At 59.2% G+C, this 115343-nt stretch carries 108 protein-coding genes and 3 pseudogenes (1 of these 111 running past the window's edge); 51 read left to right on the top strand and 60 right to left on the bottom strand.

Going from position 1 to position 115343, the window contains the following annotated elements; all coding sequences use genetic code 11:
• The 4 genes from F8N80_RS19335 to F8N80_RS19320 form a co-directional block, all read right to left on the bottom strand.
• Positions 1-35, bottom strand: partial view of a nucleoside/nucleotide kinase family protein gene (locus F8N80_RS19335; protein WP_150784487.1) — the beginning only. It extends 625 nt beyond the left edge of the window; the window shows 35 of its 660 coding nt (coding positions 1-35); the start codon lies at positions 33-35; its stop codon lies off the left edge, out of view.
• Positions 36-157: 122 nt separating this feature from the next.
• Positions 158-1084 (bottom strand): ABC transporter substrate-binding protein, encoded by a 927-nt coding sequence (locus F8N80_RS19330; RefSeq protein WP_150745703.1) that lies wholly within the window; start codon positions 1082-1084, stop codon positions 158-160.
• Positions 1085-1130: 46 nt separating this feature from the next.
• Positions 1131-2153 (bottom strand): ABC transporter permease subunit, encoded by a 1023-nt coding sequence (locus tag F8N80_RS19325; RefSeq protein ID WP_150745704.1) that lies wholly within the window; start codon positions 2151-2153, stop codon positions 1131-1133.
• Positions 2150-3709 carry a sugar ABC transporter ATP-binding protein gene (locus F8N80_RS19320; protein WP_150745705.1) on the bottom strand — a complete coding sequence of 520 codons (1560 nt, stop codon included), beginning with the start codon at positions 3707-3709 and terminating at the stop codon, positions 2150-2152. The genes F8N80_RS19325 and F8N80_RS19320 overlap by 4 nt, the downstream gene beginning before the upstream one ends.
• A 459-nt stretch (positions 3710-4168) precedes the next feature.
• Between F8N80_RS19320 and F8N80_RS19315 the strand changes: the two genes are divergently transcribed.
• From F8N80_RS19315 to F8N80_RS19305, 3 genes are all read left to right on the top strand, one after another.
• Positions 4169-5173 carry a LacI family DNA-binding transcriptional regulator gene (locus F8N80_RS19315; protein WP_150745706.1) on the top strand — a complete coding sequence of 335 codons (1005 nt, stop codon included), beginning with the start codon at positions 4169-4171 and terminating at the stop codon, positions 5171-5173.
• Between the two features lie 220 nt (positions 5174-5393).
• Positions 5394-7058, top strand: a complete 1665-nt coding sequence (gene pgi, locus F8N80_RS19310) for a glucose-6-phosphate isomerase (protein WP_150745707.1) — start codon at positions 5394-5396, stop codon at positions 7056-7058.
• Positions 7059-7335: 277 nt separating this feature from the next.
• Positions 7336-8562 carry a maltoporin gene (locus F8N80_RS19305; RefSeq protein WP_150784486.1) on the top strand — a complete coding sequence of 409 codons (1227 nt, stop codon included), beginning with the start codon at positions 7336-7338 and terminating at the stop codon, positions 8560-8562.
• A gap of 177 nt (positions 8563-8739) precedes the next feature.
• Here the strand turns inward: F8N80_RS19305 and F8N80_RS19300 are convergent, their stop codons facing one another.
• The 3 genes from F8N80_RS19300 to F8N80_RS19290 all read right to left on the bottom strand — a co-directional run bounded on the left by F8N80_RS19300 (position 8740) and on the right by F8N80_RS19290 (position 13806).
• Complete coding sequence (locus F8N80_RS19300; RefSeq protein WP_224790717.1) at positions 8740-10821, bottom strand: TonB-dependent siderophore receptor; 2082 nt, start codon at positions 10819-10821, stop codon at positions 8740-8742.
• A gap of 355 nt (positions 10822-11176) precedes the next feature.
• Entirely contained in the window at positions 11177-12745 is a 1569-nt protein-coding gene (locus F8N80_RS19295) for a sensor domain-containing diguanylate cyclase (RefSeq protein WP_150784484.1), read from the bottom strand.
• 212 nt (positions 12746-12957) lie between these two features.
• On the bottom strand, positions 12958-13806 hold the full coding sequence (locus tag F8N80_RS19290; protein WP_191632948.1) for a helix-turn-helix transcriptional regulator: 849 nt from the start codon (positions 13804-13806) through the stop codon (positions 12958-12960).
• A 105-nt stretch (positions 13807-13911) separates the two neighbouring features.
• Here F8N80_RS19290 and F8N80_RS19285 point away from each other — a divergent pair, with 105 nt between their 5' ends.
• Positions 13912-14868, top strand: a complete 957-nt coding sequence (locus F8N80_RS19285; RefSeq protein ID WP_150745723.1) for a threonine dehydratase — start codon at positions 13912-13914, stop codon at positions 14866-14868.
• A 123-nt stretch (positions 14869-14991) separates the two neighbouring features.
• Here F8N80_RS19285 and F8N80_RS19280 read toward each other — a convergent pair whose 3' ends face one another.
• The 8 genes from F8N80_RS19280 to F8N80_RS19245 all read right to left on the bottom strand — a co-directional run bounded on the left by F8N80_RS19280 (position 14992) and on the right by F8N80_RS19245 (position 24009).
• Entirely contained in the window at positions 14992-16263 is a 1272-nt protein-coding gene (locus tag F8N80_RS19280) for an OprD family porin (RefSeq protein WP_150784482.1), read from the bottom strand.
• Between the two features lie 72 nt (positions 16264-16335).
• Positions 16336-17544, bottom strand: a complete 1209-nt coding sequence (mhpT, locus tag F8N80_RS19275; protein WP_150745725.1) for a 3-(3-hydroxy-phenyl)propionate transporter MhpT — start codon at positions 17542-17544, stop codon at positions 16336-16338.
• 148 nt (positions 17545-17692) lie between these two features.
• Entirely contained in the window at positions 17693-18715 is a 1023-nt protein-coding gene (gene dmpG, locus F8N80_RS19270; protein ID WP_150745726.1) for a 4-hydroxy-2-oxovalerate aldolase, read from the bottom strand.
• A gap of 10 nt (positions 18716-18725) precedes the next feature.
• The gene (locus F8N80_RS19265; protein WP_150745727.1) at positions 18726-19661 is read right to left on the bottom strand and encodes an acetaldehyde dehydrogenase (acetylating); all 936 of its coding nucleotides are present in this window, start codon (positions 19659-19661) and stop codon (positions 18726-18728) included.
• A gap of 32 nt (positions 19662-19693) precedes the next feature.
• Positions 19694-20500 (bottom strand): 2-keto-4-pentenoate hydratase, encoded by an 807-nt coding sequence (gene mhpD, locus F8N80_RS19260; protein ID WP_150745728.1) that lies wholly within the window; start codon positions 20498-20500, stop codon positions 19694-19696.
• 14 nt (positions 20501-20514) lie between these two features.
• Positions 20515-21378 carry an alpha/beta fold hydrolase gene (locus F8N80_RS19255; RefSeq protein WP_150745729.1) on the bottom strand — a complete coding sequence of 288 codons (864 nt, stop codon included), beginning with the start codon at positions 21376-21378 and terminating at the stop codon, positions 20515-20517.
• A gap of 17 nt (positions 21379-21395) precedes the next feature.
• Complete coding sequence (gene mhpB / locus F8N80_RS19250) at positions 21396-22349, bottom strand: 3-carboxyethylcatechol 2,3-dioxygenase (protein ID WP_150745730.1); 954 nt, start codon at positions 22347-22349, stop codon at positions 21396-21398.
• Position 22350: 1 nt separating this feature from the next.
• Positions 22351-24009, bottom strand: coding sequence for a bifunctional 3-(3-hydroxy-phenyl)propionate/3-hydroxycinnamic acid hydroxylase (locus tag F8N80_RS19245; protein ID WP_150745731.1), 1659 nt, complete (start codon positions 24007-24009; stop codon positions 22351-22353).
• A 136-nt stretch (positions 24010-24145) separates the two neighbouring features.
• Here F8N80_RS19245 and F8N80_RS19240 point away from each other — a divergent pair, with 136 nt between their 5' ends.
• The 5 genes from F8N80_RS19240 (at position 24146) to F8N80_RS19220 (ending at position 29125) form a co-directional block, all read left to right on the top strand.
• Complete coding sequence (locus F8N80_RS19240) at positions 24146-24928, top strand: DNA-binding transcriptional regulator (RefSeq protein WP_150745732.1); 783 nt, start codon at positions 24146-24148, stop codon at positions 24926-24928.
• 123 nt (positions 24929-25051) lie between these two features.
• Positions 25052-26764 (top strand): FAD-dependent monooxygenase, encoded by a 1713-nt coding sequence (locus F8N80_RS19235; protein ID WP_150745733.1) that lies wholly within the window; start codon positions 25052-25054, stop codon positions 26762-26764.
• On the top strand, positions 26761-26943 hold the full coding sequence (locus tag F8N80_RS19230; RefSeq protein WP_150784481.1) for a DUF2783 domain-containing protein: 183 nt from the start codon (positions 26761-26763) through the stop codon (positions 26941-26943). The genes F8N80_RS19235 and F8N80_RS19230 overlap by 4 nt, the downstream gene beginning before the upstream one ends.
• A 41-nt stretch (positions 26944-26984) precedes the next feature.
• On the top strand, positions 26985-28310 hold the full coding sequence (locus F8N80_RS19225; protein ID WP_150784480.1) for an MFS transporter: 1326 nt from the start codon (positions 26985-26987) through the stop codon (positions 28308-28310).
• Positions 28307-29125, top strand: a complete 819-nt coding sequence (locus F8N80_RS19220) for a helix-turn-helix transcriptional regulator (protein WP_150784479.1) — start codon at positions 28307-28309, stop codon at positions 29123-29125. Before F8N80_RS19225 ends, F8N80_RS19220 begins: the two co-directional genes overlap by 4 nt.
• Positions 29126-29206: 81 nt before the next feature.
• Here the strand turns inward: F8N80_RS19220 and F8N80_RS19215 are convergent, their stop codons facing one another.
• The 3 genes from F8N80_RS19215 to F8N80_RS19205 form a co-directional block, all read right to left on the bottom strand.
• Positions 29207-31333, bottom strand: coding sequence for a TonB-dependent receptor family protein (locus F8N80_RS19215; RefSeq protein WP_150784478.1), 2127 nt, complete (start codon positions 31331-31333; stop codon positions 29207-29209).
• A gap of 229 nt (positions 31334-31562) precedes the next feature.
• Entirely contained in the window at positions 31563-31916 is a 354-nt protein-coding gene (locus F8N80_RS19210; RefSeq protein WP_150784477.1) for a DUF6124 family protein, read from the bottom strand.
• A 568-nt stretch (positions 31917-32484) separates the two neighbouring features.
• Positions 32485-32721 carry a hypothetical protein gene (locus F8N80_RS19205; protein WP_150745737.1) on the bottom strand — a complete coding sequence of 79 codons (237 nt, stop codon included), beginning with the start codon at positions 32719-32721 and terminating at the stop codon, positions 32485-32487.
• Positions 32722-32919: 198 nt separating this feature from the next.
• Between F8N80_RS19205 and F8N80_RS19200 the strand changes: the two genes are divergently transcribed.
• Both F8N80_RS19200 and F8N80_RS19195 read left to right on the top strand, forming a co-directional pair.
• Positions 32920-33258 (top strand): hypothetical protein, encoded by a 339-nt coding sequence (locus tag F8N80_RS19200; protein ID WP_150784476.1) that lies wholly within the window; start codon positions 32920-32922, stop codon positions 33256-33258.
• Between the two features lie 281 nt (positions 33259-33539).
• On the top strand, positions 33540-34235 hold the full coding sequence (locus F8N80_RS19195; protein WP_318185866.1) for a tRNA (adenine(22)-N(1))-methyltransferase: 696 nt from the start codon (positions 33540-33542) through the stop codon (positions 34233-34235).
• Between the two features lie 41 nt (positions 34236-34276).
• Here the strand turns inward: F8N80_RS19195 and F8N80_RS19190 are convergent, their stop codons facing one another.
• The gene (locus F8N80_RS19190; protein WP_150749072.1) at positions 34277-35050 is read right to left on the bottom strand and encodes a ParA family protein; all 774 of its coding nucleotides are present in this window, start codon (positions 35048-35050) and stop codon (positions 34277-34279) included.
• A gap of 523 nt (positions 35051-35573) precedes the next feature.
• Positions 35574-35876: a hypothetical protein gene (locus F8N80_RS19185; protein WP_150784474.1), complete on the bottom strand. Its 303-nt coding sequence runs from the start codon at positions 35874-35876 to the stop codon at positions 35574-35576.
• A 340-nt stretch (positions 35877-36216) separates the two neighbouring features.
• Here F8N80_RS19185 and F8N80_RS19180 point away from each other — a divergent pair, with 340 nt between their 5' ends.
• From F8N80_RS19180 to F8N80_RS19170, 3 genes are read left to right on the top strand one after another with little or no spacing between them, the layout of a single operon-like run.
• The gene (locus tag F8N80_RS19180) at positions 36217-37311 is read left to right on the top strand and encodes an alpha/beta hydrolase (RefSeq protein ID WP_150784473.1); all 1095 of its coding nucleotides are present in this window, start codon (positions 36217-36219) and stop codon (positions 37309-37311) included.
• A gap of 60 nt (positions 37312-37371) precedes the next feature.
• Entirely contained in the window at positions 37372-38427 is a 1056-nt protein-coding gene (locus F8N80_RS19175; RefSeq protein WP_150784472.1) for an alpha/beta hydrolase, read from the top strand.
• A 19-nt stretch (positions 38428-38446) separates the two neighbouring features.
• Positions 38447-39622: a (R)-mandelonitrile lyase gene (locus F8N80_RS19170; RefSeq protein WP_150784471.1), complete on the top strand. Its 1176-nt coding sequence runs from the start codon at positions 38447-38449 to the stop codon at positions 39620-39622.
• Here the strand turns inward: F8N80_RS19170 and F8N80_RS19165 are convergent.
• Entirely contained in the window at positions 39610-40503 is an 894-nt protein-coding gene (locus tag F8N80_RS19165; protein ID WP_150749077.1) for a LysR family transcriptional regulator, read from the bottom strand. The two genes, F8N80_RS19170 and F8N80_RS19165, sit on opposite strands and share 13 nt — an antisense overlap.
• Positions 40504-40623: 120 nt before the next feature.
• Between F8N80_RS19165 and F8N80_RS19160 the strand changes: the two genes are divergently transcribed.
• A complete protein-coding gene (locus F8N80_RS19160) occupies positions 40624-40989 on the top strand; it encodes a histone-like nucleoid-structuring protein, MvaT/MvaU family (protein ID WP_150784470.1) in 366 nt (121 codons plus the stop codon).
• Positions 40990-41185: 196 nt separating this feature from the next.
• On the opposite strand, the gene F8N80_RS19155 is transcribed toward F8N80_RS19160, so the two are convergent.
• Entirely contained in the window at positions 41186-41890 is a 705-nt protein-coding gene (locus F8N80_RS19155) for a class I SAM-dependent methyltransferase (RefSeq protein WP_150749079.1), read from the bottom strand.
• A 149-nt stretch (positions 41891-42039) separates the two neighbouring features.
• Here F8N80_RS19155 and F8N80_RS19150 point away from each other — a divergent pair, with 149 nt between their 5' ends.
• Complete coding sequence (locus F8N80_RS19150; RefSeq protein WP_150749080.1) at positions 42040-42519, top strand: VOC family protein; 480 nt, start codon at positions 42040-42042, stop codon at positions 42517-42519.
• 167 nt (positions 42520-42686) lie between these two features.
• The gene (locus F8N80_RS19145; RefSeq protein WP_150749081.1) at positions 42687-42902 is read left to right on the top strand and encodes a hypothetical protein; all 216 of its coding nucleotides are present in this window, start codon (positions 42687-42689) and stop codon (positions 42900-42902) included.
• Positions 42903-42912: 10 nt separating this feature from the next.
• Here the strand turns inward: F8N80_RS19145 and F8N80_RS19140 are convergent, their stop codons facing one another.
• The 4 genes from F8N80_RS19140 to F8N80_RS19125 form a co-directional block, all read right to left on the bottom strand.
• Positions 42913-43803, bottom strand: coding sequence for a DUF2950 domain-containing protein (locus tag F8N80_RS19140; RefSeq protein WP_150784469.1), 891 nt, complete (start codon positions 43801-43803; stop codon positions 42913-42915).
• A 13-nt stretch (positions 43804-43816) separates the two neighbouring features.
• Positions 43817-45322 carry a DUF3300 domain-containing protein gene (locus tag F8N80_RS19135; protein WP_150784468.1) on the bottom strand — a complete coding sequence of 502 codons (1506 nt, stop codon included), beginning with the start codon at positions 45320-45322 and terminating at the stop codon, positions 43817-43819.
• Positions 45323-45492: 170 nt separating this feature from the next.
• Entirely contained in the window at positions 45493-45927 is a 435-nt protein-coding gene (locus F8N80_RS19130; protein ID WP_150784467.1) for a GFA family protein, read from the bottom strand.
• A gap of 72 nt (positions 45928-45999) precedes the next feature.
• Positions 46000-46941: a carbon-nitrogen hydrolase family protein gene (locus tag F8N80_RS19125; RefSeq protein WP_150745275.1), complete on the bottom strand. Its 942-nt coding sequence runs from the start codon at positions 46939-46941 to the stop codon at positions 46000-46002.
• A gap of 105 nt (positions 46942-47046) precedes the next feature.
• Here F8N80_RS19125 and F8N80_RS19120 point away from each other — a divergent pair, with 105 nt between their 5' ends.
• Positions 47047-47730, top strand: a complete 684-nt coding sequence (locus F8N80_RS19120) for a winged helix-turn-helix transcriptional regulator (protein WP_150745274.1) — start codon at positions 47047-47049, stop codon at positions 47728-47730.
• A 341-nt stretch (positions 47731-48071) separates the two neighbouring features.
• The gene (locus F8N80_RS19115; protein ID WP_263596676.1) at positions 48072-49151 is read left to right on the top strand and encodes an AraC family transcriptional regulator; all 1080 of its coding nucleotides are present in this window, start codon (positions 48072-48074) and stop codon (positions 49149-49151) included.
• Positions 49152-49222: 71 nt separating this feature from the next.
• Here the strand turns inward: F8N80_RS19115 and F8N80_RS19110 are convergent, their stop codons facing one another.
• The 7 genes from F8N80_RS19110 to F8N80_RS19080 form a co-directional block, all read right to left on the bottom strand.
• Positions 49223-49669: an RES family NAD+ phosphorylase gene (locus F8N80_RS19110; RefSeq protein WP_150745272.1), complete on the bottom strand. Its 447-nt coding sequence runs from the start codon at positions 49667-49669 to the stop codon at positions 49223-49225.
• Entirely contained in the window at positions 49666-50115 is a 450-nt protein-coding gene (locus F8N80_RS19105) for an antitoxin Xre/MbcA/ParS toxin-binding domain-containing protein (RefSeq protein WP_150745271.1), read from the bottom strand. Before F8N80_RS19105 ends, F8N80_RS19110 begins: the two co-directional genes overlap by 4 nt.
• 164 nt (positions 50116-50279) lie before the next feature.
• Positions 50280-51293: a proline racemase family protein gene (locus F8N80_RS19100; RefSeq protein ID WP_150784466.1), complete on the bottom strand. Its 1014-nt coding sequence runs from the start codon at positions 51291-51293 to the stop codon at positions 50280-50282.
• Between the two features lie 38 nt (positions 51294-51331).
• Positions 51332-52120, bottom strand: a complete 789-nt coding sequence (locus F8N80_RS19095) for an ABC transporter permease (RefSeq protein ID WP_150784465.1) — start codon at positions 52118-52120, stop codon at positions 51332-51334.
• Complete coding sequence (locus F8N80_RS19090; protein ID WP_150745268.1) at positions 52117-52959, bottom strand: ABC transporter permease; 843 nt, start codon at positions 52957-52959, stop codon at positions 52117-52119. The genes F8N80_RS19095 and F8N80_RS19090 overlap by 4 nt, the downstream gene beginning before the upstream one ends.
• The gene (locus F8N80_RS19085) at positions 52956-54023 is read right to left on the bottom strand and encodes an ABC transporter ATP-binding protein (protein ID WP_150745267.1); all 1068 of its coding nucleotides are present in this window, start codon (positions 54021-54023) and stop codon (positions 52956-52958) included. Before F8N80_RS19085 ends, F8N80_RS19090 begins: the two co-directional genes overlap by 4 nt.
• Before the next feature lie 15 nt (positions 54024-54038).
• Positions 54039-55091 (bottom strand): ABC transporter substrate-binding protein, encoded by a 1053-nt coding sequence (locus tag F8N80_RS19080; RefSeq protein WP_150784464.1) that lies wholly within the window; start codon positions 55089-55091, stop codon positions 54039-54041.
• Between the two features lie 117 nt (positions 55092-55208).
• Here F8N80_RS19080 and F8N80_RS19075 point away from each other — a divergent pair, with 117 nt between their 5' ends.
• The 3 genes from F8N80_RS19075 (at position 55209) to F8N80_RS19065 (ending at position 59658) form a co-directional block, all read left to right on the top strand.
• Complete coding sequence (locus F8N80_RS19075; protein ID WP_150745265.1) at positions 55209-56246, top strand: GlxA family transcriptional regulator; 1038 nt, start codon at positions 55209-55211, stop codon at positions 56244-56246.
• Between the two features lie 156 nt (positions 56247-56402).
• Positions 56403-57803: a GABA permease gene (gabP, locus tag F8N80_RS19070; RefSeq protein WP_150745264.1), complete on the top strand. Its 1401-nt coding sequence runs from the start codon at positions 56403-56405 to the stop codon at positions 57801-57803.
• A 340-nt stretch (positions 57804-58143) separates the two neighbouring features.
• Positions 58144-59658 carry a hypothetical protein gene (locus F8N80_RS19065; protein WP_224790716.1) on the top strand — a complete coding sequence of 505 codons (1515 nt, stop codon included), beginning with the start codon at positions 58144-58146 and terminating at the stop codon, positions 59656-59658.
• A gap of 179 nt (positions 59659-59837) precedes the next feature.
• Here F8N80_RS19065 and F8N80_RS19060 read toward each other — a convergent pair whose 3' ends face one another.
• Both F8N80_RS19060 and F8N80_RS19055 read right to left on the bottom strand, forming a co-directional pair.
• Positions 59838-60530, bottom strand: coding sequence for an RES family NAD+ phosphorylase (locus F8N80_RS19060; protein WP_150745262.1), 693 nt, complete (start codon positions 60528-60530; stop codon positions 59838-59840).
• Complete coding sequence (locus F8N80_RS19055) at positions 60524-60793, bottom strand: hypothetical protein (RefSeq protein ID WP_412071176.1); 270 nt, start codon at positions 60791-60793, stop codon at positions 60524-60526. The genes F8N80_RS19060 and F8N80_RS19055 overlap by 7 nt, the downstream gene beginning before the upstream one ends.
• Between F8N80_RS19055 and F8N80_RS19050 the strand changes: the two genes are divergently transcribed.
• The gene (locus F8N80_RS19050; RefSeq protein WP_150745261.1) at positions 60705-61100 is read left to right on the top strand and encodes a type II toxin-antitoxin system VapC family toxin; all 396 of its coding nucleotides are present in this window, start codon (positions 60705-60707) and stop codon (positions 61098-61100) included. The genes F8N80_RS19055 and F8N80_RS19050 overlap by 89 nt on opposite strands.
• 73 nt (positions 61101-61173) lie before the next feature.
• Here the strand turns inward: F8N80_RS19050 and F8N80_RS19045 are convergent, their stop codons facing one another.
• The 5 genes from F8N80_RS19045 to F8N80_RS19025 form a co-directional block, all read right to left on the bottom strand.
• Positions 61174-61734, bottom strand: a complete 561-nt coding sequence (locus F8N80_RS19045; RefSeq protein ID WP_150784463.1) for a YSC84-related protein — start codon at positions 61732-61734, stop codon at positions 61174-61176.
• 337 nt (positions 61735-62071) lie between these two features.
• Complete coding sequence (locus tag F8N80_RS19040; RefSeq protein ID WP_150745259.1) at positions 62072-63400, bottom strand: MFS transporter; 1329 nt, start codon at positions 63398-63400, stop codon at positions 62072-62074.
• Positions 63401-63552: 152 nt separating this feature from the next.
• Entirely contained in the window at positions 63553-64893 is a 1341-nt protein-coding gene (locus tag F8N80_RS19035; RefSeq protein ID WP_150784462.1) for an amidase, read from the bottom strand.
• 7 nt (positions 64894-64900) lie between these two features.
• Complete coding sequence (locus tag F8N80_RS19030) at positions 64901-65578, bottom strand: DUF2848 domain-containing protein (protein WP_150745257.1); 678 nt, start codon at positions 65576-65578, stop codon at positions 64901-64903.
• A gap of 22 nt (positions 65579-65600) precedes the next feature.
• On the bottom strand, positions 65601-66290 hold the full coding sequence (locus tag F8N80_RS19025; protein ID WP_150745256.1) for a GntR family transcriptional regulator: 690 nt from the start codon (positions 66288-66290) through the stop codon (positions 65601-65603).
• Between the two features lie 427 nt (positions 66291-66717).
• Here F8N80_RS19025 and F8N80_RS19020 point away from each other — a divergent pair, with 427 nt between their 5' ends.
• Entirely contained in the window at positions 66718-67890 is a 1173-nt protein-coding gene (locus F8N80_RS19020; RefSeq protein ID WP_150784461.1) for an MFS transporter, read from the top strand.
• 65 nt (positions 67891-67955) lie between these two features.
• On the opposite strand, the gene F8N80_RS19015 is transcribed toward F8N80_RS19020, so the two are convergent.
• The 3 genes and pseudogenes from F8N80_RS19015 to F8N80_RS31665 all read right to left on the bottom strand — a co-directional run.
• Positions 67956-69503 (bottom strand): amino acid ABC transporter permease/ATP-binding protein, encoded by a 1548-nt coding sequence (locus F8N80_RS19015; protein WP_150745254.1) that lies wholly within the window; start codon positions 69501-69503, stop codon positions 67956-67958.
• A gap of 64 nt (positions 69504-69567) precedes the next feature.
• Entirely contained in the window at positions 69568-70362 is a 795-nt protein-coding gene (locus tag F8N80_RS19010; protein WP_150784460.1) for an ABC transporter substrate-binding protein, read from the bottom strand.
• Between the two features lie 46 nt (positions 70363-70408).
• Positions 70409-70585 (bottom strand): annotated as a pseudogene (locus F8N80_RS31665) (isopenicillin N synthase family oxygenase); the annotation flags it as partial.
• 155 nt (positions 70586-70740) lie between these two features.
• Here F8N80_RS31665 and F8N80_RS19000 point away from each other — a divergent pair.
• On the top strand, positions 70741-71337 hold the full coding sequence (locus F8N80_RS19000; RefSeq protein ID WP_150784459.1) for an eCIS core domain-containing protein: 597 nt from the start codon (positions 70741-70743) through the stop codon (positions 71335-71337).
• Between the two features lie 49 nt (positions 71338-71386).
• Here the strand turns inward: F8N80_RS19000 and F8N80_RS18995 are convergent, their stop codons facing one another.
• The 5 genes and pseudogenes from F8N80_RS18995 to F8N80_RS18975 form a co-directional block, all read right to left on the bottom strand.
• Positions 71387-71605, bottom strand: coding sequence for a DUF4287 domain-containing protein (locus tag F8N80_RS18995; protein WP_150745251.1), 219 nt, complete (start codon positions 71603-71605; stop codon positions 71387-71389).
• A 158-nt stretch (positions 71606-71763) separates the two neighbouring features.
• A pseudogene (locus F8N80_RS18990) lies at positions 71764-71847 on the bottom strand (hydroxypyruvate isomerase); the annotation flags it as partial.
• A 21-nt stretch (positions 71848-71868) separates the two neighbouring features.
• Complete coding sequence (locus F8N80_RS18985; RefSeq protein ID WP_150784516.1) at positions 71869-72672, bottom strand: putative hydro-lyase; 804 nt, start codon at positions 72670-72672, stop codon at positions 71869-71871.
• 91 nt (positions 72673-72763) lie between these two features.
• A complete protein-coding gene (locus tag F8N80_RS18980) occupies positions 72764-73711 on the bottom strand; it encodes a LysR family transcriptional regulator (protein WP_150784458.1) in 948 nt (315 codons plus the stop codon).
• An 80-nt stretch (positions 73712-73791) separates the two neighbouring features.
• Positions 73792-73980 (bottom strand): hypothetical protein, encoded by a 189-nt coding sequence (locus F8N80_RS18975; RefSeq protein ID WP_150745249.1) that lies wholly within the window; start codon positions 73978-73980, stop codon positions 73792-73794.
• On the opposite strand from F8N80_RS18975, the gene F8N80_RS18970 reads away from it, so the two are divergent.
• The 4 genes from F8N80_RS18970 (at position 73979) to F8N80_RS18950 (ending at position 77041) form a co-directional block, all read left to right on the top strand.
• Positions 73979-75241, top strand: coding sequence for an OprD family porin (locus tag F8N80_RS18970; protein WP_150784457.1), 1263 nt, complete (start codon positions 73979-73981; stop codon positions 75239-75241). The genes F8N80_RS18975 and F8N80_RS18970 overlap by 2 nt on opposite strands.
• A 150-nt stretch (positions 75242-75391) precedes the next feature.
• On the top strand, positions 75392-75607 hold the full coding sequence (locus F8N80_RS18965; protein ID WP_008145745.1) for a TOBE domain-containing protein: 216 nt from the start codon (positions 75392-75394) through the stop codon (positions 75605-75607).
• 370 nt (positions 75608-75977) lie between these two features.
• A complete protein-coding gene (locus F8N80_RS18955; protein ID WP_150784456.1) occupies positions 75978-76718 on the top strand; it encodes an AzlC family ABC transporter permease in 741 nt (246 codons plus the stop codon).
• Positions 76715-77041, top strand: coding sequence for an AzlD domain-containing protein (locus F8N80_RS18950; RefSeq protein ID WP_150784455.1), 327 nt, complete (start codon positions 76715-76717; stop codon positions 77039-77041). The genes F8N80_RS18955 and F8N80_RS18950 overlap by 4 nt, the downstream gene beginning before the upstream one ends.
• A 65-nt stretch (positions 77042-77106) precedes the next feature.
• Here the strand turns inward: F8N80_RS18950 and F8N80_RS18945 are convergent.
• The 3 genes and pseudogenes from F8N80_RS18945 to F8N80_RS18935 form a co-directional block, all read right to left on the bottom strand.
• Positions 77107-77307, bottom strand: a pseudogene (locus F8N80_RS18945) (hypothetical protein); the annotation flags it as partial.
• Between the two features lie 297 nt (positions 77308-77604).
• Positions 77605-78795 (bottom strand): Fic family protein, encoded by a 1191-nt coding sequence (locus tag F8N80_RS18940; protein WP_150745245.1) that lies wholly within the window; start codon positions 78793-78795, stop codon positions 77605-77607.
• Positions 78796-79039: 244 nt separating this feature from the next.
• Complete coding sequence (locus tag F8N80_RS18935; protein WP_150745244.1) at positions 79040-79312, bottom strand: hypothetical protein; 273 nt, start codon at positions 79310-79312, stop codon at positions 79040-79042.
• A 496-nt stretch (positions 79313-79808) separates the two neighbouring features.
• On the opposite strand from F8N80_RS18935, the gene dgt reads away from it, so the two are divergent.
• The 9 genes from dgt (at position 79809) to F8N80_RS18885 (ending at position 93144) form a co-directional block, all read left to right on the top strand.
• Positions 79809-81260 (top strand): dGTP triphosphohydrolase, encoded by a 1452-nt coding sequence (dgt, locus tag F8N80_RS18925; protein WP_224790715.1) that lies wholly within the window; start codon positions 79809-79811, stop codon positions 81258-81260.
• Positions 81253-81948: a hypothetical protein gene (locus F8N80_RS18920; RefSeq protein ID WP_150745242.1), complete on the top strand. Its 696-nt coding sequence runs from the start codon at positions 81253-81255 to the stop codon at positions 81946-81948. The genes dgt and F8N80_RS18920 overlap by 8 nt, the downstream gene beginning before the upstream one ends.
• A gap of 136 nt (positions 81949-82084) precedes the next feature.
• Positions 82085-83437, top strand: a complete 1353-nt coding sequence (locus F8N80_RS18915) for an MATE family efflux transporter (RefSeq protein ID WP_150784454.1) — start codon at positions 82085-82087, stop codon at positions 83435-83437.
• Positions 83438-83621: 184 nt separating this feature from the next.
• The gene (locus F8N80_RS18910; protein ID WP_150784453.1) at positions 83622-86336 is read left to right on the top strand and encodes a type VI secretion system Vgr family protein; all 2715 of its coding nucleotides are present in this window, start codon (positions 83622-83624) and stop codon (positions 86334-86336) included.
• On the top strand, positions 86333-88240 hold the full coding sequence (locus F8N80_RS18905; RefSeq protein WP_150784452.1) for a phospholipase D-like domain-containing protein: 1908 nt from the start codon (positions 86333-86335) through the stop codon (positions 88238-88240). The genes F8N80_RS18910 and F8N80_RS18905 overlap by 4 nt, the downstream gene beginning before the upstream one ends.
• Positions 88240-89526 carry an SEL1-like repeat protein gene (locus F8N80_RS18900; protein WP_150784451.1) on the top strand — a complete coding sequence of 429 codons (1287 nt, stop codon included), beginning with the start codon at positions 88240-88242 and terminating at the stop codon, positions 89524-89526. The genes F8N80_RS18905 and F8N80_RS18900 overlap by 1 nt, the downstream gene beginning before the upstream one ends.
• Entirely contained in the window at positions 89516-90430 is a 915-nt protein-coding gene (locus tag F8N80_RS18895; RefSeq protein WP_150784450.1) for a hypothetical protein, read from the top strand. The genes F8N80_RS18900 and F8N80_RS18895 overlap by 11 nt, the downstream gene beginning before the upstream one ends.
• Positions 90431-90609: 179 nt before the next feature.
• Entirely contained in the window at positions 90610-91305 is a 696-nt protein-coding gene (locus tag F8N80_RS18890) for a phosphoribosyltransferase (protein ID WP_150784449.1), read from the top strand.
• A 435-nt stretch (positions 91306-91740) separates the two neighbouring features.
• Positions 91741-93144, top strand: a complete 1404-nt coding sequence (locus F8N80_RS18885; protein ID WP_150784448.1) for an MFS transporter — start codon at positions 91741-91743, stop codon at positions 93142-93144.
• On the opposite strand, the gene F8N80_RS18880 is transcribed toward F8N80_RS18885, so the two are convergent.
• From F8N80_RS18880 to F8N80_RS18860, 5 genes are all read right to left on the bottom strand, one after another.
• Complete coding sequence (locus F8N80_RS18880) at positions 93131-93718, bottom strand: DUF1097 domain-containing protein (RefSeq protein WP_224790714.1); 588 nt, start codon at positions 93716-93718, stop codon at positions 93131-93133. The two genes, F8N80_RS18885 and F8N80_RS18880, sit on opposite strands and share 14 nt — an antisense overlap.
• Positions 93719-93778: 60 nt before the next feature.
• Entirely contained in the window at positions 93779-94351 is a 573-nt protein-coding gene (locus F8N80_RS18875) for an NADPH-dependent FMN reductase (protein ID WP_150784515.1), read from the bottom strand.
• Positions 94352-94387: 36 nt separating this feature from the next.
• Positions 94388-94828 (bottom strand): cupin domain-containing protein, encoded by a 441-nt coding sequence (locus tag F8N80_RS18870; RefSeq protein ID WP_224790713.1) that lies wholly within the window; start codon positions 94826-94828, stop codon positions 94388-94390.
• 179 nt (positions 94829-95007) lie between these two features.
• On the bottom strand, positions 95008-96123 hold the full coding sequence (locus F8N80_RS18865; protein WP_150745236.1) for an alcohol dehydrogenase catalytic domain-containing protein: 1116 nt from the start codon (positions 96121-96123) through the stop codon (positions 95008-95010).
• A gap of 58 nt (positions 96124-96181) precedes the next feature.
• A complete protein-coding gene (locus F8N80_RS18860; RefSeq protein ID WP_150745235.1) occupies positions 96182-96763 on the bottom strand; it encodes an amino acid synthesis family protein in 582 nt (193 codons plus the stop codon).
• 127 nt (positions 96764-96890) lie between these two features.
• Between F8N80_RS18860 and F8N80_RS18855 the strand changes: the two genes are divergently transcribed.
• The 3 genes from F8N80_RS18855 to F8N80_RS18845 all read left to right on the top strand — a co-directional run bounded on the left by F8N80_RS18855 (position 96891) and on the right by F8N80_RS18845 (position 100086).
• Positions 96891-97742 (top strand): fumarylacetoacetate hydrolase family protein, encoded by an 852-nt coding sequence (locus F8N80_RS18855; protein WP_150784446.1) that lies wholly within the window; start codon positions 96891-96893, stop codon positions 97740-97742.
• Positions 97743-97782: 40 nt separating this feature from the next.
• Complete coding sequence (locus F8N80_RS18850; protein WP_150784445.1) at positions 97783-98343, top strand: VOC family protein; 561 nt, start codon at positions 97783-97785, stop codon at positions 98341-98343.
• Between the two features lie 102 nt (positions 98344-98445).
• Complete coding sequence (locus tag F8N80_RS18845) at positions 98446-100086, top strand: bifunctional 3-(3-hydroxy-phenyl)propionate/3-hydroxycinnamic acid hydroxylase (RefSeq protein WP_150784444.1); 1641 nt, start codon at positions 98446-98448, stop codon at positions 100084-100086.
• Positions 100087-100166: 80 nt separating this feature from the next.
• Here the strand turns inward: F8N80_RS18845 and F8N80_RS18840 are convergent, their stop codons facing one another.
• The gene (locus tag F8N80_RS18840; protein WP_150784443.1) at positions 100167-100853 is read right to left on the bottom strand and encodes a GntR family transcriptional regulator; all 687 of its coding nucleotides are present in this window, start codon (positions 100851-100853) and stop codon (positions 100167-100169) included.
• Between the two features lie 265 nt (positions 100854-101118).
• Here F8N80_RS18840 and F8N80_RS18835 point away from each other — a divergent pair, with 265 nt between their 5' ends.
• From F8N80_RS18835 to F8N80_RS18820, 4 genes are all read left to right on the top strand, one after another.
• Positions 101119-102771 carry a DUF1302 domain-containing protein gene (locus F8N80_RS18835; protein WP_150784442.1) on the top strand — a complete coding sequence of 551 codons (1653 nt, stop codon included), beginning with the start codon at positions 101119-101121 and terminating at the stop codon, positions 102769-102771.
• Between the two features lie 24 nt (positions 102772-102795).
• Positions 102796-104148: a DUF1329 domain-containing protein gene (locus F8N80_RS18830; protein ID WP_150745229.1), complete on the top strand. Its 1353-nt coding sequence runs from the start codon at positions 102796-102798 to the stop codon at positions 104146-104148.
• Between the two features lie 88 nt (positions 104149-104236).
• Positions 104237-105361, top strand: a complete 1125-nt coding sequence (locus tag F8N80_RS18825) for a WD40/YVTN/BNR-like repeat-containing protein (protein WP_150784441.1) — start codon at positions 104237-104239, stop codon at positions 105359-105361.
• Positions 105358-107760, top strand: a complete 2403-nt coding sequence (locus F8N80_RS18820) for an efflux RND transporter permease subunit (RefSeq protein ID WP_150784440.1) — start codon at positions 105358-105360, stop codon at positions 107758-107760. Before F8N80_RS18825 ends, F8N80_RS18820 begins: the two co-directional genes overlap by 4 nt.
• A 221-nt stretch (positions 107761-107981) precedes the next feature.
• Here the strand turns inward: F8N80_RS18820 and F8N80_RS18815 are convergent, their stop codons facing one another.
• A complete protein-coding gene (locus F8N80_RS18815; protein WP_150784439.1) occupies positions 107982-108737 on the bottom strand; it encodes an SDR family oxidoreductase in 756 nt (251 codons plus the stop codon).
• A gap of 200 nt (positions 108738-108937) precedes the next feature.
• Between F8N80_RS18815 and F8N80_RS18810 the strand changes: the two genes are divergently transcribed.
• On the top strand, positions 108938-109507 hold the full coding sequence (locus F8N80_RS18810; RefSeq protein ID WP_150784438.1) for a YceI family protein: 570 nt from the start codon (positions 108938-108940) through the stop codon (positions 109505-109507).
• 42 nt (positions 109508-109549) lie between these two features.
• On the opposite strand, the gene F8N80_RS18805 is transcribed toward F8N80_RS18810, so the two are convergent.
• Entirely contained in the window at positions 109550-110155 is a 606-nt protein-coding gene (locus F8N80_RS18805) for a M15 family metallopeptidase (protein ID WP_150745224.1), read from the bottom strand.
• 518 nt (positions 110156-110673) lie between these two features.
• Here F8N80_RS18805 and F8N80_RS18800 point away from each other — a divergent pair.
• Positions 110674-111366, top strand: coding sequence for a GNAT family N-acetyltransferase (locus F8N80_RS18800; protein WP_150745220.1), 693 nt, complete (start codon positions 110674-110676; stop codon positions 111364-111366).
• A 370-nt stretch (positions 111367-111736) separates the two neighbouring features.
• Here the strand turns inward: F8N80_RS18800 and F8N80_RS18795 are convergent, their stop codons facing one another.
• A complete protein-coding gene (locus F8N80_RS18795) occupies positions 111737-112678 on the bottom strand; it encodes a class I SAM-dependent methyltransferase (protein ID WP_150784437.1) in 942 nt (313 codons plus the stop codon).
• A 167-nt stretch (positions 112679-112845) separates the two neighbouring features.
• Here F8N80_RS18795 and F8N80_RS18790 point away from each other — a divergent pair, with 167 nt between their 5' ends.
• From F8N80_RS18790 to F8N80_RS18775, 4 genes are all read left to right on the top strand, one after another.
• Positions 112846-113454 (top strand): cytochrome b/b6 domain-containing protein, encoded by a 609-nt coding sequence (locus tag F8N80_RS18790; protein WP_150784436.1) that lies wholly within the window; start codon positions 112846-112848, stop codon positions 113452-113454.
• Positions 113451-114236 carry a molybdopterin-dependent oxidoreductase gene (locus F8N80_RS18785; protein ID WP_150784435.1) on the top strand — a complete coding sequence of 262 codons (786 nt, stop codon included), beginning with the start codon at positions 113451-113453 and terminating at the stop codon, positions 114234-114236. The genes F8N80_RS18790 and F8N80_RS18785 overlap by 4 nt, the downstream gene beginning before the upstream one ends.
• A 72-nt stretch (positions 114237-114308) precedes the next feature.
• Positions 114309-114590, top strand: a complete 282-nt coding sequence (locus tag F8N80_RS18780; protein WP_150784434.1) for a pentapeptide MXKDX repeat protein — start codon at positions 114309-114311, stop codon at positions 114588-114590.
• Positions 114591-114748: 158 nt separating this feature from the next.
• Complete coding sequence (locus tag F8N80_RS18775) at positions 114749-115156, top strand: response regulator (RefSeq protein WP_150745215.1); 408 nt, start codon at positions 114749-114751, stop codon at positions 115154-115156.
• Positions 115157-115343 lie beyond the last annotated feature (187 nt).

Here is a 115343-nt window from a genome sequence, read left to right as displayed (position 1 = left end):
TCTATGCTGACTATTGTGTTTGCGTTGGTAAACATGCCAGATTTCTCGTCCACAAGCGTCGCTCAGGCTTTCGTTCGGCTACTGCGAGCACCTCGCAGCAGCCATTCCCTGCATTATAAATGTGGCTGGAGAGACCTATGCCACTTGACTCAACCGGTCAGTGGTCAGCCTGCCAGCCTTTGTATTCCATGACATTGGTTCGGGTTACAAGTGCGGGTTGAAGCAGTACCGTTGTGCTTTCCAGGGATTTGCCATTCAGCAGGTCGTAACCCATGGTTACGGCCTGTTGTGCCTGGCCCCAAGGGGACTGCGAGGCAGAGGCCTGGATCTGCGTATCGCTTTTGAGTGCTGTCTCTATATCGGGAGCTCCATCCACCGATCCGATAATGATGCCTTTACGCTTGAGTTGCTTTGCTGCCAGGTCTGCACCTATGGCTTGGGGATCGTTGATAGCGAACACCGCGTCGACTTTTGCAAAGCGGGTCAGGTCGCCCTGCATCACGGCGTAGCCACCTTCGCGCGAACCTTTGGCATCCTGATTATCGGACAGTACCTTGATATCGGGTGCCTGTGCGAAAACGCTCTTGCAACCATTGACTCGGTCCAGCACTGCCGAAGTTTGCGTTCCATTCTGGATAATAACGTTACCCTTGCCACCCAGTTGTTCAGAAATGTACTGACATACAATCCTGCCGGCTTCGACGTTATCTGTCTGTACCGTGGCGTTGGCGCCTTGCACCTGAACATCTACACCCACAACCACTATGCCTGCCTTTCTCGCTTTCGCAATCGCAGGCGCGATTGCTACAGGGTCGACGGCATTGACAAGAATCAAGTCTACGCCCGACGAAATGAAGTTATCGATCTGAGTGAACTGCTTGTTTAAATCGTAATCGGCCGAGACTGAGGTAAATTTTGCGGCTGGATTGATATGCAGTGACTGCGCTTTGGCGCCATTTACCATCGCTACGAAATAAGGATTTCCCAGCGAGCCAACAGTAATTCCGACGGATTTCAACTCTCGCGCTTGAGCGGTGTTAAATGCCAGTAGTGCACAAGCAGCGGTCAATATTATTTTTTTCATGAGGACAGTCTCTTATTGTTGGAGTGTCGAGGGAAGTTTGTATGATTCAGGTTCGTGCGCCTGTCTGCCGAAAGCGATCGAGTGCGACTGCCCCGATGATGACGACACCTTTGATGATGTATTGCCAGATATCCGAGACTCCCAGCAATATCAGGCCGTTGGAAAGTGTGGCGATGATCAGGGCGCCAATCAGCGTACCGACGATGGTACCGACGCCTCCGGTAAAGCGTGTGCCTCCCAGGATCACGGCGGCGATAGCGTCGAGCTCGTAGGACTGCCCCATTTGCAGTCCGTTGGCAGCCATCAGTCGAGCGGAAGTCATGATGGCCCCCACACCCGCCAACAAACCCGATGTGGCATAAACGAATAGCAGGACTTTCCAGACCTTGATGCCCGACAACCGTGCGGCCTCAGGATTGCCACCCACTGCGTAAATTTGTACGCCCAAAACCGTCCGTCGAAGAATAAACCACGAAACAGCAACCACTACCAACGCGATGACCACCAGCCATGGCACCCCGAACAACGTATCGTTGCCAATGTAGGCAAACGATAGGTCGGGATTGAACACCGTTTTGTCTTCGCCGATGAGGCGTGCGATTCCACGCATCGCAGTCAATCCGCCAAGCGTGACTATAAATGCAGGTAACTTCCCGAAAGCGACCAATACGCCATTGACGAGCCCTAGCAGCAGTCCGATTCCAAGCCCCGCAGGGATGGCCAGGGAAGCCAACCCGGGAACTTGTGATACCAATAGCGCCACGACTGCGGACACAGCCAGAATCGAACCCACCGAAAGGTCGATTCCCCCTGTCAAAATCACGAAAGTCAGACCTGATGCCAATACCACGTTGATAGAGGCTTGTTGACTGATGATTGAGAAATTTTGCGCCGAGAAAAAGCTATCGCTCATCAGGCTGAAGCCCACACAAAGCAGCAACAATACGGGCAGCATGCCCGCCACCCTCATCAGTTGGCGGATTTTATCCTGTGCGTTAGCTCCGGCGAGGTTTCGTACATCGGGTGTGGTGAAGTCACTTACTACTTTGCGTTGCAGTGGGGAAGTCATTGGACTAAGTCTCCGTTGGCTAGAGTCAAGCTGTCGCTGCCTGTGGCAAACGCGATAATGGTTTCAGGTGTGATATCAAGACCGCTGCGGCCACCGAGTTCGGTGACAAGTTTTCCTTCACACATGACCAATACACGGTCAGCAATTCCAACGATCTCTGGTAGTTCACTTGAAATCATCACTACACAAACGCCAGATGCGGCCAATGCATTGATTATTTTATATATTTCCGTTTTGGCTCCAATATCGACACCCGAGGTAGGCTCGTCGAGGAACAGCACTCTGGGCTTCATCTCAAGCAGACGAGCCAGCAAAACCTTTTGTTGGTTGCCACCAGACAGCGCTCCGACATTGATGCCTGAGGACGCTTTGATATTAAGTGCTTGAATGGCTTGTTCGGCGCGTCCAGCTCCGGCCGTTCGGTCCACAAACCCCGCGACTAAAGCATCACTTCCCAAAACACATACATTGATATTGTCGTGGACACTCATATCGAGAAAGAGGCCCAAGGCTTTGCGGTCTTCTGTCAGGTAGGCGATACCTGCATTACCTGCATCGCGAGGAGAGCGGATCGCGACAACTTCGCCGTCCATTTCAATGTGTCCACCCGAATACGCATCGACACCTGCGATTAACCGGGCAAGTTCTGTTCTCCCGGAGCCCACCAGTCCCGCAATCCCAAGAATTTCGCCGGCATACAGATCGAAACTGCAATCTTTAATTTTGAAACCGTCTGTAAGATTGCGAACACGCAGTATCGGTTTCTCATAAGAGCACGAAGCACGCTCATGGGCATAGAAACCGGAAACATCGCGGCCCACCATCATTCGCACCAGGGTTTCAGCCGATAGCGTGACACGATCCAGCGAACCAACGTAATGACCGTCCCGGAGCACCGAAACAAAATCGGACAATGCGTATATCTCAGCCATTCGATGGCTGATGTAGATGATCGCGACACCCTCGTCACGTAACTGGCGAATCAACGTAAATAGACTTTCAGTCTCTTTTGAAGATAGCGGCGTCGTAGGCTCGTCCATCACCAGGATTCGCGTGTCGGCATGAATTGCACGGGCGATTTCAACAAGTTGTTGGTCCGCAATCGACAATGTACCGACCAGCGCGTGCGGATCAAATGTGACGCCAAGCCGTTTTAGTACAACCTGCGCGCCTTCGGTCATTGCCTTGTGGTTTATAACCCCACATCGGCGAATTTCTCTACCCAGGTAGATGTTTTCGACCACGCTCATATTTGCGCACAAGCTGAGCTCTTGATAGATGACTGAGACGCCATGACGCTTTGCATCGTTCAGGCCATAGTTTCGAATATCACATCCATCGATTCGGATAGTGCCACCGTCGGCGATATAGGCCCCCGACAGTATTTTCATCAGAGTGGATTTTCCGGCGCCGTTTTCACCCATTAGCGCGTGGATTTGTCCGGGGAAAATACTGAGGTCGATGTCGTGCAGGACGCGGACCCCATTGAATGCCTTCGAGATGGAACGCATTTCCAATAGGGCAAGAGGTGGACTTTCAGATCCAGTGCTCAGCATAGCGGTTAACTCCTTATCTACCGATTTGAGAAGCAGTGAAACCTCTCATCGGTGTTCTTGTCCGAGCAACATAGTCCAAAGGAAAGCGCTTGCGCAAGCGCTTTCCTTTGCTCGTGAAGGAAGACGAACCTGATTACGAAAGCGCTTGCGCAAGCGCTTTCGTCTCGGCTATGCTTTTTTCAACAGCGTCCCTGCGTCCCGTTAACGGTTCGCGATGTGATCGCCAAAATAATAAAAAGGAGTGCCCGGCTATGCTGCATAGCGGATTCCACCATCGCGCCTCACCCACTCTGGGTGCGCGGCGTACCTCGCTGGGTCGCTCTCGAAATGGCGGGCCCGTCCCGGCATCAATTCCTGGAGCTTGCGACACATTTTCTCGCCGTGAGCTTTACAATGGCTTACCGCTGGGCATGAGCTCAGTGCTATCCATGAAATCACGTGAGAAAGGAGTGGTGCACAGTGGGCGCAAAGATGAGTGACGTCGCGCGAGCCGCAAACGTATCGATGTCTACGGTTTCCCATGTACTCAACGGTACTCGCAAAGTACATCCTGACACCGTCCGCAACGTGAATCAGGCTGTAGAGTCCGTCGGCTATATTCGAAACTCGCTCGCTCGGTCCCTGGCTCGTTCCTCTTCGGGTGCCATAGGGGTGGCGATTGCTACGCTGTCAAACTATTACTTCAGTGAAACAGTACGTGCCATCGAAGCGGCCTGCGCGAAAAGCGGTTTGATGATGATACTGGTCAATACGCAAAAAGATCCGGAACTGGAGCTTAAAGCGATCAAGGCACTGCATGAAAGACGTGTTGACGGCATCATACTAGCCTCGGAGTATGATCCAGAAAATAGAGCCTTTAATTACTTGAAGGCCAACAAAATACCCACGGTTCTCATCGATCGGCTGCTGTCGACGTCTTTCGATCAGGTGGGGGTAGAGAATAAGCAATCCTCTCAAGCGTTGATTGCACACTTGATTGAACTTGGACATCGGCGTATCGGGATGGTCTCCGGACGATTGACTCAGTCTTCTTCTCTTGAGCGAATTGACGGCTACCGTGCGGCCTTGGCTGACGCGGGAATTGCGTACGAAGATCAATTGGTTTGCTGTGGTGAATCGGCGATTGCGCCGGCCATGGACGCGACTCGCCGTTTACTGGCGCTGGAGCACCCGCCTACCGCAATAATGACGGCGAACAACTTGATGACCATTGGTGCACTGCAGGCCCTTCGTGAATCAGGGCTTGAGGTGCCAAAGGACATCGCGCTGGTCGGCTTTGACGACTTCGACTGGGCGGAAGCTTTCAGCCCCCGACTGACCGTTATCGCGCAACCTCTCGAGGAGCTCGGAACCCAGGCGGTGAAACTTTTATTGAAGCGAATCAAGCAACCAGATGGGCGGCGTCAGACGCTTCGATTGAAACCCTCTCTAATCCAGCGAGATTCTTGCGGCTTTCCCAAATGATTGTACTCAGGGACTTATCCTGATGATCTAGCGGTTGCAGACGTGAGTTATTTGGCTTATTTCCACGTCTCGCCGCCTGGATAATTTTTAAACTAAACGTAACTAAAAACTGTAGAGCGTATTGCTGCGGGGCACTTGTGCGCTTGCAGAATGACAAAACGTCCAAATTTGAATCGTTGGTTCAGACGGCGCAAGCCGTATTGGCACAGAGGGGCTGAGCATGAATAACTACAACAAAACGAATGATGTGACTGCATTGCCGGCATGGCGCAAGCTGCTCGACCACCGGGAGAGCATGCAAAATTTTAGTATGCGCGATGCCTTTCGAGATGACAGTCAACGCTTTCAAGACTTTTCCCTGGCGGGTTGCGGGCTGTTTCTGGACTACTCCAAAAACCTGATCACTCACGAGACGCGTTCATTGCTGGTAAACCTCGCTCGCGAGGCTGGCGTGGAACAGGCCGCGCATGCCATGTTCAGTGGAGAAAAAATCAACTGTTCCGAGGGGCGTCCTGTGCTGCATACCGCGCTGCGGCGACCAGTGGGGGAGCCGTTGATGGTCGATGGCCGCAACTTGATGCGCGATGTGCATGGTGCTCTGGCGCAGATGACTGACGTTGTGAGTCGTATCCATAGCCACCTTTGGCGTGGTTACAACGACAAGGTCATCACTGATGTCGTGAACATTGGTATTGGTGGCTCATTCCTGGGCCCGGAGCTTGTCTCTGAAGCCCTCGCGCCTTTCGCTCGGCATGGGGTGCGGTGTCATTACCTGGCTAACATCGACGGCAATGAATTCCGAGAGGTTACCGCCGATCTGAACGTAGAAACAACACTGTTCATCATCTCCAGTAAAACCTTCGGTACTCTTGAAACCTTGAAGAACGCGCAAGCTGCTCGAAGCTGGTACTTGGCTAAGGGCGGGACGGAAGAGAAGCTGTATCGCCACTTCATCGCGGTGACAAGTAACCGCCAGGCTGCGCTGGATTTCGGCATCCGTGAAGCAAACATTTTCCCTATGTGGGACTGGGTCGGGGGCCGTTACTCACTATGGTCGGCCATCGGCCTGCCGATTGCGCTGGCCATTGGCATCGCTAACTTCAAGGAACTGCTATCCGGCGCGTACGCGATGGATCAACATTTCCTGAGTACTCCGTTGGAACAGAACCTTCCCGTGCTTTTAGCGGTACTCGGCGTTTGGTATCACAACTTTTGGGGGGCGCAAAGCTATGCGTTCTTGCCCTATGACCATAACCTGCGCAACTTCGTCAAGCATCTGCAGCAGATGGACATGGAGTCCAACGGTAAAAGTGTTCGTCGTGACGGCACGTCCGTTTCCTACACCACTGGCCCAGTCATCTGGGGCGGTGTGGGATGTAACGGACAGCACGCTTACCACCAGTTGCTGCATCAGGGGACACCTCTGATTCCAGCTGACTTCATTGTGCCTGTGGTCAGCCACAATCCAGTGGCTGATCATCAGGAATGGCTGTACGCCAATTGCTTGTCTCAAAGCCAGGCGTTGATGCGAGGCAAAACCCGTAGTGAAGCTGAGGCAGAGCTAAAAGCCAAAGGCCTTTCATCCAGTGAGATTGAACGACTGGCGCCGCATAAGGTGATCCCCGGTAACCGGCCAAGCAATACAGTCGCTCTTGAAATCATCAATCCACATAGCCTCGGTGCACTGATCGCGCTTTATGAACACAAGGTCTTTGTCCAGGGCGTCATTTGGGGAGTCAATTCGTTTGATCAATGGGGCGTGGAGTTGGGCAAGGAGCTGGGCAACAGCGTCTACAACCTTCTGACTCGCTATGACGCGGAACCGGCAGATGATTCCTCGACACAGGGTCTTATAGACTTCTTCCGAGGACGTCATCGGGGTTAGAGCCGCTTGAGAATGGTGGGACTAATGTCTTCCAGTTTTACAGGAAACGATGCCCTGCAGTAGTGCCTCTGCGCATTCATTCACTCGTATTGTACTTCTGCACTGCCTGGATTTTTCTCATGTTTTGAGTCGAGGCAGGCGGTGCGTTTTCTATTCGATTTAATTTGGTATTCCGTCCGGCAGCTGGTGCGTGGCGTTAGCTGCGCACGTGGATGAAAAGTGCTGATTCGCGTTATCGACCTTGTCCAATAAATATAACAAACCAAAGGTGTCATGAATGAACGTTAAAACTCTCAGTGCAGTTCTGGGTGCGTCCTTTGCTGTCGGTTTTCTGCCTGTTGACGCGTATTCAGCAGACTTCAGTGGTTATTTCAGAACCGGGGTAGGGGATTCGACTCAGGGAGGGAAACAGTCGTGTTTTCAGTTGCCGGGCGCGCAATCCAAATATCGCCTTGGCAACGAATGTGAGCAGTATCTGGAGCTGGATTTGCGCCAGGATCTGCTTTCACTGGACGACGGCTCGATGCTTAGCGTGGAAGGCATGGCGCAGTTTTACAACGAGTATGGCCATGAGCCAAAATTTGACGGAGAGCACGGCTATACGCGGATGAGTCAGCTCTACGCAGAGTGGAGCAAGATGCCGGCGTTGAATGGCGGTTCTTTCTGGGCGGGCCGTCGTTACTACAACCGAAACGACATCAATATTTCCGACTACTTCTACTGGAACCAAAGCTCGACGGGCTTTGGGTTCGACCAGGTCGCATTGGGGGATCTGAAATACAGCTACGTGTTCTCACGCAAGGACAATGTCTTCCAAAAGGATTTCGTTACCCGTCATGATGTGACCGTCAGCGGATTCAACACCAATCCCGGTGGCGAGGTTCAACTGGGCGTCAGTTACTTGGATAAGCCGAGCCGCGAGGATGCTCATCAGGGCTGGTCGGTGGTTGCCCAGCACAAACAGGTCGCGTTTCTGGGCGGAATCAACAAGTTCGCTGTTCAATACGGCCGAGGGCCGGGCACCGCATTGGGCTACACCGGTGATTCCACGTTGGATCAGAGCAACAAGAGCTGGCGGGTCGTGGAGTTTTTCGATTGGCAAATGACTCATGCCTTCAGTGGTCAGGTTGAATTGGTCTATCAAAAAGACACGCGCCCTGATGGTGATGATCAGAACTGGTTATCCATTGGTGTTCGGCCAATTTATGCGATCACGGATCAGTTCAAGTTGATCACCGAAGTTGGGCGCGACCAGGTTGAAGCCGCAGACGGTACCCGAAAACTCACCAAGTACACCGTCGCGCCGACTTGGTCACCGAAGGGACCGGGATTCTGGGACAGGCCGGAAATTCGTCTGTATTACACCTACGCCACCTGGAACAAGGCTGCGCAACGCGCCGCCGGCTTGCAATCTCCGGGATCGGCTTTGTCTGATACCGGTGCGTTTGGTACAGACCTGCACGGCTCCAACGTAGGGGTTCAGGTCGAGTATTGGTGGAAATAAACTCCCGCAACGACAGTACGCTATTGGTCCGGGGAGAGGCACCAGGCAGTGCAGGCAATCAACGATTGCGAGTGTCGTTGTGCTGCAAAGGCACAAAGCACAACACCGGCGCCAGGCCGGTGTCGTGCTTTTTCCTCGTCGCGTTCACCTCGGCCAGCCGAGCGCAGCGCCACCCAATCAGAAGCGGTACTTCGCAGAAGCCGTGATGCTGCGTGGTGCACCGTACGTCAGGGCACCGTAGGCATCGAAGACGTCGAAGTACTTCTGGTCGGTGACGTTGTCGGCATTCACCTGGGCCGAGAGGTTTTCGGTGATTTCGTAGCGGGCCATCAGGTTGACCAGGGCGTAGGCGTCCTGCTGGATCTTTTCGGAGTTGCCTGCCGGGTTGGTGGCGTAGGTGTAGATCGAGTCCTGCCAGTTGACCCCACCGCCAATGGTCAGCTTGTTGAAGGCACCTGGCAGGCGGTAGGTGGTAAAGGTGCGCAGTAGCTTGGTCGGGTACAGCGTGTTGACGTCGTCGCCGTTGGCATCTTCGGCCGTGAACTGGGTGTAACCCACCGAAGCGTTCCAGTTTGTCGCGAGCTCGCCGGAAACTTCCAGCTCGAAACCCTTGCTGGTTGCGCCTTCACTGGCCTCGTACGCGAAGCCGCCGGCGGGGTTTGAAGGATCGATCAGCTCGCCGGTGTTCTGGCCCAGGTTATCCTGCTTGATCTGGAAAATGGCAGCTGAGGCGTTCAAGCGGCCGTCGAAGTACTCACCCTTCAGGCCGAGTTCAGTGCTTTCGCCAACGATCGGCTCCAACACTTGGCCACTGCTGTCGCGTACCGACTGCGGCAGGAAGATTTCCGTGTAGCTGGCATAGGCCGAGAGGTTGTCGGTGAGGTCGTAGACGACGCCAGCATAGGGGGTCAGCTCATGATCGACATCGACCTTGCTCACTTCCGAGAAGATGTCATCACTGGTCTTCTCGTACCAACTTTCACGGGCGCCAAGAATCACTTTCAAATCGTCGGTCACGTTCAGGCGGGTGGCGGCATAGAGCCCTTTCTGCCGGGTCTCGCTGTAGCCGTAGTCTGTCCGCGGGCCCCATACCGGCTCTGCGAAATTGCCGTTGTAGGCATCGAAATCGGCAACGCCGTCAAAGCCTGTTTGCGCGTCGAGTGAATCGGCGTCGAACTTCTGCTTGCTGTCCACATAACCGAAGGCCACTTCGTGCTCACGGCCCAACAGCTTGAACGGGCCATTGAAGCGGATCGCGTAGTCGTCCTGGGTGGTCTCGGTCTTGTAGGTCGCCGGGAACGAAAACAGGCCGGAGCTACCGTTCCTGCCTGGATTGCCCGATAGGTACAGCAGGGAAGAGTCGCCGGTGCGCTCGCCACGGTTGTAGCTGAGGTTGACTTGCCAGTCGTTGGCAAAGGTGTGATCGAGATTGACGAAGTAGGTCTCGTAGGTGGTGTCCCACTTGCTCCACTTGGCTGAGGTTGACTTCGAGCGACTCCAGTTGGTGCGGCCGCCATCTGCGTACCAGACGGGCAGGCCGCCCCACATCGGCGAGTCGGCGTTGCTTTCTTGCCGGCTCAAACCGAACCAGAGCGTGGTGTCGGGCGTCAGGTCGATGTCCATGGTGCCGTAGACGGTCTGGCGCTTGTTCGAGTTCATGTCGATCCAGGTGTCGCCCTCGTTGGACTCCGCGACCAATCGCCCGCGAATGGTGCCTTCCTGGTTCAGCGCACTGGACACATCAGCCTCGACGCCATAGGTGTCCCATGAGCCGGCGCTCAGTTCCAGCGAACCCTTCAGGTCGGTACTGCTGGCGCGCTTGCGCACCATGTTGATGGACGCGGAAGGGTCGCCGGCACCGGTCATCAAACCGTTGGCGCCACGCACCACTTCAACGCGGTCATACATGGCCAGGCTGCTGAAAATCTCCCCCGAGCTCCATGGCTGTTCGTAGATGGTGGGTACGCCATCGATCATCAGCGAGTTGAGCTCAAAGCCGCGGGCGTTGAACTGCGCCCGGCTTGTCTCATAGCGGTTGACCGACACACCGGTGGCATTGTTGACCACGTCCAGGATCGTATGCAGATCCTGGTCCTGGATGCGCTGCTGGGTGATGACGCTGACCGACTGCGGCGTCTCCCGCAGGGACATGCTCAACGGCGTGGCCGTGCGTGCAGCCTCGGTCGTGTACGAGTGGGTGTCTTCGGTGACGGCACTGCGTTCGCGAGTGGCCGTCTCCGTGACAGCGATAGGTGCCAAGGTCAGAGAACTCCCTGTCTCTGTTTGCTCAGTCTGTTCCGCCGCCTGCACGCAAGGCACAGCGAAGGCGATACCGGCTGCAAGCATATGGACTGCCAGAGCCAGGGGGCGCAGTGCCAACGGCGCGTGGGGCGGAACGGTGTTTTGTGAACACAGGGAGATTGGGGCGTACATGCGCACTCATATTTGGTTTTGTGTTATTGAGAATCAATATCATACGCAAATGTGATGAATTGTTAAACACTCTTGTTTGTCGGCGCAAACGGTCAAAGCGGCAAAGGTTTATGAAGCGAGCTCATCAGTCGGGGGCATTACACTGATCAACACGGCGGGCGTCGGAAAAAAGCATGGCTCGTTATTGCGCAGTCTCATCAGCTCCGCACCAACGATTTCGTCCGCTGTGCTTCGCTAAATACAGTTGCGCGTCAGCCGACTTGAGCAAGGTGGCCGGCGTCACGTTTTCGATGCTCGGCTGACGGGTGGTGATGCCTGCGCTGGCAGTGACCTGCCCCAAGGGGTGCTCGGAATGCTCGATGTTCAGTGATCGAATGGCCTGCAGAATATCCTGGGCAACCTTGATTGCGCCCGCGCTGTCCGTGTCGGGCAGCAGCACGGTAAATTCTTCGCCACCGTACCTGGCGGCCAGATCCCCTGGTCTCTTGACCACTTGCTGGATCGCGCCGCCCACCGCGCTCAGGCAGTCATCGCCGGCGGCGTGCCCGTACCTGTCGTTGTAGCGTTTGAAGTAATCGACATCGAGCATGATCAACGACAGCGATGAACCATGACGCTGCGCCCAGCGAATCTGATCCAGCAGCGCACTGTCCAGGCGCCGACGATTGCCCAGTCCCGTCAGGCTGTCAGTCAATGCCATGTCTCGCATGGCCTGGTGCGCGTGACGCAGTTCCCTTTCCATCACCATTCGTTGGCGCAGCTGACTCAAAACGATCAGTCCGAACACCGCGAGTACCGCGATCAGGAACACCAGCACCCATCCGGTTTTCACCAGGTCACGGCGCCAGGGTGCGGTGATGGATTCACGCGAGAGGCCGGCTTCCACGACCAGGGGATAGGTGGTCAATGCTCTGTAACCGTACAGGCGATCGGTGTCGTCTGTGACGGCTTTGGCTTCTGCGACGCCTTCGTAGGCGTTTGGCAAATAGCGCCGGAAAATCTCGCTGTCCGCCAGGCTTTTGCCTACGACGGAGGCGACGAAGGGACGCCGCACCAGAATGGTTCCGCTGCGCATGGCCAGGACCAGAGCGCCTTTATCATCAATCTTGAAATCGCCGTAGTAGTCCACGAAGTAACTGACCTTGATCGTCCCCAGCAGTACGCCGGCGAAGGAGCCATCTGGATTGTTCAATCGGCGAGAGATGGGAATGATCGGATCGTCGGTGGATCTGCTTCTGACGACCTCACCGATACGCACGTTTCGATCATCGTGAGTGCGGTGGTACTGAAAGTAATCGCGGTCGGCGTTGTTGGCGGTCTCTGGCGTCACTTCCTTGTCCGTCACGATCCACTGCCCGTCAGCGCCGTAAATAAACAGCCCATGCAGCTGCGGCATGATTCTGGTTTGCTGGACCAATAGCTTGTGGATGCGAGGGACGTTGATGTTCTGCAAGCCGTCGCCTTCCACCCGTTCACCCAGCGCGGCGGTCAGCACATCGACTTGCCGAATGGCATCTTCCGCGTGCTGGGCCGTTGCGCGCGCCAGATTGGTCACGGAGTCGCGGGCAGAGGCAAAGGCAGCACGATAGTCACGCCAGGTCCGCCAACCTTCAACGGCCAGGAATGCCAGGATCACGACAAGCATGAAGGTCACGATGAGCCGGAAGGTCGCTCCCGCGCGCACCGCTGTCTCAGAGGACGTTTCTGTGGTGCTGTCTGGCTTTGACTCTGGTGGTTTGCGTCCGAGCATCTACATGTCCTTCTACGACTGATGTGCACTCGCCCTGTGCGGTGTCCAATCTTATCCCTATTGGCGCGTTCGTTTGTGATGGCGAGGCGCGGATCGCTTGCTCGCCAGTTGGCTGATATGCATTGCGGTATCAGTAGGACATGGATGCCAGTGGTTAGTGCCTCAGGAGGATAGACGCGTATCTTCGGTCAATCTGGCGTGCAGCACATGCGTCAACGGGTCGATGGATTTCCGCCTTTCAGACTGATTTTGCTCGTTGTCGAATATTTCCGTAATTGCGCCGGGCTGACGCCAAGGCGTTGCTTGAACGCTGTCGTCATGTGCGCCTGGGAGTTGAAACCGCAGGTGAGGGCGATATCGGACAGACTGGCTGTCGAATCGCGCAGCCGGGCACGGGCCTTGGCGAGTCGGCGGTCGATCAGGTAACTGTGCGGGCTTTTGCCCGTTGCGTGCTTGAATGCCCGCATGAAAAATCCTTCGGACAATTCAAGCAGGCCTGCCATCGCCTGCACGCTCAGCGAACCTTCAAGACCGGCGTCAATGAATTCATCGAGCAGGCGCAGGCGGCTGGCGGTGAGGGAGCCTTGGGTCGGCGCCGGCAACGCTTCCTGCGCCATGGCCCGTTCAGCCAAGGCGAGCGCCCAGGCCTCCCAATCGTCATCGATCGAGGCGTGCAACAGCGCGTTGCGCATGCGCAGCGCAAGGGTAATGGCCTGCGGATCGATGCGATTGTTGAATGCATGATCCCCCATCAACGCCATACCGTCAGAGCGCATGACCCGCAGATATTCACCGCCTTCGGCTGACTCGGACAACACGTCACACCCGGCAGGGACAAACGCCAGGCCGTTCGGCGTGGCAACGAACGGCAGCACGCGGTCACTGCCGATGGCGTGCAGGCCTTGCTGGCTGTCGAAGGCAAAGCCGATCGCCGCATGGCTCGCTACGTATCGGGCGGCGTAGGCGGAGCCGGGCAATAATTCGATCGACCAGGGCCCAGCCTCGACACGGCGGACCGGTTCAGTCAGGAGCGATGGCGGCAGGCGGTTTCGAGGGTTCATGAACACCATAGTAGTGAACACCGGGCACAAAAGTCAGGTCGGTTTTCTGAAAGCCGGCGTATTGGCTCCGCGTCTAGACTGGGCAAAACCTCAGGGAGCGTACTCATGCACAGACTGACTCGCGACGACATCGAACAAGCGGCCCACCAGGTGTACCAGGTCATGCCTGCGACTGCCCAGTACCCTTGGCCTTTGCTGGCTGAACGGTTGGGGTGCACGGTGTGGGTCAAGCATGAAAACCATACGCCTACGGGGGCATTCAAGGTGCGTGGCGGCATTACCTTCATGCACTGGCTCAAACGCGTGCACCCCACCGCCAGGGGCATCGTGACCGCGACCCGGGGCAACCATGGTCAGAGCCTGGCGCTGGCGGCACGGGCGTTGGGTTTGCGGGCGTTGATCGTAGTGCCGGAGGGCAACTCGGTGGAAAAAAACAATGCCATGCGCGGCTTCGGCGGCGAGGTGGTCGAATGGGGTCGCGATTTCGATGAGGCCCGGGAAGAGGCCGCACGCCTGGCGCAAGCGCAGGGCCTGTACCTGGTGCCGCCGTTCCACACCGAATTGGTCAAAGGCGTGGCCACCTATGCGCTGGAGCTGTTCGAGGCGGCGCCGGACCTGGATACCGTCTACGTGCCGATCGGCTGTGGCTCCGGGATTTGTGGGGTGATCGCCGCGCGCGACGCGCTGGGCCTGGAAACCCGGGTGGTGGGCGTGGTTTCCACCGAAGCTGCGGCCGCAAAACTGTCTTTTGAAGCGCGCGCCATTTGCGAAACCGCGACGGCGAATACCTTTGCAGATGGCCTGGCCGTACGTAAGCCGGTGCCTGAAGCCTTCGCCATCTACGGTGCGGGTGCGGCGCGGATCGTAGCCGTCGATGAGGGCGAGATTGCCGAGGCCATGCGTGTGTATTACACCGATACCCACAACCTGGCTGAAGGGGCCGGTGCGGCAGCGTTGGCAGCGCTCATTCAGGAGCGTGAAGCCATGGCGGGAAGACGGGTGGGGGTCATTCTGTCCGGCGGGAATGTCGACAGAGCGGTGTATGCCAGCGTGATTGGGTGACCGATGGCGGCGTCAGCTCATTAAACAGCATCCTCTGGCGTGACCTGAGCATCCAGCCCCTGGCACCTACCGCAACCCACCTCTACTACCTCAAGGTGGGACGAGGGGTATTGGGGGTGAAACTCACCATAGCTTCCAGGTGTAGTCGACATTCACCCGTAGCTCATTGTCATCCCTATGGCTGGCCAGGGCGCTGAAGTCGTTGCGGTACCAGGCGTTGCGCACGCGCAAGGCCAGGCCTTTGAGTGGAGTGCCCTGCAGCACGTAAGACACTTCTATATCCTTTTCGCTTTCTGTCAGGTTGGAGCCCCCCAGCTTGGGCAGCTCGATATTGTCGCCACTCACGTAGCGCAGCATGCCGTTAAGTCCTGGTACGCCAAGGCCTGCAAAATTGTAGTCATAGCGCACCTGCCAACTGCGTTCCCTGGGGTTGAGAAATTCGGAGCTCAGCGTGCCTTCGGTGATCACCAATGGCTCGGTGCCGAACAGGTAGGGCATGGCAGTTTTGCCAGTCAGTTGCATGTAGCCAGCGCCGAATTTGTGGGCGCCCAGGCTGTACGTCAGCATCAGCGCGGCGTTGCGGTTGTCCACCGGGCCGGCCTTGGCCGCGCCATCCTCGCCGGTGATGAACAGACGAAAGTCGCTTTTCAAGCTGCCGGGGCCAAGGGGGCGGTTGTCGACAAAGCCGTAGAAATCCTTGCGGTACAGGTCAGCGAGTTCTGCGTGGTAGTACTTCAACGTCAGCTGCGACGACCAGGCATAGTCGCCGCCGAGGAAAGAAAAACGGTCCGACTCGGCGGCGCCATTGAAGCGTCCATTGGGTGAACCCACCGTCATTTTCTGGTAGTCGGTGGAGTCGCGCAGGTTGATGCGATCCAGCCAACCGAGGTGCAGGGTCAGGTTGTCGATTTCCTGGGACTTGAGGTATGCGCCGCGAAACGTCTGTGGCAGCAGGCGGGTAGGGCTGGCGAAGGCGATCGGCAGGAACGTGCTGATGGTGCCCAATTGCAGCTCGCTTTTGGATGCCCTGGCTTTGGCCGTCAGACCCAGCTCCGAATATTCATCGGCCGGCTCACGGGTGGTGGCGCTATACGGTAGCAGGCCGGTACCGGTGCGAGCGCGTGAGGAATCCAGGCGCATACCCAGCAAGCCCTGGGCGTCCAGGCCAAACCCGACCGGGCCTTCGGTGTAGCCCGAACGCAGGTTGAGAATGAAACCCTGCGCCCATTCGCGGGCGGCGGCCTGGGGCGTGGCATTCACGTAATTGCGGTCAAAGTAGTAGTTGCGCAGCACCAGATCGGCGTGGCTGTCGTCGGCAAAACCGCTGGCGCAAGCCTGACCAATGGATAAAGCGCAGGCGCAGGCGCTGAGCGCCCCAAGGGAATTCCTGAGCATGGCAGTGTTCACTTTTATTGTTGTTGGAATAAGCCCGCGCCCATTGCGACACGGGGTGTTACGGGTAGACAGTCAGTCGGCTTGCGAGCCGTTGCGCCGCACCGACAGGTAAAACATCGCCAGCGCCGCGATGACGATCCCTGGTGCCGAGGCCAGCATCACCCCGGTGGTGCCGGTGCCCAGCGCGAGCATCTTGCCGGCCACCAGCGGGCCGCTCATGGCGCCCAATCGGCCGATGGCGACCGCGCAGCCGACCCCTGTCGCACGCACCGACGGACGATAGAAATGCGGTGCCAGGGCATACAGCACGCATTGCCCGCCCGTGGCGAAAAAGCCGGCAACGAACCCGGCCACCAGCATGCTCTGCAGTTGACTGGCCAGGCCCAGGGCGGTCAACGAAGCGAGAATGCCGAGGTAGATCAGCGCCGACAGCGCCCAGGCCGGCACGCGGTCCATGACCCAGCCCAGCAGCAAGGTGCCGGTCGCCGCGCCAATTTGCAGCGCCAGCATCACCCAGCTGGCCTGGGTAGCGCTGAAGCCCTGGCCGATCAACAGGCTGGGCAGCCAATTGATCAGGATGTAGACCACCATGAGCGTGAAGAAGTAGCTGACCCAGATCATCGCGGTCGGCGCTGCCGCGCCCTCACGAAACAGGCCCCGGACCACGCCGACCGGAGCGACGTTCTGGCCGCGCTGGAGAAACTGTGCCGACTCGGGCAGATAAAGTGCCAACAGCGGCACAATCAACAGCGGCACCACGCCGCCGACATAGAACACCACTTGCCAGCCACCGGCCAGATCGGCGATGCCAATAGTCGCTGCGAGCGCAGCACCCAACGGCACGCCGCAATACATCAGGCTAACGGCTGTGCCACGCAGGCGCGGGCTCGCCACTTCACTGCTCAGGGCGATCAGGTTGGGCAGCGCGGCGCCCAGGCCCACGCCCGTGAGGCAGCGGGCAACCAACAGGCTGTTGAAGTCCCAAGCCATGGCGGTGACCAGCGAGAACAGCCCGAACAGCGCCACCGACACCATCAGCACGCGTTTGCGACCGATGCGATCCGCGAGCAGGCCGCCGAGGAAGGCACCGGGCAGCAGGCCGAAAATCCCGGCGCTGAAGACCCAGCCCATGTGTAATTTATCCAGTTGGAAAGCCGCCGCCATACCTTGGGCGGCGATCCCCGAGGCTTGCAGGTCAAGGCCTTCCATCAGGGCGACGAGGAAACACAGACCGATGGTCCGCGTCATGTGCAACGGTGTTGTCACGTTTAGCGATGTCATGGGCAGTACCCGTTTTATTGTTGTAATGGCAGTCAGGGACAACCTTGTGTAGGAGCCGGCTTGCTGGCGAAGGCGGTCTGTCAGCCGACGCCTCTGTCGAATGTGCCGCCGCCTTCGCCAGCAAGCCGGCTCCTACAGGGGTGTGGTGTTAGCGTTTTTTGAGCAGATCCAGCGCGACGTCGACGATCATGTCTTCCTGGCCGCCGACCATCCGGCGCTTGCCCAGTTCGACGAGGATGTCGAGGGTCTTGAGGCCGTACTTGGCGGCGGCGATTTCGGCGTGGCGCAGGAAGCTCGAGTAGACGCCGGCGTAACCCAGGGCCAGGGTCTCGCGGTCGACCCGCACCGGGCGGTCCTGCAGCGGACGGACGATGTCATCGGCGGCATCCATCAGGGTGTAAAGGTCGGTGCCGTGGTTCCAACCGAGGCGCTCGGCGGCGGCGATGAACACTTCCAGCGGCGCGTTGCCGGCACCGGCGCCCATGCCGGCGAGGCTGGCGTCGATGCGGTCGCAGCCTTCCTCGACGGCAGTGATCGAGTTGGCCACGCCGAGCGACAGGTTGTGGTGAGCGTGCATGCCAGTTTCGGTCTCCGGCTTGAGCACGGCCTTGAACGCGCGGAAACGATCGCGGATGTCCTGCATGTTCATCGCGCCGCCGGAGTCGGCCATGTACACGCAGGTAGCGCCGTAGCTCTCCATCAGCTTGGCCTGCGCGGCCAACTGCTCGGCCGGAATCATGTGGCTCATCATCAGGAAACCGACGGTGTCCATGCCCAGTTCGCGGGCGTATTCGATGTGCTGTTTCGACACGTCGGCCTCGGTGCAATGGGTGGCGATGCGCACCACCCGGGCACCGGCGTTGTAGGCCGCTTTCAAGTCATGCACCGTGCCGATGCCGGGCAACAGCAAGGTGGTGATTTTGGCGTGGCTGATCACATCGGCCGCCGCTTCGATCCACTCCAGGTCGGTGTGGCTGGCAAAACCGTAGTTGAAGCTGGAGCCTTGCAGGCCGTCGCCGTGCGCCACTTCGATCGAATCGACCTTGGCCTTGTCCAGGGCGCGGGCGATGTCCTGCACGTTTTGCAGTGAGTACTGATGGCGTACCGCGTGACTGCCGTCGCGCAGGGTCACGTCGGAGATGTAGAGTTTTTTGCCGGGATTAAAAGTCATGTCGGTCTCCTCAGGCGTTGAGCATCGACTGCGCCATGCGCTCGGCGGTGGCCAAGGCAGCGGAGGTCATGATGTCGAGATTGCCGGCGTAGGCTGGCAGGTAGTGGGCGGCGCCTTCGACTTCGAGGAACACCGAGGTCTTGAGCCCGGAGAATGTGCCGAGGCCGGGGATGTGCAGCGGCGCGTCTTCCGGGATGACGTCGAACTGCACTTTCTGCTTGAGGCGATAGCCCGGCACATAGGCTTGCACCGCCGCGGCCATTTCTTCGATGGACGCCTCGACCAGCGCCTGGTCGGCCGCTTCGGACAACACAAACACCGTGTCGCGCATCATCAGCGGTGGCTCGGCCGGGTTCATCACGATGATCGCCTTGCCCTTGGCTGCACCGCCGATCACTTCGATGGCCTTGGAGGTGGTTTCGGTGAACTCGTCGATGTTGGCGCGGGTACCGGGACCGGCGGACTTGCTGGCGATCGAGGCGACGATTTCGGCGTAGTGCACCTTGGCCACCCGCGACACGGCCGCAACCATCGGGATCGTCGCCTGGCCACCGCAGGTGACCATGTTGACATTGAGCTGATCCAGATTCTGCTCCAGGTTGACCACCGGCACGCAGTACGGGCCGATGGCTGCCGGGGTCAGGTCGATCAGGCGGATACCGGGTTTGATGCCGCGCAGGAACGCATCATTCTTCACATGGGCACCGGCCGAGGTGGCATCGAACACGAAGTCGATGTCCTTGAACACGTCCATGCGGGTCAGGCCTTCGACGCCTTCATGAGTGGTAGCGACGCCCATGCGTTGGGCACGGGCCAGGCCGTCGGAGGCCGGGTCGATGCCGACCATGACCGCCATTTCCAGATGTTGGGCGTTACGCAGGATCTTGATCATCAGGTCGGTGCCGATGTTGCCGGAACCGATGATGGCGACTTTGAGTTTGTTCATTGTTATTGCCTCATGTGCACGCAAGTCGCCGATCACTCGGCGCTACTGTCTACCGAGAAATCCACACCGACACGGCCGATGCCTTCAATTTCAGCTTCGAAACGATCACCACCGGCCACCGCCACCATCGGCCCGAGTGCGCCGGTCAGAATGATGTCGCCCGCCCGCAGCGGATCGCCGAGGCGAGCCATGGTCCGGGCCAGCCAGACGGCCGCGTTGAGCGGATGACCGAGGCATTCGGCGCCGCTGCCGCTGGACACTTCTTCGCCGTTGCGGGTCATGCGCATGCTGGCCTGGCGCAGGTCCAGGCCCTCGATGCGTCGAGCCGGGCCACCGAGCACGAAGCAGCCGCTGGAGGCGTTGTCCGCCACGGTATCGACGAAGCGGATGTTCCAGTTCTGTACTCGGCTGCCAACGACTTCCAGCGCCGGGAGGACCCAGCCGGTGGCCGCCATCACCTCAGCAAAGCTGGTGTCGGTGCGGGGCAGATCGCGCTCGAGGATCAAGGCGATTTCGGCTTCGATCTTGGGCTGCAATACGCGACCCACGGGCACGGTTTCGTTATCGCCGTAGCACATGTCGGCAAACAGCGTGCCGAAGTCCGGCTGATCGACGCCCAGTTGCTGCTGCACCTTGGGATTGGTCAGGCCGATTTTGCGGCCAACCACGCGGCGCCCGTTGGCCACGCCGTGGTCGACGTTGAGGCGCTGGATGGTGTACGCGGCTGCGGCGTTGTCTTCACCGATCTGCTCGCGCAGCGGCCCGATGGCTTCGCCATGGGCTTCGGCCTGGCGCAGGTCGGCGGCGAGCTGTTGCAGTGTGTCTTGAGTCAGCTTCATGTCAGCCTCGGTGATCAGTGGGTCAGGAAGTCCAGGACCATGCGGTTGAACTTCTCGGCGTGTTCCCACTGCGCCCAGTGGCCGCAACGGTTGAACACGTGCAGCTGCGCCTTGGGCAGGCCGGCCAGCAGGCGCAAGCCAGTGTCCATGGGCACGAAGCGGTCTTCGCGGCCCCAGACCAGCAGGGTGTCGGCGGTGATTTCGTGCAGGCGGTGGCTGAAATCGGGGAACTGCTTGGGATTGAGGGTGCTGCTCTTGACGAAGTTTTCCAGGTGATCGCGGCGCGCCAGGATGTTGTCCAGGCGGGTCTGGAACAATTCTTCGGTCAGGCCGCTGGCATCGAAAACGAAGACGTTCATCATCTTCTTCAGGTTCTCGATGGTCGGCTCGCGGTACAGCGCGCCGATCAGCTTGATGCCTTCAGTGGGCTGGGGAACAAACGCGCTTGGGCCGCCGGTACCGCCGCCCATCAGGATCAGTTTGCCGATCCGCTCAGGATATTCCAGGGCGAAGGCGACGGTGCTGTGGGCACCCATCGAGTTGCCGATGATGTGTACGCGGTCCAGGTCCAGCACATCGAGCAGGCCCTTGAGCGCTTGAGCGTTGAGGTTCGAGCGCGAGCCTTCGCTGACGATCGTGTCGCTTTTGCTCCAGCCTGGGCAATCCATCAGGATCACGCGGTAACCGGCATTCAACAGCGGCTCGATATTGCGATGGAAGTTGGCCCAGCCGCTGGCACCCGGGCCGGAGCCGTGCAGCATGACCACGGTTTCTTCACCTTGGCCAATGTCGTTGTAGTGCAGTTGCAGATCCAGGTCGCCTTCCTTGATACGGGCAAAACGGCTGGTGGAGGCTTCGGTGAATGCAGTGGCGGTCATGGCAATATTCCTTGAATTCAATGGTGGTTGTTCAGCGGCTGCGCGCCAAGGGCGCCGAAGCCTGCGATCCATTCGGGAATCGGACGGTAGTAGCGGCCTTCGGTCTGGTACGGGCCGAAGGCCGACAGCGCGGCGAAGGCGGCGACCCAGGTTTTCACTTCGTGGGTCGACTTGCCGGCCAAGGCCGACAGCTCGTCATTGCCCAGCGCATCGAGGTCGCTCAGGCGGCCCTGTTCAAGGGTGTCGAGAAACTGCTGGTCCCATACCGGATTAAGCGGGTGCAGACTGCGTTGGTCTTCAACGAAATCCCGAGCGGCCTGGATGACTCGTTCCTGGCGCGCCTGTCGCTCATTAGCCGGCAATTGACGACCGCTGCCCATCAGCCGATCGGCCATGCGCGCATCGACCTTGGCGAGTTCCGGTACGGGTGGCTGATGGGACAAGCCGCCGGAGGCCAGAAACAGCACGCGTTTATTCAGCGATTTTGCCCATTGGCCAATCGCTTCACCCAGCAGTCGTGCGCGTTTGAAGCCGGGCAGGGGCACGGCCACGGAGTTGATGAACACCGGGATCACCGGGCAGCCCTGCAAGCCGCCGAGCAACAGCTCCAGCGGTTGTGCGAACGCATGGTCGACCTGCATGCGATAAGACACAGCGGCATCGACACCGGCATCCAACACAGCCTGGGCGCAGGATTCGGCCAGCGCTTTAGGCACGTCCAGGGGACCGGCGGCGGTGTCGAAATCGCCGATGGCGTCGGCCGCCATGCCGATGCAAAAGGCCGGCATCACGTCGTAGAAAAAACCGTTGTAATGGTCCGGGCCGAACAGCACGATCAGCTCCGGGTCGAAGCGGGCGATGCGTTCACGGGCATCGCTGATCATGGCATCGACCTCGGCCAGCACGTGGGGCTCTGGGTCGACGTAGCCCACCAGTGGCGTGTGAGACAAGCAATGCAGATAGGCGCTCATCTCAAGCCACCTTGCTGACAACAGCTTTCGCAGCGGCTTGCGGCAGGGCTTTGAGCGCCCGGGCCAATTCATCGCAGGCCTGGCCAACGGTTTGGGGGATGGCCAGTGCGGCGAGGAAGCGGTCTGGACGCACCAGGGCGATGGACGAAGTGCCGCGGGCGAACCATTCCTTGAGGCGACCGGTGCTGTCGCCGACGCGGATCACGTCGGGGCCGGCGTCACTCGGTGCTCTGAGCTGGACGTCCGGCAACACTTGAATAAAGCGTGTGCCCAGGGCTTTCCATTGGGTCATTTGCGCCGTTGTCAGGCCCCAGGTCGGATCGCAGCCCCAGGCGATAATCGCAAAGTTTTCGCCGATCACTTCATCCAGCAACACCGTGGTGCCGGCGTCAGTCAGCACCTTCGGCTGAATGAACATCTTGCCGACCGGCGAGCCCTTTTCACTCGGCACGATCAAGGCGCCCCGGGTGTATTGCGGCATCGGTTTGAAGCGCATTTCCACGAAGTAGCGTTTGACCGGCGGCAGGTAGTTGAGCAGCCACGACACACCATCGCGCAGGGTGCCTTGCCAGCGTTTCGGCGGTGCCAACACGTGGCCGGCGAGCACGGAAAGATTGATCATCGCCTTGGCGTGGTCGCGGCGCTCCTGTTCGTAGCTGTCGAGCAGACTGTCGGCCGCCAGCCCCTTGATCACCAGCGACAGTTTCCACGCCAGGTTCGAGGCATCGCGCATGCCGCTGTTGTACCCCTGGCCTTGCCACACCGGCATGATATGCGCGGCATCGCCGGCCAGCAGCACCCGGCCCTGACGGAACCGGCCGGCCAGGCGAGCGTTATGGGTATAGACGCGGCTGCGGATCAGCTCGATGTGGTCCGGGTTTGGCAACACCTTGGCCAGCAGCTTGCGCATGTTCTCGGGCTGGCTCAGCTCGGCCTCTGTTTCGCCGGGCATCACCATGAACTCGAAGCGACGCACGCCATGGGGCAGGGCGGCGGACACGTAAGGACGCACGGGGTCGCAACACAGATAAACATGGGGCGTGGCCAGCGGATCGTTGGCAATGTCGACCACGATCCACTGATTGGGCGCGGTCTTGCCTTCGAAACTGATGTCCAGGCTGCGCCGCACCAGGCTGTTGCCACCGTCGCAACCAATCAGGTAGCGGGCGTGCAGGCGTTCGCTACGGCCATGCTGATCCTTGAGGTTGAGCACCACGGCGCTGTCGCTTTGTTCAAAACTGTCGAGCTCACGGCTGAACAGCACCTTGACGGTGTTGAAACGCTGCAGGCCTTCGAACAGTACCCGGTCGGCCAAGGGTTGAATGAATGCGTTGCGCCGCGACCAGCCGAACTCGTCGGTCTTGGGCTGAATATCGGCAAAGCAGCGACCCTTGGGCGTCAGGAAACGCATGGCATGCCAAGGGGTGGTGTGCGGCAGTACATTGTCGGCCAGGCCAACGGCCTGGAAGGTACGCAGGCTTTCGTCATCCAGGCCGATGGCGCGGGGGTAGTCGATCAGGCTGTCGAGTTTTTCCACCAAGGTGACGTTCACACCACATTGGCCCAGGTAATTGGCGATCATCAAACCGACCGGGCCGGCACCAACGATGGCGACGTCGGTGGTCAGGTCCAATGTGGAAGGAGTGGGAGCAGGACTCATGGGTATCTCCGTACAGCGCTTTTGGATTTCTTGTTGGGCGCAGTATGGAAATCACGGGGCTGGTCGACAACGACAACCCTTGTTAGTGTGCACTGAGTGCACATGATTGATTTACAACAAAAAAAAGGATCAAGCCATGGGCGAGACCGAATACAAAGCCGTGCGTGGCCTGATGCGAGGTCTGGCATTGATCAATGGCTTGAACCGCTTCGACGGCGGTGCCAGCACCGCGCAACTGGCTGAGCAAAGCGGGCTGCACCGCACCACCGTGCGCAGGCTGCTGGAAACCTTGCAGGCTGAAGGTTATGTACGGCGTAGCGAGTCGGATGACAGCTATCGACTGACCTTGAAAGTTCGCGAACTCAGTGAAGGGTTTCGCGACGAGCAATGGATCTCCTCGATCGCCGCCCCCTTGCTCGGCGAGTTGCTGCAGGAAGTCGTCTGGCCCACCGACCTGTGCACGCTGGATGGCGATGCGATGGTCATTCGTGAGACCACCCATCGTTTCAGTCGCCTGTCGTTTCACCGATCCATGGTGGGCCGCCGCTTGCCCTTGCTGATGACTGCGACCGGGCGTGCCTATTTTGCGTACTGCCGACCGGCGGAGCGCGAAGAGTTGATTGAGTTGATGGTCAGTCGCGAAGACGAACAATCGGCATTTGCCGCGGACCGCCGATTCGTCGACCGGCTGGTGGAGCACACGCTCGGCAAGGGATATGGCGAAAATAATGCGCATTGGGGAGAGGAGCGCAAGATCGCCGCCATTGCGATCCCGGTCATGCATGAGGAGCAGGTGATGGGCTGCCTGAATCTGGTCTATATCGCCAAGGCAATGCCCATTGAGGAAGCCGCTCGCCGATATTTACCGGCGATGCAGGGCGTCGTGCAAAAGATTCAGGCGCAATTGGGCGATACTTGAGCGGTAGGGTTGCGGGCACCAGCAAGATGTCCCCTGCGGGGGACATCCACCTGAGCGCTTGGATTTAGAGTGGCCCGAGACAAGACCTGTCCCCGATAACAATAAACCGGGAGCCGCCGGACCATGCATCAGCCTCAAGTCGTACCCCATCGTTCACTGTATTTTCCCTATCAGGTTTACCCTGCTTTCGTGCCATCCCCAGGTAGCGTCAATCGCTCGCCCGTGGTGATTGTGGGCGCAGGGCCCATTGGCCTGACGCTGGCGCTTGAACTGGCGCGCTACGGTGTCAGAAGCACCGTCCTGGCGGCGGAGCAGCAAGTCTGTGAAGGCAGCCGCGCGATTGTTTTCACCCGCCGTTCCATGGAAATATTCCAGCAAGTGGGAGTGTCCGAGGCCGTGACCGAGCAGGGCCTGCCCTGGCGATTCGGCAATTCCTACTACCGCGGCCAGCGGGTATTTCGCATGGAAGCACCGGTCGACGAGCACGATCGTTTTGCGCCGATGACCAATTTGCAACAGCAGTACCTCGAGCAACATCTGGTGGAGGCCGCCCAGGCACAGCCGCTGATCGAATTGCGCTGGGGCAACAAGGTCATCGATATCGAGCAAGGCGTCGACCGAGCCGTGTTGCAAGTCGATACCCCGGGCGATGTCTATTCCCTGGAGGCCGATTGGGTGGTGGCCGCTGATGGTGCCCGCTCCGGACTGCGTTCGATGCTGGGCCTCAAGCTTGAAGGCGCGTCCTATGAAGGGCGGTTCGTGATTGCCGACATCCGCATCAAGCTCGATCTGCCGACCGAACGCCTGGCGTTTTTCGATCCCTCCTGGAACCCCGGCAACACCGTGTTGATGCACCGCGAGCCTGGCGATATCTGGCGCATCGATTACCAGTTGCCCGTGGACGAAACCCCCGAGCAGGCGCTGCACCCCGACTCCTTGCGTGAGCGCATCAATGCGCAACTGGCGATGCTCAATGTCGAGAACCCTGAATGGGAGCTGGATTGGAGTTCAGTGTATTCGGCCCGGGCGCTGACCCTGGCGCAGTACATTAATGACCGAGTGATTTTTGCCGGGGACGCGGCGCATCTGTTACCGATTTTCGGCGTGCGCGGCGCCAATACCGGGTTCCAGGATTGCCACGACCTGGGCTGGAAACTGGCCCTGCACATCAAAGGCCTGGCCGGTGCCGGACTGTTGGCTTCTTACAGTGACGAACGGGTCAAGGCCGCTCGGGAAATCATTGAAGAGGCCGGCAAGAGCACGCGGTTCATGGCGCCGCCCAGTCGCGGCTATCGACTGTTGCGCGATGCGGTACTGTCGCTGTCGCTGACCCGGGAGTTCGTGCGCCCGCTGTATCACTGGCGCACCTCAAGGGCTCACGACTACGCCGATTCGCGACTCAACGCAGTGGACGACGATAACCTGTTGTTCACCGGCGGGCCGCGCAACGGTGCGCCGTTGCTCAATGTACGTCTGGCCGAGCAGCACTATTTGTTCGACGAGCTGGCGCCCGCCTACCATTTGATTTGCTTCACTGACGCGGCGGTACTCGATGCCGACATCGATGCCCAAGTCCAGGCCCTGCGCCGTCAGGGACTGCCGATCCAAGTAATAGCGATCGCCATGAATGGCGTCAGTCAGGTGCAACACGCCGACCTGACCCTGGCCGATCCCGACCTTCTGTTCAGCACGCGTTATGGCGTGCAGCACGCAGGCGCGGCCTATCTGGCGCGCCCGGACCAGCACGTTTGCGCTCGCTGGTTGAATCTGGATGCCGAGCGTTTGCGCCATGGATTAAACCAGGCCCTGGGCCACAACGGGAGTTACCAATCATGAGTCAGTCGATGAACGTGGCAGACCTCGAGCGCGCCTACGATCGGCTCGCCGAGGCGATCGACCGTACGGGTCACGACAGTGAGTTGTTCCTGGTCAAACTGGCGTTGCTGGCGGCCGAGGCACTCAACGATGCCGAGCGCTTCGACGCACTGATCGAGTGCGCCGTGCAGGACCTGTAAAACCTTGCGTCAGCCAATAATTACAAAAACAGGATCACCCTATGCCATCCCGTCCTGCTGTGACCCCTGGCGAGGAGGCCGGCGCTCATCCGCCGGTCATCGCCAAAGTCTCGAAACGCCTGCTGTGGTTTCTCTTCATCTGCTTCGTTTTTTCATTTCTGGACCGTATCAATATCGGCTTTGCCGGGCTGACGATGATGGACGACCTGGGCTTGAGCAGTACCCAGTTCGGCATGGCAACCACGATTTTCTACCTGGCCTACATCGCGTGCGGCATCCCCAGCAACATGGTGTTGGCGAAACTCGGCGCCCGTCGCTGGATCGGCAGCCTGATGATTGCCTGGGGCGTGGCGTCGACCGCAACGCTGTTTGCGCATGACGCGGCCAGCCTTTATTGGTTGCGTGCATTGGTAGGTATCACCGAGGCAGGGTTTCTGCCGGGTGTGCTGTTGTATATGACGTTCTGGTTTCCGGCGGCGTATCGGGCGCGGGCCAATGCGCTGTTCATGATTGCCATGCCGTTTACCGCGGGCTTCGGTTCGGTCTTGTCCGGCGCCATTTTGGGGCTGGATGGCCACTGGGGACTGGCAGGCTGGCAATGGCTGTTTCTACTCGAAGGATTGCCCAGCGTCGTACTCGGCCTGGTGGTGTACGGTTATCTGGACGATAAGCCGCGCCAGGCACGCTGGCTGAGCGACGATGAGAAACTGCAGCTGGCCGAGTTGATGGAGCGGGACCGCCAGGCACCTTCCCCTCACGCTCACTGGGGACGTGAATTGCTGTCGCCAGCGGTGATTCTGTTCTGCCTGGTGTACTTTTGCCTGGTCAACACCCTGGCGATGATCGCGGTCTGGACGCCGTTGATCATCAAGAGCTTCAGCGTGGGTCAAAGCAATACGCTGGTCGGATTGTTGTCGGCAATTCCGCAAATATGCACCATTGTGGGCATGATCCTCTGGGGCCGACACTCGGACCTGACCCAGGAGCGGCGTTGGCACCTGGCGCTGCCGATGCTGATGGCCGCAGCGGGCTGGTGCTGCACGGCCCTGTCGAGCGAGCCGATCGTGCAGCTGGCCGGGGTCTGCATGGCGGCGACGGGTTCCTACACGGCCATGTCGATTTTCTGGACCCTGCCGGATCGCTCGTTGAGTTTTCAAGCCCGGGCAGTGGGCATCGCGGTGATCAACGCAGTGGGTAATCTGGGGTCGGCCCTTAACCCCTTGGTGGTCGGCTGGCTCAAAGACCTGACCCATACCTATACCGCCGGTTGTCTGTACGCGGCGCTGCTGTTACTGGTGGCTGCCATGCTGGTGCGCTCGCTGCCCCACGAACGTCAACCTTCTTCGCGCGAACTGATCCCTGAATGAACCACTGGCCGCTCACCACCGTATACAACCAGGTCCCACTGACGACGGGGCAAATCGCCCACCTGTTGGCTCGGGTCGGCGAGGACTGCCGGACCTGGCTGGCGGCAGAGTTATTGACGTTGGTGCGGGGTGTGATGCCGCTGGCTCAATGTACTATTTTCGCTTACCCCGAGGGCCAGGAACCGCAGGTGTTGTCGTGTTCCGACCAGGCCAGGCTGGTGCAGATATCGCGTATTTCCCGGGATTACGTCGAGCGTTTTCACAGCCTGGACGGCAACCGCCAGGCGATGCTCGGTCACAAGGCGAAATACGGTGGTGCACGAATCCTGGCCCAGCTTCAGTCAGTCGAAGACATCACCCATCGTGACTATCGGCGAGTCTGCTACGAACAACCGCAAATCTCCCAACGCATGGCCTTGCTCAATCATCAGGAGGAAGGCGGGGGCTGGCTGTCGATCAACTTCTATCGAGGTCGTGAGCACGGCAACTTCAACCAGCGCGAAATCGAATTTATCGAGTCGGTGGCGCCGTTGCTGATTCAAGTCACGCGATTGCACTATCGCGCCTATATCGAAGCCAACCAGATGCCGTCTTTGCTGAGTCAACGCGTTGAGCGACTCTATCCTGAACTGACTCGTCGGGACCGTGAACTGCTCAGGCATCTGCTCAGTGGGCTGGGGGCGGAAGACATTGCGCCCTTGATGGGCATCCAGCGCTCAAGCGCCGCTACCTACATCAAGCGGCTTTATCGAAAGGTGGGAGTCAGCGGACATCGAGAATTGCTGGGGCTGGTAGTGAGAGGTCGTTGGTCCTGAGCACGCGGTGATCAAGGCGGGATTGCGGCCCTAATGCACCCTTCAACTCCCTGGTCAAGGCGGGCATCAGCCAATAAAGCCTCAGCGCAGGCTCCACGACACGCCGACATACGCCGCCAGACCCTCACCCGGTGTCGATCGTGCCGCGTCCAGTCCATTGTCGTCGTAGCCCGGAGTGACGGTGGCGGCGTAGTGCTTGTCAGTCAGGTTGCGCAGGTCCAGCCAGGTCTGCCAGTCGCCCTTGGGCGCGTTGTAGCCCAGGGTGGCGCCGAACAGTGCGTAGGGATCGGCGTAGTAGCTGTTGGCGTAATCAACCGCCACCTTGGACACCCACTGGGTATTGAGCGCGGCGAAGAAGCCCTGGGGCCAGTCATAGCGCAGTTCGCCCTGGTAATAGTGCATCGGCAGGCCCGGCAGGCGGTTGTCGCCGAAGCGCTCGTCGTCGCGGTAGTGGAAATCGCTGAAGGTATAGCTCTGGCGCAGGCTCAGTTGGCCGCCGTCGTCCCGCGACCACAGGTTGCTCTGCAGGCTGGCTTCCACGCCCTGGTGCACAGTGGGGCTGGCGTTGAGTTCGTAGGGCGTGGTGGCGTTGGCATCCGGCAACACCGAGAGCAATTCGTGGCGCACCTGGGCGTAGTACCAGGCCAGGCTCCATTGCCCCAGCGTGCTGTCGCCGCGGCCGCCGATTTCGAGGGTGGTCGCGGTCTGGTTTTGCAACTTGATCGGATCGCGCTGGGCGCCCGTGGCGACGCCGCTGCCTGCCGGGAATCGAACGTTGGAGCTGTAGATCAGCGACCAGGGGTGTGGCGCTTCGACCGAGCGGCTGAGATTGCCGAACAGCTGCAGGTCAGGAGTCAGTTGGTAGCGCAGGCCCAGGCGCGGGGCGTAGTCCCAGTCGTTCAGGCTGGTCTTGCCACCGCCTGGCGGGTAGGTCACTGCGCTTTCACGGCGGGTATAGAGGGCGGCGAGGCCGGTGGTCAACCATAGGTCGTCGGCGATCTCCAGATCATTGCCCACATGCAGAACGGTGTCCGAACCCTGGTAAGTGAAGTTGCGAATGTGCGTGCCCGGCGCGTAGCCGGCGGTGTTGCCGGTGGGGATGCGCACCAGCTCGCTGGCGCCGGCATTCGGCAAGTGCTTGGTCACTCGCAGTCCCAGGGTGCTATGGCTTTCCAGGCCCCAGAGGGTGTCGCGACGCTTATAGTCGAATGTGCCGCTGACATCCGTGTAGGCGACCTTCAAGCGGTTGGGTCCCTCGCGCAAGTCCATGGGATAGTCGTGGTAGACAAGGCCGGCCTGGAGGCTCGAATCGTCGTCGATGTAGTAGGTGGTCTTGTTGCCGATGAAGGTGCTGCCCGGTTGCTCACGGCTGTCGTCCCGCGAGACGTAGGCGGGGTTGGCTGCCCGTGGGTCGTGCTCGATGGAGTGCTTGGTCACGCGGCCGGCGAGGTCGTTGTCGGTCTGGCGATAGCGCAGGTACAAGCGCGTTTCCAGGTTCGGGTTGAAGCGATAACCGAAGTTGGCGATGACGCCCTGACTGTCACTGGCGGTGTGGTCCTGATAGCCATCGGAGCGCGCATCGGTCATCGCCACGTAATAATCGAAGTCGCCCAGCACCTGCCCGGAGCTGACCTGGCGCTGCTGATAACCGCGGCTGCCCATGGCGTAGCGCACCTGCAACAGCGGTGCGTCGTAGCCGGTGTGGCTGATGTAATCGATGGCCCCGCCCAGGGCCAGGGCGCCTCTGTCGAAACCGTTGGCGCCGCGCAGCACTTCCACGTGGTCGAGCCACAGCGGTTCCAGCAATTCATAGGGCGTGCCACCCGGGCCGGTCAGCGGCAGGCCGTCGAGCATGGCGTACACACCCGAGGCATGGGCCCCCGGCGCGCGGTTGATCCCCGATCCGCGGATAGAGATCTTGACCCCTTCGTTGCCCGCAGACTGGGCATAGACCCCCGGTTGATAAGCCAGCACATCCTGGTTGCTGGCCACCCGACCCTGCAGTGGGCGGCGCAGGTCGACCACATTGGTGCCGCCGGGCACTTGGGCCAGTCGGGCCTTGGCGTCTTCGACCGACGCGTCTTCGCCGCTCAAGTCCTCAGCGCCGATCAGCACTTGTCCCAGCTCCAGGCCTTGGGTCTCGGCCATGACCGGACAGGCAAGGGCCAGCCCCAGCAGTGCAGCGGGCAAGGATTTGGGCGAGGGCATCGAGGGAACTCCAGACGGACAGGAACGGGCAGTGAAGAACTGCGACGTAGAGAAGAACGAAGGGAGCACATGGCAATTTTGTTTTTTGATCCGGTAATGTCATCGCCAGGAGGCTCTATCGCCCAAAACTGCCCCGATCTGCAGCGGCTGGTGGAGCCTGCCTCCGGCTGCTGCCCAGTCATGCGTCTTTACTTAAATGCGGCCCCAATAAGGGACCGCTGCCTGGCGCCTACGCGTGCGGATCGATCTGATCCAGCACTCGGTTCGCCGTGATTTCGGCCAGCATGATGCTGTTGGAAATGCCCAACAAGGCATTGCGCGATCCGCCGTCCAGATGATCCACCAGGTGATGGACCATCACATCGACCGAGGCCAGCGTTTCGACCAGATAAACCACCAAGGTTTCGGTCGTGGCCTCTGAGTTGACGGTAAACAGGGTGCTGGGAGTACGCGGGGTGGCTTTGATGTCGGCAGTCGAGGGGAAGTGGAAGTCGAGGGCGCGTTTGGCGGTATCGTTGAGTGTGTTTGGATCGGGTTCGTCCGGGTGATCGGTGTCTGGCGGGTTGGGTGTGACCTTGAACATATTTTCGTGCTCCAAAAATGTGGAGCCGCCACCGACTTGCGACTAAACAAGGGGTGGCAGCTGTACGCAGGTTAGTCGACCGGGGAGACACGAAACCGGCGCGCCCGAAGGCGCCCTGCGCACAGCTACCATGAAGTGCAGGCATGAAATGACCTGACTGTCTGGATGCAAATGCGCTTCGTGAAACCACGGGCGACTAAACCCGATCACTGATGGGCAGTGACCCGAATCAAGTTACCGGGCGGCCCCAAGGCGCACAAGCCGGCGGATTCTGGCGTAACCGTAGGCAACGGCGCAAGGTCTTGTAGCTTTCAGGAAGTTATCTGTAGGGCGCTTAAACACGCGCCTGTCGGGTAATGCCAGTCAGTTAAGACGCGGAACCTGTGGGAGCGGGCTTGCTCGCGAAAGCGGTGTGTCAGGCGACATCAATATTGACTGGGCCGCCGTCTTCGCGAGCAAGCCCGCTCCCACAGGGATTTCGCTTAACTGACTGGCATTACGCCTGTCGGGTGCGTTTAGTTTAGTGAGCGAACGTTTCCGCACGACTGACTTTTGCACTCGGCCGGTGCTAAAGCCATGTGTTCACCACCCGCCGATCCAGCTCCTCCCAATCCGCCATGCCCAATACCCGCATGGTGTTCAACCCGCGCAAATAACCGCGCAACTGATTGGCGGTGGCCCGCGCAAGCTCCGGGTCGGGCGCGTTTTCGCACAACAGGACGGTTTCGTACTCGATCAGGTACTCGGCCACTCGGTCTCGGAAATCGGGTAACACGGCGTCGCGGATCAGGTCAAAAGTTCTCAAGGGAAGATCCTCATCAAGCGTGTCTTGTTGTTATTGAGTGTGCATCCGCCTGCTCGGCGCGCAACTATTGCTAGAGGTAATAGTGACCATCAAGAAACACAAGTTCTGCTTTGTCGACAATAGTTGGAAAATCGCCTCCATCGAACACGCGGCTGAAAAATTTGCGTGATGAAGACATTTATTTTCAGGATAAGACCGATGCGCCCTTTATTTGTGCCTGCCATGGCCTTTGTCTTGTTGATCGCCGGTTGTGCCTCCGCGCCGAACGATCCGACCCTGACCTTGCAGACCAGCAAGACCCCAGCCCAATACGCCGACTGCGTCGTTCCCAAATTGCAGGGCAGTGCGTTGCACCCGACTGTGTTGCAGACACAGCGCAGCTACCGGATCGTGGTGCCGAGCAAAGTCTCGGCGGACAACGTGCTGGAAGCCTATAAGGCCGGGAGCGGCGGTAAGGTGTTTGTCTACGAGCGGCATTTTCTGGCCGCGAACTTCCTGCCTTCGAGTTTTCAGCGCGCCGCAGAGGAATGCATCTGACCCCGGCCCTTAAACGCTTTCCATAGAGCTCCTTTGGTTGGCCGCAACCAACCAATTTTTTGCCCCGCACCCCATTCGGATGCGGGGCTTTTTTTCGCAAGCACGTCATCAATGACTTCCCCGCCATTCAAACGTAAGCTTGCCGGCTCGCTTATCCCGATAAGAAAACAATCAGGAGTCGTGGATGCAACCGATCCCCTGGTTGCCGACAGTTTTTTTGTCGGCAGTCGCACGTCGGTTGAGCCGTTCTACGATTAATGGGTGGTGAAAAGGAACTGCAGTTGAACGAACAGACATTGTCCATGCGCCTGGAGCGCGTGGCGGCGCATGTGCCAGCCGGTGCGCGCCTGGCGGATATCGGCTCGGATCACGGCTACCTGCCGGTGGCGTTGATGCGCCGTGGCGCCATCGCGGCGGCGGTGGCCGGCGAGGTGGCCTTGACGCCGTTCCGCTCGGCCGAGCGCACCGTGCGCGAGAACGACCTGCATCAGCGGATCACCGTGCGCCTGGCCAGTGGCCTGGCGGCGATCGAACCGGGAGACGGGATCTCGGCGATCAGCATCTGCGGCATGGGCGGCGAGACGATTCGCGACATCCTCGACAGCGGCAAGGCGCGCCTGAGCGGCCAGGAACGCCTGATCCTGCAGCCCAACGGCGGCGAGCAGCCACTGCGCCAATGGCTGATGGACAATGACTACCGCATCCTCTGCGAGGAAGTGCTGCGGGAAAACCGCTTCTACTACGAAATCATCGTCGCCGAGCGCGCCGGGCCGGTGATGTACAGCGCTGAAGAGTTGTACTTCGGCCCGCTGCAGATGCAGGCACGTACCCCGGCGTTCCTGCTCAAGTGGCAGCGCATACTGCGCCACAAGCAGCAGACCCTGAGCCACTTCGCCCGGGCGCGGCAAGCCGTGCCCGAGCAGAAGGTGCAGGAAATCGCCCGGCAGGCCCGGTGGATCACCGAGCTGCTGGCCTGAGCCCGATCTGGGGTTTGTACGAAAAATCCCCGAAAACCAACTTAAGCTGCTCGCTCCAGTGCATCCAGCAAATCGACAAATTCCATCGAAAGCTTATGGCGCGGTGCCAAATGGATCAGGGGGACAGAGGCTTGGTGGGACTGGCGCATTTTAACTGAGCTACTTAGATAAACCGGTAGCACAGGAAGACCCTCTGCGAGCATTTGGTCTACGAGCGTCTGGTGTAAGCCGGTGTGTGCGACAAATTGATTGACCACCACCCCCTCGACCGTCAGCGATTCATTGTGATCCATGCGCAGATCTTCTACTTGAGCGATGACGCTATTCAAAGCCTGCCGGGAAAAGCTGTCGCAATCATAGGGGATCAGCAATCGATCAGCTGCGACCAGGGCGCTGAAGGTGAAAAAATTCAGGGAAGGAGGGGTGTCGATATAGATACGCTCGTAATCTTCGGAAAGCTCCACCAGCAACCTGCGCAGCTTGTTGATCTTGAACTTGCTCTCAAGCTTTGACTGCAGATCCAGAAGATCAGGGCTGGCGGTCACCAGATGGAGGTTCTCGTAAGCAGTCTCGGTTATGGCCACTCGACACTTTCTGCTGGCAAAGCCCCCAGACAGTGTCTGTCTGAAGAAGTCGGCAATACCCGTTGGAATGTCGTCTTTGAGCAGCCCCGTGAGGTAGTGGGTCGAATTCGCTTGAGGATCGAGATCAACCAGCAACGTCCGGTAGCCTTGCGCCGCACTGACAGCGGCAAGATTGCAGGCGATGCTGGATTTGCCGACACCACCTTTTTGATTGAAGACAACGCGACGCATGAGGGCAGTTCATCCGTGAAAGAGGCCTGGAGCCAGGGTTATGAAAGCGGTTGATTGCAATATATGACCATTAGGTTTCAGTTTTAAGACAGTCTGTTTAATCGGCGCGAAAAATGGCAGGCAAGGTGAAGTGCCCGGTTTGGACGGGGGAGTGTTGGTTGCAACAGGTCTGCAGCTTCGGCGTTCAGGCAGCAGACCGGGTCTTGGCTGGCAGCCTATACAAGACCGACGAACGACAGGATAACCAGGACGATCACCACTGCCCCAACGATGTAGATGATGTTGTTCATAAAATCGACCTCTCTATCTCAGCAGGATGTACGACACCAGGGTGCCTGAACAAATGACACCTTGGCTCCCGGTTCCGTTCCGCAAACCTGTTCAGAGGCGGCGCCGTCATATCAATGTTGCGTTGCGATTTTACGAACCGGACTGACCTCTGCAACGCTGCCTGGTCAGAGCAGATGCTGTTCGATCCATTGTGCGACGGTGGTTGTTTCGATCTGCCGCTCTGAGCCCTTGATTACGCACTCTCACCGGCAGCGATCCGGGAGAATGCTTGCTCTGGCATTGTCCAGGGTTGCAGCTTGTAGCCCTCCTGGCGCAACTCGGCGCGCGCCTCTTCCAGCAGGCTTTCCAGCTGCGCCGGATCGGAATAGGTACTCCTTGGAATCTGTTTGCGGCCAATACGAGTGCTGGCCCGGTCGATGACGGTCAGGCTCAGTTCGCCATTACCGTCTTGCGGTGACCAGACGACGCATTGAAAAGGTTCGAATGCGTCGCCAACGATCAAAAGGGCTTCGTTGATGCGGAGTGGGGTGCTCATGGGTTTTCCATCCTTGTACCCAAAAAATGATGTGCCGTCGGTAGGGCTTTCCGGTCGGCTGGCTATGCTTGCGCGAAAATCAACCTGAAAAATCCTCCTCGACATGACGAAGCTTCACCAATTCATAGCTTTGAGCCTAGCCGCAGAATGCCGGCTAGCACGGTGGATGTGTAACAGCTTGTGCCATCAGGAATGGCATCACTTCAGCATGGGGCGAACTGTTCGTTTTACTAATTGAATTTATGTGAATCTGCTATTAGTGCTATGTGATTGGGCGGGTTTATCGATTAATCGTTCAAAGGTAATTTGCTTCTCTGCGATATCAAATCGAGAGCAAGCCATGATTCAGTGCTTCATCCGTCAATGCATGTCCGCCGCTGTAAAGGCCGGCAGTCTTTGTTTTGCACTAGGCGCGAGTGCATTCGTCAGCGCTGACGATCACGCCCCGCTGATCATCAAGGATCAGGGCAGCCTCATTGCCGGTGGTGGATTGATCACCCAGCCGGGAAACTTCGATCCCTACAAGCCGATGATGCCCGATGGCCAGACCTATCACGGCGACCATTTGTATGCGTTCTATCAGGTTCCTGTCGATGCTCGTCCGCTGCCGATTCTCATGCTGCATGGCGCGGGGCAGTCCGCGAAGTCCTGGGAGACGACGGCCGACGGCCGTGAAGGGTTCCAGAACATTTTCCTGCGCCGAGGATTCTCCACGTATCTGATCGATCAGCCACGCCGTGGTGGTGCGGGACGCAGCCTGGTTGAAGCGACGATCAAACCTGTGTCCGACGAGCAGCTGTGGTTCAACCAGTTCCGCATTGGACTGTGGCCCGAGCACTTCGAGGGCAGTCAATTTCCGCGCGGGCAGGCGGCGCTGGAGCAATTCTACCGGTCGATGACGCCCAACACCGGGCCTTACGACATTGACGTCGTATCCAATGGCGTTGCCGCTCTGTTGGAAAAGACCGGACCGGCCATCTTGTTCACCCATTCTCAGGGCGGCGGCCCGGGTTGGCTGACGGCGATCAAAAGCCCAAATGTGCGAGCCATCGTGGCGTTCGAACCGGGCAGCAGTTTCGTGTTTCCAGAAGGGGAGGTACCCGCGCCGATTGCCAGCGCGTTCGACACGCTCTCAGGTCAAGCCGTATCGGCGGAACGGTTCAAAGCACTGACCCGCATTCCCATCGTCATTTTCTACGGCGACAACATCCCCGACCAACCGGTTCGATTACCGGCCCAGGACAGTTGGCGCGCGCGGCTCGAGATGGCACGCCTGTGGCGCGATACGGTGAATCGCCATGGCGGTGACGTCACGCTCGTTCACCTGCCGGAGATCGGTATCAAGGGCAATAGCCATTTCCCGTTTTCGGACATGAACAACGTCGAGATCGCTGATCTGGTTTCGCAGTTTCTCGCTGAAAAAAATATGGATTGACCTAGAGCATGGCCCTATCAGCCATCCCTCTCACACACTTGAAATGTCAGGAGTATTCCTATGATGCGAACCACGCTGAAGGCCACGTTGATGGCCGCCATGATCGGGATGTCGGGCGTCGAAGCCGAGGCTGCGGACTACAAGCAGAACCCATTCACTTTGACCTACGGTGGCGCGCTGACCAAGAACGAATCGGGTAAGGTCAATATCCATCCGGTCACCTACAAACTTGATGGCCTGGACATTGCCGCCAACGTTTATACCCCGGCGAACTATGATACGGCGAAAAAATACCCGGTCGTCGTCGTGGCCCACCCCAATGGTGGGGTGAAGGAGCAGGTCGCGGGCTTGTATGCCCAGCGTCTGGCTGATCAGGGCTACATCACGATCACGGCGGATGCGGCGTATCAAGGGGCCAGTGGTGGTGAGCCGCGCAATGTGGACAAACCGGCGCATCGCATCGAAGACATCCATGGCATGGCGGACTTCATTGCCGGCTATCCCGGCGTCGACAGCAAGCGTCTGGGCTTGCTGGGTATCTGCGGCGGTGGCGGTTATTCATTGGCGGCGGCGCAAACCGATAAACGCTTCCAGTCGATTGCGACCTTGAGCATGTTCAACTCCGGGCTGGTTCGCCGTAATGGCTACCAGGATTCGCAGCTGTCGACGATTCAGGAACGCTTGCAGCAGGCGTCGGCGGCCCGCGCCCAGGAAGCGGCGGGTGGGGAAGTTCGCTACGTCGGCGATGCCAAGCTGACCGATGAACAGATCGCCAAGCTGCCGTTTGATCTGTATCGACAGGGCTTCGAGTACTACGGCAAGACGCACGCGCACCCCAACTCGACCTTCCGTTACACCCAGAGCAGCCTGATGGACCTGATGAGCTTCGATGCCACGGATCAGATCGAGCTGATCGACAAGCCGTTGCTGATGATTGCAGGCAGTAAGGCCGACAGCCTGTACATGTCGCAACAAGCCTTTGCCAAGGCCACCGGTACCCAGGACAAAAAGCTGTTCACCATCGATGGCGCGACCCACATCGACACCTACTGGGTGCCTGCGTATGTGGATGTCGCCATGGACCAGTTGACCGCGTTTTACGCCAGAACGCTCTGACTTGAAGGGATACATCCTGATGAAAAACACCTTGATAGGCATCGCCGTATGCGCCGCCGCCCCCTTTGCCGACGCCGCTGGTGCAGACAATGCCAGTGACGCTCGTCGGGCCGAACAACAGATCAGCCGCGCGGGCACTCAGGCTTCGGTGGCGGGACCGGCGGATTATTTCACCGGGCGGGTACGCGTCGATCCGTTGTTTCCCGCCACGGACCAGATCAATGCCTCCGGCGCTTACGTCAGCTTCGAACCGGGTGCGCGCTCGGCCTGGCATACCCACCCCGCAGGACAGCGGTTGGTGGTGACGTCCGGCGTGGGCCTGGTTCAGGAATGGGGCAAGCCAATGCAGGAAATCCGCCCGGGTGATGTGATCGTCTGCCCACCGGGCGTCAAGCACTGGCATGGCGCCGCACCGGCGAGCGCCATGACGCACCTGGCCGTGACGGGTTCGGTGAATGGCAAGAGCGTGGAATGGCTGGAGAAAGTGACCGACGAGCAATACAGCGCCCGGGGCACGACGACGCCACACGCCATGCCCGCGGCACCACCCGTATCGCAAACGCTGTCCGCCAGACAGCAGGCCATCCCGTTGATTGCAGCCGCCATGGCCACAAGCAACATGTCTGCGCTCAATGCTGCGTTGAATCAAGGACTGGATGCGGGGCTGACCGTCAGCGAGGCGAAGGAGACGCTTGTGCAGCTCTACGCCTACAGTGGTTTTCCACGCAGTCTCAACGCACTTGGCGGGCTGATGAAAGTGGTCGAGGCACGCAAGCAACGGGGTGTTCAGGACGATCCCGGACGCGAACCCGGTCGTGTCATTCCCACCGGCGACGAGCTGCTGGCGGCGGGCAAGGCCAACCAGACGCGCATTGCCGGCGCACCCGTCCAGGGCCCGTTGTTCGACTTCGTCCCGGTCATCAATCAGTACTTGCAGACGCACCTGTTCGGCGACATCTTTGAGCGTGACAACCTGGACTGGCAAAGTCGCGAGCTGGCCACCGTCGCAGCATTGGCCGTCACACCCGGTGTCGAGCCGCAACTGCGCTCGCACATGGCGGCGAGTCTGCGGGTCGGTCTGACCGTTGCGCAGTTGCGTCAACTGATCCAATTGCTGACCGACCAAGGCGATGTTGCTGCGGCCCAGCGCGCTGGCGAAGCGTTGGACGCGGTGCAGGCCAATCAACCCAAATAGCGCAGGGTTTCGCGCAGTAAAGTGAAGGCTGGTGAACTCTGGCGCCGGCTCGGATAATAGAGGTGGTAGCCAGAGAACGATTCACACCAATCTTCAAGCACGCGAATCAATTGCCCCTGGGCCACAAGTTCCTGCACCAGATCCTCCGGCATGTAGGCCAATCCCAAGCCTTGGAGGGCTGCTTCCAGGCGCATGGCGATGTTGTTGAATACCAGCTGGCCTTCGACCCGCACTTTCAGTTCTTGCCCGCCTTTCTCGAACTCCCAGAGGTAGAGACCGCCATAAGTCGGCATGCGCAGGGTGATGCAGTTGTGCTCCATGAGGTCACTCGGAATGATCGGCTTCGGATGGCGGGCGAAATACGCCGGGGAGCCCACCACTGCCATGCGCATGTCAGGGCCAATGCGCATCGCGATCATGTCCTTGGCCACCTGCTGGCCGAGTCGGACGCCGGCGTCGAAGCCTTCAGCCACGATGTCGGTGAAGCCATAGTCGACGATGATTTCAATGTTGAGATCGGGATTGTCGGGCAGCAGTTTCGCGAGCACCGGATGCAGGAGGGTGATCGCCGAATGCTCACCTGCGGTGATGCGCAATTTGCCGGCCGGTCTGTCGCGGAACTCGCTGAGCAAAGCCAGTTCACTGTCGATTTCTTCAAACCTTGGGGCGATCACCCGCAGCAGATGTTCGCCGGCTTCGGTGGGGGAGACGCTGCGAGTCGTGCGGGCAAGCAATCTGACTCCCAACCGCTCCTCCAGCTGTCGCATCGCCCGGCTCAAGGCCGGTTGAGACATGCCGAGCCTGGCGGCGGCGCGGGTGAAACTGCGCTCTTGGGCCACGGCCGAGAAGATTGCGAGTTGGTCGTAGCTTTCGACGGTCATTTATACGCCCCTGTTATAAACAGTTTGCGAGTATGCCATCGGTGCGATTGATCGTCCGGTACAACCTACTCGGCAGGTTTTTGGTGTACCGTTAGCAGACTAATCACATAGAGAGATCCCATGTCCAAGCTCGCTGAATTTCGTCAACTGGAAAAACACCTGGCCGAACAGCTCCAGGCACTGGAAGCGCTCAAGGGAGACGCTGGCCTGAAGCAGGAAATTGCCTTCGAAAAGAAGCTGCGTGATTTGCTTGCCGAATACAGTTACAGCCTCAAAGACGTGATCAACCTCCTTGATCCACAGACAGGGCGCCGTGCATCGGCTACTGAACAGAAAGTCAGCAGCCGCAAGCCTCGCCAAGTGAAAATCTATACAAACCCGGAGTCTGGCGAAGTCGTGGAAACCAAGGGTGGCAATCACAAGATATTGAAAGAGTGGAAAGCGAAATACGGCTCCGACACAGTCGAATCCTGGTTGGCCCAGTGATTTTGAATTAAGTTCAAAAGGGCCCTCAGGGCCAATGCCAGTCAGTTAAGCGAAATCCCTGTGGGAGCGGCGATGCGGCGTTCCGACTTGCTCGCGAAGACGGCGGCACAGTCAACATTGATGTCGCCTGATCCACCGCTTTCGCGAGCAAGCCCGCTCCCACAGGTTCTGCAGCTTAACTGACTGACATTAGCCCTCAGGGCCCTTTTTGCTGAGTGGACAGCTTGAATTCGAGGCGTTGCTCGGCCACCAGCAGCAACGACTGTGGCACAGGGCTCTGCGGGTGCTGCGGTTCCTGCAGGCCGGCCAACCGAAAACCGGCCATATCCAGCGCATTGAGCCAACTGGACAAGGTGCGCAAGTACCACGGCATGGGTTGCCACTGCCCCTTGAAGCCGGCGAAGGCCTCTTCCCGCCAACCGTCCTGATAGTCGCCCGCCGCCGCGGTCCACGGATGCAGCGTCTGGATCACCAGCGCGCCGCCAGGGGCGAGCAGAGCGTTCATGGCAGCCAGCAAAGGGATTATGTCCTGGTGCAGCAGGGCGAAGTTGGCGCAGATCAGGTCGTAGTCGCTGCCGATGTCCACCTTCGACGCCACCAACGCTTCATAGCTCGCCAAATGCACCTGCGAAGAGCCTGCTGCTCGCGCCGCCTCGACCAGCGTCGCATCGCCATCCACACCGATCGCCTCGATGGCCCGCTCCGCCAGCGCACGCAGCAGCCAGCCCTCGCCGCAGCCCAGGTCGAGTACCCGTTCGGGCTGGCGACCCAGCACCGCCAGCAGGATGGCCTGGTCGGTGACCTTGAGGCGGCTTTCGATGGTGCCGGTGCGGACGGCTTCGATCCAGAGCGGGGCATTGTGGTGCCAGCTTTGGAGGAGGGTGGATTCGGGGGCGGGCATTCTGATGTCCGGGGTGGTTGGGTGATTGGATGAAAGGATAGGACAAATGCCGGGAGCGCGAACCTGCCCTCGGTCATGGCCGGCCGAAGTAGTACCCGTTGGCTTCGCTGCTAGACTGCATGTCTGAGTCCCGAATCTGGAGCACCAAGATGCTGAGCAAGAATACGATTTGTCTCTGGTACGACGGCACTGCGTTGGACGCGGCGACGTTCTACGCCGAGACCTTCCCGGACAGCGCGGTGGGCGCTGTCCATCACGCGCCCGGCGACTATCCGGCAGGCAAGCAGGGCGATGTGCTGACGGTCGAGTTCACGGTGATGGGCATCCCTTGTCTCGGACTCAACGGGGGCCCCGCGTTCAAGCATAACGAAGCGTTCTCGTTCCAGGTGGCGACCGATGACCAGGCCGAAACGGACCGCTTGTGGAACGCGATTGTCGGAAACGGCGGCCAGGAAAGTGCTTGCGGCTGGTGCAAGGACAAGTGGGGACTGTCGTGGCAGATCTCGCCACGCGTTCTGACGAGCGCGGTCACCCACCCTGATCAGGCAGTGGCCAAGCGCGCATTCGACGCCATGATGCAGATGGGCAAGATCGACATCGCTGCGATCGAAGCGGCTATAAAGGGTTGATCAGCGCTGCCGCAGGTTGGCAGCATCGCCCATGGCTGCCGACAGCGTTCGTTGATCGGCTGATTTCTCAAGTCGGTCGCCGGGCCACAGTCGACACCTGGGACTGAAACATTGCCGAAACATTCGCGCCCTATGATTCGCGTCTATCGAAACCAGGGAGGCTACAGATGAATCGGCCATCAAGGAGCATGCGTAAACTGCTCGACTCCGTCGCCACCAACAATGAGAGCGCGGCGCTGGATGTCATGCGTGCAGCTGAGCAACTGAAAGACGAGCTGTTGCGCCAGCGGTTGCTCAACCTGATTCACCAGCTCAATCAAGATGCCTGTGACTTGCGATCGGCTCGACAGGACATCCAGGGCGGTGCCGTCAAATTCGCGTGATCGGCCGCGCTCAAAGCCCCGGTTGCTCATCGACTTCACTCCAACTGCTATCCGGATCGAAGCGGCGCATGGCCGTTGCCAGTTTCGCGCTGCCCGGGCCCTGGTCTTTCTCGAACACCTGGCCCTCGTGGCTGATCATGAAGCTCATCACGCCGCTGTCGCCGTACTTCGCCGGCCAGGCGATCAGGGCGAAGCCGCGGCTCATGTTGTTGCCGAGCTTATAGTGGTAAGCGCCGCCCGGCGCTGATGGCCCCTGTGCGTCGAGGATACGGTACTGATAGCCGTGCCAGTCGTCGCCGGGTTTGGCATCGCCGAACAACGGGCCGAGCGGACTTTCGTCGTCACCGGGCTCTTCGGCCCAGTACAGGCCATCGTGCTTGCCATTGCTGCTGATGAACTTTTGCGCATATTCCAGCACGCCGTCGCCGTTGCGGTCGACCGCGGCGTAGTCCAGCTGAGCATCGTAGTAGGCCATTACCGATTGCACGGTGGCGAGTTCGTTGCGACCGATGCGCCGCTCACGGATCTCCTCGCCGCCGGCCTTGGCGTTGAAAGCCCAACCGTGCTTGCCCTGCATGATCGGCAGCGGCAACAGCCAGGGGTCGGTGCCGACCACCAGATGCACCTTGCCTCGCCCGTCGGGCTGGGTGCTGTGTTTTTCACGATAGCGGGCGAGGAAGGCATCGACGTCCTCGCGGTCGATGCCCTGGAGCGGGATATAGGCGCGCCAGTCGGTGCCGAGCAAGGCCGCAAGGCGCACGGGATCGGCCTGTTGAGTGCCGAGCGCGGCGACCAGGGCCTCGGCGGCGGCATCCGGACTGGCAAAGGCCTGCTGCGCACGCACGTCCTGGGCCAGGACCGCCAGCAGCGTAACAGGGAAAATACGCAGTGCAGCCTTCATGGCGAATCTCCTGTCAGCGCCGATGGCCACCCCCCCGGGAGGGGCGTTGTACAGTATGACCGCTGCCGCGCTCAATGCTTGGCCGACTGGCGGAAACGTGACTGGCCTGGCCGCGGTTGGCTTGCATTCGCGACTGCGAAGGGTTGCTGGCGCCGGCAAAGGCGTTGTTGCGCGGTCCCTGTGTTCTGGCCTGCTGCTGACGCGCTTGCTGGCGGACCTTTGGATTGTCTGGCGCGCTTTGGCGCTTCTGCGCAGCGGCCTGAGACTTCTGGCGCGCCTGTGCACTGGCTTGCGCCTGCTCGCGCTGCGGCGCATTGGCCTGGGTATTGTGCCGCGTTTGCGCACTGGCTGGCGGGCGCTCACGTAATTGCGATTCCTTGCCCAGATCGCGGCTCGCGGCCTGGGCCCGTTCGCGCGCCTGGCGATTGCTGGTGGCCGCAGGTTCGATGCCGCGTTGCGCCAGCGACTGGCTGGCGCGCTCGCGCTCAAGGGCCCGCACCGGATCGCGGCCGCGGAAAGCGTCGCGCTGTTCGCTGCCGGCCAAACGCTGGCCGCTCTGTTCGCGGTTGGCACGGTCGCGGTATGGCACGCCGTCGCGGTTGATCGAGTTGTGGTGCCAATTGTTCTGGTTGGCGTTGATCTGGCGGTTGGTGTTGATGTTGTTGTAGCGGTTGACGTCGATGTCGATATCGCCGCGGCCCCAGTCGCAGTCGCCCCAGAGCGAATCGACGATGGCCACGCCGGCGCCGAAGGCCAGGCCGGCGGCGAGCGCGGAGCCGAGATAGGCGCCCGGCGGCGGTGGGTAGTACACCGGCGGGTAGGACGGATAGGCCCAGGTGCCATAGACCACGCTCGGGTTGTAGCTCGGTACGTAGACGGTCTGCGGCTGGGTCGGCTCGATGATGATGGTCTGCGTGGCAGCAGGCTGCTGCACTACCACGGTCGAAGCGGCCGGTGCCGGCGCGGCCGGCTGCACGGTGACGCGCTGTTGTTCGTTGGATTGGAGGTGGCCGGCGGCTTGCGCCTGGCGACGCAGGCGTTGCACCGAATCCATCACGGCGTTGGGCTGCGCGAGGAAGGCGTCGCCCACGCGCTGCACCCAGGCCGGATCCTGGCCCAACATCACCAGCACTGCCGGGAAGGCAACCAGCGATTGCACGCTCGGATCCCAGGGTTCGTTCGCGACTTGACGCACGGCGGCGTCACCGCTGCTGTCCGGATGCGCCCTGGACCAGGCCACGGCGTCGGCGACATCGCCTGGATAGGTCGCCGCCATCAGGACCTGGGCCAACAACGAATCCGGATACAAGGCCAGTGGCGCCAGCATCTGGTCGAGTTCCTCCGGCGCAAAGACCGTCTCGGCCGGGGCCGTCGGTTCGGGCGCGGGCGCAGCGCCCGCGACACCCGCCTCGGGGGCGGCGGCGAATGCCTTGGAGGTGAAGAACGGGTCCTCGTCCGAACCGCCGGACAAAGACAGCACGGCGAGCAGAAATGCGCTGAAGCAATGGCAAACACGCATGACGCTTCTCCCGGGGGAAGAAAAAGCGGGACGGGTCGCAGCGACTGCCGTCGGCGGGATTGAATGGGGTAAATCATAGCCGGGCAAAGCGGGGGCATAACGATTTATTCGACGGACCGCTGTTCGTCGTCAGGCAAGGCAGGCGTCGCCGCACGCCTGCCTTGCCAGCGCTATTCGTCCAGGCTGATGCCCGACCCCCCCAATTCCCTGGGAACATCCTTCAGCTTGGGCAATCCATCCTTGATGTGCAGCACGGTCTCCTGATAGTGGACGTGAACGCCTGGCGCGTACGCGAGATCCGGGATGAGCGCGGCATACACATCGATCAGCCCCATCCCCGGGTGTTCGGTGAAGAGGTGCCCGCCGCACGTCTTGCACCACTTGCGGTAACTCTGCGGTGTCTTGTTGTAGGTGCCGATGTTGTCGGCACCCCGAGTCACTTGCAGCGCCTCGGGTTTCCACAGGGTGAAGGCATTCACCGGTCCTGCCGACCAGTGCCGGCATGACGTGCAATGGCAGTAGCCCATCGCGGCCGGCTCGCCACTGACGGTGAATTCGACTGCGCCGCAAAAACAACTGCCCTGGTAAGACCGCTCATTGTTCATGGCATGACTCCTTGCTCGATGGTCAGGCGCTACTGCCGCAGAGGGCAGGGATCGCCTGAACGTTGCCTGGTTTCACTCGTCGATGTAGCGCACCGCTGTCGCCGGCGTGCGCCGCACCTGCAGTTCGAAAATGTCCGGGCGCGCGTAGTGCCCGGTGACGTCGAGCGCCCGTCGCGCCGGTGCCACGAGTGCGACGTCGATGTCGGCATACAGAATGCCTGCCTCTCGGTGTAACGGACCGGCCACGATCCGGCCTTGGGGATTGACCACCACCGAGTCGCCGTCGTTGATCCATTCGTCCGGGTCGGCAAACAGGTGCGCACGGGCCGGGAAGTCGTCGGGGATGTCGCTGCCGCGCAGTACGGTACCGCTGCCGAGCACCCAACAGCGGCCCTCGAGGGCAATGTGACGCATCGTGCTGATCCAGCCGTCGCCCGTGTCGTACGTGGGGGCAACGTAGATTTCCACCCCTTGGGCATACAGTGAATAGCGCGCCAGCGGCATGTAGTTTTCCCAGCAGATGAGCGTACCCACGCGGCCGACCGGCGTATCGACCGTACGCAGCCCGGATGCATCGCCGAAGCCATGCACCATGCGCTCGGGATTGGTTGGCATCAGCTTGCGGTGTCGGTTGAGCACTTCGCCGTCCGCGCCGATAACGACTACGCTGTTGTAGAGCGTGCCGCCGCCATTGCGCCGGTCGCATTCATCGATGCCGCACACGATCGTCACGGCGTGAACCCTGGCGGCATCGCACAAGGGGCTCAGGTCACCGTGGGCGATATCGACGGCGTTGGCCAGCAGCCGCGTGTGCAACTGGCCCATGACAGCCCCGTCCTTGCCCGCCGCCAACCGCCAGATCCATGACGGGTAACCTGGAATGAAGGATTCGGGCAAAACGATCAGCGAGGCCCCCGCCGCCGCGGCCTCGGCGACCGATTGCACGGCCCGGGCGATCGTCGCGCTGCGATCGAGCAGCACGGGCGGGCGCTGAATGATGGCTACCTTGGTCATGGTGTTCACCTTTTGACGATTGGCTTTCGAAGGCTTCAGCGTGCGCGGGACGACGTCGCGGGGCTAGTTCAGAATCTGAAGCGTTGCAGTTGCGGGGTCCAGGCGATGGAAGAAAGCTACGGTCAGTTCTGCACAGTCGCGCGGGGTGCCGAAGCCCTGTGCGAGCGCTGGACGCCCTTGGTCGTGCGCGAGCTGCTGTGCGGCAGCAAGCGCTTCAATGAACTGCACCGCGGCGTCCCACGGATGTCCACCGGCCTGTTGGCACAGCGGTTGCGCCATCTGGAAGATATCGGCGTCGTACAGCGCACGGCCGTTGGCAAAGTCTGGGAGTACCGCCTGACCGAGGCGGGCGAGGAACTGCGCCCCATCATAATGGCGCTGGGCCATTGGGGCGCGCGCTGGATCGGCAGTCGCCTTCGCGATGACGAACTCGATGCGGGCCTGCTGATGTGGGACGTGCGCCGGTTTGTGCGCATCGAGACGTTCCCGTCCCGACCGGTGGTCATCCACTTCAGGTTCCGCGACGCGCGGCCCGGCGAGCAAGCGTGGTGGCTCGTGGTCGAAGAGGGTGTGGCAGACTTGTGCCGCGACGATCCCGGGCGCGAACTGACGCTCGTCGTGGACGCAAGCGTGCGCGCGTTGACCGAGGTGTGGACCGGCGACCGTACACCACGCGAGGTGCTTGAGTCGCGAGAGCTGCGGGTAGACGGCGCAGCGCAGGATGCGCAGAACCTGTGGCGCTGGCTGGGTACGAGCGCGTTCGCCGGTACCCGCAGCGCTGCACGCTAGCCTGATCTCTTGCTGCTGATCTTCTCAAACAAATCCACCGACCATCAGGCCGTCTTCGTCGGAACGCCGCCCGGAGCCGGCTCGCTCCCACAAAAAGCCCCCGGCTCTCGGACAGAGCTTAATTTTGGCGCTAATGGGATTTCGGGTCTACGCTCTCTGTGGGTAGTTTTCAGCATGCATAACGACCCTGTAATAAATGGCCATTAGGATGAATTTCAGAGTAAATTCAATGGTTCACAAAAGATGCTTGGGTCAACAGGTCTTTGAGGTCGTCAATGTATAGAGTGTGTACAGGCTATACCAATGTGGTGGTGAATACGCTCTCGGCACAAGGCTTGGATGTGATCGATTTATCCCGGGAAGCCGGGCTGGATATGACGATTCTGAGTCAGCAGCAAGCCTTCTATGAACGAAATACCATTTACCGTCTTTGGGAGTTGGCAGCGCAGGCATCTGGCGATTCGAATATTGGTCTGAAAGCCTACGGGCATGTACATCCGGGTAACTTCCAGATTGTGGGATACACGATGATGTCCAGCTTGAATCTGAAGCGGGCACTCGAACGCCTCGTGCGTTTCAGCCCCTTGATCAGCTCTGGACACAGCCTGTTTCTGAGCCAGGAAGGGCAGAATTATCGACTGGCCGGGCTCGATCACCAATGCGACTCGGTCAAGCCACGGCAGCACACCGATGCCGGACTCGCGTCGCTGCTGGGATTCTGTCGTTGGCTGGCCGGTGGCAAAAGGGTGCAACCGTTACGTGTGGAGTTTACCTATCCCGAACCTGAAGACATCTCGGAGCATCAGCAGGTGTTTGGCTGTGAACTGCGTTTCGGGGCGGCCTGTGACAGCATCCTGTTCGATGGCCAACAGCTTCTGCGTCCGTCGAGCATGGCCAACGAGGCGTTGGCGATACTCCATGACAGTTTTGCCGAGGCTCAGCTGGACCTCTTGTACGGGTTCACCATTGTGTGCAGGATTCGTGCACTGATCACCGAGCGCCTGAGTCAGGGGCAAGGGCAGTGTGATATGGAATCGATAGCCACCGCGCTGAACATCAGCAAGCGAACGCTGCAACGGGCACTCGAGAAGGATGGCGCCCAGTTCAAGGACGTGCTGAACGATGTGCGTCGGCAGTTGGCCGACTTCTACCTGCGTCATTCCCATTTCAATATGAAGCACGTGACTTACCTGCTCGGGTTCCACGACCACAGCAGTTTCCACAAAGCCTGCATCCGCTGGTTCGGCATGACGCCCGGCCAGTATCGAGTCGGTGAATCCTTGCCAAAGGTCAGGGACGTCAAGCTCCGTCTGGTTGGCCAGTCGTTAGCGATAGAAGGCGCTGAAAAGCAGGCACCTTTCAGGAACACTATGCGAGTGGCAGGTACGGGGCGGGCCATGGCCCAGGGCGCAGGAATGTAAAATGCACGGCGGGGACGCAGGTTCGATTGCTCTTGCCTGCGCCCCATGCCGGTGATTTGCCCGCCACGTCATTACGTTTTCTTGATCAGTCGGTTGTCGAGCCTGAATGGCTCGACGGTAATGACAGCCTTGACCGAGTCGAGGTGCATAGGGTTGAACAGGTAGTTCAGCGTATGCGGCATGATGGCGCTCGGTACCGGCAACAGCAGGGCAGGACATCCCTTGAGGAATGAATCGCCGATGCCCTTGGTGTGGTTCACCTCGAACGCCCAATTGGGCTTGAGTACCGGGGCAGGGGCGAGGCTGATAGCGTCGGGTACCTCGACCTTGAGCAACTGCAGTGTCTCCGGAAGGTCTTCCTGATCGATCTCCATGTGTACCAGGATCTCGAGCATTGCGCCGGCAGGTGTCCCCGCCAGATAGACCACTGGTCTTCCCGCCGTGTGCCAGCGGCCACCCGCGAGGATACCACCACGTCCCGTCAAATCTGCAAATGCGCTTATCCGCCAAAAAATCAAAACGCATAGCCTTCCGCTAACTGGATCAGCGTTTCCTCGACCTGGCGTGTTCCCTGTACCGTCGACAGCATTGCCATTGGGCTACGGCCCGAAAACCGGTCCTTGGGTTTCGACAGCCAGCGTTTGGCTTTTTCATCGCTGCCAAACACGGCGTCTGCCATGGCGGTGATGTGGGCGGCGCGGAACAGGCGATCGCTCTCGTCGACCGTGAGGTTCTGGTCTTTAGCGACCCGGGTCTTCAGGGTTTTCAGAGGGATGATCTGGTCACGTTCCAGCGGCGTCAATTCACCCTGTTCACAGAGCGCCACCAGACGGCCGGAAGCAAACCCGACCTGGATGATGTCGTGGATTTCCAGGTCAGACGCATCGGTGGGAATTTGCAGCAAGGCATGCAGCCGAGTGCGGTACGCACCGTAGGCGGGTTCACGCATGATTTCAGCGAGCATGGCCTTCTCCTGGCTTGGTCGGCATTTACCGAATTATATCCGGCAAATGCCGATTGTGCGAGCGCTCTTTGACAGAGGACCCTGGAGAAGGGGCGTGCGCGACTGCCGGCATTGACCGGCAGTTTCGGTTCGGCAGCGGCGATGTGGGTGCCCGCTTCAATCTGTCAGTTGACGACGAACCCCGCCCCCACCGGGTCATTGCGCTCGATGACCCAGCGCGATGTCCCCAGGATGCTGGCCGTGCCCTTGACGGTCGGACGCACCGCGCGGGTGCCGTTGAGGTCGACTTCGCCGAGCAGGCAACCTTCGAAGGTGCCGCTGCCCAGTAGCCCTTCGGACAGGATGGGTTGGTTCAGGCCCAGTTTGCCCCGGGCCTCGAACATGGCCATCATCGCGCTGGTGCCGGTGCCGCCGGGAGAGCGGTCGAGCTGGCCGGCGCTGAAGACGTGGACGTTCTTGTAGAACGCGCCTTCGATGGTCGCCGGGTGCCAGAACGTGATGAAGTTGAGGTCGTTGATATGGGCCTCGGTGGGGTGCTGGATCTTCAGCTGCCGGTTGATCTGCTCGCGAGCCAGCAGGCCCAGGCGCGACAGTTCGCTGCCGTTGTCCGGGCTGATGCGCAAGGCGCAATCGGTCAGGTCGATGATGCCGAAGTAGTTGCCGCCCCAGACCAGGTCGGCCTTGAGGTCGCCATAGCCGGGAAGGTGGATCGGGATGTCCTGGGCAGCCACGTAGGCCGGCACGTTTTCGAAACGGGTCCAGAGCACGTTGTCACCTTCGGAAGCCACCTCGGCCACCACCAGGCCGGCCGTGGTTTCAAAACGGATTTTGGTGATGCCATCGGCGCCACGCGGCACCAGGCCCAGGGCGACCATCGCCATGCTCACGGCAATGGTGCCGTGGCCGCACATGTGCGAATACACACTGCCATCCATATAGATCAGCCCGGCGTCGAACTCGCTGCTGGAAGGCGGCGTGAGAAAAACCCCGAACATGTCCTTGTGGCCGCGCGGTTCCTGCATCAGTGCCTTGCGCAGCCAGTCGTAGTTCTGCTCGAGAAAGGCACGCTTGGCCAGGATGCTGGAGCCGGCGGGGTAGGGAATGCCGCTGTGGACAATGCACAGTGGTTCGCCTTCGGTATGGGTATAGATGACATCGAACGTGTCTTGCATGCGCATGACTGAACTCCTGGCTTACGGGATGTATGTGTGGGGGATTATTTGCGTTCTGATAAAAGGTCGAGGCCGATGCACAGATCCAGCACGATCACCGCGAATACGACGACTATGATGGTGGCGCCGGACGCGGCGGCGATGGTCGGGTCGACGGTGTACTGCACGTAGTTGAAAAGCTTCACCGGGATGGTGTTCAGGTCCGGCGTGGTGTTGAAGATCGACAGCTCGACGTTGATCCATGACGAGATGAAGGCAAAGATCGACCCGGTGACGATCCCCGGCCGGATCTGCGGCAGCACCACTAGAAAGAAGGTGGCCCAGGGGGTCCCGCCCAGATCGCTCGAGGCTTCTTCCAGGGCGCGCTGCTCGGGCGTCAGCATCGACAGCACCGAACGCAGCACGAAGGGCGAGATGATGATGGTGTGACCGATCAACAACGCCAGGAAGCTGCGGGTCAAGCCGAAGTAACCGCCAAACTGCAAGAGTGCCGCCCCCAGCACGATGTGCGGAAACACAAGCGGTGAGGTCAGGGCGGCGAGGATCGTGGCTTTGCCGCGGAAGTCGTAGCGGGCCATCGCCAGGGCGGCCGGGACGCTGAGTAGCACGGCGACACAGGTGGCGACCAGGGCCAGGACGGTGCTGGTGGCAAAGGACGCCACATAGCTTGGGTCACTGAGCATCTTGGCGTACCAGTCCAGCGTCCAGCCCTGTGGCGGGAAAGCCAGGAATGACGAGGCGGTCAGCGAGACGCCGAGGATGACCACCAGTGGCAGCAGCATATAGCCCAGCACGGCCCAGGCCACCAGCCTGACCAGTATTTTAGTGATCATGGGTTGCTCCCCCGAATACTGCCGACACGTCCGGCCAGCCCGACCATGACCAGGGTAAAGATCAGCAGCACCACGCTCAGCGCGCCGCCGTAGTTGAAGTCGAAGACCGAACTGTATTGCTGGAAAATCAGCATCGACAGCACCGAGATCCGGCCGCCGGACAGCAGGGCCGGCGTGACGTAGGCGCTCGCCGCCAGGGTGAAGACCATGATCGAGCCGGAGATGATGCCGGGCATGGTCAGCGGCAGCACCACATGGAAAAAGGTCGCGCGGGGGCTGGCGCCCAGGTCCTCGGAGGCCTGTTCGAAGGCCGGGTCGACCTGGGCCAGGGCATTGCCGGCCGCGAGTACGATGAACGGCAGCAGGATGTACACCATGCCGATCAGGATGCCGAGTTCGGTGCCCAGGAAACGCACCGGCGTATCGATCAGGCCGGTTTCCAGCAGACTCTGGTTGACCAGGCCCTTGCGCCCCAGCAGCACCATCCAGCCGAACGAACGCACGATGTTGCTGGTGAACATCGGCACCACCAGCAGAATCACGCAGGCCCGGCGCCAGGCCCGCCATTTGACGATACGCACCAGGTACCAGGCCAGCGGATAACCCAGCAGCAACGAGACCAGGGTGGTCAGCGCGGCGATGCGAAAGGTCACCAGAATCACCTCCCAGTGGTACTGGTCGCCCAGCACCCTGACGTAGTGCTCCAGGGTGAATGCCTGATCGGCGCCCTTGGTCAGGCTGGCGAAGATCACCACGGCGAAAGGCGCGAGAAAGAACGCGGTGAAAAAGGCCAGGGCGCCGAACAGCATCAACGACGGGGCGAGCACCGGGCGTTTCATACCGGCTCCCCGATCATATGCAGATGCGCGGGATTGAAGCCCAGGCGCACGGCGCTTCCGGTGACCAGGTCGGCGCGGGGGAAACCCATGGTGCGCGCCACGATCGATTGTCCGTCGATCAGCGAGTGCACCAGGGTATGACTGCCCACGGTGACAATATCGGTCACTGTGCCCTTGAGTTCACAGCAACTGGCGCTCGCCGGACTCGAGGCATCCAGCACCTGCACGTGTTCGGGGCGCAGCACCGCCACCCCGTGCGGCAGCAGATCCTTTGCGCCGCTGGAAATCGGGGTATGGGCGATGCCCAGGCGAATCTCACCGCTATCGCTGGCCTGATAGCCGATCAGGTTGGCCTCGCCGATGAAGTCGGCGACGAAACGCGAAGCGGGGGCACTGTAAATCTCACTGCTGGCGCCCACCTGTTCGATACGTCCGGCATTCATCACCACGATACGGTCGGCGATGGTCATCGCTTCTTCCTGGTCGTGGGTGACGAAAATGAACGCGATGCCGAGCTTGGCCTGAAGGTGCTTGAGTTCCAGTTGCATGCGCTTGCGCAGTTTCATGTCCAGGGCCGAGAGCGGTTCGTCGAGCAACAGCAGTTTCGGTTGATTGACGATGGCGCGAGCCAGGGCCACGCGCTGCTGCTGGCCACCGGACAAGCCGCGGGGAAAACGCTCTTCCAGGGCCTCCAGGCCGACCATCGCCAGTGCCTCTCGAGCCTTGAGCCGTGCCTCGGCGCGATTGACCCCCTGGCGCCGCGGTCCGTAGGCCACGTTTTCCAGGACTGTCATGTGCGGGAATAGCGCATAGTTCTGGAACACGGTATTGAGGGGCCGGCGATACGGGGGCAAACGGCTCACATCCTGGCCATCGATCGCGATGCGGCCGGAATCGGGCTGCATGAAGCCGGCGATCGAGCGCAGCAAAGTGGTCTTGCCACAGCCGCTGGGGCCGAGCAGCACGATGAATTCGCCCTGCTCGATGTCCAGGTGGATGTTGTCCAGCGCCTGGAACGGCCCGAAGCTTTTACAGACACTGTCGATGCTCAACAAAACTGACATTGCAGACCTCTTGAGCTAGTTTTTGGCGGTGACTTTGCGGTTCCAGTCGTTGGTGACGCTGGCGCGCTGTGCGTTGATCTGGCCCCAGTCGAACAGACGCAGGTTGTCGATCGAACCGCCCACGCCCCATGGCAGCTTGCGGGCCACGTCATCGGCCACCTCGACACCTTTCACCGCCGGCCCCAGGTACAGCTTGCCGGCCAGGCAGGACGCCGCTTCTTTGGTCAGCGCGGTATTGATGAACTGCTCGCCGGCCTTGCTGTTCTTCGCCCCCTTGATCAGGTGCAGGCGCGCATCGGTGGCCCAGGCACCTTCCTTGGGAATGGTGAAGCCGATGGGCGCGCCCTTGTCGATCAAGTCCCAGGCACCGACGTTGAAATGCGCGCCGATGATCGCTTCGCCACTCTGAAAGGCATTGGTGGCGGCACCCGAGCTGTCGAAGAACAGTGCGGTGTCCAGCGCGCCCAGCTTGGTGTAGAGCGGCGCCAGGTTGGCCCGGTCGATACCCCAGACATCGGCCATGAAAAACACGAAGGGCACCCCGGAGGAGTTGGCGGGCGAGGGCAGGGCGATGGCGCCGGCATACTCCGGTTTCCAGAGGTCTTTCCAGCTGGTGGGCGCTGCCTTGATTTCCTTGGTGTTGTAGGTCAGGCCCAGGGAATAGAAACCGCTGCTGACGGCGAAGGTATGGCCGGCATCGGTGTAGACGGCTTTTTCCTGCACATTCTTGAGGTTGGGAATGGCCGCCGGATCGAGATCGGCGACGACCCCGGCGGCATAGGCCAATTCACTGATGCCACCGTCCATCCAGGCCACATCGATCGTCGGGTCGGACTTCTGTTGCTGGAGTTTGGCCAGGGTGGTGGTCGAGGTGCCGACCTCCGCTGCGACGGCAATCCCGGTCGCTTGCGTGAAAGGTTCTGCAACACATTTGAGGAAGGCCTCACCCCAGTTACCGCCATACAACGCAACGGTCAGCTTTTGCTGTTCAGCCATGACGGCCGATGAGGAGATGCAGCCGGTAACTAAAAGAGCAACGGTGATTTGCTTACCTGTCTTCAGTTTCATCGTGGGTCCTCTTGGGGCGTTGTTGGACTTTGCCCCTTGCCTGAATATTGCTCGTATCCGTGATGCGAGCGCTTGCACTTCGGGGTCTTAAAGTTGAATAGTTAGGTCATGCCAAAAATGACTCAGCTCAATCGAGAAAACCTTCAACCTGATTCCCCCGGTCCCGGCCCCGGGGCAGTCAGTCGTCCGCTGCTGTCAGTGGGCCTGGTCCTGCTGGATCAATTCACGCTGGCGGCGTTTTCCGGCCTGGTCGATGTATTGCGCCTGTCCGCCGACCTCGGCGGCGGCAGCCGGCAGATCCATACGGCCTGGCGTGTGATGAGTGTGGACGGCTTGCCGCGAACCTCCAGCGCCGGGATCACGCTGGAAGTGTCCGGGGGCTTGGCGCAGGACCTTGAGGCATTCGATTACGTGGCCATCTGCGGCGGCAACGATTACCTCAATACCCATCTGCCCAACAACTTGCGTGACTGGCTGCAGCGCGCCGCCGCGAGTCGTACGCGGTTGTTGGGCATCTGCACCGGGACTTTCACCCTGGCGCAGGCGGGCGTGGTCGGCAGTCGTTCGGTGTGCGTGCACTGGAATGTGCTGGACGCGTTCCGCGCACGTTTTCCCAAGACCCCGGCGGCGGTGGATCATCTGTTCATCGACGAGGGCGACCTGATCACCTGTGCCGGCTCGACCGCAGCCATCGACCTGGGGTTGTACCTGGTGGCCCGGCATTGCGGCCGGGAAAAGGCCCAGCAGGCGGTGCGGCACATGATGCTGCAGGGTATTCGCCCGGGGCGGCAACCCCAGGCGCACTTCTACGCCAACCTGGCGGACATCAAGGATGAGCGCGTGCGCCAGGCCGCGCACTATATCGAGCAGCGCATGGACAGCCTGCCGACCCTGGATGCCATCGCGCGCTATGTAGGGCTCGGCCGGCGTCAGCTGACACGGGCATTCCAGCAGTCGCTGGGGCTTTCACCGATGGAATTCCAGCGCTCGCTGCGGGTCGAGTACGGCGGCTGGCTGCTGTTGAACAGCCACAGCAGCATCACCCAGATTGCCATGGACTGCGGCTTCTCTGACGGCGCGCATTTCTCCCGGGAGTTTCGCGCCCGCTTTGGCGTGTGCCCGCGGCAGTACCAGCGCCAGGAGCGGCCAGGCTGATGGCCTTGCACGGCTGAGTCGTCGGCTCGGTGCCACGCTTTGTTCGATCTGCCAGGGTCACCCGTGGCGAGATCAGGTATGGAGGCGGCGCGATCAGGTAACCGATTTGGCGGGCAAGGCGGGTAAGGTGGCGCATCTTTTCAAGAATAGAAACCAATGATCAGTCCGACCTCCAAGGATTCGAATGGCCAATTGGCGCAGGGCTTCAAGCCGCGCCACGTCACAATGCTGTCTATCGCAGGAATCATCGGCGCAGGATTGTTCGTCGGTTCCGGGCATGCCATCGCCGCGGCTGGCCCGGCCGTCATGCTGGCGTATCTGTTCTCCGGCCTGCTGGTCGTTCTGGTCATGCGCATGCTGGGTGAAATGGCGGTTGCCAACCCGGACACCGGGTCTTTCTCCACCTATGCTGACCAGGCCATCGGACGCTGGGCCGGCTTCACCATTGGCTGGCTCTACTGGTGGTTCTGGGTGCTGGTGATACCGATCGAGGCACTGGCCGCCGGCCATGTATTGAACCAATGGTTTCCCCAGATCGATGCCTGGCTGTTCGCCCTGGTGTCGATCATCGCGTTGGTGATCACCAATCTGTTCAGTGTCTCCAAGTACGGCGAATTCGAATTCTGGTTCGCCATGGCCAAGGTGGTGGCGATCATCGGTTTCATCGGCGTGGGTTTTGCCGTGCTGATGGGCTGGGTTCCCGATCGGGAAGTCAGCGGATTGAGCGGACTGATGGCCGAGCATGGCGGATTTGCCCCCAACGGCCTGTCGGCGGTAGTCGGCGCTTTCATCACCATCATGTTCAGCTTCATCGGCACGGAAGCGGTCACCATCGCCGCCGCCGAATCCGACAACCCGTCGCAGAACATTGCCAAAGCCACGCGTTCGGTGATTTGGCGCATCGGCGTGTTCTACCTGTTGTCGATTTTCGTGGTCATCTCCGTGGTGCCCTGGAACGATCCGCTGCTGGCCCAGGTTGGCTCCTACCAGCGGGCACTGGAAATCATGAACATTCCCCACGCCAAGTTCATGGTGGACGTGGTGGTGCTGATCGCCGTGGCCAGTTGCATGAACTCCTCGATCTACATTGCCTCGCGCATGCTGTACTCGCTTGGCCGTCGTGGCGATGCGCCGAAGGCGATGAAGGCGACCTCCTCCGAAGGCGTGCCGCGGGCAGCCGTCATCGCCAGCACCGTGCTGGGCGGGGCGATCACCGTATGGAGCTACTTCATGCCCGCCGGGCTGTTTGAGTTCCTGCTGGCCAGCTCCGGCGCGATTGCCTTGCTGGTGTACCTGGCCATTGCGGTGTCGCAGCTGCGTATGCGCCGGATGCTACATCGGCAGAATGTCGAACTGACCTTTCGTATGTGGCTATTCCCGTGGCTCACTTGGCTGGTGATCGTGTTCATTTGCGCTGCGTTGGCGGTCATGATGATCACCCCGGAGCACCGTACCGAGGTGAGTACCACCATCGGCTTGGCGTTGCTGATTTCCTTTATCGGCCTGGTGACTTCGCGTGAGCAGCCGCAATCCGAGGAGGCCGCTTCCCTGGGGTAGGTCGAACCAGGGTGGCCGCCCCAGTACTGGCCTGTCGTCGGCTCCACCGCCAGGCCAACACCGCCGGGGTATGCTGGATCTCTTAAGCTATCGATGGTCTCCAGGAAACCAGGCCTCCATCACCTCTCGGGTCTGCAAGGATTTCCTGTGAGGTGTCAGGCGCTGGTCGGGAGGGAAAATCGATGGATGACTATTACGATCTGGGCACCTACAGCCGCCCGGTGACGACCCGTTCGCCCCAGGCCCAGCTCTGGTTCGATCGTGGACTGGTATGGTGCTACGGCTACAACCACGATGAAGCCATCCGTTGTTTTCGCAAGGCGATCGAACACGACCGCGATTGCGCAATGGCTTACTGGGGCATCGCCTACGCCTCGGGCCCAACTACAACAAGCGCTGGGATGCCTTCATCGAACAGGAGTTGAGAGAGGCCGTGGCCCAGGCCCGACTGGCGACACAAGCCGCGCTGGCGCATATCGACAGCGCTTCGCCGGTGGAGCAGGGGCTGATCCGGGCACTGGAGCAACGCTACCAGGCCAACCAGGCGGCGAGCCTTGAGCAACTCTTCAGCTGGAACGATGCCTATGCGGCGTCCATGCGCGATGTCTATCGGTCCTTTGCCGATGATCCGGACGTCGCTGCGCTGTTTGCCGAAGCCATGATCGACCGCACGCCCTGGCTGTTGTGGGACCTGAGCAGCGGTCAACCGGCAGCGGGCGCCGACACCCTTGAGGCGGTGGCCGTGCTGGAACGGGCGTTGCAGCGCATGGAACAACACGGCGATGCGCCCCATCCGGGCGTGCTGCACATGTACGTCCACACCATGGAAATGTCGCCGTACCCGGAACGGGCGTTGCGCGCCGGCGATGTCCTGCGTGACCTGGTGCCGGACGCCGGACATCTGCGCCATATGCCGTCGCACATCGACGTGCTCTGTGGCGATTACCGTGGCGCCATGATCACCAATAGCCGGGCGATCCAGGCCGACAGTAAATACCTGGAACAGGAAGGACCGCTCAACTTCTATACCTTGTACCGCTGCCATAACTACCACTTCAAACTCTATTCGGCGATGTTCCTCGGCCAGTACCAACCGGCCCTGGACGCCGCCGATCAGCTGCAGGCGACCATCCGCGAAGAACTGTTGCGCGTGGAACAGCCGCCCATGGCCGACTGGCTGGAAGGCTTCGTGTCGATGAAGGTCCATGTGCAGATACGCTTCGGTAAATGGCAGGACATCCTCGCCACGCCATTGCCGAACGATCCAGCGCTGTACTGTGTGACCACGGCCATGCTGCATTACGCCAGGGGCGTGGCGCACGCGGCCTGTGGGCATGTCGGCGCGGCAGAAACCGAACAGCGATCGTTCCTCGATGCCCTGACCCGGGTGCCGGAGACCCGCTACGTCTTCAACAACACCTGCATCGATATTCTGGCGGTGGCCGGTGCGATGCTGCGGGGGGAAATCGAATACCGCAAAGGCAACCACGACAGCGCTTTTGCCCACTTGCGCCAGGCGTTGTCCCTGGATGACAACCTGCCCTACGACGAGCCTTGGGGCTGGATGCAACCGGTCCGGCATGCGCTGGGCGCGCTGCTGCTGGAACAGGGCAGAGTGGAAGAAGCCTTGCAGGCCTACCGCGCCGATCTGGGGCTGGATAACACCCTCAGCCGTGCGGCCTGGCATCTGGACAATGTGTGGAGCCTGCACGGTTATGTGGAATGCCTGAAACGGCTGGGCCGGGATGAAGAAGTGGCCGCTGCCCAGACTCGACTGGACCTGGCGATGGCCCGGGCTGATGTGCAGATTACGGCATCGTGTTTCTGTCGGGTCGGGGAACGTTGTTGCAACTGATGCCGCCAGCACCGCCCGGAATCAGCGGTTCTACGCAAACCCTGTAGGAGTCGGCTTGCCGGCGAAGGCAATCTCAAGCCTTGCAGTGCCCATAAAGACGCCTTCGCCGGCAAGCCGGGCCCTACAGGGTTTGGTGTTTCTCATAAAACCGGTGGTACGCCGGCCATACAGGGCGGCGATCAGGCCTCGCTGATCTTGCTGACACTGGTGACCTGTCCATTCCAGACCATCTCGTAATGCGCAGTTTGAATAACCGATAACACCGGTCGTGGCGTCATCAGTGCCCAGCAATGACTGCCCTGCATGCGCACGGAGTTATAGCGAAGGCCGGGACATCCGGCCTCCTTGATGGACCTCCCCAGGCGACGGGAATCGGTGTAATCGTCAGGATCATAGACAGGATCGGTCATCGGGATGGCCGCGGCATCTTTCATCGCCACGTCGACAAAGGAACAGGACAACCCACGGAACACGAAGCGCTCATAGTTGAGTTTCGACACATTCGACCAGTACTGACTCTGGTGATGCCGAACCTCGGCCAGCGCCGTTTCCATGGAGTCCGCCAGGTACAGCACCCCAAAACTGCCATCGCTGAAGCGCGAACCCGCCGGGTTGACGTGGGTAAAAGGCGCGGTCGCGTAAGAGCAGCCAGGTATGCCGAAGGGGATCTCTGCCCGTGGAATCAACTCAAGATGGCCGACTTCATTTTTCAGCCGGGGGTTTGTCAGCGCCTGTATCTGATACAGCACCTCAAACTCGTCCGCATCCGCGACATCATCAAACAACGCAATCGGTGGGAACTTCGAATTGACCAGTCGGTAGGCCTGTAACTGCTCGCCGGCAAGCGCTGCCAGGTCGTCGACCCTCACCACTGCGCGCCCCGCAGCACGTCAATGCGCCGAAAGGTTTCATACAGCGAAATCATATCGCCCTGGGACATGATCTCGAGCGGGCTGCGCCCATTGAAAAACTCGTTGTCGTTGGCCATCGACGGGAAACCGTAGACGTTTTCCGGGTTATCGAAGACCAGGCGAAGCGCGGCGTGGATGTTGAGCACAAAACTGATGCGCTGCAGCGAACGCCCCGAGTCTGTGTTGCAGCGATTGGCCGCAGCCGTTGAGCGAAACAATCGGATCGTGATCTCTGCGATCACCTACGCCGAAATGCGTTACAGGCAGATCGGCAAGAAGGCGTCGCCCAAGCACAAAACGTTGGTCGATGAGTTTGTGAAACGCCTGGATGCGGTGCTGCCCTGGGATCAGAGTGCTGTCGACGCAACGGTGGAAGCGAAGCTCCAGCTCACTCAGGCCGGTCTGCTCATTGGCGAGAACGACACCGCAATTGCGGGCCATGCAATTGCCTCAGGCTGTACGCTGGTCACGAACAATGTGCGCGAATTCAGCCGCGTTGAAGGACTGGCTTTCGAAGACTGGGTTCACTGAGGGACAATCCATGAACCGCTCGAACCGCCCGGCACTGTTGCGTCTGGCGCATCCCTGCGCCAGGCAGCCGGCTTCAGCGCTTGATCAGGGAGATCTTGGTGCCTTCGATGCTGACCCCAGCCATCAACCCCTGCTGGTCGAAAATGAACGCGTAGGCATCGTCCTTCAGCGTCGAGCTGGACAGATTCTTCGCCACCCCTTCATCCACCACCACCACAGTCGGCCCTACGCCGATTTCCCAGCCCTTGGATTCGCGGACGTAGTTCACGGCCTTATCGGTCATCAGGAATAGCGCATAGCCATACGACTGGGCGCCTGCCTGCAGCCCCCATGACCCGGTGACGGAGTTGTAATAAGCCTCTACTTGCTTGCCCTTCATCAATGTGCCTTCACCATAGCTGCCACCAAACACGAGGCCGGCCTTGATGATTTTCGGAAAGACCAGTATCGCCTTGGCGTTTTTCGAAATGGTTTCGGCAAAGGGCGTGGCCTTGTAGAGCGTTTGCAATGCTTGCCGAGAGTCGGCATTCAGATCCTCGGCGGTTGCCGCACCTGCGGTGTTCAGGAAGCTCGCCGATGCCAGTGAGGCTGTCGCGAGGACGATCGATAGGAAGAACCGCATTGACTGAGTCATGTTCGTACTCCGATACGGGAGCATTGGACGTGAGCAGCAGTCAGCGCCTGCCCCCGGCAGAATCCGAGCCTGCTGAAAATGATCCGGCGCACCCTGAAATGTGTGAACCCCTGGCTTCGCCCTTGAATGAAGCAGGCCAGCGGCCTTTGATCATTGGCGATGTCATCACTGGCTTTGACCTCTGTAAATCGGCCAGGTTCGTCTGTTCCACACCCTCTACATCGCGCAGATAAATAGGGGGCCTGTTGCAGATTCTTTATGGCTGTCCGGGAAACACAACGCCGATTCGATGGACGACGTTGTGCTCCGAGGGTCAGGTATTGATCGCGGCTCAAGTCTAAGACTTGCTCACCTTGATCCCTTTGAATAACAACAGGAGCAACACACCCGCCAGTATTTCAAAGCATGCGACCATATACAGGCCGGCGGCCAGGCTACCGGTCTGGGTTTTCAGCCATCCGATCATGTAGGGCGCGACGAAGCCGGCGAGATTGCCGATGCAGTTGATCAGCGCAATGCCCCCAGCAGCGGCGGTGCCTGCCAGGAATGCACCCGGAATCGACCAGAACACCGGAAAAGCGGCAAGAATGCCCATGGCGGCAACGGTCAGGGAGATCAGCGCCAGCGCGGCGTTGCCGATAAACAGGCCGGTGCAGATTAATCCGAGGCCGGCGAGCAGGGCTGCCATCGCGCAGTGCACACGGCGTTCAGCGGTCTTGTCAGAGTGAAAGCCATTCCACAGCATCGCCACGGTGCCCAATATAAAGGGGATCGAGGAGAGCAGTCCGATGTTCATGGTGTCATCGACGCCCAACGACTTGATGACGGAGGGGGTCCAGAACGCGATGGTCGCGTTGCCACTGACCAGGCAGAAATACACCAGCGCGCATAACCACAGCTTGGGATAACGCAGCAAGGAACGAAGGTCGCTGTGTTTGCCTGGCGCCTTGTCTTCGCGGGCAATGGTGTCGCTGACCATTTTGCGTTGTGCCGGGCTCAGCCACTTGGCATTGGCCGGTTTTTCCGGGAGATAACGCAGCACCAGGAACCCGGCGATCACCGAAGGAATGCCTTCGAGGATGAACAGCCATTGCCAGTTGGCCAGGCTGCCGACCCCGACCATGCGACTCATGATGAACCCGGCCAGTGGGCCGCCGACGACGCCGGCAATGGCGAAGGAGGTCATGAACATGCCATTGATCTTTGCCCGCTGCGCCGCCGGAAACCAGTAGGTGAGATACAGCACGACGCCTGGAAAGAAGCCCGCTTCAAAGGCCCCGAGCAGAAACCGCAGCACATAGAACGACCAGGCGCTTTCGACGTACGCCATGGCGATGGACGTCAGGCCCCACATGATGGTGATGCGCGCCAGGGTGCGGCGGGCGCCGATTTTTTCCAGGAGCAGATTGCTGGGCACTTCGAAGATGAAGTAACCGATGAAGAATATCCCGGCGCCCAGGCCATAAACGGCTTCACTGAAACCCAGGTCCTGCAGCATGGCCAGTTTGGCGAAACCGACATTGACCCGGTCGATCCAGGCCAGTACGAAGAGAAACACCAGAAACGGGAGGAGGCGCCAGGCGATCTTGCGATAGACGGCAGCCACTTCGACTGTCGTCGGGTCGAGGTCTATCGCCATGGTTGAACTTGCGTGACTTCGGTTCATAAGTTATCTCGTCAATTCGTTGCGCAGTTGGGCACGCAAGCCGATTGGCAGGCGAGTGAGGACGCACGAGGGTCCGCCGTGTCATTTTTTCGGTAAGTCAGTCAGGTAAAACAGGGCAGGCGCGGGCCTGCCCCTGATTCAGCGGCAGTGCATCAAGTGTTCTCTTGTAACAGTGCCTCGATAGCGCGAGACACTTGCAGGACACGAGCGTCCTGACCCTGCAGGCCGGCGATCGACAGCCCGACCGGCAGCTCGTCGCCGCGCTGGCAAGGCAAACTCAGGGCGCAACCGTCAAGGAAATTGATCACGCTGGTGTTGCGCAATACCAGGCCGTTGGTGGCGAAAAACCCATCGTCTTCAGTAAGGTCTGCCAACTTCGGCGGTACCACGGCGACAGTGGGCATCAACCAGGCGTCGGCGTCGCCCAGACGCTCACCCGCCACGCTGATCAGGCGTTGGCGTTCGCTGCGAATGTCCAGGTAATCGGCTGCGCTGATGGCCGCGCCGCGGCGGATGCGTTGAGCGACGCGGGCGTCATAGCACTGGGCGTTGTCGCTCTCGAGCCACTGGCGGTGGCCATGCCAGGCTTCGGCAGCCGTCAACCCGCCAGCCGCGTTGATACGGGGCAGTTCATGCAGTTCTGGAAAGTCGAACCAGCGAATGCAGGCGCCTGCCTTGGCGAGAAGGTCCAGGGCGCGTTCGAAGGCCGCTGCGACGCCGGCATCGAGCTGATCGAGGACAAAATCCCGGGTGACCGCCAGGCGAAGCCCGGCCAGGGGCGCGGCGCGGGTGTCCAGCTGATCGCCGGTGAGAATCCGGTCGAGCAGGATGCAGTCGGCGACGCTGCGTGACAGCGCGCCGATAGAGTCCAGGCTAACGGCCAAGGGGAACGTGCCGGCCATGGGGACTCGGCTGGCACTGGGCTTGAACCCGGTCAGGCTACAGAACGCGGCGGGGATCCGGATGGAGCCGCCGGTGTCGGTGCCCAGCCCGGCGACGGCCATGCCCAATGCCACGCTCACGGCGGCGCCGGAGCTGGAGCCGCCGGCAATGCGGCCAGCCGCAGACGGCGTGAGCGGCGTACCGTAGTGCGGGTTCAGCCCCAATCCGGAAAAGGCGAACTCGCTCATATTGGTGCGGCCCAGTAAAATGGCGCCGGCCGATCTCAGCCGTTCGACCACGAGCGCATCGCTGCTGGCGGGCGGCGCATCGGCCAGCAGCCTGGAGCCGGCCGCAGTGACTTGTCCGACTACATCGAACAGGTCTTTGATGGAGACCGGGAGCCCGGCCAATGGCGATGGCACGTAACCTGAAGCCCGTGCCAGATCACTGGCCTGCGCAGCCTGCAAGGCGCCTTCGGCATCGACGCTGATGTAGGCGACCCCAGCCGCCGCACGATGCGCCTCGATACGGATCAACGCTTCTTTCACCAAGGCGACACTGGTGGTACGGCCGTCAGCCAGCGCTTGGGCGAACTGTGCAATATCCTTCATCTTCAGTTCACTCCGCGACAGGCAGCGGCTCGACACCGTACTGGTGGCGCAGGCTGCGGTTGAGTACGGGATCGAACAGCTCCATTTCAAAGGCTTCGCCATAGCCCAGTTCGCCAATCACCGATTGTGTACCGCAGAACATGGCAGTGTCCGCGGGCAGCGAAGCGTCGCTGTTGAGTTTTTCCAGCAGCGTTTCCGGCGCCAGCAGGTTCGTCACCGGCCCCTGTTGGTACAGCGCACGCACACCGTCACGCACACGCCAGGTGCGCATCACCAATTGATCCCAATGCCCCTGAACCTCGGCATAACGCCAAACCTGCCGGGCGATGGGTTTGTCGCACATCTGCTTGGAGACCGTGACGTCATAGCTTTCGACCTTGCGATCGGTGTGATCCGAACCCAGGCCGATCAATAGCCCTTGCTCGCTCGGGAGCAGCACGAATTCGGTCTCCCCGGATGAGTCCTTGCCAGGCACCTGGATGCTGTCGGCGTTGTTCAGCAGGCTGGCCGATACCCGGTAGAAACACGGAACCTGCGTCGGACGGCGCACGCCCAGCGCTTCCAGTTCGGCAATGTGGTGCTCCACCGCTTCGCTGTTGCGTCCCGCCCAGCCAGCGATAATCAGGTGCTTGATGCTGGCCCGGTGTTCGCCCTGGCCGACTACCTGGAATGTCATTTGGGTCATGAAGAGCTCTCGCGATCAGTGATTAAAGGGTGCGCATGATGGCGCGGCGGAAATCGTCGATGTGGTGGTGGACAGCCGCGACGGCGGCGTCGCCGTCACGCTGTTCCAACGCCTCGAGGATTTGCAGATGCTCGTGGTAGATGCGTTCGCTATGGTGGTTTTCCGACAGGGTCAGGTACCAGAAGCGCGCCTGTTTTTCGTGAAGGTTGCGCAGCAGCTCGGCCAGCACGCGATTGTGTGCGGCGGCGGAAATCGACATGTGGAACTGCAGGTCCAGGGACATGAGCCCTGCCACGTCGTGTTTGGCCAGCAAGGCGGGCGTGCGCTCGAGAATGTCGCGCATGGCCTGGATCTCGGAATCGTGAGCGCGCTCGACCGCCAGCTTGATGCACAGCTGTTCGTTGCTCACGCGCACTTCGATCATATCCAGCACATCGTTGAGGGACAGGGCCGTCACCATCACGCCCTTGCGCGGCATGATCGTGACCATGCCTTCAACTTCCAGGCGATGCAGCGCTTGATGGATCGGCGTTCGGCCAAGCCCCAGGGTCGCCGTCAATTGCGCTTCATTGATCGCATCACCGGGGCGAAACTCGCAGCTGATAATCCGTTGCTTGATTTGTGCATAGGCGAGTTCGCGCAGTTGGGCTGCGCTTTTCGTGGGGGCAATCGCGGGCTGGCGATGGCTGGAAAAATCGATAGGTTCGGGCATGTCTCACTCCTGATAATCATCTGATATATCAGATGATTATCAGGAAAAGGAGCAAAGGTCATGCCACTTCTCACGAATGGGCTGAGCGCTGCGGTTCATAAGGGGTGTACGCACACCGGCGATGCGCCGGGCGTACGTTGGGAAGTGTTACTTGTTACTTTTGTGCCCGGTTTTGTACCCGCATGTTCGATTTTCGTGCAGGCAAGGTGCTCCGCGAGTCATTGCCGCCGGAGCTTGTTCGCTTGTAGTCCAAGCGGACGTAGTCGTTGACCCTGTCTCCTGCCGATACTGAGCCTGAACCCTCAAGGAGAAACCCTATGCCAGTTACAGCCGTCAGCGGTTCCGCTTTGGGAATCGGCGCAGCCGTTTGCGCACTGAAATCACCACGGTCGACCAGCGCTGACAGCACCAGGGACAGGAGAGGGTAATGAGCATCAGTCGCCGCACCACGTTGACCTTCATGCTGGCCGCCAGTCTGGCTTCGACCATTGGCGGCCTGCCATTCAACACATTACCCATCCTGCTGGGAGCGCTCGCCGACAGTTTCAGCTTCGATGCCGCACAGATCGGCCAACTGGGTTCCATTTGTTTTGCCGGTTACCTGGTCGGGACGCTGGTGGCAGTGGCGTTCATCGATCGGGTGAACTGGCGTTACCTGACCGTCGGCTGCGCAGTTGGCGCCGCGCTGGCGTTGCTGGCGTCCGCTCGCCTGCCCGCGCAGGCGCAAGCGCCGCTGTGGGCACTGATTGGTTTCTTTGCTTCGCTGATGACCTGCCTCGGGCTGCGCATCATGAGCGAAATGACGGACAAGGAGCGCGCATTAGGGGTGCGCCAGGGCATTGAACTCAGTCTGGTTGCAGCCTTGCTGTTCGCCTTGCCGTCGTTGGTGGTGGCCCGGTTTCACTATGCCGGCGCGGCACTCGTGCTGGCGGCGATCATTCTGCTGTTGAGCCTGAGCGCCCTGGCATTACCGCGGCGCACCGATTTCGCCAGGACGGTTGGCGCCATTGACGAGCGCTCTCTTTACGCCCGCTTCAGTTTTCCGTTGCCGGCGTATTTCGCGCTGGCGGCTTTCTTCTTGTTCGGTGCCGGGCAGATCGGTCTGTGGGCGTTTCTGGAGCGGTTGGGCCATGGCCTGGCGCTGCAACCCACCGAGCTGGGCATCGTCTTCGCGGTGTTGAAACTGCTGGGGGGTGCCGCCGCGTTAACACTGGCGGCCATGGGTGATCGCCTGGGCTCGCGCCTGCCGCATCTGTTGGTGTTGGCGGTGATCAGTCTCGGGCTGATCCTGCTGGGTTGCGCCAAGGGATTTTTGATGTACGCGCTGGGTGCCTGGATCTGGGAAGTCGGTTTCACCTGGGGCTGCATTTTTCAAACCGCGGCGATTGCCCGCCTGGACCCCAGCGGACGCTCGATCATGCTGATTCCCGCCGCATTCGCCTTGAGCTCCATGACCGGCCCGGCACTGGCCGGCTCCCTCGTCGGCGACGGGTTCTCGCCATTGTTATGGCTGGCCTTTGCGACGGCGATACTGCCGGTATTGGCCTTTGCCGGATTGCTGGCACGGCGCCTGGAGATCAAGCTGCCGGGGTTGGCCTGAGCGTCGACTGCAGCGATCGGAACGCGGTGCGAAGCTCCACAGGAACTTCGCTACGCCACCCATGCCTACGCATGATCCGCGGTGGCAGGCAGGTTTGGCGATAGCGTATTGATGCCCATGAAGCGCCGCACTCTCTCTCCTTCGGCCTCGCATCGTATGGTTTCAGGTGCGGCATCCAGTTGGATATTGCCGTTCTCCATGAAGACGACCCTGTCGGAAATCGACATGGCAAAGTCCATTTCGTGGGTGACGATAATCATGGTCATGCCTTCATTGGCAAGGTCGCGTATGACGTTCAGCACATCGCCCACCAACTCTGGGTCGAGCGCTGACGTAGGTTCATCGAACAGCATGATGTCCGGCTCCATGGCCAAGGCACGAGCGATCGCCACGCGCTGTTGCTGTCCGCCGGAGAGCTGGTGCGGGTACTTGTGGGCGTGGGCGAGCAGGCCGACCTTGTCCAGCAGCGCATAAGCACGGTGTTCGCTCAGCTCGCCCGGATGGCCGTGGTAACGCGGCGCCAGCGTGACGTTGTCGAGAAGGGTGCGGTGCGGGAACAGGTTGAAGTTCTGGAACACCATGCCGATGTGCCGCACGCCTCTGCGCAGGCGGGAACTGTCGGGTTTGTCCGATGCTTCGATGAATTTCTCACCGAACAACAGAATGTCACCGGTATCGATGCGTTCCAGACCGTTGACCGTGCGGATCAGCGAAGTCTTGCCGGAACCGGAGGGGCCAATGATCGAGATCACCTGGCCGTATTCGACATTCAGGTCGATCCCCATCAGCACCTGGTGCGTGCCATAGCTCTTCTGGATGTTCTTCAATTGCAGGATGGGCGTCGCGTTGTTGCCCGCTGCTTTGCGCGCAACGTCGGGCAAGGCTTCGGCGCAAGCCTTGAGCCTGGCCACGGCGGCGGCGTCGAGTGTGTGCGGCTTGCGGAAATTCAGGTCCAGGTAACGTTCCAGACGCTGCAAGAAATAGCCGAACACGGTGACGATCAGCACGTAGTACACGCCCACCGCAGCCAGGGTTTCCATGACCAGGAAGTTGGTGGCATAGAGGCGTTGGCCGACTGTGAGGATTTCGGTCAGGGAGATGACCGAGACCAGCGACGTCAGCTTGACCACCGTGATGTATTCATTGATCAAGGTCGGCAGCGAGATACGGAAAGCCTGGGGGATCACGATCAAGCGCTGCATGCCGAACAGGCCGACACCCAGCGCGCGCCCGGCCTCCTTCTGGCCCTTGGCCACGGAAATAAGTCCGCCACGATGGATTTCCGCCATGTAAGCCGCTTCCGTGACCACCAGGGCCAGCAAGCCGGAATAGAAGGGGTTGGACAGAATCGGTCCGCTACCGGGAAACAATTGCGGCAAGTTGTAGACGAAGACCACCAGCACCAGCAACGGGATACTGCGGAAGAACCAGATGTAGACCGCCGCGGGAATGCGCAGCAAAGGCGACTGGGACAGCTTGGCCGTGGCCAGGACAAAACCCAGCAGCATGCCGATGAACCAGGCCAGGGCACTGAGCTGGACCACCGTGACGCAGGCCTTCCAGAAATCCGGCAGGGAGAACAGGGAGATAAAATACGACCAATCGAATGGCATGGGGCACCTCGATCTGCCGCCCCGGTGCAGGGGAGGCAGATGACCGGACTAGAAGGACACGTGCTTAGTTGGCTGTCGGTTCTTCCAAGCCATACTTCTTGAGAATAGCGGCGTATTCACCGCTCTTTTTCGTCTCCTCGAAGGCCTTTTGCACGGCCTGGAAGGTTTCGTCGTTACCTTTCTTGACGAAGATGCCCAAGGTTTGCTGATAGATCGGATGTTCGGTGGTGATCACTACCCGGCCATTGGTCTTTTCCGCGATCATTTTTGCGGCGCCAGCGATTTCAACCTGGGCCTGAATGTTTTTGGACAACAGGGCCTGGGTCACCTCGGGCGCCGAGGGGTACTCGCTGACGGTGATGGCGCCTTTGTTGTTCGGCACGCAGTAGTCATCGGAGAGCTTCCTGAATTCCTTGACCCAGGTAGTGCCCTGTTCCAGACCCAGTTTCAAGCCGCACAGGTCTTCAGGTTTCTTCGCATTGATCTCGCTGCCCTTGGGCACCATGACCGCGGCACCGGTGTTGGCATAGGCGATGGTCTGGGCCTGAGTCTGGCGCTCCGGTGTGATGTACATGCCGGAAATGACCGCGTCGTACTTGCCGGAGTTCAGGCCCAGGATCAGGCTCGGGAATTTGGTGTCGACGAACTCCACCCTGGCGTTCATGTGCCTGGCCAGGGCCGTTGCCAGTTCCGGGTCCGAGCCCACCACGTTTTTGTCCTTGTCATAGGACTCGAAGGGCGGGTAGGTGACTTCCATGCCGACCTTGAACGTGTCTGCTGCGGCCACGTTCAACGAGGCGCCGAGCATGCCGGCGGCCAGTACGGTCATGGGTAAAAGGGTTTTCTTATTATTTTTCATTATTCACTGACTCCGGCGTAGGTAAGGGTGTAGCTGGAAACGTCAATCAGGACGGTTGAGCCTGATGTTTCAAATGTCCGAGACTGGCGGCTTTGCGTGCCTTCTCTGGCATTTGAACGTCTCCATTGGCCACCCTCTGCCGCAGCTACTGATAGATCTGCAGTGCTTGGCCATCCGTGTGTTCGCCGATCGTGATCTCCTCGTAGTCCTTGCCTGCCCGGGCACTGGTTGCCACTAAGCGCTGCCGTGGCAAGTTCGCTGTGGAGCCAATGTTAAGCATAGGCGGCGGGGTGAAAGAATCTGTAAGCTCAAATGAATACTTCAGACTTTCGTCAACAGATAGCTAGCTGTTTAATCGCGCTGTCCCTGGAGCGCCCAATGCCGCCCATCACCACGCGCCTGGTGGCGCTGTTGGTTCTTTGCCTGACCCTTGAAGTGCCAGCCCAGGCCAGCGCCTGTCCGGCTGGCGAGAAACAAGTGTGCCTGGACAGCTGCATCTGTCTGCCAGACCTGGGGCCGCTGCTCGGCCCCCTGCCTGATGGCATCTACCAGGTCGCAGCACCTGCCCTGGCGCTATGGCTGACCCAAGCCCGCGCCGAAGCAGCCAACGCCGGCATCCAACCCATCCCACCACACATCCGCGAGCAACTGCTGCGCTGGTACGCCCCCGGCGTCCTCGATACCGCGCGCTACAAAGTCAGCGACAACGGCCAATTCAGCGCCGCCACCGCCATGCTGCAAAACCCCGATGTCGGTGCCGTGACGCTGATCGACATCATCCTGTTCCGGGACGCTCGAGCCGCAGAACAGGACATCGCGCTCTGGGCTCACGAACTCAAGCATGTGCAGCAGTATCAGGAGTGGGGGGTAGAAGGATTTGCCCGGCGCTATACCCAGGATTTCAACACGGTGGAGGCGCCGGCCTATGCCATACAGGTTGAGGTCCGGCGGTGGGTGCGGGAAGGGGCTCACTGAAGGATTTAGTAAACAGACGCGTCGAGCGCGCTGTGCTTAATCAATATCGTCAGTCGCTTTTAGCGCTTGCTAAAAAGTACGCAACTAAAGCGTTAGCATGGCCATGACCCATGCCGTGTTCAGTTTTGAGCAAGGCAACCATTTCCATATGCTTCTTGCCGCTAACTGTTTTGAGCAGGGTTAGCCAGTGGGTTATTGGGTGCCCATACTTTTTTTCAATTGAGGGGAAGTACGACGCCGGTCCTTTTACCTTTGGATCGTCGGTCATGACGCAAACTCCTTTTTTGCTTGAGTACTATTGGGAGACATTACCAGAGAGAACCACGACAACGATGACGGCAGACCCTGCGGCTTTCCGGATTCGAAAGCAGTATAGGAGATCACTTGATCATCATGTCGTAGAGGCGCAGGCCGATCAGCCGTGATGTCCGGTTCGTGGCGATCCGGCACTCCGGCGATCTGGATATGCCCGATGCCGGCGAAATCCCGCCGCAGCTTCGTCGCCACGTCACTCAAGCGCCACCCGCGCATTTACACAGCACTGTTGTACAAATCCGTCACTAGCATGCAGCCGGGGGAGTGGGTGATGCACAGTGGCGGGCGTGAGGCCTGCACCACCGATTGAGGTGTCACGCCGCACGCCCAGAACACCGGTATTTCGTCAGCTTCAATGGGGACGGCGTCACCATAGTCCGGAGTGTCGAGCGCGTGGATGCCGATCAGCGACGGATCACCGATGTGCACGGGAGCGCCGTGGACGTTGGGCATGCGCGCGGTGATTTGAATGGCCTGGATGGCGGCTGCGGCTTTCATCGGTCGCATGCTCACCACCAGCTTGCCACCGAGGCGAGCGGTGGGGCGTGTGTCGATGTTGGTCTGGTACATGGCAACATTGCGCCCCAGATCGATGTGCTTGAGGGGGATGCCGGCATCCAGCAGCGGTTGTTCGAAGGAGAACGAGCAGCCGATGGCGAAGGCCACCAGGTCATCCTGCCAAAGGTGCTCGATATCCAGCGGTTCTTCGCTCAGTTCGCCGTGGCGATAAACCCTGTATCGAGGCACATCATGGCGAATATCAATGGCTGTCCCGAGATTGCGAAAGTACGGATCACCCGGTTCGGTAATGTCGAGCAACGGGCAGGCTTGACGGTTGAGGGTGCAATACCTGAGGAACTCGTTGGCCCAATCACTGGGCAGTATCACGATATTGGCTTGCACCCGGCCTTGGCCCAAGCCGCTGGTGTGACCCTGATAGTGCCCGGCGGCGATGCTTTGACGCAGGGCGAGAGGGGTGCTGCGCTGCAGTTGTTCGAAGGACGGGGCGGGTTGATTCATCATGGCATCTCGGCAGGTTCGTTGATCCTTTTTAGAAAACCACGGTGATGCCGTCCAACAAGGAATGTTGTTGCCCCCAAACAACTAAAAGTTATTCAAGGGGTGGTCGGCTGTCGAGGCCCGGTGCCGGCACCATGAATAACGGCCCGACATCCGCGGCGTATTGGCAGACCACCTGACGGCTCATCTCGACGATGTTCTCGATCAGTTCCAGGCCGACCCCGGCGCGCCACGAGGCCACGACATCCAGTTGCGGCAAGCGACTGCCGGGATCCAGCTGTATCAGCTCGCCGCTGGCCAGGGGTTTGGCCACCAGTGCCGCCGGCAAGGCGCCGATACCGAAACCGTCACGAATCAGCCGGGTCATGGCCGACACCGAGTTGACGCAACTGACGCGTGGTGCGCCGATGCCATGGGCGTGCAACAGGTTGAGCACATCCTGATGCGGTCGTGAGTGTTTGACGAAGGTAATGATGCGCTCACCGGCCATCTCGGTGAGCGAGGCATAAGGCCGGGCATAGATCGAGTTGCTGGCGGCGATCCAGTGCATGGGGTAGTGCGCCAGCTCGAGGTTGCGCACGCTTTCGTGGCGGATCAGGTCAGTCTGAAAAACGATGTCCAGGTAGCCCTTTTTCAATTGCTCGCAGAGATTGCGCGCGGCGTCGGCAGTGATCTCGATTTCCACGGCCGGGAAGGTCTGCATCAGGGTCGACATCAACGGGCTGAGCCAGGTGTGAATCACCGTATCCATCACGCCGATGCGCACCAGGCCCTGCTGCGGGCTGGTGTTGTCCAGCGAGTGTTTCAGCGCACGCTGAACCTCGAGCATCTGCTCGGCATAGTCGAGCACCTTGAGACCTTCGGGCGTCAGCGACACCCCGCGTGAATCACGCACGAACAGGCGCAGGCCCAGCTCGTCTTCCAACGCGGCGATCCGGCTGGAGATCGCTGCCTGAGTGCTGAACATTTTCTCGGCGGTCAGGCTGAAGCTTTGCAGGCGGGCGACCCAGACGAAGGTTTCGAGGAATTTGAGGTTCATGGCGGTTCCCTTGGCGCTTGTGGCTCTTGTAATGAAGGGGCGGGTTGCAATTGTTACTCCAGAGTCCGCCTTCGCGGCCATCAAATTTTCTTATGCATAACCTCGTCTTTTTCCCGTTTGACGCCGTTCTGCCCCGACACGAAGAATCCGCTCCACGACGCAGGTCGCTGCGTCCGCCCCCCAACGACAACGCCTTCACAAAAAAACAATGAGGCGTGTCCGTCATCTTCGCTTGCTGCTGCAGGAACTTCTTCCTTGGAAAACATCATGACTGTTCACGTGCCTTCAAAAGCGGGTCGCACCCGCCCATTCAAGGGGTACGCCCCGGCTGGCACATTGCTCGGCTTGAGCTTGCTCTGTGCACCGGCCGCTCAGGCGGATTTCGTGGCGGACAGTAAAGGCAGCCTGGAAGCGCGCAACTTCTACTTCAACCGTGACTTTCGCCAGGACGGTTCGCGCGACAAGGCCGAGGAATGGGCGCAGGGTTTTCTGTTGCGGATGGAGTCGGGTTACACCGCTGGCACGTTTGGGTTTGGCCTGGATGTTTTGGGCATGGCCGGTTTCAAACTGGACTCCGGCGGCGGTACGGCCGGTACCAACTTGTTGCCTCCAGATTTGTCCGGCGGCTCACAGGATCGCTATGGCGAGTTAGGCCTGACGGGCAAAATGCGCGTGTCCAACAGCACCCTGAAGTTCGGGACATTGCAGATCAAGGACCCGGTGGTGAATTCCAACGATACCCGCCTGTTGCCGAGCACATTCAAGGGCGGTCTGGTGAATGTGCAGGAAATCGATCGTTTGAAGCTCACGGCCGGTCAGCTCACGCAGATCAATTTTGTCGACTCCACCGACTATCAGGACATGACCGCCAACCGCATTGGCGGGCAAAGCGACAAGTTTCAGTTTGCCGGGGCTGACTATCAGTTCCTGCCAAACCTGACCGCGCAATACCGCTACGGCGTGCTTGAAAACATCTACCAGCAAAATTATCTCGGGCTTGTGCACTTGCTGGACCTGGGCGCCGGCCAGTCGCTCAAGAGCGACGTGCGCTATGCGCGCAGTACCGAAGACGGCAACTTTCGTGATATCGACAACCAGGCCTTCGGTGCGTTGTTCACCTATAGCCTGGGCGGTCATGCGTTGGGCTTTGGCTATCAGCGCATGAGCGGCGACGATCCGTTTCCGTATATCGGGCGCAGCGACCCGTACCTGGTCAACTTCGTGCAGATCGGTGACTTCGCCAACATCGACGAACATTCCTGGCAAGCGCGCTACGACTACAACTTTGCCGCCCTCGGTGTGCCGGGGTTGACCTTCATGACCCGCTACATTTCTGGCGACAATGTGCAACGCACTGCGCCGGGTGAAGGCAAGGAATGGGAGCGCAACACCGATATCGCTTACGTGGTGCAGGACGGTACGTTGAAAGGGCTCGGCCTTAAATGGCGCAACGCAACAGTGCGTTCGAACTTCGGTAATGATCTGGATGAGAACCGCCTGATCGTCAGCTATACCCTGGCGCTTTGGTAAATGATTTTCAGGGAGTGACTGTCGGTTTTTATATTCTATTTAGGAATAACAAAATAAATATATATTCCTTTTGATATTGGCTTGGGTGGTTCATTTTGAAGGCCTGCACATCCGTGCGGATGTATTCGACATCAGACAGGAAGCCTCATCATGACCATCAAAGCGATCAACGTCCGCAACCAGTTCAAGGGCGTCATCAAGGAAATTGTGACAGGCGAAGTGGTCTCCGAAATCGATGTGCAAACCGCCTCCGGCATCGTCACTTCGGTGATTACTACCCGTTCAGTGCGCGATCTTGAATTGAAAGTGGGGAGCGAGGTGATTGCCTTCGTCAAATCCACCGAAGTCTCGATCGCCAAGCTCTGAAATGCCCTGTTTAGTGGTCTAATGAAACCGGGCACCCATTGAGGCGCCCGTTTTTACTTACGCCTTCGCCTGCGCTCGCAAGCCAATCCTTCAAACGCCCACACGCCGGATCCTCTGCCTTCTACTCATCGATCATCAAATACTGAACCGCCTCCCTGAGCGTCATCGCCTCCGTCACCGGCCGAACCAGGCGCCCCTGCTGTACCATATGCCTCACCAGATGATCCCAGTCTAAAGCGAGCCCTTGGTTATCCAGCGCCATTTGCACGAGCAGGCTGTAGTCATTGCCGCTGAAGTAGTATCCAGCTTCAGACCGGCCGGCGTACGGTCAATCGAACCGGTAGCGCGAACAAAATAACAAGGAGTCGAGATGCCGTACCGATCAGGAAGGGAAGCGTTCATGCAAGGTGTCCGGGCGCTGATTCCATTGAGCCCCGGTGTCGTGCCTTTTGGCTTGCTGACGGGGGTCATGGCGATCAACATGGGCCTGTCGCCGGGTACGACCATGGGCATGACGCTGCTGTTCTACTCCGGATCCGCGCAGATGGTCGCCCTGCAACTGCTCCATACGGGCATTGTGCCCCTGGCGATCGTGGTCACCGCCCTGGTCATCAACTTGCGCTTCATCATGTACAGCGCGTCACTGGCCCCCCATCTGCACCACTTGCCCCGACGCTGGACGTGGCCGCTGTCCTACATGCTTTCGGACCAGTCCTACGCGCTGTGCAGTCTCAAGCTTTCCTCAGGCGAACTGGGGCCATTTGCTCACTACTACTATGCCGGCACCGCTGTTGCCATGTGGCTGTCCTGGCAATTGTCAGTATTGGCGGGCATCTATCTGGGTGCCAGCATCCCCGAGACCTGGTCATTGAGCTTTGCCATACCGCTTTCTTTCCTGGCGCTGCTGGTTCCCGGCCTACGTAGCGCGGCAACCCTGGGCGCCGCCACGGTCGGCGGGCTGCTCGCCGCGATTGCGATCGATATGCCGTACAACCTTGGGCTGGTCACCGCTTCCATCGGCGGTGTCATCGCGGGTCTGGTGATCGAGAGTGTTCGCAAACGCCCATTGAGCGGTGCGCCGACCCCTGACGTCGAGAGGGAGACGCGATGAGTGATCTAGCCATGTGGGGACTGTTCCTGGCGGTCGGCCTGGGAACCTTCGCCATGCGTCTTTCCTTTGTCGAACTGTATGGCCGGTTGCGCATCCCGTCGGTGCTGAGACGGGCCTTGCTGTACGTACCGGCCAGTGTGCTGGCAGCCCTGGTGCTGCCAGCCGTGGTGTACCCCAATGGGCAGGGTGAATTCGTGTTGAGTAACCCGCAGATACCGGCGGCCATTATGGCGGCGTGGGTTGCGTGGCAGACTCGCAATACGGTTTTGACGTTGGCGGTTGGGATGGGGGGGTTGTGGCTGTTCAGGTTTATAGGGCTGTGAGGCGCCTATGTACTGGCGATACGACCTTAAAAAGCGGGTTCAAGAAAGGCCCGCTGTACGGTATTCGCTTCCTTGATAGCCGGAGTGGATTGCGCAGGGATTGCAACGACAGCGTCACACCCCTCACAAACCCCAACCAAAATCTGCTTGGCCTCGCCTTGACCGTCACTGAAAGGGACGCCCCGGCGGACATAAGTGGTAGTGACAACCTGCTGACAATGCTCACAGAGAGCCTTGCCGCGATCACCTTCGAAAAGAAGTTTCATGGGCACTCACCGATGTACGCTTCTGATCCAATCTGCGGGTCTCCAAACCTGATCGCCGGGTGGCGAGGGGTGGACTATAAGAGTTATCGCTTCATGGGCGATATGAGCGATTTCCGAGGTTGCTGTAGGACCGATATGGAATGCAGGCAGGACGCTGGAATGTGCCGCAGAAAATGCCGCTTGGTGAGTCCGCTTCGAAAGCAGGCATCGCTCACGCTTATCCAAATACCGAAACAGGCGCGGATTCCTCCCCACGGTCACAGCGGCCGGCTTCGAGGGCGCGTGTACTCGCGTGGACTATTGAAACCGTCGATGTAAATCCGGAAAAATATCTTGGGCAAACCAGGCGGGCAGGCCGGGTGTGACGATCCGGGATTTAGGCGTTCGACTTTCCACCAAGCCGACTTTGACCAGTCGCGAAAGCTCATCGATTGCCAAGCGTGAGGATAGGCCGGTGAAGGTCTTTATTTCGTTGCGCGGCAGGCTTCCTTGGGTGATCAGCGCAACGATTGCTGGCGCACTTTCCGGGCGAATGCCTTGTTGTTGAAGCTTCTCGTTGTAGCGAAACGCGCGTATCACACGCTCTCGAAGCTGGGACGGGTTTACGGCTGCGGTCATGTAATCGACCTGATCGTGACAAACCTGGAGCATGAACTCGATGAATTCGAAATACCGTCGCTGAGACAGCTGGCCTCGTCCATCCAGATCACCCTCTCTTCGGCGGTCCGCCATTGTCAGAACGCTGTAGTAACTCTGATGCTGCCTTGCAAGGCCTCGTGACAGTGACCAGAGCGTTGGCTTAAGCCCCAGACTCACTAATTGCAGGTGAGTGACCAACCGAGCAACGCGACCATTCCCGTCGGCAAAGGGGTGAACCCAGGCGAGACGATGATGGTAGGCAAGCGCAGAAATGAGCTGACGGCGCGGGTCTGTCTGCCGGCCGAAGCCTGCTTGAAGGTGCTGAAGCATACCGTCTACAGCTGAAGCGTGCGGTGCGTCATGATTACCCACGACGACGTTCTGGCCTGTGCCGGACCGCAGGATGCCGGGCTGCATGATTGAGCCATCTGACAGCCGTTCCGTGTCACTGGCTCCCCGAAAAAGCCGTTTGTGTGTTGTGCTCACGAGCTCAGGTGCAAACATGTCACCCCAGGCAAACGGCGCCCGCTGACGCAAGGCCCGTTCGAACAATGCTTGCACTGCCATCTGTTCAACCGCCAGGTTTTTAAGCTGTTTGCGGTATTTGACCGGCGCCGCTTGCGCTCTTTGCATATCGGCGGGCTCGGTGTATTGCCCTTCGATCAGGTTCGAATAGTACGTATTGGTGATTTGCAGGAGACGGCCGAGGCGTGCAGCGGTTTCAGGCGGCAGGCGTCCAGCTAGAAACTGTGTCTTCCTGGGCAACGCGTCTGCAAGAGCAATGATTGACGGCGGCAATGCGTCAGGGAGAATCGGGTCGAGCCAGGATTTTGATGTGATCAGGGACATACCGGTCTGTACCGTGCGCAAATTCTGCACATTTTATTTCACATTCTGGCTTGATGAACAAGCGCTAATTTACTGGCCTGTAGAGGTTTTAAAGACTTTCTAAATGAAGTTTTCTGCACATTTTATTTCACATTTTTTTTGTGCGGTGACTTCGGTCAATGGGTTCACGAAAGGATCCTTCAGACGCGTTTACGCACAGGTCGCAATTGCAGAAACGGGCGCCCTTTGAGGCGCCCGTTTTTACTTACTCCTTCGCCTGCGCTCGCAAGCGTCGACCGATCACGTCCATCAAGTCACAGCCGTCGCGTAACGGAATGGCCAACAGCTGAGAAAAGTCCTTCAGCACCACCGTGTCGCAGCCGAGTTCGGCGCGGTACGCGATGTTTTCCAGCACTTGCGTGACCGTGCGGATGCGATGGTCAGCCATGGCTTGCAGGACGTCGAGGGGGGCTTGGGTGTCGATGAGCAGGGAGGCCGGGATCAGGTCGATTCCGGTGAGGGGCATGTATCGATTCATTTGAAGATCTCTGTTTGATTGGCTCAAGGCCGTCACTCAGTCGTCGCCAAACGATTGGGTGGCAGCTGTGCGCAGGTTGGCGAACCGGCACAGAGAACACCGGCAGACCCGAAGGTCTCCCGCGCACAGCCGCCATAACAGCGGCTTTGCGGGTGCGACGACCCCTGCAATAAAGCGTAGAGCCCTCGCATTCTCTGTGGTCAGGTCGCCAAACCTGAATCGCCATTTTGGGCGACGGGACGGACTATAAGCTTCATCGGAACGGCGGGCAAGGTTAGGGATTCCGAGGTTTATGTAGGAAGTTTTATGGTCGTCCTAGGACCTTTAAAGCCACTTTTCATCCATAGCAGACTGCACGGGCGGTTACAAAGCCCCGTTGTGATTCACTCATCGAGCACTGTGAAGCGGCTCTCAGCTGAGCTATGATTTCAGCGTTTTTCATCAAAACTACTCCCGTCCTCCTTCTCAACCAAAACATAGACACGGAAAGCTCCTCATGCTCATGCACCAGGATTCGAAATGGACGTCACTTCTCAATGAGAATCGTCGTAAGAAAGCTGCCCAAGCGTCGGATTCCTCTGCTGCGAGTGAGCCGCAGAAGGACATCGAATATCGGACACAAATTGAGCGTGATCACGACAGAATTCTTTTTTGTACGCCGGTCCGACGAATGGCGGACAAAACCCAGGTTTTTCCTCTCGACAAAAACGACAGCATAAGAAATAGGTTGACTCACTCTCACGAGGTTTCAAATCTTGCGCGTAGTCTTGGGGTGACCCTCGCCTATAATTTGCAATCACTTCTGGATATTCCCGATGCTAAGCGTACTGTCCCGGCATTATTAGCCGCGGTAGGATTGGTACATGATCTTGGCAACCCACCATTTGGGCATCAAGGGGAAGCGGCAATTCAAAGTTGGTTCAGAGATAATAAAGAAGATTTGTGCTGCGATGATATTCCAGAAAATTTATATCAAGATTTTTTGAAGTTTGAAGGCAATGCCCAAACATTTAGACTCGTCACAAGATTGCAGTTGCTAAATGATAACTTTGGTCTTGATCTGACTTATGCAACTCTTGCGGCGATGATGAAATATCCGACCTCTTCGATGGGTGTCGACAAAGGCGCTGGTGTTGCAAGAAAAAAACATGGTTTTTTTCACTCGGAAGAATCAATTGCAAAGGAAGTGTTGGGTGAAGTTGGTCTGGAAATGGGCCTGCGTCATCCAATGGCCTATCTGATGGAAGCCTGTGATGATATTGCTTATGCTGTGTTAGATGCAGAAGATGCTATCAAGAAAGGGTTGGCGTCTTTTTCGGACTTAATGGCTCATTTGAAACATGAGAATTCAGACCCTCTAGTTAGAAATGTCGTATTGTTGGGAGAAGAGAAGCACACTGAGTATCGTGGGGCTGGTTTGTCTCCTGCCGAGCTTAACGATGTATCGATGCAGCGATTTCGCGTATTTGCTATTGGTGAAATGATTAATGCCGCGACTGAGGCTTTTTTAAAAAATGAGAAGAGTCTAGTCGGCGGTACAGAGAAATTATCACTTCTTGAACTTTCTAGAGCTAGCCGATTGAGAGACTCTCTTTGTGATTTCTCCAGAACCTACGCTTTTGTCCACAGGACAGTACTAGAGGTTGAATTGAGGGGGTACAACACGATTAGGGGTTTGATGGATATTTTTTGGGACGCAATTAAAGAGACTGATCCCAATAAAAAGAAAGATATACCAAAAAATCCGTATGATCGTTATGTTTATACGAGAATTTCTGAGAGTTATCGCAGGGTTTATAATGATCCTGCTGATGAGGTGAAACAGCTTCCAGTAAAATATCGTCAGTTTTTGCTACTTACCGATATGATTTCTGGAATGACTGACTCCTATGCGATGAATTTGCTAGAAGAGTTAACGTCGTTCAAGATGAAAGTGAAAAATGCATAGCATTCAAAAAAAATTAAAGCGTTATATTACTCGCGGTGGCGAACATTGTTCGCCGTTGCAAGTAATACTCCATGATGTTCAGCGCGAGTTGCCGGAAACTGTTATTTTTGGAGGGATGGTACGAGATTTTGGCTTGAGTGATGCAAGGCATTTTACATCTGATATAGATTTGGTTACGACAGCGCCAGCCTGTGATATTTATAAATTAATAAAAAATCATCAACCAATTAAAAATAAATTTGGAGGGTTTCGTTTTTCAGTATCCAATCGGCTTTTTGATATTTGGTCCCTACAGGATACTTGGGCTATACGCGAGGGGCATGTAGAAGGCTGTTCCATTGAAAGCTTGCTTGAGACGACTTTTTTCAATTTGGATGCGGCCTTTTTTAAAATAAGTGATTATCGAATCTGCGCTTCAGATAGTTATGAGTTGAACCTGTCGAAGCGGTTGCTTGATATTAACCTTAAAAAAAATCCAAGCCCCCGGCAGATGGCTATAAGAGCAGTGCGTATGGCAATGATAAAAGATCTTTTTATTGCTCCGGGACTGGCGGAATTTGTATTGTCTGAACTTTTTGGTCGCGGTATTAGTCCCGCTTTAGATTCATATGTTAAAAATCTCTATATGCACTCGCTAAAAGAATCTGATGGTTGTTTTAGATATGACCCTCAGTTATCTATTTGGTAGTGCTGGTTGGTATTTTAGTTGTTTTATTGTTTGTTTTTTTTGTATTGGTTCGTGTGAAAAGTGGCTGATAATTTCAATGTGGCTGACTCTGTGGACTCAGTAAACTGATCAATATCTACATAACTCGGCGCCATTTATGCGAATCCAACCCAACCCCCTATGGAAAACCTACCTCCTATTCCTCGCCCCCATGGTCCTCTCCAATTTCCTCCAATCCATGTCGGGCACCATCAACAGCATCTACATCGGCCAGATGCTCGGCACCCAGGCGTTGGCAGCCGTGTCGGGCATGTTCCCCATCGTGTTCTTCTTCATCGCCCTGGTCATCGGCCTCGGTGCGGGTGCCAGCGTGCTCATCGGCCAAGCCTGGGGCGCGCGCGAAACGCATCTGGTGAAAACCATCGCCGCGACCACTTTGCTGTTGGGCGCGATGATCGGTTTGGTGGCGGCGGTATTGGGCAGTGTGTTCGCGAGGCCAGCGCTGCAGGGTTTGGGCACTCCGGCCGACGTGCTGGACGACGCCGTGGTCTACGCCCAGGTGATGATGTGGATCATGCCGTCTCTGCTGGTCTACGTGCTCTTTACCCAACTGTTGCGCGGGGTGAGCGATACGGTGTCGCCGCTGATCGCGTTGCTGGTGTCGACCTGTATCGGCCTGGCGCTGACGCCGGCGTTGATTCGCGGTTGGCTGGGGTTGCCGATGATGGGGATTCAGAGTGCGGCGTATGCGGGGTTGGTGGGTAACCTGTCGGCGATGGCGTGGCTGGCGTGGCGCTTGATCAGCAAGGGGCATCCGTTGGCGCCGGATCGGGAGATGTTTGCGGCGATGCGCCTGGACTTGGTGATTCTTGGCAAGGTGTTGCGCATCGGGTTGCCGACCGGGTTGCAGATGGTGGTGTTGTCAGCGTCGGAGCTGGTGATTCTGGCGCTAGTGAATCAGCACGGTTCCCAGGCGACGGCGGCGTATGGGGCGGTGACGCAGATCGTCAATTATGTACAGTTCCCAGCGCTGTCGATTGCGATCACGGCGTCGATCCTGGGTGCCCAGGCGATCGGGGCAGGGCGCATCGAGCGTATCGGGCCGATTTTGCGCACGGGGCTGTTGATCAATGTGTGCCTGACTGGTGGGTTGGTGGTGTTGGGTTATCTGTTGTCGCACTGGTTGCTTGGGTTGTTCCTTACGGATGATTCCACCCGGGCGAAGGCGGAGTACTTGCTGCACATCATGCTCTGGAGCCTGTTGGTGTTCGGTTTCCAGGCGATCATCGGCGGCATCATGCGTGCCAGCGGCTCAGTGTTGGTGCCGATGGCGATTTCGATTTTCTGCGTGGTCGGGGTGCAGTTGCCGGTGGCGTATGTGCTGGACGGGCACTTTGGATTGCAGGGGGTGTGGATGGCGTTTCCGGTGGCGTATCTGGGGATGCTGGTGTTGCAGACGGCGTATTACAAGATGGTTTGGCAGCATCAGAAAATTGAGCGGTTGGTGTAGGAGGGCATCGCAGACAGGAGTAATTGACTTACCGGTTTTCAGAAAATACGGAAACGTCTTACGCGCCCATCAGAAACGCCCTATTTAAACCGTGGCCGCCATCGTAAAAGCTTCCAAACCCTAGGACCAGGGTGGAAGCCAAGCCCTTCCTGATCGTCAACATTCAGACCAGGAAGGCCTGACCATGCCCGACCCCATACGCACCTTCTTCGACCACAGCCGGCACAAACTCAGCGTCCATAACTTCGACGCCACCCTCGACGTCCTGGCCTTCCACGGCGAAGAACAGCTCAGCCAGCCCTTCCACTACGTCATCGAATTCACCTGCACCGAACAGGACCTCGCCGCCGACCAGTTGCTCAACCGCGACGCCCGCTTCAGCCTGCACGCCCCACTGCGCCCGCTCACCTTCCTGACCCGGGACCTCCCGGTCAAACCGCTGCGCACCCTGCACGGCGTGGTGACCGGCTTCAAACGCCTGTCCGGCTCCGTCGACGAAGCCCGCTACGAAATCACCCTGCAACCGCGCCTGGCCTTGCTCGCCCGCGGCCAGCAATTCCGCCTCTATCAACACCAGTCCGTGCCGGAAATCGTCGAACACATCCTGCGCAGCCGCCACGATTTCCGCGGCGAGGATTTTTTCTTCAAGCTCACGCGCAAGTACCCCCGGCGCCTGCAAGTCATGCAATACGGCGAAAGCGACCTGGCCTTCATCGCCCGCCTGCTGGCCGAAGTCGGCATCTGGTACCGCTTCGCCAGCGACGACCGCCTGCACCTCGACGTCGTCGAATTCCATGACGACCAGCTGCATTACCAGTCCGGCATCCAGCTGCCTTACCACTCACCGGCTGGCCTGAGCAGCAGCGAGCAGGACGGCGTCTGGGCCTTGCAAACCCAACACCAGATAGTGGAACGCCAGGTCAACATCCGCACCTACCAGCACCGTGACGCCCGCGCCCACCTGGACGGCGAAATCGACCACACCCGTGGCGCGACCACCACCTACGGCGAGGCCTACCACTACGCCGAACCCTACACCGCCCTCGGCGACCGCTACCAGTTCTACGAAGACCTGCCCCCGGAAACCGGCTACTTCTTCGCCCGCCTGCAACACGAGCGCTACCTCAACGACCAGACCCGCCTCAGCGGCACCAGCAACAGCCCGACCCTGGCCCCCGGCCAAGTGCTGAACATCGCCGGCGGCGCGCCCCAGGCCTTCGCCCGCGGCACGGTGATCACCCACCTGCGCACCCGCGCCGCCCGCGATGCCAGCTTCGAAGCCCGGTTCCAGGCCATCCCCTATTCGGAAAGCGTGTGCTTCCGCCCAGCGCTGCTGGCCAAACCACAAATCGCCGGCACCGTCCCGGCCCGGGTCAGCAACCCGCAAAAACACGACCCCTACGCCGAAGTCGACGTCGAAGGGCGCTACCGGGTGCACTTCCTGTTCGACCGCGACACCTGGAAACCCGGCCAGGAAAGCATGTGGCTGCGCCTGGCCCGGCCCTACGCTGGCGACACCCACGGCCTGCACCTGCCACTGATCGCCGGCACCGAAGTGGCGGTGGCCTTCGAACAGGGCGACCCGGACCGCCCCTACATCGCCCACGCCCTGCACGACAGCCAGCACCCGGACCACGTGACCCTGCGTGCGCGCAATTACAAACGCAACGTGCTGCGCACGCCGGCCAACAACAAGCTGCGGATGGAGGACACCCGCGGCGAGGAGCACGTCAAGCTCAGTACCGAGCACAGCGGCAAGAGCCAGCTCAACCTCGGGCACTTGGTGGATGCCGAGCAGCAGAAACGCGGCGAAGGGTTTGAGCTGCGCACCGATGGTTGGGGGGCGATTCGGGCGGGGAAGGGGTTGTTCATCAGTGCCGAGGAACAGGCCAAGGCGCAGGGGCCGGTCCTGGAAATGAGCACGGCCATCGGCCGCCTGCAACAGGCCGGCGAACAACTGCAGCAACTCTCTGTCGATGCCCAGGCCGCCAACGCCGATCCCGCCGACGTAACCGCGCAGCTGAACCTGCTCCGGCAAGACCTGGAGCAACTCAAGTCGTCAGTGCTGCTGCTCAGCGCGCCCCAAGGCATCGCCCTCACCAGCGGCAAACACCTGCAACTGGCGGCGCAAAACAACCTGATGCTCAACGCCGGGGGCGAAGCGGACCTCAGCGTGGTCAAGCGCTTGTTCATCGGGGTGGGGCAGGGCTTGAGCGTGTTCGTGCGCAAGCTGGGCATCAAGCTGATTGCCAACCACGGGTCGGTGAGCGTCCAGGCGCAGAACGACAAATTGGAGTTGATGGCCCGTCACGGCCTGGCGATCAGCAGTACCGAAGACGAAATCCACATCACCGCCAAGAAGAAAATCACCCTCAACGCCGGTGGCAGCTACATCACCCTCGACCCGTACAGCATCGAATGCGGCACGGCGGGCGATTTCAACATCAAGTCGGCGGATTTCAACTACAGCGGCCCCGCCAGCATGAAGGCCACGCATCCGGAGTATTCGCAAAGCCTGGCCAAACAAATCTTGCGCCTCAGTGTACCGCAAGCCCCCAACGCTCCCGACCAAGGCTGGGCGGGGATGCCCTACACGCTGTACGCCGACAGCGCGTTGCTCCAGCGAGGCGTGCTGGACAAGACCGGTCAGCTGTCGATCGACCATCAAGTCGTGACCCGCGGTTACCGCCTGGATCTAGCCAACGGCCTGCGCTACCAGATTCCAGTGCCCAGCGACTACCGCAACGCCGAACAAGCGCACCTGGCCAACAAAGGCCTGCAAAACCACCCCTCGCAAACCGACCCCGAGGTGAGCCAGCCGACTTCACACACCGACCACCGTGCGCTGTATGCAGCGGTTATTGAAGGAACCAGTGACCAGGAAGGGAGCACACAATGAATCACCCCGACATCGTCTCACCCGTAGCGCTGCAGCACACCAACGAGGTGACCTGCATCTCACCCTGGTATGTGCAGAACACCGAATACCATCCAGTGAAGGCCACTTACCGTCCCTTGATCAATGGCGAAGAAACCTTCAAGGCCGTGCACCTGGCTATCGCGGCGGCCACGAAATCCATCGACATCATCTGCTGGGGATTTCAGCCGTCGATGTACTTTATCCGCGACGATCCCAAGGCGCCGAACATCGGCGCGCTGCTCATGGACAAAGCCAAGGCAGGTGTTGAGGTTCGTATATTAGGCTGGGAGATGCCGTTCAATACCGCCGGTGTGGGCGACGAGGCCAATTTGCCCGGTAAAGGTCCATTCCGCATCATGGACCGGGCAATGCAACCCTCCACGGATGACCAGTACGCCAAGGATCGCGAATGGTTTGCCCGATGCGCGTTCACCGGTCACCTGGCCCCTGCCATCCGCGTAGCTCGCAACGTGCCCGTATTTGTCAGTCGCGGCTTCAACCTGTTTGAAAGGGCCGAAGTGGCCCATCAAGCGAAATACAAAAGTCTAGACCCGCAGCTCAGCCCACTTACGCTTGCCACGCTGACGGCGACGGCCACCCACCATCAAAAGACTGTCCTGGTGGACTACGATCTGGCGGATCGCGCCGTCGGTTTCGTCATGGGCCATAACATGCTCGACGAATACTGGGACACCGACGACCACTCGGCGCTGAAGCGCGACAAGGGCGACAAACCTGAACCCAACGCCGGCCCGCGCGGCGATACCCCCCGTCAGGACATCTCCAGCCAGGTCAGCGGGCCGATTCTGGAACACTTGCACCACAACTTCGCCACCGCCTGGCGCAAAGAAACCGGCGAGGACTTGCTTGCGTCCCGCCAGGCCATGCAGGTGGGACCAAAACTCCAATGCACCGCCGGTGAAATCCGCCAGTTGGCGCAGCTCGTGCGTACTCAGCCCCAGGAAGGCAAACGCGATATCGAACGGCTCTACCTGCAAGCCGTCAACAACGCGACCCAGTTCATCTACATCGAGAATCAGTATTTTCGCTGGCCCCCACTGGCCGAGCTGATCAAAACCGTCGCCAAACGCCATACCGAGGCAGGGAAGGATCCTGGGGAACACGGCCATTTGCATCTGTTCGTGATTACCAATGCCTCCAAGTCCGGCATCGGCCCGGGCGCCATGAACACTCAACGCATGCTCGAAAGCCTCGGACGCGGCGACACCATTCCGAAACTAACGAAGCTGCAACGTATCGAGAGAGCAAAAGCCCAATCAGCGGCACTGGCGCCCACCCTGGGAGAACTCGTCGAAAAACAGGCCCTGCTCACGCTGACCAGTCTCACTGATGCGTTGGGAGCAACCGATATCAACGACAAAGCCAGGGAGGCTCAACGGGACACCGCCAGGTCCAATGCGTGGCGGCAGTACGCGCTCAAGAAGCAGATCGAGGCGATCGAACAGGACGCCGTTGTTGCGGACTTGAAAATCCCCGGGCTCAAAGTCCATGTGTGCTCGTTGGTCGCCCCCGACTCACCCGCAGGTAAAAAATGGACGTCGGTGTACATCCACTCCAAGTTGATGATCGTGAACGACGTGTTCACTACTCATGGTTCGGCCAATATCAACACCCGCAGCATGCAGGTCGATAGTGAGCTGAATATTGCTCATGAGTGGGCGAGTGTGACGCGGGCATTGCGTAGGCGGTTGTGGGATCTGCATACGAAGGGGAGAGGGGCGCAAAATGATCCGGCGGTGGCGTTCGATGCCTGGCAGGAAATCATCAATGACAATAAAAAATTCCAGGAAGACGAGGAGACGCCTAGCGCCTCCCTTGTCGAATTCTACTACGGCGAAGAGAAGCGAAAGGACCTCGACTGATGCGTCGCATCTTTTTGCTGTCATGCCTGTTACTGGCCGCTTGCAATCTCGACGGCGACTTCAATAACACGAGGAAGGACAAGCCCTTGAATCCGCTCACTGAAATCAAAGCCAAGTTGGCCTTCAGCTGTGTGCACGAGAAAATTCCAGAGGCTCCAACCGAGCCTGATGTTCTATTCCAATACGCACGCTGGCTCCAGAAGAATAACCAGCTCAAGCAGGACAAAAGCGTCGACACTGAAATTGAACGGCTATACCGTATCGCCAGCGAGAATGACCATTACAAGGCCAATATCAACCTCCAGAACGGGGCAATGCGTGGACACTTCAACGTCCGTGGCGAGGAGCATTTGCGCATGAGTCAGCAACTGATGGATGCCGGTGTAGCCACGGGTTATTTCTTCGTGGGCAACTTTCTGAGTAAAGGATCTGCCGGACTGAAACAAGATACGGAAATGTCACTGCGTTACTACCGCAAGGCTGCGGATCAAGGCAGTGCTGAGGCGCAATACTATGTGGCTGACATATTGGCACCCAAAAAGATTGCTCCAGCCGTTGCTCGGCAGATGCGCAGATGCGCTGCCGAGCAGGGGCATGGCAGGGCTGCGGCGATGTTGTCGATTTATTTGAGAGATGAAGAGAAATACATCGAAGCCATCGAAGTTCTACAGATGGGTGTTGCTGCGGGTGAAAGCACCTCGGCTTCGCGCCTGTCAAAAGGTTTTCTTAACCCTCCACTTTCCAATCAGTCGCATTATCTTGGCCAACAGAAAGACCTCGAACGCGCCGAGCGTTACGAAAAAATCTGGCGCATCCTCGCAAACTACTCCTACGCCAACCCCACCATCCCCGAAATCAACGAAATCCTCCCCTTACCACCCGCCAAACTGCCCGCCTGGGACGGCAAACTCCAATGGCTCGAAGCGCGCCTGGCCAACGTCCCACCACAAAAGCCCAGCGAGGCACTGATCCATCAACTGGCCAAGGCCAAGAGCCTCGACCCCGCCACCGGTCGACCATTGCCAGACTCACCCGCCTTCATCCAGGCCATATACCCCTGGCCAACTTGCCAGAGCGGCCAAGCTTGCCCGCAGACAGGCTACTGGAAAGCCGAACCGTTCTACCAGAGTCGCGCACGCTTCCAGGGAACCTCTATCCGGCGCTTCAAACAGGGCGAGATGATGCCAACCCAGGAGGTCACGAGGTACCAAACCCGTTTCTTGTTCGCCGACCGAATCACGACTCAAGTGGAAAACGTCAGTTGGAGACTATTTGGTGAAGCTTAAGTATTGCCTGATAGGAGTTCTAAGCGCGGTACTTGGCGGTTGTGATGGCCCAACTCTTCCTCCGTCGGAGGCCCTGAACAGGGACCATCCCAGCAAGGATATTTGTCGCGAATACACTGATGAATCACAGGGTAGATGCACTGCAAACCTGCGTCCTATTTCCAGCAATTACGTCGTGAAAAAAAAGCAGGTCTATTGGATGCGGAAAACAGAATATACAAGTACCCCCTGTCTAAGATTCGTTGGGGCGATTTTTCATAATCTCTTTTCTTGGAGGTGCCTGACTTCCGAGCCTAATCAAGTCGATTATATTGAAGAGCGTCACCTGCGCAGAGTCACTGCGTACTCACCAGCGTTTCAACCGCTGGAAGGCAGCGGACCTCTACTCGTCGACTGGCAGCAGAAGCAATTGGCAGATTACGCGAAAGATGAGACCGCAGTTTATAATGGAACCAGAAAAATCACAGGAGCTAATCCGCATGATTTTTCAGTTATTTTCCCTTTTGGAAACGATGAAAGGTGGAAGAATTTTAGCGTGTCACGAAGCGGCAAAAAAATATTTTTTGGGGGGTGGGCAACGGATATCGACTTGAATCAATTTCGCGCCTTCTCTCCTGTACGGTGTCCGGAGCCTTGGTTACCGTGCCCCACCAATATTGATGAGCTCCTATCTAACCACGACAAATCTGTAGGAATATTGGGAAGCGTCGGAAGTGATGTGGTTCTTCTGCAGAATATGGGTGTTGTTCGTTTTGCGAATATGGTTTCGCCAGATATGTTCATGTTTATAACGAGGTATAAAATTTATCTTTACACCCGCGGAAAATTCTATGAAGTCAATAAAGACAGCGGTTGGCCGATAGAGATGGATGTTAATTTTTACGATGGTTATTACAAGTATTGAGGAGGTTATGTTGTTTTGAATCGGTCTAGATCATGCTAGATCTAGCGTGCCGTATACCCGCTTTCTTGCTCGTCGGGATCTCAAGCCTGAACTTGATACCAACCACCGTCAGACCGACAATCCATCAGACGACCCCGTGATGTGAACCAACAGGCGTGATCGCCTGAGGAGGCGTTCAAATGAGTCTCTCATCGCCACTCATCTTGCAAGACCGCGCCGCAGCCGGTCGACGTCTGGTGGAGCCGCTGCTGAAATACGCGCACAGACCCGATGTCATCGTCCTCGCCTTGCCCCGTGGCGGGGTGCCAGTGGCCTATGAAGTGGCCACGGCCCTGGAGGTGCGCCTGGACCTGATGCTGGTGCGCAAGCTGGGGGCTCCCTCCAACGAGGAGTTCGCCATGGGCGCCATTGCCAGCGGCGGCATTCAGATCCTCAATGACTACGCACTGCGGGCTCACCCGATCGATCAGGCCACGTTCGATGGCGTGGTCGCACGGGAAACCCGGGAGTTGTTGCGGCGTGAGCAGGCTTATCGGGGAACGCGCGCGCCGGTGCAACTCAAGGATCAGGTGGTGATCCTGATCGACGACGGTCTGGCGACAGGCGCCTCGATGACGGCGGCGATCCACGCGGTGCGTCTGCAGGCGCCGTCGCGCATTGTTGTCGCCGTGCCAGTGGCACCGATCGAGACGGCGGAGGCGCTGCGCAGTGAGGTGGATGAGCTGATCTGTCCGGTCGTACCGGAGTGGTTCATGTCGCTCGGCCATTGGTACATGAATTTTTCCCAGACCTCGGATGCAGAGGTCATCACGCTGTTGCAGCGGGCCTGGCAGAGAGAGTCCAACCTCGCTCAACAGCCTCCCGGTCATGAGTGACCAGTGGCATGGTCATCGTACAACATTGCCTGACATCCCCTGGCAATACAGTTGCAAATCAAAGGATTGTCAGTCCACACAGCATCAGCAAAAACAGCATCCTGTGCATAAAATTGCCATATGCACCGGACCCATTGAGACGAACGGCTATTTTTTCAGATTGACAATCGAGTACCTAAGTCGATATAAAAAGCGCAGTTGTACGACGACAGACGAATCATTGCCTGTTCATACCCTAAAAATAAAAAAAGTGTCGACCTCTCATGAATCCAGCGCATTTACACACCTACCTGAATACCGCGTCCAATGGTTCGAATCCTGGCTGCTTCACTCTGCACATCGCGGATTGATCGCGGTTTGGTGATGCTCCACGACCCAATTGACCTCGCTTGAAACCGAGAAATCATCAGCATAATCCAACAATAAAGTGATGCTATGAATCTGAACGAGCCCATCATCGCGAAACGAGTCGGTCAAGCCGTCGGCAACTATCGCTGGACCATTTGCGCGCTGTTGTTTTTTGCCACCACCGTCAATTACCTGGACCGCCAGGTACTGAGTCTGTTGGCGCCGGATCTATCGACGCAATTCGGCTGGAGCAATACCGACTACGCCAACATCGCCTCCGTCTTTCAGTTTGTCTACGCGATTTCCATGCTGTTCGCCGGCCGCTTCGTTGACAAAATCGGCACCAAGACCGCCTATGTTGTAGCGATCGGCATCTGGTCGACCGGCGCGATCATGCACGCCTTTGCGGTGCCGATGGGTGAGGGGATCGGTGCCCTGAGCAGCGCGTTGGGCCTCGCGGTCATCCCGGTCTCGATTGCCGGCTTCATGCTGTCGCGCGCCGTGCTGGCGATAGGCGAAGCGGGCAATTTCCCGATCGCGATCAAGGCCACCGCCGAATACTTTCCGAAGAAGGAGCGTTCCTTCGCCACGGGTATCTTCAATTCCGGGGCCAATGTGGGCGCGATCCTGGCGCCGATCTGCGTGCCGCTGATTGCCGCCCTGTGGGGCTGGGAAGCGGCGTTCATCGTGATCGGTGCGTTGGGCTTCGTCTGGGTGGCGGTCTGGATTGCGCTGTACGAAAAACCGGAGCAGCAAAAACGCCTGTCGGCGCAGGAGCTGGCCTACATCCGCAGCGATCAGGGCGCGCAAGCGGTCACCGGCACCGACTCGGGTGCCGCCGCTAAAAAAGTATCGTGGTTCAAGCTGCTGACCTACCGCCAGACCTGGGCCTTTGCCTTCGGCAAATTCATGACCGACGGCGTGTGGTGGTTTTTTCTGTTCTGGCTGCCGACCTATCTGTCGGCGCAATACGGCATGAAGGGCCAGGCCATCGTGTTGCCGTTGGCCGTGCTGTATAGCATGACCATGGTGGGCAGCGTCGGCGGCGGCTGGTTCCCCAGCTATTTCATGGCACGCGGCGACGCGCCCTATGACGGTCGGATGAAAGCCATGCTGGTGATCGCACTCTTCCCGCTGCTGGTGCTGTTGGCTCAGCCATTGGGTCACATCAGTTTCTGGGTGCCGGTATTGCTGATCGGCGTGGGTGCCTCGGCGCACCAGGCATGGTCGTGCAATATCTTCACGACCGTGTCCGATATGTTCCCGCAAAAATCCATCGCCTCTGTGGTCGGCATTGGTGGCATGGCGGGCGGCTTGGGCGGCGTCGCGATGACCAAGTTAGGCGGTTGGGTGTTCGACTATTACAAAACGATCAACGATATCCATACTGGCTACATGATCATGTTTGCCATCTGTGCGCTGGCCTATCTGGTGGCATGGAGCGTGATGAAGGTGCTGGTGCCGCGCCACAAGGAAATTACCGATCTGTAGGGAAGGCGGCTCGATCTGGTGTGCCATGATCGCAGCCTTCGACTACTGCGGGCGGGGACGATGCCTGCTCATCGAGACGACCCCGGTTGACCGCCTGCCCGCTCCAGCGTTTCTTCACCAGGCTGGCCAATAATCCGGCGACGACGCCCAGCGTCGAGGCCGTGGACAGCTCGACAAAACTGTCGAGCGTCGGCGGCAGCTGCGAGGCGAAGTAGCCGACCAGGCCCAGGAAGGAAGCCAGCACATTATTGATCACCGGCAGCACTTGCAGGGACAGCACGATCAACGTCACTACCAGCACCAGCGGGGTGATGCTCCAGGCACCGAGGTGGGGCGCCAGTGCGGCACCGGCCACGCCGGCCGCGATACCGATGGCCAGGCCGATGAGTACACAGGCCAGATTGATCACCCCGTCGCGCGCCGTGATGCCGCGGGTAAAAAACGCGATCCATCCAATGAACATGGCCCAGACCGGGCCTTCGATCAACAGTGCACAGACGGTAGCTGCGAGGCAGGCCACGATCGACTCGCCGAAAATGGCCTTGAATTGATTCATGCTCATGGATTGGGTCATGGCAATGTCACCTTATCGTTGGTTTGTAGAGGGAAGCCGTCGGGCTTCGTCTTGCCACTGTTATGAGACTGGACCGCTAGCCAACATCCTGATCTCGGCCACCAGATGATCGACAGCTGCCAGCATGAACTCGATGGTTGTTTCGTCGACGAAGTGGCCGTCCTGGATTTTTTGATTGACCCCAGGAATGACGATCTGCGGACTGCAAACGACCCTGGACAACGTGGCCGAAAGCGTTTCACGCAGTTGAGATTGAGCGCGCACCCCGCCCAGCACGCCGGGCGAGGAGGTCATTATCAGCACGGGTTTGTTTTTCAACGGTGAATTGAAACCGGGGCGAGAAGCCCAGTCCAGCGCATTCTTCAGTACGCCGGAGGTGCCGTAGTTGTATTCAGGCGAGCAGATGATCAAGCCAGCGGCCTGGGATATCGCCTCTTTCAACGCCGCCACCGATGCAGGCAATGCCTCTGCTTCCAGGTCTGCGTTGTAAAGGGGAATATCGTTCAGGGAAAACAGGCTCATGGTCGCTCGATCACCCAATCGACTGGCGAGTGCCTTGAGTACCGCTGTATTGGTTGACTGTGAACGCAGGCTGCCGGAAATTCCAAGCAGGCGATAAGCGACGGTGGCCATAAAATTCCTTGAGTCAGAGCGATGAACAAACAAAAACTACAGCGCCTGTTTCTCTGAAGGTAACACCCCTATCATCACGAACAGAGCCCGGGCAATCCGCTCGCTTTTGTTGCGCCACGCGTGCCGTGTGCCGTTTTGAATCACGATGTCCCCCGCCTTGACCAGACGGCTCTGACCGTTATCCAGCTCCAGCCACATCTCGCCTTGCAGAATGATTCCGTAGTCAATGGTGGCGGTGGTGTGCATGCCCGGATTTTCCGGCTCGAAACTTTCGATCAAACCGGGCAGGGCGGCACTCAGCTCGTTAAAGGCCTGCACGCCATCGACTGGATTGTGCATCAGGGTGTCGGGTGGAAAATCGAACATGGCGATGCTGGTGCCGCCTTGAGAAGGGATCAGCGAGGCGTGATCGAGCGTTGGGTCGCGCGATTGTTCGAGGAGCGCCGGATGGGCGGGAGTGGTCCACAGTTGCGCCATGGCGTGCCCTGGTATCGAGGTAAAGGACTGGGCTCTTGGGGCAAAGTCGTCTGAAACGAACACCGAGTGACCCTGTTCGTCGTGGCCAGTCACGATTCTTCTTATCTTCATATGGAGTACTCAACGAGCAGTCAAAGAGCCGGCCAGGGGAGGGGGACTACTCCCCTGGTCGGGTTCAATCAAGGACAGATGACGTAGTTGCTGAAGCCGCCATGACGGTTTTCGATACCGGTGATGGCGCTGTTGACGTCCTCCAGGCTGAAGGCGGTGTTTTCGAAGAACGAGAGATCAAGCGCCCCGGATTCCACCATGTCCGCCATGGCCTGGCCTTGCCCGGTGGTGAACCAGGCCGAGCCGCTGATCTGGATGTCGTTGTCCATGATCCAGTGCAGGTCGATCGGGACTTCGCCGGCGATGGCGCCGACGTTGACCAGGTGCCCACCGCGGTGGAGGGACTTCAAAGCCTGGGTCAGACTCTCGTGTGGCGCGCCGGGGCCAAGCGCATCGATGACCACATCGACGCCTTCGCCATGGGTGACTTCATAGGCCCATTCGTGGGTGGGAAGCGTACCGAGGGTATGAATCTCGATCCGGCCCGGGGCCGCCAGGTCTTTTACCTTCTGGAACAACTCCTGGTTTCTCGCGGTGCCGAGGATTTTGCGCACGCCCATGGCCAGCGCCAGGGCGACCGCACCCAAACCGAGCGTGCCGCTGATGCCGTTGATCAGCACCGTGCTGCCGGGGCCAGCATTGGCCTTGAGCAAGGCCTTGTAGGCGGTGCCCAGATAACCCAGGCGCGCAGCAGTCTCGAAACTGATGTTGTCCGGCAGTTTCACCAGGCTGTATTGCGGGGCAGGGATGTACTCGCAAAGACCGCCGTAGGGGTAGTCTTCGAACATGCGCGGGCTTTTCGGTGTGAAGCCGAAATAACCGTTGAAGGTATAGGCACTGCAGGCAATGGTGTTGCCCGCGCGGCAGGCCCGGCATGAACCGCAATGGCGGCCCGGGTTGACGTAGACCCGGTCGCCGACCTTGAAGTCGTAGACCTGGGCGCCGACGGCTTCGACGACGCCTGCAGGGTCCAGCCCGAAAATCGCCGGGAGTTTCGGCAACGGGTTCTGCGGGAACCATTTGACCCAGTTGGTGAGGATGTTGTGCAGGTTCGGCACGATCCCGCAGGCCTTGACCTTAACCAGCACCTCGGTCGGACGGATCCCGGGGACGGGCACTTGTTCGATGACCATGGGTTGACCGCCTTCATACAGACGTGCGGCGCGCATAGTTTTTGCAGTCATGATGTTCTCCAACACACATATTGTTTTTGTAGTGGGTGCACGTTTCAAATCTTCGGCTTTAACGCAGGCCGTCTTCGCCCTTCACTTCGGTGGCGGCCAGGCCGCCGAGTCGCGCATGAATCCGCCCGCCCGTGGCCATGGCCAGGCCGAAGGCGATTTCACCGCGACGAGGGCCGTCCCATACGGTCATTTCCGCCACGCCGAAGTGGCTGCGCACATAGGCCGCCTGGATGTGCCCGAGCGGGATCATCACCCGGCAACCGGGGCCACCGATGGTCTTCGCCGCCGGCACGATCGCCTTCGGGTTGCCCAGGGCCTCGCGCATGGCCCAGCCGCCGGCTTCGTGCCAGACCGCACCGTGTTCCAGCTCGCCGTCTTCGCCGACGATGGCACCCTTGCCATAGGCCTGTACCTGTTTGACGCCGCCCAGTGCATGGATCAACTGCTCGGACAGTTGCGCGCCCAGCCCTCTCAATGCCTGCATGAACGGCAGCAGATCCTCGACATATTGACCTGCGTAAGGGTTGGCGACCACAGCGGTGGCGACCGCAATCCTGAGCGGGGCCGACGAGCGCGGCCCGCCTTCGTGGAACACTTCTTCGACGTCCAGTTTGACCTTGCGAATCATTACCAGCGACATGCCTTATCTCCTGAACCGAGCGCCTTGCGTCGCTCGTTATTTTTTTGAACCGGTCTTCCACATTATGCATTTAATGATGTATGGTGCAAGGAATTAGTTTTTGTGCACAAAAAAACAGGAGAAGAACATGAAGCTGATTTCGTACCGCAAAGAGGGCAAGGCGCATTACGGCGCCGTGATCGGCGACGGGGTGGTCGAGCTGACCCGCCGCTTTACACAGGCGGCGGATCTCGCGTCCTTTCTGGCCGACCCGGCCCTGATGCAGGAGGCCCGACAGATAGTAGAAGCCGCACAGTCCGACTACGCGTTTTCCAGCATCGAACTGGAGGCCGTGATCCCCAATCCCGGAAAGGTGATTTGTGTCGGTATCAACTATGTGGCCCACGCCGAAGAGGCCGGCAGAAAGGTCGGGGAGTTCCCGGTGATTTTTCAGCGCTTTGCCGAAACCCTGCTGCCCCACGGAGAACCGCTGGTGCGGCCGCAGGTGTCAGAGCAATTCGATTTCGAAGCCGAGCTGGCGGTGGTCATCGGCAAGGGTGGCGCGCATATCGATCCGGCCGATGCGATGGACCACGTCGCCGGTTACACCTGCTTCAACGACGCCAGCGTTCGCGATTGGCAATTCCATACGCACCAGTACGGCATGGGCAAAACCTTCAGGAAAACCGGAGCGTTGGGCCCTTGGCTCATTCCTGCTGCGGAAATTTCCGATTACCGTAAGCTCGTGGTACGAGGGGTACTCAATGGCGAGCAGTTGCAGGAGGGCAGTCTTTCAGAGTTGGCGTTCGACATTCCGCATCTGATTTCCTACGTGTCGAAGGCGTTGTCGTGGAACCCGGGCGACATTCTGGCCACCGGTACGCCGAGCGGGATCGGCTTCAAGCGCAATCCACCGATCTTCCTCAAGCCCGGTGACGTTTTCGAAGTGGTCATTACCGAGATCGGCACGCTATCGAACGGCGTGATTGACGAAGCCTGAGCGTTGTCCTCTACACAATCACAAGAACTGGAGGTTCCAGATGCCCGCATTACCGACTATCAATTTCACCCACTCCGGCGTGTTCTGCGCCGACCTCGATCGCATGGTCGATTTCTACTGCCGTACCCTGGGCTTCATCGTCAGCGACAAAGGTGTCGCCTCAACGGGGCATCGGCTGTTTTTCATGACGCAGAACCCCGAGTTGCATCACCAAGTCGTGCTTTTCGACGGCAAACCGGTGGACCTGCCCTTCAACCCGATCAATCAGTTGTCGTTTCTGCTGAACTCGCTGGATGACCTGAAGACTTACTACCAATTCGCCAAAAGCAGCGGCATCGAAGGGATTGCCCAGGTGGACCACGGCAACGCCTGGTCGATGTACTTCAAAGACCCTGAAGGCAATCCCATCGAAATGTATGTCGATGCACCGTTCTACACCGCACAACCCTGCAAGGAACCCCTGGATCTCGAGCTGCCGAGCGAGGTCATCCTGGCGCAAACCGAAGCCATGTGCAGGCGCCGTCCCGGTTTCCAGACGCGAGAGGAGTGGAAAAATTCCATTCGGGCGAAGATCGAAGCGCAGCGGGTTCGAATCGGCTGACAGCGCCCACCCCGGGGCTGTTGAAGCCTGGCTGATGGGCGCGCACATGCCTGTTCATCAGCCAGAAATCGCGATGAATAAAAACAAAAAGCGGAGTAGACGATGGACTACGATGTCATCATTGTTGGAATGGGGCCGGTGGGTGCCCTGTGTGCAAATCTGGCCGGCATGTGGGGGCTCAAGGCCCTCGTCGTGGATAAGTCCGAGACGGTGTACACCAACCCCAGGGCCATGGGTCTCGACCACGAAGTGATGCGGGTCTTCGGCAATATCGGCCTGGCCGATGAGATCGCCGAGCATGTGATGCCTTATCGGCCCTCGGAGTACCGAACCACCGATTCCCGGCTGATCAAGCGCATCGATGCGGCCAAGCCTCCCTTTGCGCTGGGTTGGGCGCCGAACTATGTGTTCTCGCAACCGCCGGTCGAGCGTGCCCTGCGCGGTAAAATTGCCGATCTGAAGTCGGTCTCCGTGGAGCTCGGTTCAGAGGTCCTGGCGGTCGATTCCACAGGCTCGCAAGCGGCTGTGCGCATTCAGGCCAAAGACGGCACCGTGCGCACGGTGACCACGGACTATGTCTTGGCCTGTGACGGCGGCACCAGCCCGATCCGCACCCGACTGGGACTGAAGATGGAGAATCTGGCCTTCGACGAGCCGTGGCTGGTGGTCGATGTGATTCTCAATGAAGGGGCGGGCGAGCATCTGCCGAAGACCAACGTGCAGTTTTGCGAGTTGGCCAGGCCTTGTACTTTTGTCGTCGGACCCGGTCAGCATCGGCGCTGGGAGTTCATGATCAATCCTGACGAACAGCCGTCGGAAATCTCCCAACCCGAAGCGATCAGGAAGCTGATCTCGCGCTGGTTGCCGGTGGGTGACTATCAGCTATGGCGGGCGTCGGCTTATCGATTCCATGCCCTGATCCTCGAGCAGTGGCAGTCCGACCGGGTGTTGTTTCTCGGGGATGCGGCGCACATGACGCCGCCGTTCCTGGCGCAAGGCATGTGCCAAGGAATCCGCGATGCACTGAACCTGGTGTGGAAGCTCGCGCTGGTGAAAGGCGGGCTGGCAGCCCCGGCGTTCCTCACGACTTATCAGACTGAACGGGTACCTCATGTGCGCCAGACCACCCTGGCCGCCAAGGAGTTTGGCGCAGTGATCTGCGAACGCGACAGCGAGAAAGCGGCGCTGCGCGATACGCGGTTGATCCAGCAGATGACGAAGAACCCCGCCGGGATCATCAGGCAATCGCTGATTCCGGGGTTGTCTCAAGGGTTTATCGCCCAGGTCGCGCCCGCCGGCGAGCTGTTCCCGCAACCGAGGGTCATCAACCACGCCGGGAAGACGGCGCTGCTGGACGAGTTTACCGGCCAGTCCTTCCGGGTGGTCATTGCCCCCGGGTTTGACGCCAGCGCGTTACTCAGATGCCTGCGCAGCAGTCAATCGCTCAAGGGGCTGCCGATCCATGTCGTGCGCCTGGTCCGCCCGCAACAGCCAGGTCCACGCACGGCGGATGACTATCAGGAAGTTGACGAGGTATTGGCGCAGTGGCTTGAGAGCCGGGGCTGCAATGTGGTCATCGTGCGCCCGGATCACTACGTGTATGGCGGGGCGGTCACTGTGGCCTGGGCGATGGAGTTGCTGGAGGGCATGGAGCTTGCGCTGTGGTGCAAGAAGCCTGAGCAGGCTGCACAGGGTGATGGCAGCGACCCGATGCTCAGGTTTGCGCAAGGCTTGAACCCGTAACAGGCACCCGCCCTTCGCTTCGCGCTGTCCACGAAAGCAGTGGCGAGGCGAAGGGCGTTTTTCCTGCCAATGCGAGGGATTTATTGAATCGTCGCCTGTTGGCGTTCGATCGCTTCGATGGTGCGCTCCAGCGTGTCCTGGATGTGATTGCGCAACAGCGTCACCGCCTGGTCGGAATCCCGTGCCAGCGCAGCTTCCATCAGGTCCTGATGCTCATTGCCCTTGTGCCGTTGCCGGATTCGCTGTTTGGCGGAAAAACGTCTGTAGCGCTCGGCCCGGTCAAATAGCGAGTCGATCATCTTCAGCATCAACGGCGATGGGCAGGCCGCGAATAACGCGAAGTGGAACCCCTTGTGCCGGTTGGACCACTCGTCATCGAGCACCAGCACGCCACTCCCGAGCTTTTTCTCGATCAGATTCAAGCGGTGAAACGCGCCCAGCACATCGGCTTCCCACGCGTCATCGCCGTATTTGATCGCATCACCCAGTGCCTCGCATTCGAGCAGACAGCGCATCCGCGTGATGTCGCGAAAGTCCGTGGTGGAAATCGGGGCCACCCTGAACCCCTTGTTGTCGCTGGCTTCGACGACGCCGTCCTGGGTCAGGCGATTGAGCGCCTCACGAATCGGCGAACTGCTGAGCCCGTAGGTCTTGGACAGTTCGGCGACCTTGAGTTTTTCGCCGGGGGCCAGCTCACAACAAACAATCGCTTTTTTCATCTTGGTCAACGCGACTTCGATCAGCGGACTGTTGGGGGAGGAAATCATGGTGGGCATCCTGAAATTTGCACTAAATGGATTTTATGCGCAAAAAGTTGTTTGGTGCAAATGTTCTTGACATTGAATTTGCGCAGGCTTATTTTTTGTGCACAAAGTGAGATTAAGTGCAGTAAAGGAAAAATTACGCATAAATAATCAGGCTGGCAGGAAGGGCAAGGAAGACGCTTCGAGCGATACGCAGCCCGGTGGTATTCGCAGCCAATGCGGCGAATGGATGACCTTTTTACAAAAACAAAAAAACAGGAACATCTTCATGAAAACAGCCAACCAGCGGCTCTGCCCGTTGCCGGTTTCCAGCATCGCCTGCACCGTCAGTGCAACGGTGTTGTTGAGCCTCTCGACGCCCACGCATGCCTTCCCGATCGACACCGGCAACCCTGATCTGTCGGCGACCTGGGACAACACGATCAAGTACAGCAACGCCTGGCGCGTGAACACACTCGATCACAAAGTCGCGGTCGGTCCTGGCACCTCCAACAGCAATCCCAACCTGGACGACGGTGACCGCAATTTTGATCGCGGGCTCATCTCCAATCGCCTGGATGTCATGTCCGAATTCGACATCAAGTACAAAGACGTCGGTGCCCGTCTCAGCGCCGCCTCCTGGTACGACGATGTCTACAGCCATGACAACGACAACGACTCACCCGGTACCGCCAACTCGTTGAGTGTCGAGCACGACGAGTTCACCAGCGACACCCGGCGCATCCACGAACAGCACACCGAAATTCTCGATGCCTTTGTCTATGGCTCCAGGGAAATCGGTACCACCTCGTTGTCCGGACGACTCGGCCAGTTCACCCAGATCTATGGCGAAAGCCTGTTCTTCGGCGCCAACGGCATCGCCAATGCACAGTCCACCGTCGACCTGGTGAAGCTGCAATCGGTACCGAGCTCCCAGTTCAAGGAAATCCTGATGCCCACCCAGCAGGTGTCCGGCAACTGGCAGCTGAACGATACGGTCAGCGTCGGCGCCTACTACCAGTTCGAGTGGAACAAGACACGCCTTCCCGCGGCTGGCAGCTACTTCAGCGGCGCGGATTTTGTCGGCGAAGGCGGGGAGCGGGTGTTCTTCCCTACCGGTGAACTGCGTCACGGCAAGGACATCGATGCCAGGGATTCAGGGCAGTTTGGCGCGCAACTGAAATTCGCGGTCGAGGACTGGGAGTTCGGCCTGTACGCCGCGAAGTACCACGAAAAGACCCCGGTGTTCTACTTCCGTCCGGCCGCGCTGGTCCCTGGTGCCGATGACACCTTCGTCAACGTGTATCCCGAGGACGTCAAGGTCTTTGGCGCGAGTTTCAGCACCCTGGTCGGCGAAGCCAACATCGCCGGTGAAACCTCGATCCGGATCGATACGCCGTTGGCGGGCGTCGGCGGCACGATCATTACCGGTCTGGATTCGGACAACGATTCCAACCCGGCATACCCCATTGGCCGCTCGTGGCATGCCCAGGTGTCGATGGTCAATGTCTACGGCGGATCGGCGCTATGGGACGGTGCTTCGTTCGTCGGTGAGCTGGCGTTCAACCGACGGCTGAGCGTGACCAAAAATGCCGATCAGCTGGAGCCCAACTCCACGCGCGATGCTTTTGCGCTGCGCTTCACCTTCGAACCGCAGTACTTCCAGGTGTTCCCTGGCATCGACGTCCAGGCCCCGATCACCGTGGGTTACAACCCGTCCGGGCGCTCTTCGGTCACGCCCCAGGCATTCGGCCCGGAACACGGCGGGGACCTGACATTGGGCCTCAAGGCCGATTACAAGAAACAGTGGTACGCCTCGCTGACCTACACCAACTTTTTCGGTGAGGCCGGGCCGGTCATCAACACCTCCAACTCGTACACCTACCAGCAAAACATGAAGGACCGGGACTTCGTGGCGTTCTCGATCCAGCGAACCTTTTAAGCAAAGAACAGGCGGGCCCTGATAATGACAAAAATTAAACTGCTGTTGCTTTCCACCCTGTCGATCTCCTTGTGCGCCAACAGCGCATTCGCGGCGGTAAGCCCTGACGAGGCGGCGAAGCTCAAGACCACCTTGACCCCCCTGGGGGCTGAAAAGGCCGGCAATGCCGATGGCTCGATTCCGGCCTGGACGGGCGGGTTGACCAAGAACGTGACCGGGGCCAAATTTGGCGATGTGCCGGCCGATCCGTTCCCTGGTGAAAAACCGCTGTTGCAGATCACCGCGAAGAACGCGGCGCAGTACGCGGATAAGTTGAACGAAGGGACCAAGGCCCTGCTGGCCAAATATCCCGACACCTTCCACCTCGATGTGTACCCGACCCATCGAACAGCCGCGGCCCCCGATAGCGTTTATCAGAACACCTTTGCCAACGCGACCCGGTGCAAGACCACCAGTAATGGCTTGTCGGTGGAGGGCTGTTACGGCGGGATTCCGTTCCCGATCCCTAAAACCGGGAATGAGGTCATCTGGAATTTCCTGCTGCGGGTCGAGGCCGAATCCATCCAGATGGGCTACGCCAATATCATTGGCAATGCGGATGGCACCCGCACCCTGGCCAGCCGTGGCGTCGAGAACTGGCAGTACCCGTACTACTTCAAGGACGGCGCCGTGGACAAATGGTCGGGGCAGTATGCGCTGTTGCGTTTCCTGACCAACGAACCACCGTTCAAGGCCGGCGAGTCCCTGGTGACGCACGACAGCATCAACGCACAGGAACCGCGGGAAGCCTGGCAGTACCTGGTTGGCCAACGTCGCGTGCGCCGCGCGCCGACCGTGGGTTATGACACCCCGGACTTCGTGGCGTCCGGTGCCAACTACTTCGATGAGGTGCATGGCTTCATCGGCCATCCGGATCGTTATGACTGGAAACTGGTCGGCAAGAAAGAGCTGTACATCCCGTACAACGACAACACATTCAACGCCGAAAAACGCGAGGATGCCTTTGTCGCCAACCACCTCAATCCGGACAAGGTGCGCTGGGAACTGCATCGCGTCTGGGAGCTGGAAGCCACGGTCGCCCCGGGCAAACGCCATGCCGTGCCCAAGCGCAAATTCTTCATCGATGAAGACAGCTGGACGGTGTCGCTGGTCGATGGCTACGACGCCGAGGGCAAATTGTGGCGCGTGTCCCAGGTGCTGCCATTCGTAGTGCCTTCGATCCCGGCGGTCGTGGTGAAACCGGTGGTGATCTACAACCTGCAAGCCAAGACCTACAGCGTCGTGCAGAGCCTCAACGGCGAAACCTACAGCGTCATACCGCGCAAGCCCGAGAACTTCTTTACCGGTAACTCGGTAGCGTCCGGGTCGGTGCGCTGAGCCTCGCAACCGCTTGTTCAACCTTGTGTTCCATGGACGTCGTGGCATTGACGCGGCGTCCACTGCACCGCTTCATCGAGGCTCGAAAATGCGTATTCAAACTCCCAGGTTTTTACATCGGCATCCGTTCAAGGCGTTGATGCTCAGCGTGTCGATCATGACGGTGCTTGCCGGCCCGGCTGTGGCGGCACCCACCGATGGCCTGCCGCTGCAACCATCGATCATCAGCGCCATGGCGGTGCAGTCAGTGATGCTCAGCGTTGCAAGGGCAGGGCAACGCCTCGTCGCCGTGGGCGAACGAGGGTTCATCATTGTCTCGGATGACAATGGCGGCACCTGGCAGCAAGTCAGTTCCCCCGTCAGCATGACCCTGGTCAAGGTTCGCTTCATCGACGATCGCGAAGGCTGGGCGGTCGGGCATGCCGGGGTGGTCCTGCACAGTCAGGATGGTGGGCTGAGCTGGAACAAACAGCTTGATGGCGTCCAGGCGGCCGAGATCGAACTGCAGGAAGCCAGGCATGCCCTGGAAAACGCCGACGATGCAGAAAAAGCCCGGGAGCGTCTCTCTCAAGCACAACAACTGGTGGACGATGGCCCCGATAAACCGCTGCTCGACCTGCTGTTCCTCGACGCCAAAAACGGGCTGGTGGTAGGCGCTTACGGTCTGGCGTTTGTTACCCATGATGGCGGGCTCAGCTGGCAATCGATCCGGTCGCGTATCGATAACCCCAACGGCTTGCACCTCTACAGCATCGAGCGGGCAGGGGCGGATCTGTTCGTCGCCGGCGAACAGGGCACGCTGCTGCGCTCCAGTGACGAGGGCCAGACCTTCGAGTCGCTGACGTCCCCTTATGAGGGCACGACCTTCGGACTGCAGGCGACCAGCAGCGGTTCGGTCCTGGCGTTCGGGCTGCGTGGCAAGGCTTTCGAATCCAGGGATCGCGGCGAGACCTGGCAACGCCTCGACACCTTGCAACCCGTCACCCTGACCAGTGGCCTGCGGCTTGACGATGGCTCGGTACTGCTCACGGACGAGTCAGGCCGGGTGCTGCGTTTTACCGACGGCGCCAGCACAGCGTCGGTCCTTCCCGTGACTCAACCCGGTTACTTCACCGGCATGGCACAAGCCGCAAACGGCGACCTGATCATCAGCAGTGCACGGGGCATGCTGTCGTCCGCAGTTGCAGTGCAATCGTCGGAGCACGATCAATGAACAGCTTTACTCGCACTGCCGAGCATCACACCGTCCCTGATACCCACACTTTCGATCCTTCTTCCGGCACCCTGGTCGAACGGCTGTTGTTCAATCACCGGCGTATCATTCTGGGCATCTGTATCGTGCTCAGCCTGATGCTCGGCTATCAGGCGCTGGGGTTGAAACTCAATGCCGCCTTCGAAAAAATGATCCCGACGGATCACCCCTATGTGCAGAACTACCTGAAGAATCGCGGCCAGCTGGGGGAAGGGGGCAATACCCTGCGGATTGCGATCGAGGCCAGGCAGGGCAGCATTTTTGATGCGGCGTACCTGGAGACGGTCAAGAAAATCAACGACGAGGTATTTTTGCTCCCCGGCGTCGACCGCTCATACATGAAGTCCCTGTGGACGCCGGCGACCCGCTGGATCGGCGTGACGGAAGAGGGGTTCGACGGCGGTCCGGTCATCCCCGACAACTACGATGGCTCTGTCGCCAGCCTGGAGCAGGTTCGGCAAAACGTCGAACGTTCGGGCGAGGTCGGCCGACTGGTCGCCGCCAACTTCAAGTCCAGCATCGTGCTGCTGCCCCTTCAGGAAACCGCATCCGACGACGGCCAGCCGCTCGACTACAACCTGCTCTCCAGTCAGCTCGAACAGATACGGGCCAAGTATGAAACCGACAACATCAAGATCCACATCACCGGCTTTGCCAAGGTGGTGGGTGACTTGATCGATGGCATGCGCCAGATGCAGCTGTTCTTCGCCGCGACCTTGGTGATCTGCGGCATCGTGTTGTTCTGGTACACCCGTTGCGTGCGCAGCACTTTGCTGGTGTTGCTGTGCTCGATCATCGCTGTGGTCTGGTTGCTTGGGTTGTTGCCCACCCTGGGCTTTGACCTCGACCCGTACTCGATCCTGGTGCCGTTCCTGGTGTTTGCCATCGGCTTGAGCCATGGCGCGCAGAAGATGAACGGGATCATGCAGGACATCGGGCGTGGAGCCGACAAACTCGTGGCGGCACGCTTCACCTTTCGCCGGCTGTTCTTGACCGGGCTGATGGCCCTGGTGGCCGACGCCGTGGGTTTCGCGGTGTTGATGATCATCAAGATTCCGGTGATCCAGGACCTGGCCGTCGCCGCGACGCTTGGCGTGCTGACCTTGATTTTCACCAACCTGATTCTGTTGCCGATCCTGTTGTCGTACACCGGTGTCAGCAAAGCGGCGGCGCTACGTGAAGCGGCCAACGACAAGTTCTCGCAGCTGGATGCGCAACATGCCCGGCACCCGTTCTGGGCTTTTCTCGATCGGTTCACCGAACGCAAATGGGCCAGCGGTGCAATCATCATCGCAGTGATTCTGGGGGTGGCCGGTTTTGCCGTCAGCCTGCACGTGAAGATCGGTGACCTGAATCCCGGGGCACCGGAACTGCGTGCGGAGTCGCGCTACAACAGCGACAACCGGTTTATGGTCAGCAACTTTTCCGCCAGCAGCGACAAGTATGTGGTGATGGTGAAAACGCCGCAGTACTACTGCGCCAATTACCAGACACTGGTGTCGGTCGATGCGCTGGAGGCGCAGCTTCAACAGTTGCCCGGGGTGGTGTCCACGACCTCATTGGCGGCGCTGAGCAAGCAGGCTGCCGCGGGCATGAATGAAGGCAGCATGACCTGGTACGAGATCCCCCGTAACCAGGGGCTGTTGAATGCGATCATCACCCGCGCGCCGCGCGAGCTGTTCAACCAGAACTGTGATCTGCTGACGGTGTATGTCTACCTCAAGGACCACAAGGCGGACACGCTCACCCGTGTGGTGCAGACCGTCGAACAGTTCGCGGCGACCCACAATACCGATCAGATCCAGTTCCTCAACGCAGCGGGCAATGCCGGGATCGAAGCGGCCACCAACATCGTCGTGAAACGTTCGAACGTGCAGATGCTGTTCATGGTGTACGCGGCCGTCATCGCCCTGTGCTTCATCACCTTCAGATCCTGGCGCGCGGTGGTGTGCACGGTGCTGCCGCTGATGCTGACCTCGATTTTGTGCGAGGCCTTGATGGTGGGGCTGAACATCGGGGTCAAGGTGGCGACGCTGCCGGTGATCGCGTTGGGGGTGGGCATCGGTGTGGACTACGCGCTGTACATCCTCAGCGTGACACTCACCAACCTGCGCAATGGCTCAAGCCTGTCCGATGCCTACTACCTGGCCCTGCTTTCCACGGGGAAAGTAGTGGTGATGACCGGGATAACGCTGGGCATTGCGGTACTGACCTGGGTGCTGTCGCCGATCAAGTTCCAGGCGGACATGGGCATCCTGCTGGGGTTCATGTTCATCTGGAACATGGTGGGGGCGCTGGTACTGGTTCCGGCACTGGCGCACTTTCTGCTGAAGCCAAAGCCCTTGCCTGTGAACGGGTGATAGCTGCCAATCGACCCAATGTTGGTGGGGCCGCCGCTCATGGGGCGGCCTGTTTTTTGTCCGCTTGAAAGAGATGGCGTGCTGGGAGCCTGCTCGTGAAGAGGGAGTATCAGTCGACATTGATGTGTCCGACGCAGCGCTTTCGTCGGAACGCCGCCCGGAGCCGGCTCGCTCCCACAAGGGATCAAGCTAGCTCCCTCGCCACAGGGTTATTCGCCGAATCAGGTATGCGACGTACTCCGAAGCCAGCTTTCAAACCGCGTCGCCCCGAGCAGCGGATTCTCTCCCGGTGTCAGTGACTGGTCGTTGACCGGCGCACCGAAGTACGGAACGGTATCGTCCGAAACCGTCTGGCGCGGATCCTTGATGTGTTGCAGATACTCACTGACGAATTCCACCAGCGGTCGGCGCTCGGGACCGGCCACCTCCACCGTCTGGTTGCTCGGCATTTTCAAGGCGATATCGGTCAGTGCGGCCGCCACGTCGATCGAGGCCACCGGTTGCAACGCGGCGCAGGTCAGGTGGATGGTGTCGCCGTCCTCGCGACCCGAGAAGGCAATGGCACTGATGAACTCGAAGAACTGCGTGGCGCGCAGGATGGTGTAGGGAACGCCTGATGCCTTGATCAGTTTTTCCTGGGCCATCTTCGCCCTGAAGTAGCCGCTGTCGAGCATCCGTTCGGTACCGACAACGCCCAGCGCGACATGGTGTTTGACGCCGTTGACTTTCTCCGCCGCCAACAGGTTGTTCCCGGCCGTTTCGAAAAAGTGCAACGCCGCGTGGTCTTCGAACGAGGGCGAATTGGCCACGTCGACCACCACGTCGGCATTGTTCAGCGCATCGAGCAGTCCTGCACCACTGATGATATTGACGCCGGTACTCGGTGACGCCGCCAGGGTTTCATGCCCCAGCGCCTGCAGGTTTTTGCACAGTTGGCTGCCGATCAGGCCAGTGCCGCCGATGACGACGATTTTCATGGTCGGTTTTCCGTTGTGGTGAGCTTTCATTAAACACCCGCTTGGCGGCAGCGTCGGGCGTGTCATTGAGTGGAGCGACAGGTGGTCGGAAGTCCGCGCGCCAAGTGGAATAAACCGCGATTCTTTGCTTTAGTCCACCTGTGGTTGGCCGGTGCGCCCAGCCCCCCCAATGCAGCGGGAAGCCCTGACGGAAGAATCCCATGAGCCCTCGATTTTCACCTTCCGCAGCCTGGGTTGCCGCACTCGCATTCGCTGCCGTGTCCTGCGTCGAAGCCGCCGAATATACTCAGGTCAATACGACCGCCAGCACCATCTCTTTCACCTATAAGCAGTTCACCTCACGGGCCTACGGCACCTTTGGCAAGTTCCAGGCCACCCTCGATTTCGACACGGACAATCCCGCCGCCGCGCACGCTGCACTGAGCATCGACCTCGACAGCATCGACGCCGGCAGCAGCGATGCCAACGAAGAGCTGCAGAAACCCGCATGGTTCGACACAGCGAGTTACCCGGTGGCGACATTTGAGTCGAGCGGCGTGAAAGCACTGGGCAACGATCGCTACCTGATCACCGGCAAACTCACGCTCAGGGGGATGACGCGCGTGGTGGAGGTGCCGGTACAGCTCAAGGCAGACAACGCCATCGGCATCTTCGATGGCCAGCTGACGGTCAAACGCAGCGACTTCAACATTGGCGAAGGCGAATGGGCCGATGGGGTGGTTTCCAACGATATCAACATCAGGTTTCGCATGGTTGCGCCACAGCAGTAGGGTCAGTGCGCCCATGTCGTGGGATAGTGGATTTCGATCACGCTAGACAAAGACCTCCTGCCGGTCGGTTTTGCGTTTTCTGAGCGCAGCCAGCATATCTCTTTCGGTCAATCCCGTTGCCCAGGAAGGGCGCAGTTGATAGTGGGGCTCATCCTGAAAGCTTTTCCAGTTTCCGCCCCACTCCAGGCCCAGGTCCATCGCCAATACCCCGACGGCTTTGTACTTGGGCGAGTTGCCAAGGTACTTGCCACCCTCAAAGATACCGATATCGAACGCAATGCCGAAGTTATGGTTGGATTGCCCACCTTTGGCATTGGTGACCGACGGGCCATTGTCAGGCCGACCTTTGGCGTAAAGCGCGTCCTGCTCTTCGTATGTTCTCAGTCCGCTGATGATCTTGATGGTTATGCCATTGAGTCTGGCTTTCTGTATGAGCGCAATGGCATAGGGGCGCACTTCAGGCAGCAAGGAGTCGATGTTCTTTTTACTTTTGGGGTCCAGGTCAGAGGTGGAATCATCGGCCAGCGAGACGGCTTGATCAGGAACCAGGCGTTTGGCAATGGCTATCCAGGTTTGCGGCCCGGGTTTACCGTCGACGTCGACGCCGACAGCGGCTTGAACGGCACAGATCAGCTGTTGAATGTCCATTGCTCTGTTCCTGCACTGTGGATGTTAACTAAGTGTTACAGGGATTGTTAGTGTGAGTTTACAGTTCTGCAATAAATTTTGTGTCGGTAATTAGTTAAACGGTAGATGCTATGGTGGGAATGATCAACTTGTCTGGGGTGATATAAGTTGTATCGTTGCTATTACATATCTGTAACGCCGTCGTATCAGTTGTCAGTGAGTTCAGATTTTATCGTTGTTGTGTGTTGCTGATATTGACAGTAACTCGCGGCACGCCTCGCACAAGTGAAACACTGAGAAACCTCTTGCTCAACCCTCCAAATCGTCGTCCTTTCTGATCGTTCCCAAGCCCTGCGTTACTAGTGTCCGTTTAAAACTGCAGCCTAGAGCTGTGAACATGACCGGGCACTAGTGACGCAGGGCGTGGGAGCGATCATGCCAACGCAGAGTACTTTTGCGAGTAACCCGTCTCGGCACGTTATGATAGGCAGCCGCGCGATCAACGCTTCACACATCCGCCCCCGGAGTCAGCCCCTGCAATGCCCCAGATCACCCATTACCAAGCCCCATGCCCAGAACCGGTCAACAGCCAGATCCTGCAGATGGTCGTCGACTACCTGACCGACATCAGCATGGTCGCGATCCCGCCGAGCAACCTGTTGTACAACCTCTATCAGTACGCGATCGGCTACGAGGTTCATCTCTATCTGGAGGCCTTGAACGGGGCGAAAGGGATTGCCGTGGAGTTGTTGGTTGCGACCGACGATGACGATCCGGAAAAGGTTGTTGGCTTTTTGCTGTACCTGCCGGTGAAGGACGATCCGGAGGCGTGTGGCGTGGCGTATATGGCGGTGCACGCAAGCCATCGGCGTCAGGGCATTGCCCGGCGGATGGTGCGGGAAATGGTTGGCCGTTATCCCCATGCCGAGCTGACCTGCGCGGTGGCCAAGGTGCCGTATTTTGAGTCGATGGGCTTTCAGGTAATGGGCGTGCGCGGTACTCAGGTGCTGATGAACACCCGCGACCATGGCAGTGATGGCTTGATGGGGCTGTTGGACGTGGCCTCGATCTACAGCTCGCTGGAGGTGCGGCAGATTCATACGTACCTGCTGCAGAAACACGGCAAGCGGGCGATGGTCGATGCGGAAAAGCAGCGGGATCGGCATCTGGACCAGATGACGCGCAAGGCGCATGAGTGTGTGCGCGAGCGTTTGGGGGAAGGGGGGCGTTAACACCATCCTTCCAGGCAATTTGATCATATGTGGGAGCTGTGTTGGCTACTGGATCGAATTCGACCAGACGCACAAAGCCCGGCCAAAATGCCGGGCTTTTTCTTGTCTGGGTTTCGTACAGTTAAAAAAGAGCCTCAACGCTCTTTGATGGGGAGGTAGAAGAGCCCTTGAGGCTCAAGATGCGCATGAAGCAAGTGGTGAGCTTGATAGGGGTTCAGTGCACCCACCACTTACGCAACGGCTTGAGCAAACAAGCGGCTGCGCATAAATATCGTAGAAAGGTGGGGTGTTCCACTCAAGTACCACTAGTCGCATCGGCTTGAGTTGCAGGGTTGCCCTGCAACATAAAATCTCCCACCAACAGCGGGACTCAATCCCCCAGCTTGAACACCAACGCCTTCAACCCGCACTCGACATCCGCATCCGCAAACTCCGGCGGATTCTCCAGCCGTTGCTCGAAGCGCAGGCTCGGCGCTTCACGCATGACGCCCTCGATCAGGAAATCCGCCCCGAACGCCGGGTCGTTCATGCAGGCCAGCACCGTCCCCTCAGGGCGGAGCAGTTCCGGCAGCCGACGCAGCACTCGCTGATAGTCCTTGGTCAGCAGAAAACTGCCTTTCTGAAAGGACGGCGGGTCGATGATCACCAGGTCGTACGGCCCTTTGCCGATGACCTTGCCCCAGGACTTGAACAGGTCGTGGCCCAGAAACGTCACCTTGCCCAGGTCATGCCCGTTCAGTCGGTGATTGTCACGACCACGGCTCAGTGCCTGGCTGGACATGTCCAGGTTGACCACGTGTTCGGCGCCACCTTCGATCGCCGCCACCGAGAAGCCGCACGTGTAGGCAAACAGATTCAACACGCGCTTGCCCTGGGCATTGGCACGCACCCAATCGCGACCGTAGCGCATGTCGAGGAACAGGCCGGTGTTCTGTTTGCGCCCAAGGTCGACGCGATAACGCAGGCCGCCCTCGGTGATGGTCATGTCCTCGATCGCCTCCCCGAGCAGCCACTCGGTGGTGCTTTGCAGCAGGTAGCGATGCTGCAGCGCCAGGGTATGCGCACCGGATGTCGCCCATTCAGGCGACTGAGTGACTTGCAGCAGCCGCTGTTTCAACGCCTCCAGTTGTGCCGCTTCGGGCTCCTTGAACAGCGACACCAGCACCACACCCTGCAACCAGTCGACCGTCAATTGCTCCAGCCCCGGCCAGCATCGACCACGGCCGTGGAATAGCCGGCGGGTTTCTTTCGGGGCGGCTGCCAGGGCCTTCAGCAAATGATCCTGGAGGGTAAAGAGGGCATCTGAGTTCATCGGGCAGGGTCGGCAATTGGAGGGGGGCGGCATTTTAACCACAGTTGCGGCGGGACGCTCGCTGTAAGGCGTCGCGAGTTATCACGTTTAATTTAACTTTACGTGAGGATTTGGCGATCTGTCGGCTCACATACTTGGCTCTAACGATCAACCGCCGGGAACGCATCATGTCGTCGCTACCTGCTTCATCCCATCCTCGCTGGCTACGCCTGACCCATTGGCTCAATGCCCTGGCGGTGCTGGTCATGGTCACCAGCGGTTGGCGAATCTACAACGCGTCGCCGCTTTACGATTTCAGTTTTCCCAATTCGATCACCCTCGGCGGCTGGCTAGCCGGCGCGCTGCAATGGCACTTTGCGGCGATGTGGTTTCTCGTCATCAACGGTCTTGTCTACCTGATCATCAACCTCTTCAGTGGTCGTCTGAAACGACGCTTTTTCCCCGTCTCACCCAAAGGTGTCCTGCATGACCTGTGGGCCGCGTTGCGCGGGCGGTTGGGGCATGCCGACCTGAGTCATTACAACCAGGTGCAGCGGTTCGCGTACCTGTTCGTGATGGTCGATATCACGCTGTTGGTGATCTCCGGACTGGTGTTGTGGAAGTCGGTGCAGTTCCCGTTGTTGCGTGAACTGCTGGGTGGCTACGAGGCGGCGCGGCATGTGCACTTCATCGCGATGTCGCTGTTGGTGGCGTTCGTGGCAGTGCATCTGGTGATGGTTGCGCTGGTTCCGAAAACGTTGTGGGCCATGATTGTCGGTCGCAAGGAGCCCGTATGAAAAAGCGTATCCAGGGCTCGGGGCTGGACGAGTCGTCCATCCTGACCGACGCCCGAAAAATAATTGCACCGCAGATCGAGGATCGTTCCCGTCGCACCTTCCTGATGCGCGGCCTGACCCTCGGCGGCGTGGCCATGTTGTCCGGCTGCAACCTGACCGATAACGACAGCGTCGAGACCGCCCTGTCCTTCATGTCCCGGTTCAACGATCGGGTGCAAGGCTGGCTGTTCAACCCTAACGCACTGGCGCCCACCTACCCTGAGTCGACGATCACCCGGCCATTTCCCTTCAATGCCTTCTACGGCATCGATGAGGCACCGACGGTGGAGGAGCAGAGCTATCGGCTGGAAGTGACCGGACTGGTCGCCGACAAGCGCAGCTGGCGCCTCGAAGAACTGCGCGCCATGGCGCAGACCGAGCAGATCACCCGGCACATTTGCGTCGAAGGCTGGAGCGCGATCGGGCGCTGGGGCGGCGTGCGCTTCAGCGACTTCCTCAAACGCATCGGCGCGGACACCGATGCCAAATATGTCGGCTTCAAATGCGCCGACGACTATTACACCAGCATCGACATGGCCACCGCGCTGCATTCGCAAACCCTGTTGGCGCTGACCTATGACGGCGCGGTACTGCCTCGCGAGTACGGCTTCCCGATGAAGCTGCGCATGCCCACCAAGCTGGGCTACAAGAACCCCAAACACATTCAGGCGATTTTCGTCAGCAATACCTACAGCGGCGGCTACTGGGAAGACCAGGGCTACAACTGGTTCGGTGGCAGCTGACGGCGCCCGGCAGTTTTATTGCGCAGCGCACGCTGCGTTCATTCGCGACCTGTAGTTCAAAGGAGTTTCACCATGAAAATGTTAACCACCGCAGTACTGTCGATGTGCCTGGCAATGGGCGCGGCCAGCGTGTTTGCTGCCGATGCCATGAGTAACGACAGCATGAGCAAGGATTCGATGTCCAAGGACGCCATGCACAAAGACACGATGAAAAAGGACGCCATGTCCAAGGATTCAATGAGTAAGGACGCGATGAAAAAAGACAGCATGTCCAAGGATTCCATGAGCAAGGACGCCATGAAAAAAGACCCCATGTCCAAGGACGCCATGAACAAGGACGGCATGGCACAGTAATTCGAACATTGTTATTCACGGGCTATGGCTTGTAGCCCTCTCGAATTTTGTCGCTTGCCTGTATCAAAAATGAATTTCCGCCGAGTCCGCTGCTCATACCTTTAAGCAGCGGATTTCAGACCGCGAAATCATCTACGCAATCAGGGAGTGGCACAGTCATGAGTCCAGTATCGACGGCAGGCGAGTCGCTTTCTGGCGGGTTGATTCTTGTGGTTGAGGACGACCCGTTGATCCTGGAGTTTCTCTGTGAAATTCTTCAGGAGGAAGGGTTTGTGGTTCAACCACAGGCCAGTGCAGACGCCGCATCAGCCTATCTGGAGGGACATTCCAATGAGGTCCGTCTATTGCTCACGGACATCACCATGCCAGGCAAACTCAATGGCGCGGATCTGGCCAATCAATTCGGCGACCGCTGGCCGGAAAAGCCGATCATGATCATGTCCGGCTTCGAAACCCCCGAAACCTCCGGCGTGCGGCACCCGGTCTCGTTCATCAAGAAACCCTGGGCGCTCGGGCAATTGCTCGATTGCGTGCAAAGCGCATTGTCGAACCGGCCGCCTGTGTAATTGGATGGACTCGCCCACGCCGAGGCGTCAATGCGCCACGGTGGCAGTCTAAACAGCCATCGACAGCGAGGGCGAGTCCATGAAAAAGCATACTTCGATTGATCAATCATTGTCTTCTGCCGATTTGTCGGCCTGCACTACCGTGGCGGTCGACCTGGCCAAGCATGTTTTCCAGCTGGCCGGCGAA

Origin of the sequence: Pseudomonas fluorescens, from assembly GCF_902497995.1 — a bacterium.
GTDB classification, from domain to species: Bacteria; Pseudomonadota; Gammaproteobacteria; order Pseudomonadales; family Pseudomonadaceae; genus Aquipseudomonas; species Aquipseudomonas fluorescens_BK.
Note: the sequence above shows the minus strand (reverse complement) of the source record. Positions and strands in the feature narration are given on the sequence as shown.

Coding starts and splice junctions, on each gene's coding strand:
- F8N80_RS19330 (WP_150745703.1), bottom strand. CDS start 1,084: ATGAAAAAAATAATATTGACCGCTGCTTGTGCACTACTGGCATTTAAC.
- F8N80_RS19325 (WP_150745704.1), bottom strand. CDS start 2,153: ATGACTTCCCCACTGCAACGCAAAGTAGTAAGTGACTTCACCACACCC.
- F8N80_RS19320 (WP_150745705.1), bottom strand. CDS start 3,709: ATGCTGAGCACTGGATCTGAAAGTCCACCTCTTGCCCTATTGGAAATG.
- pgi (WP_150745707.1), top strand. CDS start 5,394: ATGAATAACTACAACAAAACGAATGATGTGACTGCATTGCCGGCATGG.
- F8N80_RS19305 (WP_150784486.1), top strand. CDS start 7,336: ATGAACGTTAAAACTCTCAGTGCAGTTCTGGGTGCGTCCTTTGCTGTC.
- F8N80_RS19295 (WP_150784484.1), bottom strand. CDS start 12,745: ATGCTCGGACGCAAACCACCAGAGTCAAAGCCAGACAGCACCACAGAA.
- F8N80_RS19290 (WP_191632948.1), bottom strand. CDS start 13,806: ATGAACCCTCGAAACCGCCTGCCGCCATCGCTCCTGACTGAACCGGTC.
- F8N80_RS19285 (WP_150745723.1), top strand. CDS start 13,912: ATGCACAGACTGACTCGCGACGACATCGAACAAGCGGCCCACCAGGTG.
- F8N80_RS19280 (WP_150784482.1), bottom strand. CDS start 16,263: ATGCTCAGGAATTCCCTTGGGGCGCTCAGCGCCTGCGCCTGCGCTTTA.
- mhpT (WP_150745725.1), bottom strand. CDS start 17,544: ATGACATCGCTAAACGTGACAACACCGTTGCACATGACGCGGACCATC.
- dmpG (WP_150745726.1), bottom strand. CDS start 18,715: ATGACTTTTAATCCCGGCAAAAAACTCTACATCTCCGACGTGACCCTG.
- F8N80_RS19265 (WP_150745727.1), bottom strand. CDS start 19,661: ATGAACAAACTCAAAGTCGCCATCATCGGTTCCGGCAACATCGGCACC.
- mhpD (WP_150745728.1), bottom strand. CDS start 20,500: ATGAAGCTGACTCAAGACACACTGCAACAGCTCGCCGCCGACCTGCGC.
- F8N80_RS19255 (WP_150745729.1), bottom strand. CDS start 21,378: ATGACCGCCACTGCATTCACCGAAGCCTCCACCAGCCGTTTTGCCCGT.
- mhpB (WP_150745730.1), bottom strand. CDS start 22,349: ATGAGCGCCTATCTGCATTGCTTGTCTCACACGCCACTGGTGGGCTAC.
- F8N80_RS19245 (WP_150745731.1), bottom strand. CDS start 24,009: ATGAGTCCTGCTCCCACTCCTTCCACATTGGACCTGACCACCGACGTC.
- F8N80_RS19240 (WP_150745732.1), top strand. CDS start 24,146: ATGGGCGAGACCGAATACAAAGCCGTGCGTGGCCTGATGCGAGGTCTG.
- F8N80_RS19235 (WP_150745733.1), top strand. CDS start 25,052: ATGCATCAGCCTCAAGTCGTACCCCATCGTTCACTGTATTTTCCCTAT.
- F8N80_RS19230 (WP_150784481.1), top strand. CDS start 26,761: ATGAGTCAGTCGATGAACGTGGCAGACCTCGAGCGCGCCTACGATCGG.
- F8N80_RS19225 (WP_150784480.1), top strand. CDS start 26,985: ATGCCATCCCGTCCTGCTGTGACCCCTGGCGAGGAGGCCGGCGCTCAT.
- F8N80_RS19220 (WP_150784479.1), top strand. CDS start 28,307: ATGAACCACTGGCCGCTCACCACCGTATACAACCAGGTCCCACTGACG.
- F8N80_RS19215 (WP_150784478.1), bottom strand. CDS start 31,333: ATGCCCTCGCCCAAATCCTTGCCCGCTGCACTGCTGGGGCTGGCCCTT.
- F8N80_RS19210 (WP_150784477.1), bottom strand. CDS start 31,916: ATGTTCAAGGTCACACCCAACCCGCCAGACACCGATCACCCGGACGAA.
- F8N80_RS19200 (WP_150784476.1), top strand. CDS start 32,920: ATGCGCCCTTTATTTGTGCCTGCCATGGCCTTTGTCTTGTTGATCGCC.
- F8N80_RS19190 (WP_150749072.1), bottom strand. CDS start 35,050: ATGCGTCGCGTTGTCTTCAATCAAAAAGGTGGTGTCGGCAAATCCAGC.
- F8N80_RS19185 (WP_150784474.1), bottom strand. CDS start 35,876: ATGAGCACCCCACTCCGCATCAACGAAGCCCTTTTGATCGTTGGCGAC.
- F8N80_RS19180 (WP_150784473.1), top strand. CDS start 36,217: ATGATTCAGTGCTTCATCCGTCAATGCATGTCCGCCGCTGTAAAGGCC.
- F8N80_RS19175 (WP_150784472.1), top strand. CDS start 37,372: ATGATGCGAACCACGCTGAAGGCCACGTTGATGGCCGCCATGATCGGG.
- F8N80_RS19170 (WP_150784471.1), top strand. CDS start 38,447: ATGAAAAACACCTTGATAGGCATCGCCGTATGCGCCGCCGCCCCCTTT.
- F8N80_RS19165 (WP_150749077.1), bottom strand. CDS start 40,503: ATGACCGTCGAAAGCTACGACCAACTCGCAATCTTCTCGGCCGTGGCC.
- F8N80_RS19160 (WP_150784470.1), top strand. CDS start 40,624: ATGTCCAAGCTCGCTGAATTTCGTCAACTGGAAAAACACCTGGCCGAA.
- F8N80_RS19155 (WP_150749079.1), bottom strand. CDS start 41,890: ATGCCCGCCCCCGAATCCACCCTCCTCCAAAGCTGGCACCACAATGCC.
- F8N80_RS19150 (WP_150749080.1), top strand. CDS start 42,040: ATGCTGAGCAAGAATACGATTTGTCTCTGGTACGACGGCACTGCGTTG.
- F8N80_RS19145 (WP_150749081.1), top strand. CDS start 42,687: ATGAATCGGCCATCAAGGAGCATGCGTAAACTGCTCGACTCCGTCGCC.
- F8N80_RS19140 (WP_150784469.1), bottom strand. CDS start 43,803: ATGAAGGCTGCACTGCGTATTTTCCCTGTTACGCTGCTGGCGGTCCTG.
- F8N80_RS19135 (WP_150784468.1), bottom strand. CDS start 45,322: ATGCGTGTTTGCCATTGCTTCAGCGCATTTCTGCTCGCCGTGCTGTCT.
- F8N80_RS19130 (WP_150784467.1), bottom strand. CDS start 45,927: ATGAACAATGAGCGGTCTTACCAGGGCAGTTGTTTTTGCGGCGCAGTC.
- F8N80_RS19125 (WP_150745275.1), bottom strand. CDS start 46,941: ATGACCAAGGTAGCCATCATTCAGCGCCCGCCCGTGCTGCTCGATCGC.
- F8N80_RS19120 (WP_150745274.1), top strand. CDS start 47,047: ATGGAAGAAAGCTACGGTCAGTTCTGCACAGTCGCGCGGGGTGCCGAA.
- F8N80_RS19105 (WP_150745271.1), bottom strand. CDS start 50,115: ATGCTCGCTGAAATCATGCGTGAACCCGCCTACGGTGCGTACCGCACT.
- F8N80_RS19100 (WP_150784466.1), bottom strand. CDS start 51,293: ATGCGCATGCAAGACACGTTCGATGTCATCTATACCCATACCGAAGGC.
- F8N80_RS19095 (WP_150784465.1), bottom strand. CDS start 52,120: ATGATCACTAAAATACTGGTCAGGCTGGTGGCCTGGGCCGTGCTGGGC.
- F8N80_RS19090 (WP_150745268.1), bottom strand. CDS start 52,959: ATGAAACGCCCGGTGCTCGCCCCGTCGTTGATGCTGTTCGGCGCCCTG.
- F8N80_RS19085 (WP_150745267.1), bottom strand. CDS start 54,023: ATGTCAGTTTTGTTGAGCATCGACAGTGTCTGTAAAAGCTTCGGGCCG.
- F8N80_RS19080 (WP_150784464.1), bottom strand. CDS start 55,091: ATGAAACTGAAGACAGGTAAGCAAATCACCGTTGCTCTTTTAGTTACC.
- F8N80_RS19075 (WP_150745265.1), top strand. CDS start 55,209: ATGACTCAGCTCAATCGAGAAAACCTTCAACCTGATTCCCCCGGTCCC.
- gabP (WP_150745264.1), top strand. CDS start 56,403: ATGATCAGTCCGACCTCCAAGGATTCGAATGGCCAATTGGCGCAGGGC.
- F8N80_RS19050 (WP_150745261.1), top strand. CDS start 60,705: ATGTTGAGCACAAAACTGATGCGCTGCAGCGAACGCCCCGAGTCTGTG.
- F8N80_RS19045 (WP_150784463.1), bottom strand. CDS start 61,734: ATGACTCAGTCAATGCGGTTCTTCCTATCGATCGTCCTCGCGACAGCC.
- F8N80_RS19040 (WP_150745259.1), bottom strand. CDS start 63,400: ATGAACCGAAGTCACGCAAGTTCAACCATGGCGATAGACCTCGACCCG.
- F8N80_RS19035 (WP_150784462.1), bottom strand. CDS start 64,893: ATGAAGGATATTGCACAGTTCGCCCAAGCGCTGGCTGACGGCCGTACC.
- F8N80_RS19030 (WP_150745257.1), bottom strand. CDS start 65,578: ATGACCCAAATGACATTCCAGGTAGTCGGCCAGGGCGAACACCGGGCC.
- F8N80_RS19025 (WP_150745256.1), bottom strand. CDS start 66,290: ATGCCCGAACCTATCGATTTTTCCAGCCATCGCCAGCCCGCGATTGCC.
- F8N80_RS19020 (WP_150784461.1), top strand. CDS start 66,718: ATGAGCATCAGTCGCCGCACCACGTTGACCTTCATGCTGGCCGCCAGT.
- F8N80_RS19015 (WP_150745254.1), bottom strand. CDS start 69,503: ATGCCATTCGATTGGTCGTATTTTATCTCCCTGTTCTCCCTGCCGGAT.
- F8N80_RS19010 (WP_150784460.1), bottom strand. CDS start 70,362: ATGAAAAATAATAAGAAAACCCTTTTACCCATGACCGTACTGGCCGCC.
- F8N80_RS19000 (WP_150784459.1), top strand. CDS start 70,741: ATGCCGCCCATCACCACGCGCCTGGTGGCGCTGTTGGTTCTTTGCCTG.
- F8N80_RS18995 (WP_150745251.1), bottom strand. CDS start 71,605: ATGACCGACGATCCAAAGGTAAAAGGACCGGCGTCGTACTTCCCCTCA.
- F8N80_RS18985 (WP_150784516.1), bottom strand. CDS start 72,672: ATGAATCAACCCGCCCCGTCCTTCGAACAACTGCAGCGCAGCACCCCT.
- F8N80_RS18980 (WP_150784458.1), bottom strand. CDS start 73,711: ATGAACCTCAAATTCCTCGAAACCTTCGTCTGGGTCGCCCGCCTGCAA.
- F8N80_RS18970 (WP_150784457.1), top strand. CDS start 73,979: ATGACTGTTCACGTGCCTTCAAAAGCGGGTCGCACCCGCCCATTCAAG.
- F8N80_RS18975 (WP_150745249.1), bottom strand. CDS start 73,980: ATGATGTTTTCCAAGGAAGAAGTTCCTGCAGCAGCAAGCGAAGATGAC.
- F8N80_RS18965 (WP_008145745.1), top strand. CDS start 75,392: ATGACCATCAAAGCGATCAACGTCCGCAACCAGTTCAAGGGCGTCATC.
- F8N80_RS18955 (WP_150784456.1), top strand. CDS start 75,978: ATGCCGTACCGATCAGGAAGGGAAGCGTTCATGCAAGGTGTCCGGGCG.
- F8N80_RS18950 (WP_150784455.1), top strand. CDS start 76,715: ATGAGTGATCTAGCCATGTGGGGACTGTTCCTGGCGGTCGGCCTGGGA.
- F8N80_RS18940 (WP_150745245.1), bottom strand. CDS start 78,795: ATGTCCCTGATCACATCAAAATCCTGGCTCGACCCGATTCTCCCTGAC.
- F8N80_RS18935 (WP_150745244.1), bottom strand. CDS start 79,312: ATGAATCGATACATGCCCCTCACCGGAATCGACCTGATCCCGGCCTCC.
- dgt (WP_224790715.1), top strand. CDS start 79,809: ATGCTCATGCACCAGGATTCGAAATGGACGTCACTTCTCAATGAGAAT.
- F8N80_RS18920 (WP_150745242.1), top strand. CDS start 81,253: ATGCATAGCATTCAAAAAAAATTAAAGCGTTATATTACTCGCGGTGGC.
- F8N80_RS18915 (WP_150784454.1), top strand. CDS start 82,085: ATGCGAATCCAACCCAACCCCCTATGGAAAACCTACCTCCTATTCCTC.
- F8N80_RS18910 (WP_150784453.1), top strand. CDS start 83,622: ATGCCCGACCCCATACGCACCTTCTTCGACCACAGCCGGCACAAACTC.
- F8N80_RS18905 (WP_150784452.1), top strand. CDS start 86,333: ATGAATCACCCCGACATCGTCTCACCCGTAGCGCTGCAGCACACCAAC.
- F8N80_RS18900 (WP_150784451.1), top strand. CDS start 88,240: ATGCGTCGCATCTTTTTGCTGTCATGCCTGTTACTGGCCGCTTGCAAT.
- F8N80_RS18890 (WP_150784449.1), top strand. CDS start 90,610: ATGAGTCTCTCATCGCCACTCATCTTGCAAGACCGCGCCGCAGCCGGT.
- F8N80_RS18885 (WP_150784448.1), top strand. CDS start 91,741: ATGAATCTGAACGAGCCCATCATCGCGAAACGAGTCGGTCAAGCCGTC.
- F8N80_RS18880 (WP_224790714.1), bottom strand. CDS start 93,718: ATGACCCAATCCATGAGCATGAATCAATTCAAGGCCATTTTCGGCGAG.
- F8N80_RS18875 (WP_150784515.1), bottom strand. CDS start 94,351: ATGGCCACCGTCGCTTATCGCCTGCTTGGAATTTCCGGCAGCCTGCGT.
- F8N80_RS18870 (WP_224790713.1), bottom strand. CDS start 94,828: ATGGCGCAACTGTGGACCACTCCCGCCCATCCGGCGCTCCTCGAACAA.
- F8N80_RS18865 (WP_150745236.1), bottom strand. CDS start 96,123: ATGACTGCAAAAACTATGCGCGCCGCACGTCTGTATGAAGGCGGTCAA.
- F8N80_RS18860 (WP_150745235.1), bottom strand. CDS start 96,763: ATGTCGCTGGTAATGATTCGCAAGGTCAAACTGGACGTCGAAGAAGTG.
- F8N80_RS18855 (WP_150784446.1), top strand. CDS start 96,891: ATGAAGCTGATTTCGTACCGCAAAGAGGGCAAGGCGCATTACGGCGCC.
- F8N80_RS18850 (WP_150784445.1), top strand. CDS start 97,783: ATGCCCGCATTACCGACTATCAATTTCACCCACTCCGGCGTGTTCTGC.
- F8N80_RS18845 (WP_150784444.1), top strand. CDS start 98,446: ATGGACTACGATGTCATCATTGTTGGAATGGGGCCGGTGGGTGCCCTG.
- F8N80_RS18840 (WP_150784443.1), bottom strand. CDS start 100,853: ATGATTTCCTCCCCCAACAGTCCGCTGATCGAAGTCGCGTTGACCAAG.
- F8N80_RS18835 (WP_150784442.1), top strand. CDS start 101,119: ATGAAAACAGCCAACCAGCGGCTCTGCCCGTTGCCGGTTTCCAGCATC.
- F8N80_RS18830 (WP_150745229.1), top strand. CDS start 102,796: ATGACAAAAATTAAACTGCTGTTGCTTTCCACCCTGTCGATCTCCTTG.
- F8N80_RS18825 (WP_150784441.1), top strand. CDS start 104,237: ATGCGTATTCAAACTCCCAGGTTTTTACATCGGCATCCGTTCAAGGCG.
- F8N80_RS18820 (WP_150784440.1), top strand. CDS start 105,358: ATGAACAGCTTTACTCGCACTGCCGAGCATCACACCGTCCCTGATACC.
- F8N80_RS18815 (WP_150784439.1), bottom strand. CDS start 108,737: ATGAAAATCGTCGTCATCGGCGGCACTGGCCTGATCGGCAGCCAACTG.
- F8N80_RS18810 (WP_150784438.1), top strand. CDS start 108,938: ATGAGCCCTCGATTTTCACCTTCCGCAGCCTGGGTTGCCGCACTCGCA.
- F8N80_RS18805 (WP_150745224.1), bottom strand. CDS start 110,155: ATGGACATTCAACAGCTGATCTGTGCCGTTCAAGCCGCTGTCGGCGTC.
- F8N80_RS18800 (WP_150745220.1), top strand. CDS start 110,674: ATGCCCCAGATCACCCATTACCAAGCCCCATGCCCAGAACCGGTCAAC.
- F8N80_RS18795 (WP_150784437.1), bottom strand. CDS start 112,678: ATGAACTCAGATGCCCTCTTTACCCTCCAGGATCATTTGCTGAAGGCC.
- F8N80_RS18790 (WP_150784436.1), top strand. CDS start 112,846: ATGTCGTCGCTACCTGCTTCATCCCATCCTCGCTGGCTACGCCTGACC.
- F8N80_RS18785 (WP_150784435.1), top strand. CDS start 113,451: ATGAAAAAGCGTATCCAGGGCTCGGGGCTGGACGAGTCGTCCATCCTG.
- F8N80_RS18780 (WP_150784434.1), top strand. CDS start 114,309: ATGAAAATGTTAACCACCGCAGTACTGTCGATGTGCCTGGCAATGGGC.
- F8N80_RS18775 (WP_150745215.1), top strand. CDS start 114,749: ATGAGTCCAGTATCGACGGCAGGCGAGTCGCTTTCTGGCGGGTTGATT.